Here is a 98,043-nt window from a genome sequence, read left to right as displayed (position 1 = left end):
GGGCCGTTCTTGTCGCTTGGTCGATGTGGGCCTTACAACGCGAACCCAATTGGTCATGATTTGCCGTCGTCATGAATCTCCTCCTTGTGCCTCAGAGGCTCGGGGAAGGTGTCCCAATAGTGCGATCTGGTCCTAAGCTTGACTGACCCACGGAAGCTTCAGATTGAAAACTGTCGGAAACTAAGCTATATATCTGACACATGGAGGCGAGCATGCAAACCACATCTCAAGCGATCAAGGCCTATGCTGAAGCGCTGCCGGAGGGGGCGACCCTGTCGGCGCGGGAGTTGTTGCACCTCGGAGAGCGTGCCGCGGTCGACCAGGCGCTGTCGCGTTTGGTTCGACGTGGGGAGCTTCTGCGTGTGAGACGCGGATTGTTTGCCTTGCCTGTGAAAACCCGCTTCGGCAGCCGGGCACCCTCGGTTCAGGCAGTGGTTGAGCACATTGCGAAATCAACCGGTGAGCGTGTGTCGCAAAGCGGGGCGTCGGCAGCGAACCTGCTCGGTATTTCGACACAGAATCCATCCCGTCAAGTCTATTGGACTTCCGGGCCGAGCCGTCATCTGAAGCTCGGAGCGCAAAGCGTCGAGCTTAAACATGTGCCGAGCTGGCAGCTTCGTGCGCCCAACAGCCGTGCCGGGCACGCCTTTCGGGCGCTTGCCTATTTCGGCAAAACCGAAGCTGCTCAGGCTTTGAGGCGTATCAAGGCGACGTTGAACGAAGAGGAGCAGCGCGAGCTTTTGAGCCTTCGAGCCTCTGCGCCAACCTGGATGGCCAAGGAACTTAGCGCGCTCGCGCCATCGCAATGACAGAAAGCCAAACTTACTTTTCCCTGTCGCGCGAAGACAAGATTGACGCGCTGGAAGTGGCCGCCTCGAAACTGGGGCGGCCTGCAGACCTGTTGGAAAAGGACGTCTGGGTCGTTTGGGTTCTTAACGCCTTGTTCGACAGTGATCTCGGCGAACACCTAGTTTTCAAGGGCGGAACGTCGCTTTCCAAGGTCTACAAGGCGATCGACCGGTTTTCAGAGGATGTCGACCTGACATATGACATCCGGCAGATCATTCCCGATCTGATCAAGGATCGAGACGATCCATATCCGCCAAACCGCTCGCAAGCTCAGAAATGGACCGAAGCCGTTCGGGATCGCTTGGGCGACTTGGTTGGGTCAAAAGTTGCCCCAATGTTGTCGGACAAGGTCAGTGCAGCGGCGCTCTCGGCAGCAATCCGTGTAGAAGGTGACAAGATCAATCTGGACTACGATGCGGTGCGCAGTGGCAGCGGATATGTTCGATCCTCGGTCTTGTTGGAATTTGGTGCAAGGTCCACAGGTGAACCGGCACAGCGTCACGAAGTCATCTGTGACCTCTCTAAGGGTCTGCCGGAATTGCTTACGCCCATCGCCACGCCTCGTGTGATGATGGCCGAACGGACGTTTTGGGAGAAGGCGACCGCCATCCATGCCTATTGCTTGCGGGGTGCGTTTCGAGGCGGCGACCGATATGCGCGTCACTGGTACGATCTTGATCGCCTGCAGGCTGTAGGTATCGCTGAACGGGCGCTGGAGGATAAGACGCTTGCACAAGATGTTGCGAAGCACAAACAGCACTTTTTTCGCGAAACCGATCATGCGGGTGCAACGATTAGCTATGCCGACGCTGTTTCAGGATCGCTTCGTCTGATTCCGGAGGGTGAGGCCCTGGAGGCGCTCGCCCAAGACTACCGGAAAATGCAGGAAGCGGGGCTGCTTCAGTCAGACGCAATCGCTTTCGATGACTTAATGGCTCGTCTGATGGTTCTTCAAGATCAGGCCAATACGCGTCCTGAGTGAGGTGGGGCAAGTTTCTTGCTTTCGGCGTCCTCGTGATCGCCAGAAGGTTCAGCTTCTGGCTTCGTTGCATACCCATGGTGAGCAAAAACGAAACACGTCAAACCGGCTTTCAAAGTGATCCCATCTTTGTTGCGGACTGCCGGGTGTCTCGAGCGGTGTTTAGTTTTTGTGATGTGCAAAGTTTAGGTGTTGATGATCTTGGCCCCTCCTGCCCTTTGGTCAGGACCGCGCCCTACTCGTCCGGCTGCGAGCAGCCGACCTCCCCGAGCTGAACCGCCGCCTCTCCCTGCGACGTGCTGCTGGCCGTGCCGTCTCCTCCGGAGCCAGCCCGACCAGCCGTCGCATGGTCGTGGCAACACTTCATCTCGGCCGTTCGGTAACGGTCTCTGGGGCGAGGTGGGCCGCCTCTATGGTTTCGTCCGCTGCGTCTCAGCCAGTGTTCCTCCTCACTTTGCCGGGCATGCTGTTCTGCCATCATTGACCGTAAGGGATGTTCGACTACCGCCGGATCGCACTGGCCGCTGCTGGCAAAAGGCCGGTGATCGGCGCGATGCGCAGATTGCAGGGCATTTGGGCGCGGCATCGGTTCCCGTTCGAAATCCGGGTGAGTCGAGCAGGGTATCGAGGCTTCGACGGTCTCCTTGATGCTGCCCTGCCTGATGACACACATCGCGGTGCCACGGATGCTAGCCGTCCCGGCGCGTAAGGCAAGGCTCGGCAAAGCTCGAACTCGTCCGGTGCGTCTCTCGGAGCGGAAGAGCAGAAAAGACGCCGCCCCTGGCATCTCCCTCGTCTGTTCACCCACATTCCTTCGCGGCCACCGCGCTTCTCCCGATGTCTGAGTTGCATGACATGCTGGTCGCAGCTGTCGTCCCGTCCACAAAGGTTGTCGCCGATCTTTTTCCCCTGACCCTGCGGGTCATTCCTCGCGAGGCAAAAAGACCGGCGCCTGCCCCTCTCCGCTGCGCTTCGCCTTCGGTGTGGCCAGGCCTTGGCCAGCTGCAAGGTGACCATCATTGCAACGCAAACAAGGAGAAGAGCAATGACCACGAACTGCATCAAATTCACCAGCGCCGACATCGAAACCGCCAAGGGTGTCGGCTCCATCTCGACCCTGACCTTCGACCTCGACATCACGGTCGAACCCGTCGCGAGCACGAACCCGATGGCCCCCACGCACCGCGTCCTCGGCCGCTCCCCGCGCGGCAAGCTGGTCGAGTGCGGCGGCATCTGGAAGAAGCAGAACAAGGAGACCGGCGCCGATTACTACACGCTGACCATCCGCGACCACGGTTTCAACGCCAACCTCGGCAAGGCCGCGAACCAGGACGATCTGTCCTTGCAGGCGATCATCCCCTGGGGCCCGAAAGACGCCGCCTAAGCCAAGGGCCAGACCGCTCCGGCGGTCTGGCTTTTTCTCGTTCTGAGGAATGGCAGCAGTTCGGGTCCGAAACCCGTGTCCGAAGAACGCGGCATATTTCGGACGCGGACATAGAGTCGGGCAGTCAGACTGGATAGGTCGCAGATGCGGCTCCGATCGCCCTGTTCGGTGACAGCGTGGATCGCGCGAACCCGAGGCGAACCCGAATGTCAGCAGGGAGAACTGGGAGCCAGCTGAGCGAGGCACGCGCACTCCTTCTCTCAGTCGAGCAACCCGCGCTTGGGTCGTCTTGGCGAAGCTGCCAGGGGCGCCGAACTCACCCTGTACCGCGAGGGTGTAAACCGCAGATAAACGTCATGCGTCCGGGGGGCAACGTCTCAAGCCAGGGCCACCGCCGCGCGCCTTTCCGTCGACCTGTTGGCCTCAGAGATCGCTAGCCCGGGGTCGAGCGGTCGGCAACGCCGGGGGCAGGTTTCTGGACGGCTGCGCCTTGAGCGCTGCGGTGCATCGCTCACAACAAACCTGCCCCCGGCGTGCTCCATTTCATTCCGCCCCGTGCCGGGTGCAGCCCGCTCTCATGCCCCCGGTCTTTTCCACGATCCGTCCAACGACGATCAACGGAAAGGATCACACCATGACACTCGAACAATCCATCGACCTCGCCGAACTGCAAGCCGACATGGCCTTCGATGCTTACCTCGCCGCCTTCGATGAAGACGCCCATCCTGAGTTCCTCGACAGCCTCGAGACCGAGGCGCTGATCGCCCGCAGCCGCTACGACGATCTGCGCAATCAGGGTCTGGGTCACTGACCCAGACACCCCTGCGGGTCTTCGGATCCGCAGGGGTTTGACGCTGATACTTACCAACATTGTGACGCCCTAAACGGGCGTGACCCGCGCCATCCCGCGCGGGCCGTCTTCGTGTTCCTGGTGCCCGACCCGTGACCGGCTCGAGCGCTCGGATTGCCTGACATCGCCTGCTGCTTCAGCACAAGTTTCAGCAGATTTTTTCGACCAAATTGCCGCGCATCAATGAGGACTGCGTCCGTTCCATGCCGCGCTGCGGAGCAGTCTTGAGTGCACCCTATTGCCAGCAAAAAGACACAACATACAAAACGTTATATTGCGCAATGTGATGTATTGAAGTATAAGCGAAGGAGAGAAGGAAGACGTTGGCAGGATATGGCCAATGTTTGCACATTTTGTCCGAGGGGTCTGTCATGGGCGTTTCCCGCAAAGCTGAATGCTCCGCCGCACGCGAACGCGACCCAGGGCAATCGCTGCCTCGCGCGCGTCTGCGCATGCATCCTTTTCTGGGAAGCGGGAGAACGTCCTAGTGCCGAGGCCAGCGAAAAACCTGAAGCTTGAAGAGCGCATCGAAGTCGCGCGGCGCTTTGCGGCGGGCGAAAGCGCAAAGGAGCTGGCGGCGGCGTTCGGCATCTCTCCGCGCCACGTGAACCGGCTCGCGAAAGAGCAGGCGGGCGAGGGCATCGCTGTGCGCGATCCGAGCGAGACGGTGGCGTTCCGGGCCAGCCGATCCGAGCTTGCAGCCTTCGATGCGGAATGGCACGAACGGGGCTTTGCCAACCGGTCTCAGGCGCTGAATGCGGTGCTGCGTGGGCGGTGTGGATTCCTCGATGTACCCCGTGATCTGCTCTCGGAATTCTGCGCCACATGGCGTCAGGCGAAGGATGTGAGCGACGCCGGATTGGTGCTCGCCAAGGCGGTCCATCGCGGTCGGCTGGAGGTCTCGGAGGCAGATCGCGCGGTGCTGATTGAACTGCTCGATCTGGCGCAGTCTATGAGCCGTGAGATGGGCCGGATGAAGGATGCGGCGCAGGCGCTGCGTCATCAAGAGTGGCCGCAAAAGGAAGAAGGGGAGGGGGCGGAGAGCGCGGTTCTGGAGGATGACCCGCGCGCGATCGGGAGCGGTCTGAGGTTGGTGCGTGAGAGTTCCGGTTCAGAATTGGATCGCCCTTCGCTGCCTCTCGGCAAGCCTCGAACACGAACGGCGATACCCGATGATTTTCTGAAGAACCGGAACTCTCGAAATGGCTGATCCTCTCGCCCTCTATACCTCGGTCATGGGTCGGCTTTGGGAGGATGAGCGCATCCGGGGTCAGGCCGCAGCGCGGATCGACGCCCGGCTGGCAGGGCGTCGGCAGGGTCGCAGTCTCACACGCGTCGGATCCCTGTCGGCGCGCAACGCGCTGAAGGCGGCGTCGGGTCAGAGCCGCGCGGCGGTCTTCAAGCGGATCCGGGCGGGAGGCTGCAAGACGCGTGCTTCGCTCAGGGCGCAAATCTCCTACATCAACGACAAGGCCGTCTACACCTACTCGACGATGACCAATGCGCTGACCGATGCGGCGGTGCTATCTGAAGAGCAGAAAGATGACATCATCGAGGATTGGGCCGGGACCTGGCGCGGCTCGACCAAGCTCGGTTTCACCTCCCACATGCTGCTGTCCTTCCCGACCGACGTGACGGTCGACCAGGTGCGCGACATCGCGATGGACTGGACGGAACATTTCTTCGAGAGCGGCGAATACGGCGACCAGTGGGACTATGTGCTCGCGGTCCATGACGACCGGGCGCACAAGCATGCCCACATCATCCTGAACAATCGCGGTGTCGAAGACGGCACCTGGTTTTCGTGTTGGGCCGAGGGCGTGATGTCGCCGCAGCTCATGCGCGAGAAGCAGGCCGAGATCGCGGAACGTTATGGCATCATGCTCGACGCAACCACCCGGCTCGAGCGCGGCATCTTCGAGAAGCCCGCCGGGATCGAGGAAATCTATCGCGCCAAGGAAGAGGCCCGCCTGCCGCGCGAGATCGTCATGACGGCCCAGGAGTCCGCCATCGCGCAGGGGCAGGTGGTGGGCTTTGCCAAGGACTACAGAAACCTCGCCGACCTGCTGGACCGGATGGATCAACGCCACATGGCGCGCGCCGTGCGCGGCATGGCGGACGGGCTCGGCTCCGGCACGCCGTGGAACTTCACCGAAGGAGAGATAGACATGAAGGACATCAAGACCGTCGGTGACGCGATCGACTATTCCGAGCGCACGATCGAGGCGCTGAGGCTTAAGGCCGAGGAACTGGACCCGGTCGAGCGTGCCGCTTTTGAAGCCAAGGCCGCGCCGATCATCGCGGACCTTTCGCAGATGGTGCCGGACCCTGACTTACGCGCGCGCTTCGGCAAGCAGCTCGAGGAACCCTATCCGCCGGGGGCGGGCAGCGAGGTGCTGATTGCCGCGCTGCAGTCCGGCAATGACGAAGGTCTCCGTGACGTCTTCGAGCGTGCCGACGAGGCTGGGATGGACAGCGAAGAGCTGGTGGCCCGGATTGCGGCGGGTGGCACGCGGAACTACGGCATGGCGCAAGACTGGGTCGAGCGCGACATGAACGCGGTGCTGGCCAAGGACGGTCTCAGTGTCGAGACGGCCAATGATGACCAACTGGATGCCGCGCTGGAAAAGGTCGACGGCGTGATGGACGCGTTGATGGAAAGAGCAAAGGAGATGGGCGTCGAGATCGGCCGGACCCTTGCCGATGAGGAGGAGGCGACTCTGCCCCTCATCGACGAGGATGACCGGACGCCCAATCCCTACTTGCAGGACCTCGCCGACATGTTGCGCGACGGCAAGCTAACCGAGGAACAGGAAGAGGTGGTCGAGCGGACCCTGCAATCCGAGCTATTCAAGGAGTTGGGCGAGGAGGGCTTGGCCGAGCTACGCCGTGGCAACTACCAGGTGCTGGATGCGGCCCTCCCGAGCAAGCTCGACCAGATCACTGTCACGCAGGAATTCCTGGAGATGACCTTCGAGGAAACGGGCGATCAGGTCTTCACCGACCGCGCCGCCGGATTGCAGCAGGACAAGGCGACCCAGGTCGCCCGGCTGCGCGGCCAGCAAGAGGCGCAGGAGTTGGGCCGGGATCTTGGCCGTGACCGCGGACTCGACGACGAGATGGAATTCTGAGGGGGATGACCGCCATGACCAAGACACTTCCCCTCTGGGCCGCGCTCCTCTTCGGCGTGATCTGCGGCGCTGTCATCGGCACCATCGTCGCTGCCTTCTACCTGACCCTTGCCCTGAAAACCGGCTTTGGCAGCTTCGACATGCTGGCGCTCTGGAAGGCCAGCGCAGGCACCCGCGCCGCACATCCCGAAGCCTTCAAGGTTGGCTTCGGCGCCGTCGGCTTCGGTGCAATTGGCCTAGGTGCGCTGGCGCTCGCCTGGACCTGGAAGAAGGAGCGGGACGATTACGGCTCGGCCCATTGGCAGACGAAGGCGGAGTTGAAGAAGAACGACATGCTGCAGGCCCCCGGCAAAGGGTTCGTCTGCGGCAAGCTTGGTGCGCCGCACTCCAAAGCCGAGTTCATATCCTCGACCACCATCCCGCATGTGATGATGGTGGCCCCGACCCGCGCCGGTAAGGGCGTCGGCTTCGTGATCCCGAACCTTCTGAGCTTTGCGGGCTCGGTTGTAGTGCTCGATGTGAAGGGTGAGAACTTCGAGAAGACCGCGCGCCTTCGCGCACTGAATGGCGACGAGGTCTATCGCTTCAGCCCCTTCGACTGGGCCAATGCCACGCACCGCTACAACCCGCTCGCGCGGATCGCCAAGGCCCCGATATTCGCACAGCGCTTCACCGAGGTCTCGATCCTGGCCGACCTCTTTCTCGACAAGGACAACAAGACACTCGACACCTTCTCCGAGGCCGGCAAGTCGATCTTCGTTGCCGCTTGTCTGCTGGCGATCCAGCGCGGAACGCCGAATCTTGGTGAGGTCAACAAGATCGTCGCGGGGGGCGAATACAAGAACGCCCAGTACAAGACCTATGCCGACGAGGCCGAGGAAGACATCCTGCGCGAGCTCTGGACCAACGCGGCCTCGGCTTCGTCGCGGCTTCTCACTTCGAACATTCAGGCGCTAATGACGGCCGGCCTCAAGCAATGGGACAACCCGGCGGTGCGCTCGGCCACCGAGGCGAGCGACTTTGATTTCTCGACCTTCCGCAAGACCCCGCAGTCGCTTTATATCGCGGTGTCCGAGGATCACATCGCCACCCTCGCCCCGCTCCTGCGCCTGATGTTCGCCGATCTCATCGCCTCGATCCGGCTCAACGAACCGGGTCCGGACGAACCCTGGCCCGTCATGATGATGATTGACGAATTCCAGCAGATGGGGGCGATGCCCTATCTCGAACGCGCGATCCATTCTCTGGCGAGCTATGGCGGCCGCGTCGCGATGATCGCGCAGTCACTGGCTTCGCTCGACCGGATCTACGGGCCCGAAGGCCGCGAGAGCCTCGAGAACGGGGCAGGGCTGAAGCTCTACATCACCCCGCGTGACCAGCGCACTGTAAAGGAGGTTTCCGCCGCGGTCGGCAGCACCACCCGCGAGGCCGTGACCCGCATGTATGGCCGCAACAAAGGATTCCTTGGCGCGACCTCGACCTCTGCTCGGCTGGAAGAACGGCCGCTTCTGTCGGAAACCGAAGCGCGCCTGATGGATCCCGACGAGGTGATCATCCTCGCTTCGCCCCAGCATCCGATCAAGGCAAGCCGGATCAAGTATTACGATGATCCGTTCTTCAAGAACATGCTGGCCCGGCAAGACGGCAAGCCGTTCCCCTATCCGCCGAGCGTGCAAGGCGTGGGACCTTGGGGCGGCGATGGTGGTGACGAGACCGGCGCAGACGAGCAGGCGAAACCGGCCGAACGCGCGCCAGTCCGGGATAGATCGCAGCGGCGCGAGGCGCGGGCGATGAGCGTGATGGCGTTGGAGGTCGGGCGCGGGCAGCCCGAGCCCGAGACGCTCGAGCGGGAAGCTGCGGTGCCGAAGGAATGGGAGGCGGCGCTCGACCGGCAGGAGGATTTCATCGAGGAGTTGTTGGGTGGGTGATCGCGAGCTGTCTGTTCATCCACAGCGCCAGCCAGTGCATCGAGCAAAACTCTTGCAAGAACATCAGGTTGAATGGCAGCTTGTAGCTGCAACCACAAAGATCTTAATGCGAGCAACGAATGATTGAAAATATCCGTTTGGCAAATGAAGGTGCGTACGATGCCGCAGGCACCGAACTTAAAGAGTTGAAGAAACTCAACTTCATCTTCGGCTCGAACGGTTCAGGCAAAACAACGATTTCGCGAATTGTCGAGGGCACGGGAACTTTCCCTGACTGCCAAATAACCTGGGCAGGCGGCAGTCCACTGGAAACCCGCGTCTATAACAAGGATTTTGTCGAGAAACACTTCGATGCGGAAAGCAACATCAAGGGCATCTACACTTTCGGAAAAAACGTTGAGGTCGCCGAGAAGATCAAGACTCTCAAAGTCGAAGCCGATGCTATCAAAGCGAAGCTCGGCAACCTCCGAAAGAACCTTAGTGGCGATGATGGAATTAGCGGGAAGAAGAAAGAACGAGAAGTTCTCGCAGCACAGCTCATTGAGGATGTCTGGGTCGCAAAGAAGAAATTCGATGGCCTGGACACGGCGTTCACGGGGCTCAACAGCAACAAGAAAAATTTTTGCGAGCGGTATCTCACAGAAGCGTCAAGCAACGGCGCTACAGTAAGGGATATTTCAGAGCTTCGTGAAGACGCCACGACTGTATTCTCGGGCGCGCTGACCAAGGCAACCGTTCTGCCCGATCAGGATGGTTCGAAGATTACAGCACTGGAAAGCTCGGCGATCCTCAAGAAGAGGATCATCGGCAAAGAAGACGTGGATATCGCGGCACTGATTGAAAAGCTCGGCAATAGCGACTGGGTACAACAAGGTCGGCAGTATTTCGACCAACTGGAAGACCAGTGCCCGTTTTGCCAGCAAAAGACAGATGCAGCCTTCAGGCAGAGCCTGGAGGCATATTTTGATGAGAGTTACGTTGCAGACCTCGCGGCGATCGACAAGCTGCTTGCCGACTACACCAGTGCCGCGAGAGACCTTCTGACCGCTTATGGCGCGTCAGAAATTGTTGAATCACCCTACCTTGATCGCGAAGCCTTCGAGAAGGATGTAGCAGCTCTTCGCTTGGCTCTCGACAGCAACGTTGAGCACGTCACGGCGAAGCGGAAAGAGCCTAGCGCCCAAGCAACGCTTATAGATACCGACCCGCTGCTTGCGGCGGTGAAAGTCCACATCGTGACGGCCAACAAGAAAATCAAAGCCAACAACGACACCATCGACAATCTTGCAGCCAGAAAAAAAGAGCTTACTTCGCAGATTTGGAAAAGGCTGCTCGAAGACACGAAGGCGATTTACGATAAATTCAAATCTGAAACAGGCGGGCTCGACAAAGCGATCAAAGGGCTTGAATTTCAGATAGAAACGGAAACCAAGAGCCTTTCGGAAAAGCAAGTAGAAATCGAAGAGAATGAACGCAAGATCACCAGCATCAAGCCAACGATCGATGAAATCAACAAGCTGTTAGGCTCATTCGGATTCACCAACTTCCACCTTGCCGAAAGCTCGACGAGTGGCTTCTACGAGGTCAAACGGGCGAATGGGAGCGATGCAAAACAAACACTGAGTGAAGGAGAGAAATCCTTCATTACATTCCTTTACTTCTATTACCTGGTCGGCGGGTCGTTCAGTTCGAGCGGCGGCACAAATGACAAGGTGGTAGTGTTCGATGACCCCGTTTCGAGCCTCGATGCGGATATACTTTTCATCGTCTGCAATCTAATAAAAGCTGTTGTCGCCGAAATGAGAACAGGTACCAGCCCGATCAAACAGGTCTTTGTTCTCACGCACAATATCTACTTCCACAAGGAAGTGACATTCGACAAAAACCGAAGAGCAGGCAAAAAGAAAGATGAGACGTTCTGGGTAGTGCGCAAAACGTCGCAGAGATCAGAGCTAATTTCTTTCGATGAAAATCCAATCAAATCGAGCTATGAACTGCTATGGAAAGAGGTCAGACAAAAACCGCCATCGGACACGGCCATACAGAACGTAATGCGCAGAATTCTGGAACACTATTTCAAGTTCTACGGCGGTATCACGCCCGAGGACATTATTGAAAAATTCGACGGCAGGGACAAGATGATCTGCAACACCTTACTCTCATGGGTGAATGACGGATCGCATTTTGCCATCGACGACCTCCACATGACGTGTGACGCAGGCCAGGTTGAACGATACCTCAACGTCTTCCAGAGAATATTTGAAGAGTCGGAACATGGTGGTCACTTCAAGATGATGATGGGTGATGACTACGTGGCACTTCCCATCGCAAGCGAAGCCGAAGCGCAGCAAATTGTGGTCGAAGCCGCTGCTCTTGCCGCCAATGCTAATGTGGCGACGACGGATAGCGCCGAAACAATGGTCGAGAATACGTCAGGCGGCAGCGAAGGCGCTGCCAGTAATGATGCTCCATAGGAAGGATACGGCGTCTTCGACACGAGCCCTAATTGCCATCAACTGCGCGTGAGCAAACTTGCCCGAAGAGCCGTGAGTGCCATCGTTGAAGACACGGAAGAGCTGGACAACGTTTTCCATGTCATCATCTACAAATGAAGTGGCGGTATCGTCGGCGATGCCGTGACGATAAAAGAAGAATCTAATTTTCGCGCGACGGGTGGGCTTGCCCTGTTGCGTGAGTTCGCAATCAGGAAGCGCGTTCTTTACTTCCTCGTCAGCCGCAAATTTCTCAAGAATTTCTGTCAAGAGTTCGCGGGCGCTAGTGCAGAAATGACGAGCGGCATCTGGATTTTGGGGGCTAAGGGCAAACAGAGCGCCATGCCAACGATCAAAAACGTCTTGAGAGATGGCTTTGAGAATATCGTCAATGCCAGATTCGAGCAGAGAGCTTTCGCTTTGCTCTTCTGGCGTCTCTCCATCCAGCACATTCATCACTGCCGCCGAATTGGCAGCTTCACGTTCGGAAAGATCAAGAAAGCGGTCAAACCGCTCATCGTAAGCCTGCGCCTCTGCACGGCTCTCAAGAGTCGTGTATGAGCGCTGGACTGTTGAGACTGAAGTCCTGAACGTCACATATTGGGTCTTGGATGAGTTTCGTTGGAGCTTCTGAATTTCTCTACGCAAGCGATCCCTGTTCGCCCTAACACGCGCGTTATGGGTACGAACCTTAGAGTTGTAAGTACGGATTTCCTGGTTGAGCTTGTTTACAGCCTGCTTGTATTTCGATTCAGCCTGTCGGATTTTGGATTGCGCTTGGCGCATCTTGCTGCGGAACTGTGAAGGAGTAATTCGGCGAGCCATCGTCGTCACCTACCGCGCAGCAACGGCTGCGATATGACCCGCAAATTCCGTTACAAAGGTCTTCAATGAGGTCAGATCGCTCAAGTGCCGATAGCGCCCGTCTGCCCCCGCATCACGCGGCGAGGATAGAAATGCGGCGCTGCTATACAATCCCTCCTGGACGAGACGCTTGCAAAGGATATCGTACCGCTGCGTGTAGGACGCGCCTTTGAAAGCGGGGTCAACAGGGAAATGCGGCTGCTTGTCACCCACTGGCGTATTGGACTTAGGGCAATCCTCAACCAGCATAACCCAGCCTAGGAAAGGGCGCGGTGCATCTTCACCAAATGCGCCCTCGCGGTAGGCTGTCCAGAGATCGTGCGCTGTTCCGATGGCCTCTTCCGAACGGTTGTTGAAGTTATTCCCGAAGGACGGGCCGACTTGAGACTTGAATTCCAGCGCGGCGACAAGCTCACCCTTGTTTACCACAAGCATATCCCAGAGCTTCGTTGGCCTGAAAAAACCTGGAAGAGTTAGGACACGTTGTTTCACACAGATATCAGCGAGGCCCAGCCCATTTGCTTCAATCAGGGTCTGCGCGATAGCAAGGAAGCCGTCCATGTTCTTGCCTGCCGTGACAGCCCCGCGAGCGCCTGCATCCTGATTGCCAGACTCGATCTGCTTGGCAAGGGCGGCTTCGCGATTGCCCCAGAACAGCTTTACGGCTTCGCGCGCCTGCGCTTCGTAGTCGGCAAGGTCTAGGCTCATTCTTCGGTATTTCCTTCAATCAACTTCAGCTCTTGAGGCGTGAGCCCGTAGAGTTCGGATACAATTTCGTTAAGAGCATGTCGGTTTTTGGTCTCGGCGTAATCTGCCAAACGTTGGCGCAGCTCAGCGCTCACATCTTGCCACTTCGGAAGCCTTATCTTTCGAAGATACTGCGCCTGAAAGCGAAGATATCCGCCTCTCATACGGGTGCAGTAAAGCGAGACGAACAAGCGAGCGATACCCGAGCGCATGACCGCCTGAAGCGCGTGAACGTCCCATTGGTCCGAGGTAATGAAATAGAGATTGTGGTGAGGGTATAGCTTGCCCTCTTCGTACACGATGGAGGCATCGCCCTTGATATCAGGAATGAGCAGCTTCTCGCGGTAGGTCAGTTCGGGATAGATGCGGTCGATAGTGCGATACCATCCGCTCGGGTTCTTCTCGGCCACATGACGGCCTGCGATCTGTTCCTTGCGCTCTTCGAGATAGGCACGAAGTTTGGGGAAGTCCTCAAGATCAACAAGCTTTCCATTATCACCAAATGGGTTGACGATACCCTTGCCGCGCCACTCGACATGACCTTCGAGAATATCGCGCGTCATCACCAATGGCAGTTTGCGAGACGGCTCAACATCTAGACTTTCGAAGTCGCCGATGAAGGCTTTGTCTGCACCTGTTGCAACGCCGATTCCAACCTTGCAGCCCGCATCCTCAAGGGCAGGAAAATGCGCTTCAAGGCGGCGCACTAGCGCAAGTTCATCGAATGAATCGAGTACCCACGGTTCGCTGCCTGCCGTGACATTCTCTATCTCGCGTACCTGACTTTTCTTTGGGAGGCTAGGAGCCGTCAGATCGGCTGCCAGCTTCTCTAGTATCTTCCCGTCGATCTGTGGGCGAGCGTAAACGCGGGTCGCCCCACCCTTGGCCTTCTCGATGACGGTGATCGCAGGATACGCACTCACCTCGACATGGAAGGCATCGACTCCATACATATCCACATAGGTCGCGAGAACGTAGTTTTCGCTGACCAATTCGCGGAGCTTCTTGCCGTATTTGTTCTTCATCCATCGGTCAGCGCAGATGAACCCTTGCTTGCCACCATGCGCCAGCAAGGCAAGCGACCGTTCGATAAACGGTACATAGATATCGGCGCGGTCGTAGATTGTCTTGTAGCGCTGACGGTATTCGGCCATCAGAACATCAGGGATGGCCTCCTGGCGCACATAGGGTGGGTTGCCGACAACGTGAGTGAACACGGGCGCAAATTCCGCCAAGAGAAAATCGCCCTGATAGAGCCAAGCGTTACACAGACGCGCGGCATCCTCATGCGATAGTCCGCCCTTTTCCAAGCGCTCTACTACCAGCTTTCGCGTTCCTTCGAACGTTGAGCGGTGAAGCTCGATGGCGCAAATGGAATTCACAAGCGCCGCGTAGGTGAGTTTGCCCTCACGTTCGGCGGAGAGAAGAAGACGTTCGATTGCAGGTACGAGGAAGTCACCATCACCGAAGGATGGCTCAAGCAGCCGATACTCCGAGAGTGATGCATCGACAGTGTAGCCCGTCAGATCGAGGATGAAATCAACTACTTCGCGCTTCGTGAAAATCGCCCCGCGCTCTTCGATTCCACCATCGACAGCCAACTTCTCAACGGCTTCGGTCACAGGACAGAAGCCAGGGAAAGCGGGCTGAAGGGTGAGCGCTGCGGTCACGGGCGATTCCTTATCGAACATTCAGAGAACACATTCCCTTTGATAGCATAGCTAGTGCAAGCCCTGCTAGGGTTCCCTAGATATGGAAGCGCTTTATCCCCACAGAATATTCCTAAATGTTTGACGTGCATCTCTGTCGTGATCGGGTTCAGCGCCACCTTGCCTATCTCGGAGCAGACTGCTTCTCAGAAAATCGCAAAGCCTGGGCCATCGAGATCGTGGACTTTCGACGAACCAATCACCTGGCTCAGAGAGCGAATCCTCGAAAGGATCGTCTCGATGTCGTACTGCGCGAGTTCGGCTCTCAGGCCATCAATCTGTTTTTGATAGGCTGAGGCGAGTGTTGTGAGAACTTGGTCCGTGAGCCCCGCAACTGCGGGAATGAGCGGCTAGGTGCCATCGGGCTTTGACATTCCGGCAGAAGCTCCAGCGCCAACCAACAGCCCGATCCGTTTCCGGCCCTGCGCGACGATCGTCCCAAGCGCCGCCATATACTGATCGGGATTATGAACACTGACAGTCAACTTACGCTCCCTCAACACTTGCTTCTGCATCCTCGCATCTAGCACTTGGTTCAATATTCCACGCTCGATCTCGCCAGTCTACGGTGGCCACCTGAAAAGGCTCTGGCTTTCTAACCGCATAGAAGCTTGTCTCACTTGTTGGGAACGGAGCTTGGATTGTGCGCGCAGTGGGGCCCTATCGTGCGCCTGTATCCCGCTAGGCCGAAACGCCTTGCCTCCGCCATGCGGGAATTAGAAATGTCAGCTTACTATGTCAATTTCATCAGGTTCATGTTGGCGTATGGATGCTGTCGGGGCCACTGTCTTATCGCGTCCTGATCAGTATTGAATTTGCGGTGTTTTCGCGCAGGGTGCACTTTACGCATCCAATTCTTCCATCTTTTCCAATTCCAACCGCGCCTTTTCCTCATTCAGTCGCCATCGTCTTTTGACATAAAACGCGAGCGCCTTGCGCGTTTCGATCAGCAAATGCGTCTTGTCGTCAAAGCCGTACTCCAGCCGGACGGCCTGCGCTTGTGCATCGGATAGATCTGAACGCGGGCGTATCCACAAGCGCACCAAGCTGTTCCAGTCCGTGTCAAATCGCAGAGGGGCAGGCCTCTCCCGCGTTTCCATCTGGGTTTGTTTCGCTATTCGTATTGGGAGATAATCGCGGTACGCTTCGTGATTATAGCTCCAGGCGCGGAGATAAATTGACTCTCCGTCAAAATGAAACTGAACTGGACTGATCCACTGGGGGTCGGAGAGGCCGCTTGTCATCGAGGTGTAGGTGATCTGGATGTCTCGTTCGCCCTTCATCGCGCGGTAGAGCTGTGCGACGACGGTGGAATCCATCACGCGAGTGGGAAGCGGGATGCTCGCGCCAAGCGATGCCGCCTTGCCATCGAGCAATTCGAAAACCTGTTCCGGGCCCGTGTTAGTCAATGGGCGCTGGTCACCGGTCGAGAAATAGGCCTTCTCTGCGGCGTCGTAGACTGGCGGCGTATTCGTCAGCGAGAGATAGGTTCGAAAGTCAACGGCAGCCTGTGCCATCGAGATATTGAAGCGTTCCATCAAGTCGCGACGGTTCGCCTGACCTCTCCAGGTCAGGCATTGGTCGAGGAACAAAATTCGCTCGCGTTGCGCGTGTTTGAGGTCTTCTAGGCTCATGCAAGAAGCAGTACTTGACTCGGCTCACAAAGTCCATACATTTACTATACGTATAGAAAGTGGATTGATCGGATGCGAATACTTCATACAGCAGATCTGCATCTGGGGCGGCAGTTCATGGGGTTGAGCCTCGAGGAGGATCATGGGGTTATCCTGGGTCAGATCCTTGAAACGCTTGTGGCCGAACGGGCCGATGTTCTTGTCATCGCGGGGGACGTTTTTGACCGTGCCTCGCCGCCCAATTCGTCGATCCGGCAGTTCAATCGTTTCCTCAAGCGCGTGGCAGAGGAGACCGAAGCCGCTGTGGTGATGATCTCTGGAAACCACGATTCTGGCGACCGGATCGAGGCAATGTCTGTCTTTTCCACCGCGTCTCGTGTGCTGGTGCGCGGGATTGCCGACGCGGTGGAGGCACCGCTGATGCTGCATGACGCGCATGGCGAGGTCGCCTTTTCCGCACTGCCTTTTTCCTATGAATACGCCGCACGCGAGGTGTTCGGGAATGAGAGTATCAGCACGCCAGCGGATGTCATCGCGGCCCAGGTCTCCGCAGCGAGGGGTCAGGTGCCCGAAGGAGCGCGTTGGGTCGTAGTGGCTCATGCCTTCGTTGCAGGCGGCGCAGTCGGTGAGACCGAGCGCGCACTGACACGGGTCGGCGGGATCGAAACTGTGCCCTCTGATGTCTTCGACGGGGCGGACTATGTTGCACTAGGACATTTGCACAAGCCGCAGGAAGTGGGCGCGAGCCATATTCGTTACTCCGGCGCACCGCTCGCTTTCGGGTTCGACGAGGCAGGAAACGAAAAATCCATGACGGTCGTCGATCTGCAGGCTGAAGGGGCCGAGATCCGCACCGTATCGTTCCGACCGATCCGGCAAGTGCGCTCGCTTACCGGGGAATTCTCGGAACTTCTGGATGGAACGCCGTCTGACGATTTCATCCAGGCCATCCTGACGGATGAGAACCCTCTGATCGATCCGATGAAGCGGTTGCGCGCGACCTATCCCAATGCTTGCCATCTTGCCTATGCCCGGCAGGAGCGCGCGGCGGAGACCGAGGCGCTCGGCAGCGGGCGGGCCACTGTCACGCCGATCGAGATGATTGGCGACTTCGTGAAGGTTGTGCGCGGCCGGGAACCAAACGCCACCGAAGTCGCGATCGTCGCGGAAAAGCTCCACGCAGTAGCCTCCGGGGAGGAGCAGACATGAGACCCATTCGCCTATCGCTTCAAGCCTTCGGGCCGTTTGCGACAACCGAGGTAGTCGATTTCCGGTCCGCGCTGGAGACGGGTCTGTTTGGAATTTATGGTCAGACCGGCGCGGGAAAGTCGACGCTGTTTTCGGCGATGTCCTTCGCGCTATTCGGGGCGCCGACGAAGACTGATCAGGAACCACGTTCACTACGCTCGGATCACGCCGCGTCGGATCTGCCTACCGAAGTCGAATTTGTCTTTGAGCTGGGCACCAAGGCCTACCTGATCCGTCGTCGTCCGGCGCAGGAACGTCCGAAGGCCCGCGGTGAAGGGACCACTGAGGACGCGGCGGAAGCCTCGTTATTCGACGTCACCGGGATTCCGGTGGACACTCTTGGTCCGAGTCAGTCCGGCCGTGTTATTGCGGAAAAGAAGGTCTCGCTAGTAGGGCAGCAGGTCGAGGCGCTGCTTGGCTACGGGGCAGATCAGTTTCGACAGATCGTGCTCTTACCGCAAGGCAAGTTCGAGACGTTCCTGGCCGCAAAAACGGATGCGCGGGTCGAGATATTGCGGGATCTCTTCGACGTGAAGGTCTATCGCGATCTCGCCGCAAGGCTGAAGGAAGAAGCCTCAGCGGCAGAACGAGCGTTGCGCGACCAGCGCGCGCTCTACCTGGCTCGACTCGAGGAACGCGGGTTCGAGAGCACCGGAGCGCTTGAACTTGGGATTGCCGCAGCCGAAGCCCAAGTCGAAGAAGAGCAGGGCGTTCAGCGTGGTGCGGAGATGGCAAACGAGGCTGCGCGTAAAGCTCTGACCGAAGGCGAGCAAATCGAAAAGGCATTTTCTTCTGCCGACGCGGCACAGCAGGCTGTCGATGATCTAGAAAAGAAAACGATTGAGGTCGAAGAGCTGGCCAAGCGCATTGAGGCTGTCCGGAATGCCTTGCAGGCCCGTGATCTTGAGACGGCTTGGCGCGATGCGGAGCAGGATAGCCTGAAAGCGGTGGAGGCTGTCACGAAGGCCGAGGCGGAACTCAACATCGCCACTGGCGCGAAGGAGTTGGCGAAAAAGAAACTTGCTGAGGCACAGTCTGGCGAGGACCGACGGCAACAAGTTCAGGCTGACCTGACAAGGTTGGAGGCGATCGAGAAGCAGGTCGGGCAGGCAGCGGATCTTAGAAGCGCGTTTGACGACGCTGTGAAGGACGAAGCTTCAGCGAAGAAGGCTCTGACCGAGGCCATTGATGCCCGAGAGAAGCTCAAGTCTCAGCGCGATGCGACCGATCTGGCGCTTGATCAAGCGCGAAAGACCGAAACGGAGCGAGGCCAGCTGACCGGTGAGCTGGCCGAGGTCAACCGAGAAAGGGTCAAGGCAGCGGCGTATGCTAAGGCGCAAGGAGCTGTCGCGGATGCCCAACATGATGTCAAAGCGGCAGCGAGCGAACTGACGACAAGGACCGACGCGGCGCAAGCCGCTGATGCGACCTTGGTAGATGCCGAGGCACGGCTTTCGCGCACGCAAGCGATCATTCTCGCGGAAAAGTTGACCGAAGGGGCGCCCTGCCCTGTCTGTGGTTCCCATGATCATCCTGCGCCTGCCCATGGTGCGCCTGAACAATCTGGTTTGACAGAAGCGTTTCGGAGCGCTCAGGTTCAGGCGAGAATCGCCTCCGAAGCCAGAGTTCGGGCCGAAAGCGACCTCGGCAATTTCCGAATGCGGCTCGACGAAAAGAAGCGGGCGCTGGAGGAACAGGAGCGCCCTGAGCGCACGTTGGCGGAACTCGAAGCCGAAATCGCGCGGATTGAAGGCACCGTCGCCACGCTTGGAGAGGCGGTTGATCTGGACGCGATGGCGGAGCAGTTGGCCGAGCTCAAGCGCAAGGTGACTGAGGCAGAAACCGGCGAGGCTTCGGCGCGCACCGCTGCGGGGAAAGCCGAGACCGCTCTTGCCGGCGCGCGCGCCAAGCTGGACACAGTGATTGAGGCCCTGCCGGAAGGTCTGCGCACGCCCGAGGCGGTTGTCGCTCGACGGGAGGCTTTGCAGAGAGAGCAAAGGCAACTCTCCGAGGCGCTGGAAGTGGCGACGCAACAGGACCGAGCCGCCAGTGAGGTGCTCACCCGTTCGCAAGAGCAGCTAGAAGCAGCGAAGCGGGCGCGCGACGGGCAGCAGCAGCGCGTGAAGAAGGCACAAGGTGATTTTGTCGCTAGGCTTACCGAGGTTGGGCTGGACAAAGCGGGATATGATGCTTGCAAAAGCCATTTCCCGACTCTAGACGCCGACCGCAAGAAGGTGACCGATCACCGCGATGGATTGATCGCTGCTCGCACGACATTGCAGAACGCCATAGCCGCTTGTGCAGATCGTGAACGCCCGGATCTTGCCCCGCTACAGCTGGCGTTGGCAGACGCCACCCAGACCTTGAACGCGGCCAACGCTGCACTTGCCACAGCGAGAACGGATGTATCGTCACTGACCAAATTCAAGGAATCGCTTGCCGCGGCTCTAACCGAAACCGAGCGGCTAGAAACCGAGACTGGTCCGCTCCGTGGGCTGGCCGATCTGGCTAACGGCAAGAACGATTTCAAGATGACACTCGAGACCTTCGCGATCGGAGCAATGTTCGACCAGGTTCTCGAGGCGGCGAATATGCGGCTCGATCCCATGACTCGCGGTCGATACCGGCTGGCGCGCGGGATTGAAGCATTGGGTGGGCGCGGCAAGCGCGGGCTCGAAATCGAGGTCTTCGACATCAACACCGGCAAGGCGCGCCCGACAGCCACGCTGTCAGGCGGCGAGACCTTTATCGCGGCACTGGCCCTCGCGCTTGGCCTAGCCGATGTGGTCGAGAGCCTTTCGGGCAGGATTCGGATGGACACAATATTCATCGACGAAGGCTTTGGGAGCCTCGACACCGAAAATGGGGCGGGCACACTGGATCAAGTGATCCAAGTTCTTGCCGCGCTGACAGAGGGCAGTCGTGCCGTGGGCCTGATATCCCATGTGGGGCTGGTGCAAGAGGCTATTCCACAAGGCTTCTACGTGCGTTCGACCCCAAGCGGCAGCCGGGTCGAGGAAAGGAGGGGGCTGGGATGAAGGACCGTTGGTATTACCGGAAGGCACACACCCGCCGTCTGTCGACAGGGCGCACGGTATCCGTTCGCGGCGGTTGGGCAGTTCGAGGCGATCGTGAAAGCAAGAAGGGCGCATCTTTCAGGCGGACTTGTCCAATATGCGGGGCGCTGATCGTAAGCGTGGGCATGCCCAGAGGAGGGTGGGTCCATTTTGAGGGCGGCAAAGGGCTGACACGTATTAAACATCCGTGCCTGCATCTTGGTGAAGGCCTGAGCAGGCGGCGCGACGAAGACACGCCAGACCTTTTTGAGGCGAGGCTGCCATTTTGAAATGTCACTGATTAAGCTTGCGAAAAGTTGGCTCCAATCCCACATATAGTATCTAGAAGCAAACCAAACACTACATGGAGGATGATATGGCAGTAAATCGTAAAGGAACTTCGACCAAGGTTGCCTCGCTTGCAGCAGACACCCTTTTCAAACCTGGCTCTTCACAGATCGCCCGCAAGCTTGCCGGTTCGGCGTTGTCTCAATCCAATACCAATCGACAAACGGGAGCGAAAATGGAGGACCTCGCTTCAAAGGTACTTCGCAGCGATCGCTATTCTGAAAAGACAAAGGCACTTGCCGGTTCGGTGTTGTCCCAGTCGAACAAGAAGCGCTGACTGTAGACAGTATATAGTGGTTTCGGGCTCAAGCGCTACAGGCCGTGTCTCAAGTAGGTAGCGCTTTGGGTATATCATGAACAAACATTAAACATTCTGAGTTGAGCAGATGCGGGCATTTATTTCTTATTCTCATAACGACAAGGCCGCGCTTGATCGGCTGCACGTCCACCTCAAGAACCTTACAAGGGAAGGGCGTATTGAGACCTGGTATGATCGCAACATCTTGGCTGGTGGCGAACTGGACGCTGAAATTGAACGGGAACTGGAGGCTTCCGACCTGTTCCTGCTCCTGGTGAGCCCCGACTTCATCGCATCCGACTACTGTGTCGAGCGCGAAATGAGACGCGCGCTTGAACGCCACGCCGCAGGGACCGCACGTGTAGTGCCGATCATCGTGGAGGAATGCGATTGGAAAGCGATGAGGGAGTTGCGCCAACTGAAGGCCGTGCCGACGGACGGCAAGGCGATCAGCGCATGGGCCAATCCAAACACCGCTTACCTAAATGTCGTGCAGGAACTTCGACGCATCATCGAAGATGAAGCCGTACCTGCAGCTGCGGCGAAAGTAGCCGATGAGCCATCGGCCACACGCCCCTCGATGGCGCGCTACCGCGCAAAGCGGCAGTTCGACCAAATCGACAAGGGTGATTTCCGCGATGCTGCCTTCGCCACCTTCAAGGATTACTTCCGACGAGCGATCATCGAAATGGACTCAATCGATGGATTGCGCGGACGTTTCGTTGACAGAAGTGCGACCTCTTTTGGGGCAACGGTTGTCAACAGCGGACATCAAAATGGTACGGCCCACATCTCGGTGCACTGCCGTAGCTCGCAGGTCGCCCTGGGCGATATTTACTACTCGTTCAGCGAAAACGCCGGTGACAACACAGCAAACGGCGGTTTCAACATTTCGGCCGATGATTACGAGCAATTCCTGATTCAAACCATGAACGTCTTCGGTAGAGCTGACGAACGGCTGACTCCAGAGCGAGCGGCTGAGGTGCTCTGGAATGAGTTCATTGGTAACGCAGGTATCAGCTATGACTGAGCGTGTTCATTTCCGCTACAACAATTGTGGGCACCGCTTCGAAGTCGAAGTGCTTGATGAGTATGAACGTCGCGAGGCCCGCCGTGAAAAGCGGCCGACTAGCGCGGTGCATTGTCCCGAATGTTATCGAACCGATGTCCGGAGGGGTTGGGAATGAAGGCTCGTGAGGGAGACCACACATGCGAAGCACTTTGAACGCAAAATCAGCCGCTCTCGCCGAGGAGCCGAAAGGTACGCTGTTTCTCCTCAAGAGGTACGGCCATCAGCCGATCTATGGCATTAAGCTTTCCGAACCATTGGATCAGCCCAACGACAAACCGACGGTTCTGCTATTGAACCCTGACTTCGGGCGTGAAGGCGAAGCCAATTGGCATCGGATATTCCAATGGGAAGCGGACGAGTGGTGTATCTCCTTTGGAACCGACTGGATATTGCAGCCTGATTTCGCGGCTTCTTCGCTGTCTGAGATGAACGATCCGCAGCAAGAGGCATGCCTGACGATCGGGCCCCAGGGCATTCACTTCCGTGCGGCACCTGGCGACGGATTCCGGGTCTCCTATCGCCACTTCATCCATGTTGACACCCTAGATCCGGTGAAGGATCTCGGAAATGCCGCCTTCCACCTCAACGGGTACCGAATCTTCTTGAACCGAGAGGATTGGGACAATGGGCGCTCCCCGATCTTTCAGCACGGCGTCTAGGCGACAGCCAGCTCTCCTTCGAAGCCAGGAACAGATAGTTGCTGTGTCATAGGGTGATCGTTGCGCCAAGTGTGTCCGAACGTTTCACCGATATCGCTGCACTCAAGACGTCGCTAATCTGCTTTCAATCCGTTAACGTTCAATGGCTTCGTCCACCCGGCAGATAGAACTCCGTAATCCCCCGCTTCCCCTCTGCTCGTCCCAGCTGGACGATCACATCGATGGATTTCCGGATGTATTCCCGCACCTCGGCAAAGGTCAGCGGCGTCCCGGCTTGCAGTACCATGATCGCCAGCCGGTCGATGGCGAGTTCTGCAGTTTCGGCGTGGATGGTCGAAACCGACCCGCCATGGCCGGTGTTGATCGCCTCAAGATAGGTCAGGGCTTCGGCCCCGCGCAACTCGCCGACGATAATCCGGTCGGGGCGCATGCGGAGGGAGGCCTGCAGAAGGGCGTTGGCGCTACGTTGTGAACCGGCACCGCGGTCGGCCAGGAGGGCGACGGTGTTGGGCTGGCCGGGGAACAGCTCGAAGGCGTCCTCGATGGTGATCAACCGCTCGTGCTCGCTCACATGCGTCAGAAGGTGGCGGGCGAAGGTGGTCTTTCCGGTCGAGGTGCCGCCACTGATCAGGACGTTGAGCCGCGCTTCGACAAGGGTCTGCAGTGCGGCCTCGAGATTTTCCTCGGCAAGACTGGCGATGTTCTTCATCTTCTCGGCGCGGAGCGCATCCAGCGAGACGGCCTTGCCGAAGAGATAGGCCGGGGCGTAATCTCGGACGCTGCCCGAGGCAAAAAGGCGGATGGTGATCGAAGCGCCGCGATCGATGGCAGGCGGCACGGCGACTTGGACCCGAAGCGGACGGCCTGCATATTCTACCTTGCCGGAGACGAGGGGGTTCTTTTCAGAGACGCGGGCCTTGGCATCGCCGACGATGGTCTGGGCCATGTTGAGGGCTGTGGTCCGATCCACGGTCTGACCTTCGTGGCGCATGGTGGCGTCGCCTGCGACCTCAAGCCAGACCTTGCCGTCCGGGTTGATCGCGATCTCGACCACGTCATCGCGTCGCAAGAGGTCGCGGAACGGGTCGAGATAGCGCTCGAGATATGAGGCTGGCGATGCCTGATCCATCAATAAATCACCACATCCCGGTCGACGAGCACGGTGACCGAGGCTCCCTGATCGACATAGATCGTCGGCGCGATCGACACCTGGTCGGCGATGACCGAGCCGACGGCATCCTGCAGGTCGCTGCCGACATCGCCCAGAACGATGCTGGTGGTTTCATTGTTGGCGCTCTCGGCTGCCACGGCCGGTGCCGCCCCGATCACGGAAATCAGCGCCGCACCTCCGAAGCGCTCGGCGAACTTGGTGTCGACGAGGCCGGTGAGGCCCGACCGGCCAAGCTGGTCCCCGCCAACAGCGGCGATTTCCATTGAGGTTCCGTCCGGTGTCAGGACGCGGGTCCAGAGAATGAGGATGCGTTTCTGGTGCATCTCGATGCCAGAGCGGTATTGGCCAAAAAGGCGGGAGCCCCGGGGGATCAGGATCCGGTCCCCGGAAAACGCCGGGACCGGTTCGGAGACAACCGCCACAACGGAGCCCGGCAGGTCGCTGTTGATGGCGGTCTGGAGCGCGGCCTGGATGACGGACCCTTGGGTCAACGTGCGTTCGGGGTGGGTGAGGCGGGTGGCCTCCTGCACTTCGAGCGGTCGCGCACTCTGCAGGAACGCCTCATTGCCCGAGAGGACCGGCCCCTCGGTGCCTGCGGCGGCAGGTTCGGCCACCGCCGCGCCACTTTGGCCGCCACGCGGACCATCGGCATAGACCACGGCGGGGGATTTGATCTGCGCGGTCAGAAGCTCCTCGGCGACCCGTTCGGCCTCGCGCTGGCGCTGTTCCTCTTCCTGCCGGCGACGTTCTTCGAGTAGGCGCTGATCGGCGATCAGCCCCTCGCGATCGAGCTCAGCCTCGAGCCCCTCGCGCTGCGCCCGTTCGGCATCGAGCATCGCCTGCAGCCCCTCGATGCGGGTCTCGGTCTGGCGCTGCAGGTTGGCCAACTCGGCCTCCTTCTCCGCTATAAGTGCTTCCAAAGCCGCCTTCTGTTCGTCGAAGGCTTCGCGCAGGTCCGCGACGGCGGACTGGATTTCCGAGTTGCGCGCGGCCTGGCTGGCGGCGAGGGCCTCGCGGAGCTTGGCGATCTCGGCCAGCACTTCGGCGCTCGGTTCCGGGGCAGGGGCGGCGGGCACATCAAGCGCTTCCTCCACGGCAATCAGCGCATCGTTGACCCGTTGCTCGGTCTCATCGGGCGGGAACTCCAGCCGTCCGCCGGTGCCGGGGCGGCGGTCCTGGAAGGTCTCGACATCGGAGGTCTCGAGTGCGCTGTCGCCCTCCTGCAGACCGGTGGCCAGGAAATACGCGACTCCGGCCCCGCCGAGGGCGAGGGCAGCGGCGAGTGCGCCGACCCCGAGGCCGTTGCCCCGGCGTTTGGATTTGCCGCGCTGGCTGAATTGATCGAGGCGGTCCTGAAGATCGGGAGGGGTTTGATCGGCCATGGTCAGTTGCTCACATAGATGGCGCTCTCGTCGCGCCAGGCGCAGATCGCCTCATCGCCAATGCGCAGCGTCCAATAGGTGTTCACCCCGAGCACCCGGACCGTGTTGCCTTGCTGGGTCCAGTTCACCGTGCGTTCGCGACCCTGGTCATCGGCCTTGAAGAGGGCGGGCTGACGGGCGCTTTCCGGGAACACGAAATACGTATAGCGCCCGTCGTCATAGATATGGCTGGGGCGGAAATCCCCTTCGCCCGAGACGCGGTAGTTGTAGTTCCTCGGCGCCTCGAAGCCTTTGGGCTGGGTCGCACCCGCCGCGCGGCGCTCCTCATCGGGGTAGCGGAAGCGCACCTCGAAGAACATGCCGGTGCGGTTCGGGATCGAACCCTCGCGCAGATGGAAAGAATAGGTGCGTCGGTTCGTGATCACCGTCATGTTGGTCGAGGCATTGGCCACATGCGGTTTGATCGTGAGCACATTGCCAAGCTCGGGGATTGGATCGACCTGGAAGCTCTCAGTGTCGCCGACGATCACTGCTTCAAACCGCTCCCCCGCCCCGAAATGAATCGTCGTCGAATGCCGAAGATCGGTTTCGATCCGGTAGACCTGGTTTTCATTATAGACGGCGGTGCGAATGCGGATATCGAGCGGGCCGCCTTGCGGCGTGGCCTCGGCGAAGGCAGCAACAGGAAGGGCAAGCGCCAGAAGGAGCGCGGGCAGGGTTTTCATCTTGGTCAGTTCTCCAGGGTCTCGGCGTCGACGCGGTAGGAGGTCACCACGAAGCCCAAGGGGTTGGCCCAGACGTCCTGAAGGCGCTGGCGGGTTTCGGGTTGGAAGTCGTAGCCGACAGTGGCGACGTAAGACCGGGTCACGGTGCGGGTGTCGCGGGGGCGGCGCAGCGTACGGGTGAAGCGGACCTGGGCCACGCCGCGCTCGATCTGGTTCACCGATTTGATCACCACCTCGATCTTGGCGTCGCGGCCATAGACGGTGATCGGGTAATCTTCGTTGGTGGAGGACCAGAGATCACGCAGCGTGCGGGCGGCATCGCCGTCCGAGCGATCGAGCACCGAGTTGATACGCTGCTCGCCATCGGTCAGGTCATAGGTTTCGCGGTCATCGACGTAGGCCACGAGATTGGCCTGGATGATGGCATCGCTCTCGGAAAGCGTCAGGGCCTGAACGGCGGCGACCCGATCCATCTCGCCGGTTTCCTTGTCGACCACGACCACGAAGGTCTCGGTCGATTTGAGCGGGAAGAGGCTCGCGCCCGCGACCATGCCGGCCACGCCAACCAGCACGCCGGCCGCCGCGACAAACCAGGCGAAACGCTCGCGCCGCCGTGGCCCGTAGATGAAATCCGCCTCGAAAGCGTCGCGGTCAGGCGCGGAGGAACTGGTCACAAGCTTCTTCAAAGTCGTCGTCTTTCACATCAGGGTTTGCGGAAGGCCTTGGCGGCAGAGAGAAGCGCGCCCGGGTTTTGCCGGATCATCTCGCCGGTTTTGACCACGCCCGCATTGGCCATCTGATTCAGCTCGTGCGGGGACTTGCCGGTGACGAGGCGGGAGGTCGCGCCGGTGCCATACTGGCGCGTGTTCACGAAGCCCTGACGTGCGAGGCCGGTCAGACCCACGGCATTCGAGGCAATGCCCACCACGCCGGTAAGGTTGGAGGCGATGTAGGGCACCGAAGCCATGATCCCGGCGCTGAGGATCAGGATCACGAGGAAGGGCAGGATGAGGCTGACGGTCTCGACATCGCCCGGATCGGCGGAAGCATCCCCAATGGCCTCGGCGATGGCCACGATGATGCCCGCAGCCCCGGCAGCGGCGACGGGCATGAGCGCATAGCCGATGGTGGCGCGGGTCCAGGCCTCGAAGAGGGACTGGGTCGGTTTGAAGAGCGAGGTCACGATCATGAAGGGGGCGATCACGATCATCAGCGCGAAGACAATGCGGGCGAAGGCGATGATCCCTGCGGTGACGGCCGCGAAAACGGCGGAAAGGACGAAGAAGATGGCACCCAGAACCGCGCCGAAGACCCAGCCCGCGCGATCCCCGATCGTGTCGCCATAGGCGGTGATGCGGGCGACCATGTTGTCGAGGCTTTCATAGACGCCAGCTTCGTCGCCCGAACCGGTGAGGGCCAAGATGGAGGCGCCGATAGAGTCGGGGACCTGGGTGACGATGCCATAGATGACGCTGAAATTGTCCCAGCTCTGCGCGAAGATCCCGACGAGCGCGATCTTCATGCCGAAGGCAAAGCCAGTGCCGAAGGGCAGGGGGCGGAGTTGCATCACCGCGTTGATCCCGAGAAGCACGACGAGGAGCGTCGCGCCCGCCGAGATGACATTGCCGACCGAGGCTGCCGAGGAGACAAAGCCGTCCTGCGCCACGGTGTTCACCGCGGCGTCGACCTGGCTCAGGATATCGCGAATGATCCCCATCTATTCCGCACAGGCCTCCACAACTTGCGCCTCAAGCGCGTCGGCCTTGGCGTAGAGCTCGAGCACGTTGAAGGGCAGGCGCGGGTTGTCCGAGGTCTGGAACCGGGGCAGGGCGGCAAGCGCCTGATCCCAGGTGAACTGGTCCAGCAGGCAGGTGCAGGTTTCCGTGGCGAGGGCCTCTTCGGCAATCAGAATGCGCAGGATCGCGCGGTAGCCATTGCGCAGATAGGCGGTTTCGGCCAGATCGGTGGGCGGTTTTGGGACTCGGCAGGCGTCGGCCTCATCCCGCGCGATGGCCATTGAGCCAAAGGGTGTGTCGCCGGACGGGTCCGTGGTCGGGGTCTGGGCCCGCACGGCACAGGGCAGGGATGCCAGGACCATCACCGCGAGACCAAGCGCCCTAATTGGAGCCAAGCTGTGGATCATGGCTTGCCTCATGGATCCACCGCCATCGAGCGGAACTTGCGCTCGTCCGCGAGGGTCGCGGCATCGACAACGCCAAGCTGGCCGGCACTGACGCCTTGTGCCGCCTCCAGCCGCCAGATCTGGGTCAGGATGATGCCAAGCTCGGCGGTGACGCGGGTGTTGAGATCGACGGCAGCCTTCAGCCCGTTCTGATCGTCGATGAGCCCGACCATGGTCTCGAGCCGCTCAAGGCTTTGGCCCGCTTCTTCGTGGCTTTCCTGTGCCGCGACGGAGAGCATGGCACTGGCCCCGGCCGAGGTGGCGATGCGGTTGTCTGCGGGCTGATCGGAGTCCGAGAGCGTGCTCAGGCGCTCCGAAGTAAACCCACTGCCCGAAAGCACGCGCTCGACCGAGGCCGAAAGCTCGGCGCCGGGATTGAAGCCGCTCAGAAAATCGCCACTGGCCAAAGACTGCGCGGTGTTGAGCGGGGCGACGAGCTTGCCGCGAAGGGCGCGAAACTCCTCGACCGTGGCAAAAAGCTCACCAAGCCCGCTGCCCTCAATGAGCGAGGTCAGTTGCGCCTCGAGGTTGGTAAGCTGCGACAGCTGGGTTTCCAGTTCCAGCCGCATGGTGGCGAGCTGCTGCATTTGGACGTTCAGGTCCTCGGCCATGTGCTCGAGCTGGGCGACGAGTTGGCCAAGTTGCGAGCCATCGAAAGTCGGAACGCCTTGGGCCGAGGCGGGCGAGGCAAACCCGAGTGTGGCGACCGCCGCGGCGGTCAGGAGAAGCTGTCTCATTCGGGAACTCCCATCTGCATGAAGTCGCGCTCGGCCAGCCGGTCGGCGGTGAGGTGCTGCGCATAGGCCGCCTCGCGCTGCTGGTTTGCCGCCATCAGTCTGACGCGGAGGTTGAGGATGCGGCCGATCTCGGCCTTGGCGTAGGTGTTGAGCTCCCAGGCCGCCTTGGCATTGGGTTGGGCATCGATCTGCAGGATGATCGCGCGGAGGCGGTTGATGACCTGTTCGGTCGTGGCGGAACTGTCTGCGGCGTAATAGACGCCCGCCTCGGAGATGCTGGCATATTCGGCGAGGGCAAAATCCGAGGGCGAGAGCGTGCCAAGTGCGTCGGCGCCCCCCACCACGGCCAGATATTCGTTGTAGAACTTCGAGATGTTGCGCACGTAGCCTTGCGTTTCGGTGAAGGGCGGCACGCCGCCGTATTCGATGACCCGGCCGGGGCCTGCGTTATAGGCCGCAAGCGCATGGGGGATGTTGCCGAAACGGTTGAGCTGGGTCGTGATGTAACGCGCGCCGCCCCGCAGGTTGTCCTTCACGTCATAACGGTCGACGCCAAGGTCGGAGGCGGTGCCGGGCATGAGCTGGGTCAGGCCGTATGCCCCGACCGGGCTTTGAGCGGCGACGTTGAAGCGGCTCTCCTGCTTGATCAGGGCCTGGAAGAGGCAGCGCCATTGGGTGGGTGAGAGACCGGCACGGGCGACGCCTGGCGCGCCCGCATATTCGCTCGCGACTTCGACGATCATCATCTCGACCGTCTCTCGGCCTTCGCCGAAAAGGCGGCTGTTCATCGGGTTTGGGTCGGTATTGGGATAGACCGCCGCCACCCCGAAATCCGCATTGCCCTCGAGCGCGCGGATATCGAAGCCGGGCCCGGTGATCGCCGCGGTCATCTCATCGAGGACGCGCAGCTGGTCGGCTTGCACGTCCGCCAGAGTGGACTCCGTCCGATCCTTGTCCTGCTGGACGCCCAGATCCTCTGCGAGCGCCGTCACCCGGGCGATGGCGCGGCCGATCGCGGAACTGTCCTGCGTCGGCACGCCTTGGGCGAGAGCGGGCAGCGCGCCGAGGCCGAGGCAGAACCCGGCGGATATGATCGCCGCGCGGCTCATTCCTGACGCGGCAGGGGCTCGAAGCTGCAGTCGTGCTTGGCTGCCTGCTGAACCGGTGCGCCCATGGTCGAGAACGAGACGGTCGAGCGCGTCACCTGCGGCTCGCCATTGCGTCCGAAGCAGGGCGAGGTTTTCTCGGTGTATTTCTCGCAAGCGGCCAGAAGGCTAGCGGCGGCGCAAAGCGCCAGGAGGGGTTTTGAACTCATATCACATGTCTCCAGAAATCGGGATTGGCGCGCCAATCGGCAGGCACACGCGCCTCGCCCGTGGCGCCGCCGCCAAGGATGGGAAGGAGGTTGCCCAAGGCGGAGAGGTCGGCGTCGACGAAGACGCTGTCACCCGCCGAGCGAACGAGCGCGATGCGCTGGCCAATGGTGGGCTGCACGAGGAGGGCAGCCTCCTTGGCGTTCACGCGCAGAAAGTCGTAATCGGAGATGGTGGCACGGTCGTTCGGGAAAAGGATCTGGGTCGGCACCGTTTCGACGATGGTTTTGCCGACGCGGCTGTCACGCAGCTGGCTCGGATATTGCGTCATCATGATCACGACGCAGTTCATCTTGCGGAGCGTCACCAGCCAGTTTTCCAGCCGCGCCCCGAAGTATGGATCGTCAAGCAGCTTCCAGGCCTCGTCGAGCACGATGATCGTGGGGCGGCGATCCTCGACCACGCGTTCGATCTGACGGAAGATGTAGGAGAGCACCGCCATGCGCTCGGTGGTCATGTCGAGAATCTCGGTCATGTCGAAGCCGATGATGTCCGAGGCCAGTTCAAGCCCGGCTCCCTGTTCCGGCTCATCGAAGACCCAGCCATAGCGCCCGCCCGGGGCCCATTCGGCGACGCGGGACTGCAGCTCGCCATCGTCATCGAGCGACTGAAACAGGGTCTCGAAACTCGCGAAGCGTCTGAGCGAGCCCTCGGCATGGGCATTTTGCGCGACCGCGCTCTGGATGTGGCGGGATTGCTCGCCCGTCAGGGTTCCGTTCCGTGTGAGAAGTGTCGCAAGCCAATCTGAGAGCCAGGCGCGTCCACGTTCATCGATCTCGGTATCAAGAGGATTCAAGCCCGAAGGCACCCCGGCACGGATTTCATTATAGCGCCCGCCAAGGGCTCGTACGGCCATCTCAAGCCCGCGGTCCTTGTCGAAGAAGAAAAGTCGCGCGCCGACGCGCTGCGCCTGCGCCGCGAGGAAGGCGGTGGTGAGCGTCTTGCCGGTGCCGGTGCGTCCCAGCACGAGCGTATGGCCAACGGTGGGTTCCTTGCCCGGGTTACCCGCCTCGTGAAAATTGAAGCGATAGCTCGCGGTGCCGACCGTGGGCAGGACCGAGATGGTCTGACCCCAGGGAGACTGGTCGGGGTCACGTCCCTCGACGCTGCCGTGAAGGGCCGCGAAATCGGCGAAATTGATCGAGGAGATCGGAGTTTTGCGCGCCCGGTAGCCGAAGTTGCCGGGGCTTTGCGCGAAATACGTGGCCTTCAGCGCCATGTTCTCTCGCACGATGACCGACATGATCTCCTGCCCAACGCGCTTGATCTGGGCCGCGGCGCGTTCGAGCATATCCCGGTCGGGCGCATAGACGGCGATCGACAGGTGATGATCGCCGAAGGCGATGCGCCCTGCTTCCTGGTCATCGGCGGCCTGGCCCAGTTGCTCGCGCAAGGAAACGGCGGCATCGTCTGAGGCGTGCATCTGGCGGATGATGCGCTGGATGCGCTCGGCCATGATGTTGTTCGGGATCGGGCTGAAGGAATTCGTCAGCACGATGTCGAGGGGCAGGTCGAGCGCATCGAGAAGCGTGACATCCGTGAGTGCGGGATAGGTCTTCATCGAAAAGAGCGCGCCGTATTTGACTTGACTGGTCACGGCGTCGGTCAGGGTGACGACGTCGCCGTCAAAGGTGGCGCGGCAATTGCTCAGGGTGTGCGAGAGGGGCAGGGCGCTTTGCCCGAAGGCGATGGGGGAGAATGCCCCAGTGTTCAGCGTATTGAGATAGCCCAGCCATTCGCCGCCCGCCTTGGTGAGCCTGACCGGGTTGGCGGAAGCGAGGGCCACCTCGAAGAAGCCCATGACCTCGTTCAGCTCCTGCATGCGCGTCGCGCGGTCCTTGACCCAGGCCTTGCGGGCCAACGCGCGCAAGAGCGGAATGCGGGCCGAGATGTCGGGCCGCCGGATGACGCTGAGATAGAGCTGACGCTTGGCCGGGCGGAGGTCTTTGACATGGGCCTGCCAGCGGGCATCGATCGCGGCAGCGAAGCTGCCGCCCTCGATTGTACGCATCCCGAGATCTTGCGGCACGGAGATCCGGTGGATGTAGAAGCCAAAGGCATTGCCGGTCTGGGCGACGATGGCGGCGACCGCGCGTTTGAGCGCATCGAGCCGGGCATCTTCCGTAGTCATCGGGTTCAGCCCGTCGAGGCGCAGGGTCGCCAAGAGATCGCCTTCGCGCAGGACCATGACATCGTCATCCGCGAGCGCGAAATACGGCAGATGCTCCGCGAGGTAGCTCTCCCGCGCGAACTCCCTGCCGCCCGCTTGATGCAGCGCTGTTCCGTGAGTGGAAAGAGTGCCTGCATCAAGCGCCAAAGCTGTCGCCTCCATGCAAGGCCCGGTTCTTCGTGGGGCGCACCGATCCATAGGAGACGCGCAGCACTTCGAAGAAATGCGGCTCGCGGTCGGCAACGAACCAGAGGATCGGATAGGTGACGAGCCCAATCAGGAAAAACACCATCGACTTGGTCCAGATGAACGGCAGAACGACCCCGGTCGCCAGCACCACAAGGTATCCGACGGGCAAGCCCAGATACTTGGGCGGACGGGCGAGGCCCAGAAAGAGGGGGGATCGTTCTGCCAACTAGATGCTCTCCCGCTCAGCAGAAATGAAGAATCCGTAGGTCGTCTCGAGGCAGCGTTTGCCGAGCAAACGCGGTCGGGAGGACCGGAGGATGCGATTTTGCGAGAGAGTCATCGGCCAACCTCAGGAGAAGCCGTCGACGATGGTGCCGGCCGAGAAGATCAGCACTATCCCGATGATGACCGAGGCGAACCAGCCCCAGTTGAGCCGTCCCATCATGCACATGAAACCGGTGCCGATGACCGCGAGCGTGGCGACCGCGATCCCGATCGGGCCGGTCAGCGCGGCCTCGACGGTTTCCAACATGGTCTGGATCGGCGACAAGTCCTGCGCGAGGACGGGTGTTGCGAAAGCCGCCAAGGTTGTGGCGACAGGCAAGAGGCGGCTGAGGCGATGTCGAAGCATGCGAAGTTCCCTTGTTTTACTGAAGATCGATGAGGACCGGCGCGCGGGCTGGAACCCGGTCTGCGACGCGGATGTCCGAAGCGGAAACGGGCGTGCCTGCCAGCCGAGACCGAATCCGGTGGATGCGCGCGATGTAGTCGCGGGTCTCGGAGAAGGGTGGGACGCCTGAATACTCGATCACGCGGTGCGGACCGGCATTATAGGCTGCCAGCGCCAGGTCGATGTCCTTGAACGTGGCGAGCTGCGCGAGCAGGTAGCGCGCCGCGCCGTCGAGGTTCTGGGACGGGTCGCGCGGATCGACCCCGAGCGCACGGGCCGTGTCCGGCATAAGCTGCCCCAAGCCATAGGCGCCCTTGGGGCTGACGGCGGTCGGGTTGTAGCTGCTCTCGGCCTCGACCAGGGCGCGGAAGAGAACCCGCCAGTCGACCGAATCCAGACCGAGCTGCCGTAGGGCGCGATTGCCTGCATGACGATCGGCGGTGGCGCGGATTAGGGAAAGGATGTCGCCGCGACCGGAAGGCGGCGTGGCGTCCAACGAGGTCAGAACAACATCGTCATCCGCGCTATCACTCAGACCCGCCCATACGGGGCGCTCGCCATGGAAGGTCCAGCCTGAGGTCCGGGCCGTCCCATCGCGGCCGAAGGCAATGACGTCAGCCGCGCTCCTCGAGGGTGATGCTGTAGTCAGGACCAAAGCGCAGATCGCGCCCGTCACCGAACTCGAGATGATGTTTGAAGAGCCCCGGCCATATGTTGAAATACCGCGGCTCTGGCCCGTGCGGGGTGATCCGGGTCGAGACCAGAATGGCTTCCGGCTCACCCTCGCGCAGGTAGATGCACTGGTAGCGCGGTTTGCCATCGTCCGTGAACCCCACGAGTTCATACCGGCAGCGGAACGCGATGCCCTTTTCGGACAAGTCTTTGACACCATCGATGGTGATCAGGATCTGGTTGCGCGCTATCGGCATGTTCGGACTCTCCCCACGAGAGCCCTTCTACTTCACGACACTAAGGCCATAAAGTCATATGGAGTCAATACGACATATTGCAGATAAATACATATTGCACGATAGTTGCCGCAACTTTTGCGGGAGAGCGACATGAAGCGACAGGCGATGGCAGCTGCAATGGGAGTGATGGCGGTGTTCGGAGCCCCGCAGAAGGCGCAGGCCTATGATATCGACTGCGCCATTATGCTCTGCATGGCGGGAGGGTTTCCCCCGAGCGCGGTCTGCGCACGGGCCTATCGCACCATGATTCGTCGGATCACGCCCTGGCCAAGCCTGCCACCCTTCGGGGTCTGCACTTTCGCCCATGTGCCGGTCGAACTCGGCGGGCCCGGCGGGGAGGACGAGCTCGACACCAACCTGCCGGAATACGAATGGCTGAACCGCACCCATGTGATCTGGTTCACGGGGCGGTCCTATAAGCCGCGCGACGAGCCGCGGCAGTGGGATTGGTCGATCCGCTCCTGTGATCGCGAGAACCGAACTTGCCGCTACATCCAGCGGGTCTACGGGTCCCACACCCCCTGGCCCGCGACATTCATCTCGGAAAGCGGCCAGGAGATCGCCTACCCAAGCGGCGGTGGCCTGTGGCATTTCTATTCCCGCAGCATCATGGTCGAGTACGGCGACTACGAGGGCAACATGGGCCATTCGGAGTGGTTCTCTTACTGATCCTCGCTGTCGGACAGCTTGAGTGATAATGGCCGCACTATGACAAGCGTATGGTCGTAACCATCAGGATCCACAAATTGGCGGCGGCTCACGCTTCCATCATCCCAGCGATAGTCGGTAAACACATGGGTTTCCTGCGTTCCGTCGTTGATAAAGCCTTCTTGAAAGGGCCAGCCTGTCTTCTTCTTAACCATTGAACTCCTGCCATATCGTTAGACTATCGATTGCGGTGCATCAGAACCGAACCGAGCGATGGCTGGCGGGAAGTAGCTAGCGTTTTGTAAAGAGTTCGGATGCGTCGACCTGCAGGGCCTTCGCGATGCGTTCGAGCAGGTCCAGGGAAGCTGCGAATTTGGCGTTCTCGACCTTGCCCATATGGCCGCGGCTCACGTCGGCCCGATGAGCAAGCTCCTCTTGGCTGAGGCCGCGGGCGCGTCTCAAGTCTTGGATGTTCAGTGCTACACGGTCCCGCAAGTTCATGCCCGCGAAACGGACATGGTGCGCGAAATATCGCCACGCGATATATGTTACATTCGGAGCGACAGAGAAGAATTTTTGGAACGGCGCGAGATCGCCGGAATGGGATGCCTGCCGATACGCAGGTCACGGGATGATCCGTCTCGCAAACATTCTGGGCCGTTCAATCGTTCTTTCGGAAAAGGGCGGCACCGGCAATACCGGTGCCGCCAGTCGGTCGTCCACAGGGAGGTAGTAGAGGACGAATTTTACAGGGAAGTTTGGGGTTGGTAAGAAAAGCAGTTGTGACACACTTGAAGCCAAAAATTTATTTCGTTTGTAAGCACCCTTATTCCGATATGTGCTATGATGAAGTGCACTGGTCAGTGCAATTTGAGCCGAGGTCTGACGCGTCTCATCGCCTTGCCCAAGGCAGTAAGAACGACCGCGCGAAGCCAGCCCTGCACAGAACTCAAGTGCTGAAAGTGCAGGTAATTATAGGCGCGCCGTGCGAGCCATCCTTCGAAGGTAACGGTTCCGATTGCCTTTCCCATCAGAGCCGCTACCGCCCCTTCCTGACTGATCGCCACCAATGAGCCGCGATCAATATAGTGGAAATTCCGCAGGGGCTTACCGGCAAGATGCGCGGTGAGTTGCGCCTCAAGAAACTCGGCTTGCTGGGTTGCGACCTGTGCACGGGGGGGCAGAAATCCGTCCTTCTCGGGCCAGAAGCATTCGGCACAATCGCCAATCACATAAATCTTTTCGTCATGTGTCGATTGCAGGGTAGGGCGTACCTTCAGCCGGCCAAGGCTACCGGTTTCAAGCGTCGAAAGCGTGCCGACGACCTCGGGTGCCTTGATGCCGGCTGCCCAGATTGTCAGGGTTGATGGAAGAATCGTTCCGTCAGCCAGGTGAACTTCTTGCGAGGTCACATGTTGGACGCGCGCATTGACCGAAACCGCAACCGAAAGTTCACCAAGATGTCGTGTGACTTTCTTCGAAACCTTTTCCGGAAGGGCAGCAAGAACTCTTGGGGCCGCTTCGATGATGCGAATGTGAACAATTCCGGGATCTCTCAGGCGGTCTATACCGTTATGCGCAAGCTGCTCGGTTGCTTCGCGCAGCTCGGCGGCCAGCTCCACACCGGTTGCCCCGCCGCCGACGATATTTATATTGATCGTACTGTGGTCTTTGCCCAGGGCACCTGTTTCGAGCCGCAGGAACAGGTTCAGTAGCTCAGATTGTAACCGTTTTGCCTGAGTTGGCGTGTCGAGCATCAGGCAATGTTCTTTGATCCCTGGTGTCCCGAAGTCGTTCGAGCGGCTGCCGATGGCCAGCACCAAGATATCGTAGGGCAGGGATCTGAGCGGCGCGAGAGGTCGGTTGTGCAGATCGTTGACAGGATCAAGCTGTACCATGCACCGGTCCCGATCGATGCCCGCGAACCGACCAAGGCGGAAATTGTAGCGATTTCGATGCGAATGCTCGAGCAGGCTGATTTCCTCGTCGCTTCCCTTTGTTCCGACAGAATATTCATGCAGCGAGGGTTTCCACATGTGGGTCAGGTTTTCGTCGACAAGCGTGATTTCGGCGGCCTTTTTCCTGCCGAGCGATCGGCTTAGCCTGGTGGCCAGGTTTAGTCCCGCAGCCCCTGCACCGACGATGACGATCCGTGGCGGGTTCGTCTTTCTAAGTGTCATATTCCAAGTGCCTTGTAGATCTCTGCAAGCCGCCTTACGGCAATGACGTAGGCCGCAGTGCGCAGGTCGGGGATTTCAGGATTGCTGTTCCAAAGCATCGACATCTCGGCGTAGGCAGACCGGATCTTGTCGTCGAGCCCAGACCGAACAAGGTCAATTTCGCGCGTGCCGCTCATAAGTTCTTGGGCCGTTTCAGTAGGGAAGCTGCGGCCTGTCATATGTTCGATCGATTGGGTCAGCACCCTGTGACCGCGTTCGTCACGACGCCGTTCCATAAGGCCAAAGGGGATGTGGGTCAGGTTCTTGACCCACTCGAAATAGCTTACCGTGACACCGCCTGCGTTGGCGAAGAGATCGGGGATAACCACGATGCCTCGATCGCGCAGGATTGTGTTGGCGTCATAAGTGATCGGGCCATTGGCCGCCTCGACAATCAGGCGCGCCTTTACATGAGGCGCATTGTCTTTGGTAATGACGCTTTCGAGCGCGGCGGGGATCAGGATATCGCAGGCGTCTGTCAGTGCAGCTTTGCCGTCTGCGTCATGTGTCCCGCCCGCAAAGCCCGCGACGCCCCCCGTGGCCGTGACATGCGCCTTGAGAGCGTCGATATCGAGGCCGTCGGGATTGCGGACGACGCCATCGCGTTCGATCACCGCGATGATGCGGCAGCCATCCTCAAGACTGAGGAATTTGGCCGCGTGATACCCCACGTTGCCAAGGCCTTGGATCACGACTGTGCGACCTGAAAGCCCGTCGGGAAGCCCCGTGCGGGCCAGGTCCTGGGGATGGCGGAAAAATTCCTGAATGCCATATTGCACCCCACGTCCCGTTGCTTCGATCCGCCCCTCAATCCCACCCATGGCCAGCGGCTTTCCGGTGACGCAGGCGAGCGCGTTGATATCGCCGGACTTCATCCGGCGGTATTCGTCGGCGATCCAGATCATCGTTGTCTCATTGGTGCCGACATCGGGCGCGGGGACGTTTTGGCTGGGACTAAGAAAGTCGTGGCGTGCGAGCTCTTGCGCAAAGCGGCGGGTGATCCGCTCAAGCTCATGGGGTTCCCATTCCGAGGGGTCGATTTTCAGCGCACCCTTTGAGCCGCCAAAGGGGATGTCCATCAGCGCGCATTTGTAGGTCATCAAAGCGGCCAGCGCTTCGACCTCATCGAGATCGGCATAGGGCGCATAGCGAATGCCGCCTTTGGCGGGACTCGGGTGGTTCGAATGCACCGAACGCCACCCCTCGAATGTGTACATCTTCCCGCGCAGCCGCACGCCGAGCCGGGTAATATAAGAGGCGTTGCAGACGTTGATTTTATTCGCCAGACCCTCCTCCATGGACATCAGCTGTGCGGCGTCCGAGAACATTTGGTTCACGTCATTTAAAAAAGAATGGTCGGAGGACATGTCTTGAGTTTCCGGGAATGGGGAAGGGGTTTGGGACGATGGCAGGAGGACCACCGTCCCAGAGATTGGGCGGATTAGGAGATGCCGCCCAAACAGACGTTTTTCAGTTCAAGGAAGTCCTCGATCCCGTATTTGGACCCTTCGCGGCCCAGGCCGGACTGCTTGATGCCGCCAAAGGGGGCCACCTCGGTCGAGATCAGCCCGGTGTTCACGCCGACCATGCCCGACTCCAGCGCCTCGGCCACGCGCCAGACGCGGGACAGATCGTTGGCGTAGAAGTAGGATGCCAGGCCGAATTCGCTGTCATTGGCCATATCGATGACTTCCGCTTCGGTGTCGAAGCGCACCAGCGCCGCAAGCGGGCCAAAGGTTTCCTCGTTGCAGACCAGCATGTCGCGGGTCACACCCTTAAGGACCGTCGGCGCAAAGAAAGTGCCGCCGGTGTTGGTCCGATTGCCGCCGGTCGTCACCTCGGCCCCTTTGTCCAAAGCGTCAGCGATATGCGCCTCAACCTTGGTCACCGCGGCTTCACTGATCAGCGGACCGGTGGTCACACCCTCGTCAAAGCCGTTGCCGACATGTAATTGGCGCACGGCCTCTTTCAGCTTTTCGGCAAAGGTGTCGTAGATACCGGATTGCACATAGATCCGATTGGCGCAGACGCAGGTCTGGCCGTTGTTGCGGAACTTGGCGATCATCGCACCTTCGACGGCGGCGTCCAGATCGGCGTCGTCAAAGACGATGAAGGGCGCATTGCCGCCCAGTTCAAGCGACATCTTCTTGATGGTGCCCGCGGCCTGTTCCATCAGGATCTTGCCAACGCGGGTCGACCCGGTGAAGGTGATCTTCCGCACCTTGGGGTTGGAGCAGAGTTCCTTCCCCACGCCCGAGGTATCGGTCGACGGGATTACGTTGAACACCCCCGCCGGAATGCCCGCGCGTTCGCCCAGCACCGCCATGGCCAGCGCCGACAAAGGCGTCAGTTCGGCCGGACGGGCGACAAAGGTACAGCCAGCCGCCAGGGCCGGACCGACCTTGCGCGCAATCATCGCATTGGGGAAGTTCCAGGGCGTGATCGAGCCGACGACGCCCACGGGCTGTTTCAGCACCATGATCCGCTTGTCGCGCTGATGGCCGGGAATGACATCGCCATAGATGCGCTTGGCCTCTTCCGCGAACCATTCGATGAAAGACGCCCCATAAAGGATCTCGCCCCGCGCCTCGGCCCAGGGCTTGCCCATCTCGGCGGTCAGGATCGTGGCCAGATCATCGGCGTTTTCGATCATCAGATCGTGCCAGCGGCGCAGGATCGCGGCGCGTTCCTTGCCGGTCATCGCCGCCCAGTTGTGGCCTGCGGCATGGGCGGCATCCACCGCCCGCGCCGTTGCGGCCACGTCCAGATCCGCGACCGAAGCAACAAGCTGACCGGTGGCGGGGTCGAAGACATCAAAGCGCGCCTCGTCTTCGACCCAGGTGCCGTTCACATAGGCGCGGGTTTCCAGAAGGCTCGGGTCCTTCAGGGACAAGGTCATCAGGTCTTTCATGTCAAGCGCCTTTCACGGCGTCGATCGACGCCTCGAGGATGTCCATAGCTTCGGCGAAGATATCGTCGGGGATGGTCAGCGGGGCGAGGAAACGGATCACGTTGCCATAGACGCCGCAGGTCAGCAGGACGAGCCCGCGGGACAGGGCCTCGGCCCGGATGGCATTGGTCATCTCGGGGTTCGGGGCCTTGCCATCGGCGGTGTTGAACTCGGCCGCGATCATGAAGCCGGGACCGCGCACGTCGACCATTTCCGGCACCCGCGACCGGATCGCATTCAGCCGCTGTTTCAGGCGCGATCCCAGCTCGTTGGCGCGGTTGCACAGGTCTTCTTCCTCGATCACATCCAGCACCGCATGGGCCGCGGCGATCCCGAGAGGGTTGCCGCCATAGGTGCCGCCCAGACCGCCGGGCGCGGCGGCGTCCATCACCTCGGCCCGGCCGGTCAGCGCGGCCAGCGGCAGACCCCCGGCCAGACCCTTGGCCAAGGTGGTGATATCGGCGGGGACGTCATAACCCTCCATCGCAAAGAGCGTGCCGGTCCGGGCGAAGCCGGTCTGAACCTCATCCGCAATCAGCAGGATGCCGTGCGCGTCACACAACTTGCGCAGCCCGCGCATCAGATCGGCGGGGGCAGGATAGAAGCCGCCTTCGCCCTGCACGGGTTCCAGAATGATCGCCGCCACGCGGTCGGGATCCAGATCGGCCTTGAACAGCTTTTCGATCCCCGCCAGCGCATCCTTGGTCGAGATGCCATGCAGGTCTACCGGGAAGGGCACGTGGAAGACGTCGGGCATCATCGCGCCAAACCCCTTCTTGTAGGGTGCGACCTTGCCGGTCAGGCTCATCCCCATGAAGGTCCGGCCGTGGAAGCCGCCGCCAAAGGCGATGATGGCGTTGCGACCCGTGGCAGCACGCGCAACCTTGATGGCGTTTTCAACGGCCTCGGCCCCGGTGGTGACAAAGACGGTCTTCTTGTCAAAGTCGCCCGGCACCTTGTCGTTCAGCCGTTCGGCCAGACGGATGTAATTCTCATAGGGCAGCACCTGATGGCAGGTGTGGGTGAAGGCTTCGGTTTGACGGCGCACGGCCTCCATCACCTTGGGGTGGCAATGGCCGGTGTTCACCACGGCGATCCCGGCGGCAAAGTCGATATAGCGCTTGCCCTCGACGTCCCAGACCTCGGCCCCGGAGGCGCGTTCGACATAGACCTGCGTCTGCATGCCAACACCCCGAGAGATGGCGGCATCGCGACGGGTGGAGATTTCAGAATTACGCATTCTTGATGACCTTTTCAGACAAAGAGCTACCGTTTTTCTGCGCTATTAAGCGTTTGCGATTCGGAAGCTTCGGAGGTTGTAGAAGAAAAGTAGATGTGCTCAATCGGCCTTTAACCCATTCTTTCGCTGGCATAAGTTCCAGGCGAGGCGGGAAAAACCACTGTTTTTTCGCCGTTCAGAAATACGCGGCGGTGAATGTGTGCGTGGATTGCGCGAGCAAGCACCTGGCTTTCGACATCTCGTCCCAACGAGACGTAGTCCTCGGGCGATTGAGCATGTGTTACTCGCGTCGTGTCTTGCTCGATGATCGGTCCTTCGTCGAGGTCGGCAGTCACATAGTGCGATGTCGCCCCGATGAGTTTAACACCGCGCTCAAAAGCCTGCTTGTAGGGATTGGCCCCCTTGAAGCTAGGAAGGAACGAATGGTGGATATTGATAATCCGACCGGACATTTTCTGACACACGCTGTCGGACAGGATCTGCATATACCTTGCCAGAACAACTAATTCGGCACCGGAGTCTTCGACGACTTGCAAGAGCCGCGCCTCTGCCTCGGGCTTGTTTTCTTTTGTGACTTTGATGTGGTGAAACGGCAGATCGTGGTTCACTACCAGCTTCTGATAGGTCATGTGGTTTGAGATCACCCCGACGATATCGATGGGCAGCGCCCCGATCCGCCAGCGATAGAGCAGGTCGTTCAGGCAATGTCCGAAGTTCGAGACCATGATCACGACCTTCATTCGATCTGCCGTATCGTGAATTCCCCATTCCATGCCGAAGTTCTGCGCGATCGGGCCAAACCCTTCGCGCAGTGTTTCTAGGCTGGTGCCGGTTTCCGGGACAAAACTGATCCGGGCAAAGAAGCTTCCGGTTTCGGCATCGTCGAATTGTGACGCGTCAGTGATATTGCATCCCTGCTCGGCGAGGAAACCGGACACGGCGGCCACGATCCCCCGCTTCGAGGTGCAGTGAACGGTGAGAACATAAGTCATGAGTTTGGTTCTTTCCTGTCTGTCAAAGCGCTCAGACCGCGAGCTTGCTTGGTCTGGGCAACCCCTTCTGGTCACAGAAGGCATTCAGCGTGTTCAGAAGCAGGCATGCGATCGTCATCGGCCCCACCCCACCAGGAACGGGTGTGATGGCGCCTGCGACCTCGGCGCAGCTGTCATAATGGCAATCGCCGACCAGGCTGGTCTTGCCGCCGCCCTTTACAGTTTCATTGATGCGATTGATGCCCACATCAATCACCGTCGCCCCCGGCTTGATCCAGTCGCCTGTCACCATCTCGGGGCGACCGACGGCGGCCACCACGATTTCTGCTCGCTTTACAACCTCCGCGATGTTCCGGGTGCGGGAATGTGCCACCGTGACCGTGCAGCTCTCTTTCAGCAGCATTTGGGCCATCGGTTTGCCGACGATGTTGGATCGTCCGATCACGACGGCGTTTAGGCCAGACAGGCTGCCGTGATGATCCTTCAACATCAGCAGACACCCGAGTGGGGTGCAGGGCACCATGCTTTTCTGTCCTGTCCCCAGCAGTCCGACGTTCGAAGTGTGGAACCCGTCAACATCCTTGGCCGGGTCGATCGAGTTGATCACCAGGTCCTCGTTCAGGTGCCCCGGCAGCGGCAACTGCACCAGAATACCGTGGATGCTGTCATCATTGTTCAGGTCGTCGATCAGCTTCAGCAAGTCCGCTTCCGATGTCTCGGCTGAAAGCCGGTGCTTAACCGAGGCCATGCCGACCTCGCGCGTCATCCGACCCTTCGAGCGGACATATACATCGCTGGCAGGATCGTCGCCGACCAGAACGACGGCCAGTCCGGGCTGGCCGTGGGCTGCATTTGCCGCCACGTGTTCGGCCACGCGGGCGCGGACAGTCGCGGCAAATGCCTTGCCGTCGATGACTTTGGCGTTCATCCTAGCTTCTCCGTAAGTTCGGGCACAGTGTCGAAAAGATCGGCGACAAGGCCGAAGTCGGCGACCTGGAAGATCGGCGCTTCTTCGTCCTTGTTGATGGCGACGATGACTTTCGAATCCTTCATGCCCGCAAGGTGCTGGATCGCACCCGAGATGCCGACCGCGACATAAAGGTTCGGTGCCACGACCTTGCCGGTCTGACCCACCTGCCAGTCGTTCGGGGCATAGCCCGAGTCGACCGCCGCGCGCGATGCGCCAACGGCGGCGCCCAGCTTGTCGGCCAGTTTTTCGATCAGGGCAAAGTCCGCCTCGGACCCGACACCACGACCACCCGACACCACGACACCGGCCGAGGTCAGTTCGGGACGGTCCGATGCGGCCACCTTGTCTTCGACCCAAGTCGACAGGTCGGACGACGCGCCGCCGATGGTTTCCACCGGGGCAGAGTTGCCGGTGCCCGCCGCATCAAAGGTAGAGGTGCGGAACGAGATCACCTTTTTCGCATCCGACGATTGCACGGTCTGGATGGCGTTGCCGGCATAGATCGGGCGTTCAAAGGTCGACCCGTCCACAACGGCGGTGACATCGGTCAGCACCATCACATCCAGCAGCGCCGCGACGCGCGGCAGCACGTTCTTGGCGTCGGTGGTGGCGGGGGCAACGATGTGCTCGTAATCGCCGGCCAGACCGACGATCAGATCGGTGGTGGCTTCGGCCAGACGGTGGCCCAGACCTGCGTCTTCGGCGACCAGCACCTTGGACACGCCATCGATCGTGGCGGCCTGCGCGCCTGCGGCGGCAGCGGATGCCCCGGCACACAGCACGGTCACATCACCCAGCGACTTGGCGGCGCTGACCGCCTTGGCGGTGGCGTCCATCGACAGTTCGCCATTGTTTACTTCGGCAAGAAGAAGAACAGCCATGATTATACGAGCCCCGCTTCCTTGAGTTTCGACACCAGCTCGTCCACCGAGCCGACCTTGATCCCTGCTGCGCGTGCAGCCGGTTCCGAGGTTTTCACGACCTTCAGGCGCGGGGTGACATCGACGCCGTAATCGGCGGCGGTTTTCTCATCCAGCGGCTTTTTCTTGGCCTTCATGATGTTGGGCAGCGACGCATAGCGCGGCTCGTTCAGACGCAGGTCGACGGTGACGACGGTCGGCATCTTGACCTTAATGGTCTGAAGGCCGCCATCGACTTCGCGGGTGACAACGGCGCTGTCGCCTTCGACCGCCAGTTCGCTGGCAAAGGTCGCCTGGGACCAGCCCAGCAGGGCCGACAGCATCTGGCCGGTGGCGTTCATGTCATTGTCGATCGACTGCTTGCCGCAGAGGACCAGACTGGGGTCTTCTTCCTTGACCACAGCGGCCAGGATCTTGGCCACGGCCAGCGGTTCGATGTCGTCATGCACATCGTCGGCCGCGACCACCAGAATGGCGCGGTCTGCACCCATGGCCAGCGCGGTCCGCAGGGTTTCCTGCGCCTGCTTGACGCCGATCGACACGGCGACGACCTCATCAGCCTTGCCAGCCTCTTTCAGGCGGATCGCCTCTTCGACGGCGATTTCGTCGAACGGGTTCATCGACATCTTGACGTTGGCGAGATCGACGCCGCTTCCGTCCGCTTTGACGCGCACTTTCACGTTATAGTCGATCACGCGTTTCACAGGCACAAGTACTTTCACCCTTGTTCCCTCCATTGGACTCAGACGTTAAACTTCAACCAACATGGTTTCTATAAAGTGAAAAATCAACTATAAAAGTTCACAAACTTCATCATGAATTGGGGCGGAGCACGTGCAAATAGGGAAAATCTGGTGATCAAAGCTTGTTTCAGAGGGCGAAAGAGGACGCAGGGCCATGATCACAAAAATAAAAATTTGTTGGAAAAAGTTCATAATATGTTGCCGGCAGTTCCAGAGCTGGGCCATAATGCCGTCCCTGACCTATCGGAAGTACCTACTGCATGAAAAAGAAGACACCATCACTAGCACGGTCCACAGCTCTACGAGGGCCAATCCAGTCCGAGCCCATTCAAGATCTGGATGATGTTCTGGAAGCCGGGGCGCTGGTCGGTCAGGAGATCAAGGATCTGAGGCGCGCAAGCAATGTGACGTTGAGTGAACTTTCGAACGCGACTGGTCTTTCGAAAGGGTATCTTAGTCAGATTGAGAGATCGATTTCTTCACCTTCGATCAAAGCACTACATTCGATCAGCCGCGCACTTGGTGTGAACATATCTTGGTTCTTCCCATCACCATCCGAAGACGATGATGAGTTCCGCGAGTTCGTCGTGCGCAGGGATCGGCGCCGCAAGCTGGATTTCGAGAGCGGCATACGGGACGAGCTTCTTTCTCCGAATCTGGCGCGGGGAATTGAGCTGTTGCGGTGCACTTTTCGCCCCCATTCAGTCAGCGGAAAAGAAGACTACAGTCACAAGGGTGAAGAGGCTGGATTTGTTGTTTCTGGCAAACTGACTCTTTGGCTTGACGGTAAGGAGATCGCTCTTGAGTCTGGTGACAGCTTTGCCTTCGAGAGTTCGCTTCCGCACCGCTATGCCAATGAGAGTGACGATGAAACGGTGATTATCTGGGCTATTTCACCACCGTCCTACTGAGTACGAATCGATTGCAGAACCTTGGCGGCCGTGGTTTGACCTCGATGATTCAGGGGACCTATGTGCCAAGGTGGATTTGTAACGATCCATGACTTTAAGCGGCCCAGTCGATGTCTACCAGGATCGAACTTGAACCGGTGAAGGCCCCAAAATTGAGCTGCTTGCGTGGGCTGAATTTGGTTGATCGCGCCACTTGATCAACCGGAAGGGGCGGTCGAGTTGCGCGATTGCGAGTTCGCCGGGGCCCGATGGCCATGGCGAGGATCGGGTTGCTGATTGAACCGGTTATCGCGGTTCTCACTCTACCCTCAGAAACTTGCCACAAGGCTTCCTTCTTCGCGGTTTGACACCACGACATTGGCGGCGATCCTCTTGGGATTCACCGCCGCTCAAGGATAGTGTCCCAGGGCGTGGTGTAGGAGCGCCGCCCTTCGGAAAGGTCAGGGCTTGATCAGGTGGCCACTGCGGGCAGCCTGACGTTGGGATTGTCGATGACGCGGGCGAGCGTTTCAAGGCTCATGTATCGCCGCGCCACGGCCCACTCGTCGTTGGTCTCCAGCATCAGCGCGCCGACCAAGCGGATGATGGCCTCGTCGTTCGGAAAGATGCCGATAACGTCGGCGCGCCGCTTCACCTCGCGGTTCACACGTTCCAGGGGGTTCGTGCTGGCGATCTGGGCCCAATGCTCACGTGGGAAGGACATGTAAGCCAGGACATCGTCGCGCGAGTTGTCCATCAGGGCGCCGAGCTTTGGCTGCTTGTCGCGGAGCGCGTCGGTCACCATGGCCCACTGATCTTCGGCCTCGACCTTGGTCTCTTGCGCGAAGATCGTCTTCAGCATCGCGGCCACCGCGGTGCGCTGCTTAGCCGGAGCATGGGCGAGGGCGTTCCTCCTCCAGTGGATCCGGCATCTCTGATGGCTGGCGTTGAACACCCGGCGCGCGGCGGCGCGCAGGCCCTTGTGGTCGTCGGCGATCACGAGCTTCACGCCCCTCAGGCCGCGATCGGCCAGCGATCGCAGGAACTCGGTCCAGAACGTCTCGGCCTCGGAGGGGCCGGTGGCGATGCCCAGCACCTCACGCTTGCCGTCCTCATTCACAGCCACCGCGATTATCACGGCCTTGCTGATGATGCGCCCGCCTTCCCGAACCTTGAGGTATGTCGCATCCAGCCAGAGATAGGGCCACGCCCCTTCCAGAGGCCGGGAGAGGAAGGCGTTCACGCGCTCGTCGATCTCGGCACAGAGGCGGCTCACCTGGCTCTTGGACATGCCGCCCGCGCCCATCGCCTTGACCAGGTCATCGACCGACCGGGTCGAGATGCTGTGGACGTAGGCCTCCTGGATTACCGCAACGAGCGCTTTCGCGGCCGTCCGGCGCGGCTCCAGGAAGCTCGGGAAATAGCTGCCCTTGCGCAACTTCGGGATCTCAAGCGCGATCCGCCCCGCCCGGGTGTCCCAATCGCGGTCGCGGTATCCGTTGCGCTGCGCTTCCCGCATCGGTGAACGCGCACCCTTGGCCGCGCCGGTCCGTGCCTCCACCTCGGCTTCCATGATCCGCTCAGCCGCAAAGGCCAGCATATCGCGGATAAGATCGCCGTCAGCCTGCTTCTCAACCAGCTCGATCAGCGCCATTCTCTCTTCGGTCATCGTCGTCTCCGTTTCAGGTTCAAGGTCTCGCACCCCAAACCTTCTCAGAAGATCGGCGATGACCGCCAGCGTCACCCACGGCCGCGCGCTGCGCTACGCCAGAGGCTCCGCGCGCGGCCTCCTACACCACCACCCGGGACACTGCCCGCTCAAGTTGCAACAGCGGAACCTGATGCTCTGCCCTCGCTGGGCCCAAGAACGCGAAAGATACGTTCTTGCATGGTCTTACCCGGTCAATACCGCTGTAAAATAGCCCAAAGCAGTACACAAATAAAAAAACTTGACATAATTAGATCAGTCTAGTGAACTTAACGACATCAAAATTCACAAGCAGGGAGAAACGCATGTGGCGCGTAGGGATTGATGTTGGTGGAACTTTCACTGACTTATTTGCATGGAACGAAGAAGATGGGTCGTACAAGACCGCGAAGGTCCTTACAACGAAGGATGATCGCTCGCGCGGTGTTCTCGAATCCATCGAAACAGCAGGTCTTCCGTTTGACCACATCTCGTTCCTGATGCACGGAACGACCACGGCCACCAATTCACTCATTGAGCGTGACTACCCAGATGCAGCCTTCGTCACGACCGAAGGGTTTCGGGACACGATCGAAATCGGACGTCAGCACCGCAAGGCGCTGTATGACCCGTACCAGACCAAACCGCAGCCTCTGATCCGCCGTCGCCATCGGTTCACAATCGATGAGCGTATGTCCGCCAAAGGCGAAGTGCGCCGGGAGCTTCAGGACGAGGCCGCGCGGGAGATCGCTCGGGAGATCAAGGCACGGGGCTATGGTTCGGTCGGCATCGGGTTCATAAACTCCTATGCCAACGACGCGCATGAAAAAAAGATGCGGGACATCATTCTCGAAGAGGCGCCCGGAGTGCATGTCGTCATGTCGTCCGACACTCGCCCGGTTTTCCGAGAGCATGGCCGGTTCACGACAACGGCGATTCGTGCCTGTCTTATGCCGATTATGACGCATTACTTCGACCGTCTGTCGGAGGTTCTCGAGGAACGAGGCTTCGCTGGGAAGCTGCTTATTCTCAAAAGCAACGGCGGCGTCATGGGGGCGCAAAACGCCAAGCTTCGACCAGAGGAGTTGATCGAATCCGGACCGGCAGGCGGCGTTGCTTACGCCTCTTATCTTTCCAGACATGCAGGCTTTGAAAACATCATCCATACCGATGTCGGCGGCACGAGCTTCGATGTGTCCATCGTCGAGAAGGGTGAGGGCCTTATCACCCGCGATCATGAGTTGGAATGGGAAGTCCCAGTCGCTGTGCCGATGCTCGATATCCATTCCGTCGGCGCCGGTGGCGGCTCCATCGGTTGGGTCGACGAGGGTGGATCGTTGCGGATGGGGCCACAATCGGCGGGATCGACGCCTGGTCCAGCCTGCTATGGTCGCGGCGGAACGGAGCCGACCATTACAGACGCAAACCTCGTTCTTGGCCGCCTAAACCCGTCGCTCAGCGACAAGTTCGAACTGGACAAGACGGCAGCCGAGGCTGCTATCGATCGCCTAGCAGAGAAAATCGGGTTGTCGCGACTGGAAACGGCCGACGGCATGATCAAGATTTCCTGCGAAACCATGGCGCAGGCCGTGAAGGGCGTCGTGGTTGCCAGGGCGCGCGACCCGCGCGACTTTGTCCTCGCCAGCTTTGGCGGTGCGGGGCCGATGCATGCTTGCTTCGTGGCCCAGGCGATGAGCATTCCGCAGGTGGTGATCCCGGGAGCGGCGGGCGTGGCTTCGGCATTCGGTGCCACTGCCATGGACATGCGTCACGATATCGAAACCTTCCACTATGCGGCGCTTGGCGAAGTCAAGGTGGCCGATCTGAACCGACTCTACGATCAGATTGAAGCGGATGCGCGCAAGCGTCTTGCCGCGGACGGCATATCCGACGACAGTATGGAGCTGCGCCGCACAGCACAGATGCGTTATGTGGGCCAGACATACGAGGTGGAGAACGATATTCCCTCTGGCGAACTGACTGACTCGCACATTCCACAGATTGCCACAGCGTTCCATGCCGCGCATGAAAAGGAATACGGCGTATCGAACGAAGCTTTCGAAATTGCCTTCGTGTCTCTAAGCGTCACTGCGGTCGGCAAAATGAAAGAGCCGCCGGTCTATGATTTCAGCGGCCAGAAGTCGGTCGAAAGCCATGCGACGCGGCCTGTCTATTTTGATGGAACCTGGCACGACGCCAAACTTTATGACGGCAAGAATATTGCCCCGGGCGCCAAAATGCAGGGCCCCGCTGTAGTCGAGTATCTCGACTCGATTGCGGTCATTCCGCCGAATTGCTCCGGCGAAGTCGACAAAAGCGGCAACCTTGTTGTCACCATCGGGAATTGAGGAGAACAACCATGTCTACCGAAACCAAAGGACGCTTCGGCGATGTTGACGCCGTTACTTTCGAAGTTCTGCGCAATACGTTTGAATATGCGTGCAACCGCATGTCCACGATCATGCAACGCACATCCTTTTCGCCGATCCTGGCCGATATTCTTGACTTCTCGAACGCGGTTTACGATCCCGAGCTTCGCCTTCTGGCGCAGGCTGCAAACTGCCCTGTTCACTTGGCGGCGATGCAATATAGCGCCGACGCGGCGGCCCGAAAGTACCCTATCGAGACCATGAAGCCAGGCGATATCTATGCGTTGAACGATCCCTATCAGGGCGGCACGCACATCAACGATATCACCTTCATCATGCCGGTCTTCTATGAAGAGGAAGTGCTTGGCTTTGCAGTGAGCCGTGGTCACTGGATGGACCTGGGCGGTGGTGCAGCTGGGGGGATGTCGTTCTCGACCCATGTGGCCGCCGAAGGGCTGCGAATCCCGCCGATCAAGCTCTATGAGAACTATGAAATCAATCCCGATTTCCTGGCCATCATCATGAACAATACGCGGACCCCTTTCTTCATCGAAGGCGATCTTCAGGCGCATCTGGGGGCTTTGCGGGCTGCGGAGCAGGAGTTGCAGCGTGCTGCCCGGCGTTATGGGCTGCAGACCGTGAAAGCCGCGATGAAGGAACTGATCGGTTATACCGAACGCATCATCCGCAAGTCGATCGAAGAGATCCCCGACGGTGTCTACTATGCCGAGGATTTCGCCGATACCGACGGGTTTTCACCCGATCCAGTCAAGGTTGCGGTGCAGCTGACTGTCAAGGGCTCGAACATCCATGTTGACTTCAACGGGTCGGACCCAACCTGCAAGGGCTCGATCAACTCGCCCTACGCCAATACGGCCTCGGCGGCCTATTACTCGCTTCAGTTCTTCCTCGCACCGCACGCGCCGTCGAATGCCGGGATGTTTTTTCCGATCACTCTCGATATTCCCGAAGGAACCTGGCTGAACCCGCAATGGCCAGCGCCGACGATTGGATGTACCACGCTGACTTCGTCCAAGATCACCAGTGCGATCTGGCAGGCGCTGGCCCAGGCGATCCCCGACCGAGTCACCGGCTCAACCTGTTCGGAATGTAACTGGTTCGTTTCCTCTACGAAGGACGAGCACGGCAACGCGAACGTATTCTCGGATCTGCCGGCCGGTGGTTGGGGTGGCACGCCCTATAACGACGGGATGAGTGTCACGATGGACCCGCTCGGCAACTGCATGAACATGATGGCCGAAACGGCGGAGCTTTTGTTCCCGATCGAATACGAGGCCTTCGAATTGAGGCCCGACAGTGCCGGCGCCGGCAAGTTCCGCGGTGGTCTGGGAGCAAATTTCAAGGTCCGTTTCCTCTGCGAGGGCGAGATGAACATGGAAACTTCGCGCACCCGCGAAGGTAGCCCCGGCGTGAATGGTGGGCTGCGCAGCGATGTGCAGCGATCCAAGCATCTCTATCCGGATGGGCGCGAGATCGTGATCGGCGGCCTGACCGAAAATGGCGATTGGCGCAGTCCGCTTCTGTCCAGCCATCCGTTCGAATATGACGAGGTGTTTCAGTTCGAGAGCACCGGCGGCGGTGGTTGGGGAGACCCGCACGAACGGCCTGCCCAGAAGGTCCTGGACGACGTCTTGGACGGGTATGTGTCCATCGAAAAGGCAAGGGGCGCATACGGTGTCGTGATCGACTCCGAAACGATGACGCTGAACGAAGCAGAAACGGCGCGACTGCGCACCGCCTAGCGAATACCCGGCACCCCATGCTTTGGGGTGTCGGCTCCTTCAAGAACTTTACGAAAACGACACGACGCAGCTGCGTTCGTGAACGAAGAAGAATTAACAACAGGGAGACTATGTCATGGAAAAGAAACTCACTTCACCGACTGTTGTCAGCACACGGCGCAGATTCCTGACAACGGGTGCGGGAACCGCATTCGGGGCCGGGCTTCTGGCCTCAGTCAACGAGGCCAAAGCACAGCAATCGGGAACCATTCCGATCGGACAGATGGCATCGCTTACCGGCCCGCTGGCGGTTGATGGCATCGAACACAAGAACGGTTTGGAAATGGCGTGTGAGGAGATCAACGCCGCCGGCGGGATCCTCGGCAAGATGCTGGAGCCGACAACGCTCGACAGTAAGAACCAGACCGCAGAAGAAGTCAGCGCGGCTGCGCGGCTTTTGATTGATCGCTACGCGTCTCACGCAATCATCAATGGCTACAATGTGGGCGCCAATCAGGCCGAGTATGATCCGATCGCCGATGCAGGGATCATCTATATTCACTACAACACGTCCATCGGACACCATGAAGCCTTCCAAAGCGATCCCGAGCGCTACACCGGTATTTTCATGGCGGATCCCGCGGAATATTACTACGGCGTCGGCCTTCCGGTCATGCTGGCATCGCTACGCGACCAGGGGCTCTGGAAGCCCGACAACAACAAGATCGCGCTCGTCACGGGCTCGCTTCCCTATTCCACGGTGATCTCCAACGCGATCCGGGAAACCGCGCCGCAATACGGTTTCGAAGTCTCGTTTGAAGAGATCGTTCCCGTTCCGACCACCGAATGGGGCGCCGTCCTCAACAAGGTGCGCGCCGAACAGCCTGCCGTGATCGCGAACACCCATTTCTTCCCTGCGGACCTGGCGCAATTCCAGATCCAGTTTGCCGAGAACCCCACCAACAGCCTTGTCTACATGCAGTATGGGCCGCTGCTCAAAGCCTTCTCGGAGATCGCGGGCGAGGCCGCCCGGGGTGTCATGTCTTCATCGGTCATCGGCATTCTGCCCGACGAGATCGGCAATGCGTTCCGCGACGCCTATTGGGCCAGGTTCGGGGAGACCGCCGAAGCCGACCCGGGTGCATCGACCTATTCCGAGATGTATCACTACGCGATTTCGGCCGCTCTGGCCGGCGGAACCGGGGAGCCGGGCGACTACGAGCAGAACCGCAAGATCGCCGACAACCTGCGCCGCTTCTCGTTCCGCGCACCGTTCGGCACCTTGCGCTATGCCAAGGAGTTCAACGCAGCCCTGCCATATCCGACCATCTCACCGGATGCATCTCTGGCCATGCCGCATCTGCTCTACCAGATCAAGGACCCGGCCGCGGCCGTGCCGAAGAAACTGATCTTCCCCAAACCCTACAACGAGGTCGCGTTCGAAACCCCGCCCTGGTTCACCTGAGCAACACGCATGACGTCGCGCCTCGGAGCTCTGCCGGAGCCCCGAGTGCAAATCTACAAAGGAAAAACTGGAGCCAGGCGATGGAGCTACTGACTGGAATTTTAACCAGCACAATTGCGTTGGGCGCGATCTATGCCGCGAGCTCGGTGTCGCTGGCGCTGCTATGGGGGAGCATTTCGATGCTGAACCTCGCGCATGGCGCCCTGATCGTCATCGGGGCCTATGGCTCGGTGGCCGTCGTGACCGGGCTGGGCCTGCCTTGGTGGACGGGGCTTCTGGGCGGCATGATCGCGGGCGCCGCGGGCGGACTGCTGCTCTACGTCTCGCAGGTCCGGTGGATCTTCGGCAAGGCGAATTTCGATCTGCGGATCATCATCCTCACCATGGCGTTCAGCACCATCGTGGTCGATCTCATCAACAACCTGATCGGCGCAAAGATCCTGCGGCAACCGTTTCAGGTCGAGGGGCGGTTCGTCCTCGGCGCGCTGTCCATCGGGCACCAGACCCTGCTGGTCGTCTGTTGCAGTGCGCTCATGGTGCTGCTGCTGCAACTCGTCGTGCACAAGACCAATCTCGGCCGACTTATCCGGGCCGTCTCGCAGGACATCACCGCCGCTCGGCTGAACGGCGTGCCGGTGCAGGCGGTGATTTTTCAGGTGATGGTTCTCGCCGGGATCATCTCGGGCGCCTCCGGCGTGCTGCTGACAAGCTCGACGACCGTCTATCCCGGTGCCGGGTTCGATCCGCTGCTCAAGGCGCTGATCGTTTGCGTCCTGGGCGGGCTCGGCAGCATTCCCGGCGCGCTGGCCGCGTCATTCGCGCTCGCTGGTCTGGAAACCACCGTGCAGTACACGCTCGGTGTGAAATGGGGGTTTCCCGTGTCGCTTCTCGTCGTGGTGCTGGTGCTGGTCTACCGACCGACCGGTCTCTTCGGGCGCCAGGAACTGGAGAGGAACTGACCCATGCGTTCTATGAAATCCCGCGATCTTCTGATCCTTCTTCTCTTTGTCGGCGTCCTGAGCCTTTTGCCCGCGCTGGGGCTGAGCCGCTACGTTCTGGGGCAGATCACCCTGTTCATCCTGTGGGCGGCCGTCGTGTCGCAGTGGAACCTGGTCTTCGGCGTCGCCGGCATCCTGTCGATCGGCCATATGGCTCTGTTCGCGGTGGGCGGCTATGCCACCGCGCTCATGGGCCTCTATTTCGGCATGTCCCTATGGTGGACCCTGCCGGTGGCGGCTCTGGCGGGGCTGCTGATGAGCCTCGTCATGGCCTTTGCCACGTTCCGGCTGCGCGGCGCCTATGTCGTCGTGGTCACGCTCGCCATCGCCATGACGGTCTATCAGCTTCTGGTGACCGATGTGGCCTGCTTCCGGCAGACCCAATCGGTTTGCTATTCCTTCTCCGGCGGCGCCCGCGGCCTGTCGCGTTTCGGCGATTTCGGGTTTCGCGAGCTACTTGGATACAGCAGTGCGCCGCTTGGCAATTTCTACCTGTCGCTCATCATGCTCGCGCTGTCGATACTGGTCGCGATCATGGTCGTCTACAGCCCCTATGGGCAGGCCTTTAAGGCGATGCGCGACAACGAGGTCTGCGCCGCGTCGCGCGGTATCGAGATCCGGAAATATCAGGCCATCGTCTTTGCCGTCTCCGGAGTGTTCACCGGTTTGAGCGGAGGCGTCTATGCCGGGGTGATCGGCACGTTTGGCCCGCAGGTTCTCGAATTGCCCACGCTGCTGTTCCTGCTGTCGATGATGGTCGTCGGCGGCCGCGGCACCATTTGGGGCCCAGTGGTCGGCACGATCGTGCTGGCGCTCATCGACGAGGGCTTTCGCGACCTCGCGGCATGGCGCAACACCGCCTATGCGGCCGTTCTTTCGATCATACTGCTCACATTGCCAGAGGGCCTGATGGGCGGTTTCGCGTCACTCAGGAAGTGGGCCTTGAGCCCCAGGAAGGAGGGCTGAAACGTGACCCATTCACCGCAACATCTGCTTGAGGTGCGCGGCCTGACCAAGGCCTACGGGGCCATGAAGGCGACGAACGATCTCAGCTTTCATGTCGACCGCGGCGAGGTGCTCGGCATCGGCGGTCCGAACGGCGCCGGGAAGACCACGCTGTTTGATCTCTTGTCCGGGGTGACCCCCCCGACCGCCGGGAGGATCCTGTTCGAGGGCGCCGATATCACCGGGCTCGGCGCCTCGGCGATCTGCCATCTCGGCATTAGCCGCACCTTCCAGCTAAACGCCGTCTTCAACTCGCAAACGGTCGCCGACAATCTGAAGACCTGCGCCTATTTCGGCAGCGAAAAGCGGCTCGTGCCCGGGTTGAGCTATGACCGCAGGTCCGAGATCCGCGCGGCCGAGGTGCTCGATCTGACCGGTTTGACGGACTATGCGGATGTGATGGCGGGTGCCTTGCCGGTCTTGCAGCTGAAGCTGTTGATGATCGGATGCGCCATCGTGAGCCATCCCAAACTTCTGCTGCTGGACGAACCGGTCGGCGGGCTCAACCCGGCCGAGATCGAAACCTGCGCGGCGGTCTTCAGACAGCTTCGGGATTTTCACGGGACCACCATTGTCGTGATCGAACACGTGATGAGCTTCATGACAGCCTTTGCGGACCGGATCATGATCCTGCACCACGGTGCGAAACTGCACGAAGGGGCGGCGGGCAGTCTCGCCGACAATCCTGAGGTCGTGGATGTCTTCCTCGGTGTGTCCGGCGCTGCCGACAGCCGCAAGGGAGCACAGGCGGAGGAGGTCGGAAATGCCACTTCTTGAAGTCAAGGATTGTCACGCCGGTTACGGCACGGGGTCGATCCTGAACGGGATCGACCTGACGGTCGCGCAAGGCGAACTGATCGGCATTGTCGGCCCGAACGGTCATGGCAAGACGACGCTGCTGCGCGCGATATCGGGCCTGTTGCCCAGGACCCAGGGCAGCATCGCCCTGAACGGTCGATCCATCCTCGGGCTGGCGCCGGAGAAAATCGCGCAGATGGGGCTGGCTCATGTGCCGCAGGGCGATCTGGTCTACAAGAACATGACCATTCTCGAAAACCTGCTGGTCGGCGGCTATGCCAACCGGTCGGATGCAAGGTCCCAGGCGCAACTGGACAAGGTCTTCGCGCTCTTTCCCAAGCTCGAACAGCGCGCGGAGCAGATCGCCAGTTCCCTGTCGGGAGGTGAACGCCGCATGTTGGGTATTGGTCGTGGTCTGATGATGGCGGATTGCCGCCTTCTGGTTCTGGATGAGCCCTCGCTTGGGTTGGCGCCGGTGGTGATTGACCAGATCTACGAGGCAATCGATGAACTGCGTGCGACAGGCATGACGATTGTCGTGGTCGAAGAGAACATCGCACGGGTGGCTGGCCATGCGGATCGATTGTACCTGATGGATGGCGGTCATTTCGTCTGGTCGGGTGCACCCGCGGAAATGCATGAAAATCAAAAAATAATTGACACCTACCTAGGTGCTTGAAGAACAGGAGCTACAGTCATGAGCATTCCAAATACAGCAGATGTGGTTATCGTTGGTGGCGGCGTAGCGGGCTGTTCCATCGCATATCACCTTACCAAGCTGGGGATTACCGATGTCGTCTTGTGTGAGCGAAAGCAACTGACGAGCGGAACCACCTGGCATGCAGCCGGATTGGTGACGCAGCTCCGTGCGACGCGTAACATGACAGAGCTTGCAAAGTATACGGGTGAGTTGTTTCGCGAATTGGAAACGGAAACGGGGCAGGCGACGGGTTTCAAACAAAACGGCGCTTTGCGCCTTGCCACGCATGATGCACGTTTCGAAGAATTGAAACGCGGCGTTTCGATGGCCAGAAATTTCGGTCTTGAAGCGGATGTCATATCCGCGGGCGAGATCCGCGAGCGCTGGCCACTTGTCGAGGTTGAAGATGTTGTCGGCGGTATCTGGATGCCCAACGACGGGCAGGTCAACCCGGCTGACGTCACCATGGCGATGGCCAAGGGCGCGCGTATGCGCGGAGCCAAGATTTTCGAGAATACTCTGGTCGAGCGCCTGATCGTCGAGAACGGAAAGGTGCGGGGCGTGAAACTCGCCGATGGCGAGATCCGTGCCGACCGCGTCGTCATCGCGGGCGGCATGTGGTCGCGGGAATTCGCGGCGCAAAGCGGCGTCTCCCTGCCGCTCCACGCGGCAGAGCATTTCTACATCGTGACCGAGCAGATGCCCGATCTGCCCCGCGAACTACCAGTGCTGTTCGTCGCCGACGAGTGTTCCTATTACAAGGAAGACGCTGGCAAGCTGCTGCTGGGATGCTTCGAGCCCGAAGCGAAACCCTGGGGGCATAACGGCATCCCCGAGGACTTCTGCTTCGACAGCCTGCCCGAGGATTTCGATCATTTCGAACCGATCCTCGACATGGCCGTCAAACGCGTGCCAGCGCTGGCCAACGCGGGTATCCAGCTGTTCTTCAACGGCCCCGAAAGCTTCACGCCCGATGACCGCTACCTTCTGGGGGAGACGCCCGAGGTTGAGGGGTTGTTCTGCGCCTGCGGGTTCAACTCGGTCGGTATCCTGTCGTCTGGTGGCGTCGGCAAGGCGCTGGCGGATTGGATCAACGACGGTCACCCGCCGATGGAACTGGCCGATGTCGACGTGCGCCGCATGCATTCCTGGCAGTCGAACAAGAGCTATCTCTTCGACCGGACCAAGGAAACGTTGGGCTTGCTCTACAAGATGCATTGGCCTTACCAGCAATATGAAACCGCGCGCAATGTGCGCCAAAGCCCGTTTCACGACCGCCTTGTCGCTCTCGGGGCCTCGATGACCGAAGCTGCCGGTTATGAGCGGCCGGGCTTTTTCGCGCGCGATGGCCGCTCGACTGAGATCGGCTATTCCTTCGGCCCGCAAAGCTGGTTCGAAGATGCGCGCGCTGAATGTTTGGACACGCAATCAGCCGTGACCGTTTTCGACCAGAGTTGCTATGTCAAATTCCGGGTCGAGGGCCGAGACGCTTGCAGCATTCTCAACAACGTGTCAGCAGGAAATGTTGATGTTGCCATGGGCAAGGTCGTCTACACCCAGTGGCTCAACCCGCGCGGGGGTATCGAGGCGGATGTCACGATCACCCGGCTTTCAGAAACAGCCTATCTAGTCGTCACCATAGCCGCCAGCCAGACACGCGATCTGTCGTGGTTGAGCCGCCACATTCCCGGCGATGCGGCTGTCGTTGTCACCGATGTCACGCCCGGCCTACCGATGCTAGCGATTATGGGGCCCAAATCCCGCGCGCTGCTTGAGAAGGTTTCCGGTGCCGACCTGTCGAATGCCGCCTTCCCGTTCGGGACAAGCCAGGAGATTGCCGTCGGATATGCGACCGTCAGGGCGAGTCGGCTGACCTTTGTTGGCGAACTTGGGTGGGAACTCTATATCCCTGCGGATTTCGCGATGCATGTCTTCGACAAGATCGTCGAGGCCGGTCAGGAATTTGGCCTTAGCCATGCGGGGTTCTTTGCGCTCAACAGCCTTCGGGTAGAAAAAGGTTATCGGCACTGGGGGCATGACATTGGCGAAGAAGACACTCCGATCCAGGCGGGGCTCTCGTTTGCCGTGGACTATAATAAAGCTGAATTTGTCGGCCGCGATGCTCTCTTGCGTGCGCGAGACGCCGGTGTGCCTACAAAGCGGCTTGTACAATTCCAACTGCCCGAGGGATGTCGAAAGATGCTCTATCACGAAGAGCCGATCTACAAGGAAGGTAGGATAATCGGATCTATTACCTCTGGCGGATATGGGCACAGGCTCGATCGATCGATGGGCATGGGATACATCTATAACGCCGACGGTGTCACTCGCGACTTCATCAATGCCGATGGATTCGAGATTGAGATCGCCTGTGAACGTTACAAAGCAACTGCGTCACTCTCACCTTTCTTGGACCCCAAGAACGAGAGGATCAAGGTGTAGATAATGATTGGCAGAGATGACGGAAATGACGCGCTGGGAGTAGGTCTGCTTTCTCCCCCAGTGCTGATTGGCTGTCTTACTAACAGCTGCATGGGTGTAATGTATGCGTGGAGCTTGTTCCTGTTACCGATGGAAAGGGATCTCGGGCTGAGCCGGGCTGAGTTAAGCTTGGCTCCGTCATTGGCACTGGCGTGTTTCATGCTGGGAATGATGCTACAAATGGCAGTATCAACGAGATTGACCTTACGCGGCACTGCTTTGCTTTGTTTTTCACTGGCTGGTGGCGGGCACGTTCTGTTTGGCTTTTGGCCAACATTGACGTCGCTTATTCTTGGCTATGGCATGGCTTTTGGGACCGGCTCAGGCTTGGGGTACGGGTTCGCGCTTGAAATGGCTCAATTCGTAAAAGAGCGAAATCGTTCCCTAGCGATTGGTGTCATAGTGTCGTGTTTTGCCTTGTCTGGGATCCTTATTTCTAGCGTTTTTGCACAGGCGATTCTGCACAGTTCTCCAGCTACATCATTTCTTGTCATCGGTTTCGGAATACTTCTACTCGGCGTTTTTGTTGTTTCTAAAGTTGATGGTTCTTCTCTGACGCCTACGGAAGAAATTCAAGAGCCTACTAGCTCTGAAGTCTTTACGCTTCGCTTTGCGATTATGTCCTACTGTTTCTTCGCGATTTGCTTTGCCGGGCTGTTAACTATCTCGCATATATCCGGTATTTTGGAAGAAATTGGCGTTCCAAGTAGGCTTCTCGGACTGGGCGCGGGCTTGTTGAATTTAGGATATATAGTAGGATCCATTTTTGGTGGCAGGTTTGTCGATTGGGTTCAAGGCAGAATTGCGTTGTTTTTTGTCTGCTTGCTTACGGTCGCTGCGTTATTGATGATGCGTTCGGACAGCTTCTTGGTCGTTTGCGTAGCGACCGTATTTGTTGGACTGTGCTTTGGTGGCTCGGCGTCGCTGATACCTGTATTGATCGGGCGTGAATACGGCATCTCGCAGATTGGGAGGGTCTATGGTAAAATGATCTTCTCATATGGCCTCGCTGGGCTGATAGCTCCTTGGGTAGGAGGGCTTCTATATACCAAAACAGGTTCCTATTCGGTACCGCTTGCGGTCACCATAGTATTGGCTTTCGTGGGTTTAATCGCTTCTATCTACTTTAGCTTTGCGCTCATGATGAAGCGCTAGTACTGATCGAAGCATGGTCGAATCAGTAATAACTCTTGATATTGCGATTGATTTTTGAAGGCGCGGGACTCGACCGACCCACAAATTCGCGTACATGCGTCTTGGTTTCACGCTACTTGGCAACCGCTTTCTGTGCCTGGAAATTCAAGCGAGGGTAGCGGCGTCCCAATGGCGGTCCTTCGTGCAGCATTGAGTATTCATGAACAATTGTCACTTCGGATTTGAACTAACGCGACTATTCTCGACCGGCAAGAGCTCAAGAAAGGGAAGCCCGGGTGCCGGGCTTGAAAGGATAGAGAGAGTCTCATCCGGGTTCGGCGTAACAAGGACTCTGACCCATGGCCAAGACCACGCCCCGCCCGAAACCCACCACCTCAAAGGAGACCGAAGCGACCGGACCGACCACGCCCGACGGCGCCGCCGACATCCGCCTGATCCCGCTCGACCAACTGGAGCCCAGCCCGCTCAACGTCCGTAAGGTGGCCGCGAGCGCCAGCGACGACGCCGAGCTCCTCGCCAGCATCCGCGAGACAGGCATCAAGCAGAACCTGGTGGTTCATGCGCTGTCTGAAACACGTTTTGCTGTCGATGCCGGTGGCCGGCGCCTCAAGGCTCTGAAGCAGCTTGCCGAAGACGGCGTCATTCCCGCCGATCATCCTGTGCCCTGCCTCGTTGAGGATGAACACAACGCCATCCTCACCTCCGCCACAGAAAACCTTCAGCGCGCGGCGATGCACCCGGCCGATCAGTTCGAGGCTTTTGAGGCGATGATCGCCGAGGGCCGCCGTGAAGACGAGATCGCGCTGAAGTTTGGCGTCTCGGTTGACCTCGTTCGCCGCCGGTTGAAACTCGCTCGCGTCGCACCCGAGATCATCGAACAGTTTCGTGCTGGCGATCTGACCCTCGAATGTGTGATGGCTTTCACGCTGACCGACGACCATGATCGCCAGTTGGCGGTCTGGAATGCAGTTAAGGGCGGCTACCACATCCACCCGCAGAGCATCAAACGCCAGCTGACCGAGACCGCGCATTCTGCGAACTCGGCCCTCGGGCGCTTTGTCGGCATCGAGGCGTATGAGGCGGCAGGCGGCGTTCTGCTGCGCGATCTCTTTGATGATCGCGCCAGCGCCCATATGGAAAACCCCGAGCTCCTGGAGCGCCTCGCCATCGAGAAACTGCAGGCTGCGGCCAAGCCCTTCGAGGGGACGTGGAAATGGGTCGAAGTCCATCTTTCGGTGGATTACGGCGCGTTTCGCAGTTTCGGGCGGGTCTTTCCGCAGCATGTCGAGCCGGATCCGGATCTGCTGGCCGAGGAGGAACATCTCATTGCGCGCGAGGAAGAACTGGCGGCGCAGAATGACGGTGAGGATTGGTCCGACGCAGAGACGGAAGAATACTACGCCATCGAGCCGCGCCTGCGCGAGATCGAGGCTCTGCAGCGCGAACGGCAGCCGTATGCGGACGAAGATCGTGCCATCGCAGGCGTTGTTCTGACCATCGGCCATGACGGGGCGCTTCGTGTCGAGAAGGGCCTGGTGCGACCCGAGGATATTCCTGCTGCACCTAAGCCCGACGAGACCACTGCAGATGCGGGAGGGGCCGCTTCCCCTGCCCGCCCGAATGTGTCGCCGCCGACCTCCTCGACACCGGTGCCGACCTCCGATCCGGCCGCCACCCTGCGCAAAGCTGACGGCATTTCGGCGAGCCTCGCCGACGACCTGCGCGCCACGCGCCAGCACATCCTGCGGGCGCATCTGGCAGCAGATTTCGACGTGGCGTTCGACGCGATGCTCTACGCGCTCTGTGAGCAGGCTCTGGGGCGGTCCTACAACAACGAGGCGCTCGACATCTCGATCCGGCCCTTTCAGGCGCAAAACCGCGAGGTACTGCATTCGGATACTGTTGCCCAGAAGATGCTCGAGGCGCTGGAACAGGATCTCGCCACAAACTGGATGAAGCTGGAGAAACCCGAGGACTTCCGGGCGATGTCGGCACTGCCGATTGCGGATAAGCAGGCGCTTTTCGCATGGGCGGCGGGTCTCGCGGTCAAGCCGCAGCTCTCCTCCGACAATCGCCCTTCCCCGCTCATCGAGGAGATCGGTGCACGGCTTGACGTCGATGTCGCGGCCTGCTGGCGCCCGACAGCTCAGAACTACTGGGGTCGGGTCAACAAGGGCCATGCGGTCGCCACCGCGCGCAAGCTGATCGGCAACGACTACGCCGAGGATCGCAATCGCGAGCGTAAGGGCGATATCGCGGCAGCGATGGAGCGGGCGTTCGCGGAAACGGCGGGCGAGACGGAAGGGTTCGACGCGGCGACGGCTGCAAAGACGACGCGCTGGCTGCCTGACGGAATGGTGTTTGCCGGTGCGACGGAGGCCGGTGCCGACATGGCAGGCGAAGCGCCGGAGACCGAGGAGGGGGATTTGTCCGCCGAAGATTCTCTGACCGACGCCGAGAATGATGAACCGTCGTCCTTGCCTGCCTTCCTCAGCCAGGATGCGGCCTGACGAGCCGCACACTAACTTGATCACGACATGAGCCTTGGGCCGTCCTCACATCGAGGGCGGCCCTTTCCGGCTGACGGGTTGCCTACAGCCGATATCGGATCGGCTGGCCCGTCCCGGAGACATCCCATGACCACCACCCTTGACCTTGAGCCTGTGCGTGAAGCTGCACTGATCGCCGCCCAGAATGACGCGTTTCGACGTTCCATCCTTGGTACTACCCCGGTCGCCGATGCCCCGCAGGGCCAGTTCGTGATGACACGCGGCGTCGCGGCGCTTGGGCCCGACGCCCAACTGGAATTGACCCGCCGCGTCGCCACGTTCGACGGGTTCAATGCCGACAGTGATCCGCAGGGATGGCACGAGATGGGCGTCATCGATCTCGATGGCACGACGGTCTGGTTCAAGCTCGACTTGTATGACGTCGATTACACCTATGGCTCGCCCGAGCCCTCCGATCCCGCGCAGACGCGTCGCGTGCTGACCCTGCTTCTCCCGTCGGAATACTGACGCCCCCTTCCCCAACCATGGCCCGGGACCGCCCTTGCACAAAGGGCGGTCCTTTCGCGCTGGCGGGTTCCAAGGGGCGCGATGATCGCGCCTTGCCTGCCGCAGGAGACCAGACATGGCCAAGACACTCGAGTATCAGATCACCCTCTACCCGGCGCATCGCGAAGGCGCCTTCGTGGTAACCCAGTTCCAGATGATGGGGAGCTACCCCGAAAAGCGTATCCAGGCCGCGGGCATGGATGACCTGATCAACCAAGTGACGCAGTTCGCGATGGAGCATGGCAAGAGCTGCAGCGCCTCGGTGCGCTGCCTTGCCCCGCGCAAACCGCCGGGATTCAAGCGCGCGACCGAGAACCTCTATTTCAACCTGGTTGACCGGACGGCGGAGAAAAGCGGCGCGGCTGCTGCCTGACGACCGGTCACAGGAAACGTTCTGGGCGGCCAGATTGGCGGTCGCCCTCCCCTTCCCCATTCAAAAGGACGAAAGAGATGACAGAAGTAAATGATTTCTACGCGCAAATGCTCGAATCCCAGAGACGCGTTGCCGAACAGCGGGTCGAGACCCGCGCGGCCCTTCTCATCGAATTGCGCGCCCTTGGTTTGACGAACATCGAGCTGAAATACGAAGGCTATGGCGATTCCGGCAATGTCGAGGAGGTCGTCGTGACGCCCGACACGATCACATTGACAGAAGAAATGCGCCGCCGGGTCGAAGATTTCGGCTGGGACTTCGCCTATGCGCTCAGCCCCGGGTTCGAGAACAACGAAGGCGGCTATGGCGAACTCACTTGGGCACTCGCGACTGACAAAATCGATGTCAGCCACTCGAACCGATACATCGAAACCAACACCACCGAACACGAGGGGCTTTGATATGGCACATCCCCTCCATCACGCCGAAAGCTCAGCCCGAAAGTTCGGCGGTGTGCCAGATGACTATCAGTTCGTGCATGACTGGTTCGACTCATCCAAAGAGCACCTAGGTCTCTTTGTTCACAGAGATGGGATGGTTGCCGCCCTCCCCAGACGGCATCGCAATGTGCCAAAGATGTGGTCGTACACGGCCACTATTGAGAGAGGACGGCAATATGATTGATACAATGATCGGTGTGGACTTGGCAAAGAATGTCTTTCAGCTGCATGGGGCTTCGCTGACAGGGGAGGTCAAATTTCGAAAGAAGCTTTCCCGGCCTCAGTTTCGGAAGTTCATGGAAGACCAACCTGCAAGCATCGTGGTTTTTGAAGCTTGTGGCGGCGCTCATTTCTGGACACGAGAGATGCAGCAACTTGGACATCAGGCAAAGCTGATCGCCCCACAATATGTGAAGCCGTTCGTCAAACGGCAGAAGAATGACGTGGCTGATGCTGAGGCGATTGTCATTGCGGCACAGCGCCCGGAGATGAGGTTCGTCGAACCCAAAAGCAACGCGCAAATCGCGCGAGGTGTTGTGTTCCGTTCACGCGATCGCCTGGTGCGCCAGCGCACGGAACAGATCAATGCGCTGCGGTCAATTCTTTATGAGCAGGGCCAGGTATTCCCGACCGGCGTCCGTCAGATGAAGAAGATCGCGGAATTCCTGGAACGGGCCGATAACGGCTTGATTGCTTTGGTTCTGGAGGAATGCGAGGAACTGCTCGCTTCCATTTACGATCTCACAACCCGGATTGACGCGAAGACGTTAAAGCTCAAAAAGCTGTCGCAGCAGTCTGAGATGTCCCGAAGGCTCCAGACGATACCCGGCGTTGGCCCACTCACCGCCATGGCAATTGAAGCCTTCGCACCGCCCATGGAAATTTTTCGATGCGGCCGAGACTTTGCCGCTTGGATTGGGCTTGTGCCCAAGCAACATTCATCGGGAGGCAAGGCGCGGCTGGGTAAGATCTCCAAGGAAGGTCAGGTCGACATTCGCCGCCTGCTTATCATTGGCGCAATGACACGCATTGCATGGGTCGGGCGAAAACCTATCCAGGCCGGTTCTTGGCTGGACCGCATGTTGAAACGCAAACCTAAGATGCTTGTCGCAATCGCGCTGGCCAACAAAATGGCCCGCACCATTTGGGCCGTGCTGACGAAGCAAGAAGACTATCGAGATCCGGTGAAGACTGCGGCTGCCTAAGAAGTAACAGGCGACCTAATCTGAAATCGGAAACTGGGGGCAAGAAGACGATGACCTGAATGGGCAAAATGATCGAATAGATCTGGATTGGGAAAACCAGTTTTGGGCTCCGAGCCGCGAGCTCGCCTGAGAGATTTGGACCCAACCCGCTGATCACCATACCGGCCCGCGGCTTCTGAAAATGCCGCACAATGAGGCCTGACAGAAGACCGCACTCGATCACCCTCCCAGACAGCCAGAAACTTCTTGCATCACGGGCGGCAACCACAGAAGCCCAAAAACATCATACCGTTGGGATCTATGATGCTGAACGCCACTTCGGTCGCAGCCTGACCAACAGCGCGGGCCGGGTCGTCCCGATCCGCTGGATCGGTGAACAGCATGTGCGCGAGGATTGCCAGGGACGCATCCCGTCGCTGGCAGACTGGCTCGGGCGCATTCAGCCAGAGCCGTGGATGGCCAATGGCCGGATCGACAACGATCCGACGCAGATCGTCGGCGATCCGCGTGCGGCCTGGGTCGAAGCGGTTACGGGTCACCAGACCATTCTCGGCTTCGAGGAATGGCTGCTGAAGGTTTCGGTCGAACACGTTCAGCACCGCCAGAACCGCGCCGCCGCCTGATCCGCCGGGCGGCGGCCTCACCAACAAACTCATCTCATCCAGATCGACCCGCCTGCGCCCCTATCGGCCTGGCGGGTCGTCTTCGTTTCAAGAAAGGACATCGACATGCATGACCCCGTCTTTGAGGAGGCCTATCACGGCCACGCAATCAAGATTTTCCAAGACCTCGATCCCGAAAGCCCACGGGAGTGGTCCAATCTCGGCACGCTGATCTGCTGGCACCGGCGCTATCGGCTCGGTGACAGCCATCAGTTCGACAGTCCCGAGGCGTTCCTGCGCGATCTTGCGGGCGTTTCGGATCAGAGCGATCTCTCGATGGAACAGTTGCGCGAGCGCGCCGAGCGCAAGGCAATCATCTTGCCCGTGTTTCTCTATGACCATTCCGGCCTCGCGATTAACACCATCGGCTTCCATTGTCCGTGGGATTCCGGCCAGGTCGGCTATGTCTATGTGACGCTTGAGGCAGTCCGGGAAGAGTTCGGCGTGAAGCGCGTCACCAAGGCGCTGCGCGAAAAGGCAGCCGACATCCTACGCGGCGAAATCGTCAGTTACGACGCCTATCTCGGCGGCCGGGTCTATGGCTATGTCATCGAGCAGGACGGCGAGGAGATCGACGCCTGTTGGGGGTTTATTGACGACTATGAATCGCATTGCTTACCGGAGGCGCGGGATGCGATTGTAACATCCGAAAGAGCTGACGTTCAAGAAAACCGCAGCGAACTCACACTGTGAGCCCATACCGGAAGTGCTCCTGCGCAAACGCTCGCAAGTGCAGCAATTCGGACGCCAAAATTGTTAGCTGCGCCGCAGAGAGAAAAGCAGCCATTCGTTGTAGGTGCAGCGAAATCACGATGGGCTACGACCGAGTTGTGGGACAAACTGACCTTTGATCTGGATTATTGATTGAAACCGACATTCCGGTCGCTGCGTGGCGGGATGCTCATCCTGGGAAAAGCAGTCTACTGTCATGACCGCCTCAACATATACAGACGCACCGTCGCTGTCCCGCACTCTCCAAGGGATCACCTGTGTGCTTGCGGGCATGGTGCTGTTTGTCGGGCAGGACGTTCTAATGAAGGGTATGTTGACACATTACCCGGTGTGGATGCTGATCTTCAGCCGCTCCATCGTCGCTTTGATGACCTTGCTGCCGCTGGTCCTGTGGCTAGGTGCGCCGCATCGTATTTTAACCCCTCTTTGGCCTTGGTATCTAGCACGTGCCATGCTCTTTGCTTCAGGCTTCGCGATGTTCTATACCGCCTTCCCTTTTATGGGCCTTGCCGAGGTCACGACACTGTTCTTCGCCGCACCCCTGATGACTGCGACTTTGGCAGCGCTGTTTCTGCAGGAGAAGGTTGGAGCGCACCGCATTGCCGCGCTGCTGGTAGGGTTTGCAGGCGTTGTCATCGCGATGAACCCCACAGGCGGAAATTTTGGCTGGATTTCGGTTCTTCCGCTTTTTTGCGCACTTACCTATGCAATCAGCCAAATCATTGTGCGAAAGATCGGAGAGCAGGACACATCGCTCGTCATCGGGCTATACACGATCTCGTTCTCGGGTTTTGTAATCGTTCCGATGGGATTTGTGGTTACGCAAATGATTGTGGTCTCGCCAGAACTAAACCATTTGCGCATGAGTTGGCCGGTGCCAAATGTCAAGGGCATCGCTATGCTGGCTTTACTGGGGGCAATCGGAACGGTGGCCTATACATTGGTCTCGCGTGCATATCAGATCGCCAGCGCGAGTGTGATCGCACCATTCGACTATAGTTACCTGCCGTTGGCAGCCATCCTCGCATACCTGCTGTGGGGGGAAATCCCACCCCATACGACCTTCATTGGCATGGTACTGATCATAGTGAGCGGCATGTACACAGCCTATCGTGAACTTCGGGTCAATCGCTCCGCAGACGACAACCCACCCACGGCTCAGACGGTTTTCACCCCAGGCGCGCCTTCTGTGGTATTGGCGGACGCGTTAGATGCTGAGGCCATGGAACTGGATGAGTTTGACAAGAAGTTACCTTAATCTGCCAGCAGCCTCGGCTGATACTGGTTGAACGAGGATACTGCCGAAAACGCGGCTCAACGCTCGAAAACTAGAATTAGGAAGAACACCGTTTTTGCGACGTGCAGTTGCATACGCAAAAGTTATCTTGACAACTGACGGGCTCGTGTAATTCTCAGAAAGTTCTGTCTAAGAAGGTTATGAAAATCACATGCAAGTAAGTGTTCGCGACAACAATATTGACCAAGCTCTTCGAGTGTTGAAGAAAAAACTACAACGCGAAGGTGTATTCCGCGAAATGAAGCTGAAGGAACACTTCGAAAAACCTTCCGAGAAAAGGCTGCGGGAAAAAGGCGAAGCAATCCGCCGCGCCCGAAAACTTGCGCGAAAAAAACTGGAACGCGAAGGGTAGCTACACGTCCCTTTGGCTAAAATCACGCAATAGCAACACATACAGCGGAACCCCAAGTGCAACAATCATCACGCGCAAGTGGATCTGATCACTGATGCAACGCACCGACCCACGGCAGATCCATCAGGAATAGGTTGTTCCCAATCCCCTAAGGTAACGTGATCGGCGGCGGCCTACGTCGCTTGCCTGACAGAGCGTTTCCGGCGATCGCCGCAAGCAAAACTGCGCCGCCTGTCAGTGTGTTTAGCGTGGCGGTTTCGCCGATGAACAACCAGACCCATAACGGGCCAAGCAGAACCTCAGCCAGTGACAACAGCGCAAGCTCCGCTGCAGGAAGGCTGCGAGACCCCAGTGTATACAGGATCAACCCTGCGCCGACCTGAAACACCCCCATGCCCATGGCAATGCCGCCATCCCGGACCGACAACACCAGGGACAAATCCAAAAACAGGCATATGCCTGACGTCACGATGATGCCGAACAATCCGGACAGAAACACCGACGGCAGCATTTCACCCGATTTCCCCCACCGCAGCGACACAGTGAAGACCGCAAATCCAAAGGCGGACCCCAAGGCCGCCAGACTGCCCTTCAAGGCAACGCCTCCAGATTTATCTGCGACCATGATCGCGATACCGGCAATGGCAACGGCTATGGCCACCCAGGTGGCAGGGCGTACACGTTCACGCAAGACGATCCACCCCAGAACTGCCGCCATGAAAGGCGCCGTAGCAAAAAGCAGCATGGCATTTGCCACGGATGTCGCCTGAATCGCATATATCCCGCCGGAATAGGCAGCCACCAGCGACAGCCCCGCAATCGCCGCTGGAAAGCCAGTGCGGCGAATCTGGGCAAAGGGGCTTTCTCCGGACCGCATGCGAATAAAAACGTAGAGCAGAACTGACAGGCTGGCCGAACGGTAAAGCAATATCTGCCACACAACCGCGTCTTCGATCAGCCGTATTCCAAGCCCGACGGTCGACCAAAGCACGCCAGCGGCAAAGACAAACAGGACACCAAACCGATGCCCGTCCGTGCTGTTTGACGGTTGACTCATGACAGTCATTTGGTCTCCGAAACACATTTCTGTCTCATTGCTAGCGATATGGCTGTCGCATTAGCCTTCCTTTTGCGACACCGAAACTGTTCGTGGTACATAGATGCCAAGGAATGGCCTCTGACCAGCACCTTCTGCCAACGCCGCGAATTGGTACTTCGTCCCGCACTATGTAAGTTCACGCACGGCGCAGCGAAGGTCGGTCCATCCTGAACCAGCCGTTGGCGATCTGCGCAGCGAAGGTGTCAAAAGAGCCAGTTCCGGACATGTCCAGCCTTTATGCATTGGGTCAGTCCAACTTCGGGACTCTGAAACGGTTGTCTACTCTCAACCTGCGACCCAATATCAATGATATCAAATGCGCAATTCGCAAATGGCGCGGGTCCGCAACAAGGAAATCCGAATGCTCCCGGGGCTTGTTCGGAGCTATCTGCTTCAGAAAGCCTTCGCGGCATAGCTTCCTATCCGGGCATCGCCTGGGACTTAGGCAGGGTCGGATCCATAACGTCCCAAGGCTGTGCACTTTTGACAAAGATATCGCGACTTGGGGTGTACCAACTCGGATCGTCCAGACTGCCGGCATAGATCACGATCGCACCCTCGCCAGCGCCATTGATCAGAAACAAGGGCGAGCCGCATGTCGCACAGAACCCTCGGCGCATGGCATGTCCGCGATCAGCGGGGCGGTCGAACCAGCTTGGCTCGCCCGTTTCAATCGTAAAGTCGGATTGTTTGACCAGAACCGCCGGGAAATAAGCGCCCCCTGTTGCTTGCTGGCAATGGCGGCAATGGCAGTTGCCCATGTATCGCGCAGGACCTGTTGAGCGGTAGCGGATTGCACCGCAGGCACAGCCGCCTGTAAAGCTATCTGTCATCGTTACTCCTTGCTGCGCTGGCCATTGTTTCTCGCATCAGAGTGACGCTGCCACCGTGATTGTGATCAAAGACCCTATCGACGAATAGAGAATAGCGCGTGCGATGGCGTCAACCCGCACACCATAGTTTAGCGCGAGCATGAAGCACATGGCCCCGCAGGGGGCGGCGGCCACCATCATGGCTGGGTTGCGTACCTCGGGCGTCAGTTGCAACACCCCGGCAAAGATGGCCCAGGCCAGCAATGGGTGAACCACCAGCTTCACACCCGCAATGGCCACTGGCAACATGGCGCGCGCGCCGCTGGCCTTCTGGCTCAGAATAACGCCAAGCGCGAACAACAGCACAGGCGAGGCTGTTGCGCCCAAGAAATCCGCGAAGATATCAAAGCCTGTGGGTACCGAGACGCCCAACAGTCCGATCACTAGGCCAAGTACCATGGCAACCAGCGGTGGATTTCGCGCGATCTTTCCCAACGTGTGCCCAAGAGAGGCCCCCTTGGTGGACAGAACGTCCATCAGGATCAAAGAACAGCTGAAAATCAGGATTCCGTCCATGGAAATGATCGCGACAATCGGCGTTGCGGCGGTCTCTCCGAATAGGGTGACCGCAATCGGTAGAACGAAGAGGATGTGGTTGGTCAGGGCGATGGCCAGACCTAGAAGGGCGGCCTCCATAACATCGGTCTTGAAGACCAGCCGAGCGATCAGAAATCCGACCGCATACATCACCATTTCGGTGACGAAATACCCACCCAGCATGGCAAAGTCGAACTCTGCCAATGGGGCATTGGCCAGCAATTGAAACCCCAGTGCGGGCATTGCGACAAACATCACAAATTTGTTCAGGGCCATCGCCATGTTGAAATCGAAAGTGCCGCGTAGGCCAAACACGTAGCCAAGCGCGCCAATCCCAAACACCGGCAGCACGCCGTTCAGCAATTGGTCGAGCATGGCGTCTCTTTCTGCTTGTCTGTTGGAGGACCGGCCTGTCTGGAACCGTGCAGGCTGTCGGCTGTCACCATGTTTCGGCGAAGGGGCGGATATCCATCTCGTGGGTCCAGCCGTCGCGCGTTTGGTGGTGCAGGGTCCAATAGGCTTCGGCAATGCTGTCTGGGTTCATTAGCGTGTCCGGGGGCAGGGTATCGGGATCTTTGCCCGATTGTCGGACCCGGTCGCGCACAAATGCGGTGTCGACGCCCGCATCAATGACCAAGTGCGCGACATGGATGTTTTTGGGGCCCAACTCGCGCGCCATGGATTGGGCAAGTCCCCGCAGCGCGAATTTGCCTGAGGCGAACGCGGCATATCCCGCACTGCCGCGCACGGAGGCCGTTGCCCCGGTGAAAAAGATCGAGCCTTTCTGCCGTTCCACCATGTATTTTGCAGCTTCACGCCCCGAAAGAAACGCAGCGTAGGCACACATTTCCCAAACTTTGCGAAAGACACGTTCGGTTGTGTCTAGAATGGGAAACCGCACATTGCCGCCGACATTGAAAATGCAGATCTCTATCGGCCCGATCTCAGCCTCGACATGCGCGAACATCTCGGTCGTGGTTTCTTCCTTGCGGGCATCCCAGCTGAACCCTTGGGCGCTGCCGCCCGCGGCCTCAATTTCGGCGACCAGGGGGGCAAACATTTCCCCCCGTCGGCGACCCATCACAACATGAAACCCACCTTTGGCAAAACGCCTGGCAATGGCAGCACCGATGTAGTCTCCGGCACCGATGATCAGACAGATGGGCTTTGCGGTCATATCGTTACTCTATGCTGCTTCTGCCGTCTGGAAGGCGGAGCGGGCCTCTAGTCGATCCGCGTAGGCTAAGAGGTTCGGCAGGTTTTCGAACGCCGCACCAAGGCGACGCGACATGACGACTGCGTGTCCGGTGATGGTATCCGCAATCGTGAAATCCCCGGCGAGAAAGTCACGCCCTTCCATATGATGCTCGACCGCCGCGAGCGTGCGGTTCAAAAGCTTGAGCGCGCGCGCGGCGATCTCATCATTGCGCCGTTCGGGGGGAAGCAGGATGGTTTCGACCACATAGTTGTTGATCGGTGGCATGATCATGCCCTCGGCATAGTGCAGCCATTGCAGGTATTCGGCAAAGTTCTGGGCGTCAGGTGCAGCAGCCAAGTTGGGTGCATATTTGGCCGCCAGATACTGTGCAATTGCGGTGCTTTCGCTGATCGTGATATCGCCATCAACCAGTGTGGGCACCCGGCCATTAGGATTGATCGCCGTGTAGTCCGGACCGCGCATTTCTTTCTGGCCCAATGTGAATTTCACCAGCTCATAAGGCTGACCCATTTCTTCGAGCAGCCAAACCGTGCGCACGGCGCGTGACTGGGGGGCAAAGTAGACTTTCATTTGAGGCCTCTCGAATATGCGACGGGACTTGTTGACAAGCAGGAGACTTCAACTTTAGAAGTTAGTCAATTTAAAAAAAGAAGTGACTGTTGATGAGCCGCTCTGACCTTCCGTCGCACACCTGCACCATCGCGCGCGCCGTTGCACAAGTCGGCGATGAATGGACGCTTCTGATTGTGCGGGAAATGTTCCTTGGGACCCGACGCTTTGACGATTTCCTGCGCCTCACAGGCATGTCGTCTCACCTTTTGGCGCAACGTCTAAAGAAGCTGGAAGCGGAAGGGGTGATCCGCCGCGCGCCATATTCAGAACGCCCGCCACGGCACGAATACCGCCTGACGGAAAAGGGGCGCGACCTGTGGGCGGTGATCATCGCGTTAAAGCAATGGGGCGATCGCTGGTTGGGCACGGATGACACCCCTGTGCAGATCACGCACAAGGCTTGCGGCAAGGTTGTCAGGCCCCACATGACCTGCCCAGATTGCGGCGAGCGCATAGAGGCCCACGACGCCGAAGCTCAGCTTTCGCACACTTTTGAATTGGAACGACAGGCCGCAAGGCGTGCGCCGTGACATCTATCTGAGGCAGAAACTATGGACTATAAAACACTCCGCTTTGAAATTGCCGAAAGTATCGCGACAATTACCTTGGATCGAGAGGATAGCCCTGCCAACGCATTGAACGCGCGTATGGCCGAAGAGTTGTTTGACGTCGGTGTGCGTTGCGGTGCGCCAGACGTGCGCGCCGTGATCGTGACTGCCAGCGGTAAGATGTTCTGCGGCGGTGGGGATCTTGCCGAAATGGACGCCGCCCCAGACAAACCCGCGCACCTGACTCGCATGGCCACGCTGCTGCACGCAGGGTTGATCCGACTTGCCTGGATTGACGCGCCCGTCATTATGGCCGTGAACGGCACCGCTGGTGGCGGTGGGTTCTCGATGGTTTTGTCTGGCGACTACGTGATCGCGTCTGAAAAGGCCAAGTTTGTCTCGGCCTATACGTCCTCGGGTCTGACACCGGACGGATCGTCGACCTACTACCTTGCGAAACACGTCGGGTTGCTGCGGGCAAAAGAACTGATGCTGACCAATCGGGTCCTGACGGCGACAGAGGCGCAGGATTGGGGTTTGGTCAACAAGGTGGTGCCACCCGAGACCGTAGTGGATGAGGCGCGTGCGCTCGCGCGAAACGTCGCATCCGGGCCGACGCAAGCGTTTGGCGGTGTGAAACGGCTACTGGACACGGCCTTTTCAGATGGGTTGGAAACCCAGTTGGATCGGGAAACACGGTCTATCTCCGACATGATGCGCACGCGCGATGGCCCCGCCGGGATCGCGGCCTTTCTGGCCAAGGAAACACCCCGGTTTGAGGGAAAGTGAACAAGTGCTGCAACAGCGTTTCCACCATAGACAGGGGCGGATATGACGACAGATGACGTGCAGACACCAGGCCTTCGTGCGGCCATTTTTGCGGGCTGCATGGTGGCCTTTCTGGGTTTTGGATTTGCCGCCACCTTTGGTGTTTTTCTGACGCCCATGTCGCAGGACCTTGGCTGGGGCCGCGAAGTATTTTCTCTTTCCGTTGCAATCCAACTTCTCACTTGGGGGTTTGCTCAGCCCATTGCCGGGGCAGTTGCAGACAGGTTTGGAACGGCACGGGTTCTTGCCTTTGGCGCGATATGCGCAGGGATTGGCTTTGCCCTGCGTGGCATGACGACCGACCCGACATTATTTGTTCTGACAGGCATTCTGGTCGGCGCTGGCACCGGCGCGGCCTCGTTTCCAATCGTGATCGGCGCCCTGGGCAAGATTGTCAGTGCGGAACGTAGAAGTTTCATCTTGGGTCTGGGGACCGCAGCGGCCTCGCTTGGGATGTTTGTCGCGGCACCCACGGCAACAACGATGATTGGCACAATCGGATGGCAAACCGCTCTGATCGTGATCGGATGCAGTTTTGCACTCATCCTGCCTTTCCTGATCTTCATCGCGCGCGTGGCAAAGCCAACCGCATCTGGGTCAAGCGCGAGCGATTTCGGCCACGCCTTGTCGGTTGCCTTCACCGACCGGAGTTATCTTTGCCTGTTCTTCGGCTTTTTCGTTTGCGGGTTTCACGTGGCGTTCATCCAAACCCATTTGCCCGCCTATGTCATGGATCTTGGCCTTGCCGCATCTATTGGGGCCTGGTCGCTGGCATTGATCGGCCTGTTTAACATCGCCGGGTCGTTCTTCGCGGGATGGTCGGGCCAGCATTTGTCAAAGAAAGCCGTTCTTAGCGGCATCTACTTTGCGCGCGCCGTGGTGATCTCGCTGTTTGTTCTTGTGCCGGTCACAGAGGTCAGTGTTCTGGTGTTCTCGGCCGTAATGGGCCTGCTTTGGCTTTCAACCGTGCCGTTGACGATGGGACTGGTGGCGCAGACCCAAGGATTGAAGTTCTTCTCAACCTTGGCGGGTCTTGTTTTCTTCAGTCACCAAACTGGCAGTTTCATCGGTGCTTGGCTTGGTGGTCGCATCTATGACGTTGCACAAGACTACACGCTGATGTGGTGGGCTGCTGTGGTGCTGGGCCTGTTGGCCGCTTTGATCCACCTCCCCATTCGCGAAGAGCCGGGTCCACTTGCGCGGGCTGAAGCGAGGGGGTGATGCGTGATCCGAAAGGTAGACAGACTCAGAAACTGCCTCGTCCCGCGACTGAAGCGTTGGAACCGTCTGCGGCGAAAGCACGGTTTGAAATTTGTGGCTCGGCGGGGCTTTAAATGACCGATTTTGCGACTTTGGCTGCAACGCAGCGACGTGCGTACCGCACCCGCGAAGCGATGCTGCGTCAGCAACATGCCCAAGCATCAATGTCGGGAAAGTCCCGCATAGCCACCGTTCAACATTACGTTGGCTATGTCCGGTCTACCGATAAGCGGTGCTAGTGCCGATGCAAAAAACCAGCCGAAAAGAGGGAGAGACAGGGCGGGAGGGTTGACCCCTCCCGGGTGAGAGAGTGCGCGCGGGCTTGGGGAAAACCCTCAAACCCGGAGACTGCCGATGAACGCTCACCCCCATTCCGTCCCGCTTCCGAGCCCTGCCGAGGCCCCTGACCTGCCCGCGGCCCGCGATTTTGCCCAAAACTTGATGCGGGCTGCAACCGTACTGCTTCCCCAATTCGTGGCTGGGAAACCCATCGACGCCGCCATTCTTCGTTCCGCGATGGAAGACGCTTTCGGCACGAGCGACAGCAACGGCGCCTGGGTCTGGAAGGACGCCTACGAGGCCGCCGAGGTCGCCCAGATCCTGATGCTTTTGCGCTACGGCTCGCTAATGCAGCGGCGGTCGCCCTCGCCGCACGCCTTACTCACCATGATCGACCGTCTCGCCAGTCTGGCCCCGTCCCACACGCGGCGATCCGAAGACAGCGTGCGCTTGCAACAGTTTTCCACGCCTTTGCCCCTCGCGGCAATCGTCGCGCGGGCAGCCGGGTTTCGGAACGACGACCTGGTGCTCGAGCCCTCGGCCGGCACTGGCATGCTGGCGATCTTCGCCCAGATTGCGGGTGTTCGCTTGACGCTGAATGAACTTGCCGAAACCCGCCGCGCCCTGCTGAGGGAATTGTTCCCAGAAGCTACGGTGTCGGATCACGACGCCGCCTCGATCGACGACCGGCTTGACCGGTCGATCACGCCCTCGGTCATCGTGATGAACCCGCCGTTCTCCGCCGCCAACCATGTCGAGGGCCGGTTTAGGCAGGCGACCAGTCAGCATGTGCTTTCCGCCCTGGCACGCCTCGCGCCGGGCGGGCGACTGGTCGTCATCACCGGTGAGAGTTTTTGCCCCACCACGAAAAGCTTCCGATCGACATTTCAGCGGATTGGACAAAGCGCCTATGTCGTGTTTTCCGCCGCGATCGACGGCAAGGTGTTCGCGCGGCATGGCACCACCATCGATACCCGGCTGACAGTGATCGACAAGGGCAACGTCGGCACAGAAGAGACCGCGCCGAGTCATATCGAGGCTGCCTATCATCCGATTTGCGCGACCACGGGTGAACTTCTCGCTGCGGTGCTCACCCATTGCCCTGAGCGCCGCAGCCCCCCGCCCTGCCCCACCAGTTCAGCGTTGGCTGAGCCGAGCCGCCCGACCCGCTCCAACCTCCACGCCCTGCGCAACGCCGCCCGCCAGGAAACCCGTTCCCTCGCCGAAGAACGCGCGAAGCACCCGTTCAACGACATCGAGACTACCCCGCTCGACTACCTGCCGAAAGCCTGGAGCGAACCGGACGGCGCGCTGCAGGACACGGTCTACGAGGCCTATGACCTGCAGGCGATCCGGATCGACGGAGCAGCGGAGCATCCGACACCGCTTGTGCAATCCGCCGCCATGGCCTCGGTGCCGCCGCCCGTGCCGAGCTACCGCCCCGTCCTGCCGAAGTCCCTCATCGCCGACGGCCTAATTTCCGCGCCGCAGCTCGAAAGCGTCATCTATGCGGGCAATGCGCACGAGACGCATCTCAAGGGCTGGTTCAAGCGCGGCGAGAACGAGGGCCAGTTGATGGCCGCGTCTGAGGACGACAACGGTGCCTTCCGTCTGCGCAAGGGCTGGTTCCTGGGTGATGGCACCGGCTGCGGCAAGGGGCGGCAGGTCGCGGGCATCATCCTCGACAACTGGCTGCAGGGACGCCGACGAGCGGTCTGGGTCTCAAAGAGCGACAAGCTCATCGAAGATGCGCGTCGCGACTGGATGGCGCTCGGCGGCCGCGAAAGCGATATCGTACCGCTCTCGAAGTTCCGCCAGGGCAGCGACATTCGTCTGCCCGAGGGTATCCTCTTCGTCACCTACGCCACTCTGCGCTCAGCCGAGCGTGAGAGCAAAGCCTCCCGCCTCGATCAGGTGACGTCTTGGCTCGGCGAGGGGTTCGATGGGGTCATCGCCTTCGACGAAAGCCACGCCATGGCGAATGCCGCCGGCGAAAAGTCCGACCGCGGCGACAAAAAGGCCTCCCAGCAGGGTCTTGCGGGCCTCGCGTTGCAAAACGCGGTTCCGGATGCGCGGGTGCTCTACGTCTCGGCCACCGGTGCGACGGTCGTCGGCAATCTCGCTTATGCCTCCCGCCTCGGTCTCTGGGGCACGGGTGATTTCCCCTTCGTGACGCGGGCCGAGTTCGTTGCCGCGATGGAGGCCGGGGGCATCGCCGCGATGGAGATGATCTCGCGCGACCTGAAGGCGCTCGGGCTTTATCTGGCACGCTCGCTCTCCTATGCCGGCGTCGAATACGAGATGCTGGTGCATGAGCTGACACCCGCCCAGGTCGCGATCTATGACAGCTACGCCGATGCGTATCAGATCATCCATACCAACCTTGAGGCAGCGCTGCAGGCCTCGGGCATTTCCTCCGAGACCGGCACGCTGAACGCTCAGGCGAAATCCGCCGCGCGCTCGGCCTTCGAGAGCAACAAGCAGCGCTTCTTCAACCACCTCATCACCGCCATGAAATGCCCCTCGCTGATCCGCGCGATCGAGGCGGACTTGGCGGCGGGACATTCGGCGGTGATCCAGGTGGTGTCGACCAGCGAGGCGGTGATGGAACGCCGCCTCGAAGAGATCCCGCCCTCGGAGTGGGACGATTTGCAGGTCGATTTTACGCCCCGCGAGAACATCATGGATTACCTGATGCATTCCTTCCCGACGCAGCTCTTTGAGCCCTACACGGACGAGAATGGCGATCTGCGCTCGCGCCCGGCACTCGATGGTGATGGCAACCCGATCATCTGTCGCGAGGCAGAGCGGCGGCGGGATGATCTTGTTGAGCATCTGGGTGCTCTCGCCCCGGTACAGGGCGCGCTCGACCAGATCCTGTGGCATTTCGGGGGCGCCGCGGTCGCCGAGGTCACCGGACGTAAGCGGCGCATCGTAAAAACGCGTGAGGGGCGGCTTAAGGTCGAAAACCGCCCCGCCTCCTCCAATCTGGGAGAAACGCAGGCCTTCATGGACGACGCCAAGCGCATCCTGATCTTCTCCGATGCCGGTGGCACTGGGCGCAGCTACCATGCCGATCTTGGGGCCAAGAACCAGCGCCTGCGGGTGCATTACCTCCTTGAGCCCGGCTGGAAGGCAGACAATGCGATCCAGGGGCTGGGGCGCACCAACCGCACCAACCAGGCGCAGCCGCCGCTCTTCCGCCCCGTTGCCACAGACGTGAAGGGTGAGAAGCGGTTCCTCTCCACCATCGCCCGCCGCCTCGACACGCTCGGGGCGATCACCAAGGGGCAACGCGAGACAGGTGGTCAGAACATGTTTCGCGCCGAGGACAATCTTGAGAGCCCCTACGCACGGGCGGCGCTGCGGCAGTTCTTCTACAAGCTGCGCGCAGGCAAGATCGAGGCCTGCTCTTATGCGAAATTTCAGGAGATGACTGGTCTGACGCTTGATGAGGCGGATGGCACCATGAAAGAAAACCTGCCGCCGATCCAACAGTTCCTGAATCGCTGCCTCGCGCTCCGCATCGACATGCAGGACGCGATCTTCGAGGCTTTCGGCGGGTTTCTATCGGCCATCATCGAAGACGCGCGCCAGGCAGGCACGCTCGATAACGGTCTCGAAACCTTGCGCGCGGAAAAGTTCGAGATCGTCGATCGCAAGGTGATTTTCGAGCACGAGGCGATGGGCGCAGCGGCCACCGCGCTGACCGTCGAGCGTACCGATCGAAACGATCCGCTCACCCTGTCCCGTGTCAAATCCATTTGCGCGGATACAAAAGGCGCGACGCTCTGCTGGAACAAGACTTCCAAACGCGCGGCGCTGATGGTGACCGTGCCGGCCTTCATGGACGAGGATGGTGTACCAATCCTTCGGGTGAAGCTCTTGCGGCCCATGGCGTCCGAAATCCTCGCGCGGACCGAGTTCTCGAAGTCGCACTGGGAAGAGATCGACGATGCGATGTTCGAACGGTTCTGGCAGGCCGAGGTTGACGCGGTGCCGGAGTTCACCACCTCGAAGATCACGCTGATCTGCGGGTTGCTCCTGCCGATCTGGGATCGGCTTCCCGCTGACAACATGCGCATCTACCGCCTGCAGACCGAGGATGGGGAACGCGCCATCGGCCGTCTGGTCAGCCAGGAGCAGCTTCTCAATGTCTACGCGCGGCTCGGCCTCGATTGTCAGATCGAGATGACACCGCAGGAGGTGTTCGCCGCGGTCATGGAAGCAAGAACGACCCTCAGCCTTCGCGGCGGTTATCAGCTGCGCCGCTCGCTCGTCATGGGACAGCCGAGGCTCGAACTCATCGGTGCGTCGGGCGCAGCAATGCCGAGGTTGAAGGTTATGGGCTGTTTCACCGAGGTGATCCAGTGGAAGACGCGGATGTTCATCCCGGTGGATGGCACCGACGTGCTGGCGCGGGTGCTCGCCGAGCATCCGGTTGGCGCCAGCGCCGCAGATGTCGCCGCATGAGTGCGCGGCGCAGCATCGCAGACCTCTCGGCCGATCTGGCAGACCGTGCCGAGAGTTTCTGCCGCCAGTATTTTCCCGAGGGGCGCAAGCAGGGCAATTATTGGCAGGTCGGCGACACGTCCGGTGCAAAGGGCCAGAGCCTCGCCATCCGTCTGCAGGCGCAGGGTGGTCGTAAAGCCGGGTCCTGGCAAGATTTCGCGACGGGTGAATATGGCGACCTGATCGACCTGCTGCAGGAACGGCTTGGATCGGTGACGCTCAAGGAAACGCTGAGGGAGGCTCGATCCTTCCTCGGCGAAGCCCCCTGCCCTGCCGAGTCTCGTTCTACTCGAAAGGCTGAGCGCCCGGAGGCAGCCTCCAGCAAACGCATTGCGCGGGCGCGGAAGCTCTTTGCCGCTGGCAAGCCGGTTCTCGGCACCTTGGCTGCCACCTATCTGCAGGGGCGCGGGATCACACGGCTCGGCCCGGCCCTGCGCTATCATCCGCGGGTCTTCCTGCGGCCGGGCGAGGACGACCCTGATCTGCCGCAAAGGGCCCCTGCCCTGCTCGCGAAGATCACCGACAATCGCGGCCAGATCACCGGATGCGCAAGGGTCTATCTCGACCCCTCCACCGGCGGTTTGGCCGAGATCGAGAGCCCGAAGCGGATCCTCGGACAGCTGCACGGCCATGCCATCCGCTTCTGGTCCGGCACCGGGCGTACTGATCTCATCGTCGCGGAAGGTCTCGAGAACACCCTCTCGGTCGGAACCGCCCTGCCAGAATTCGATCTCGCCTCCTGTCTCACCGCCACCCATCTCGGCTTCTTCATCCCGCCGCCGGGGATCACGCGCATCTGGATCGTGCGAGACAATGACGAGGCTGGACGTAACGCATCAACGAGATTGCGTAACCAATTGGAATCTATTGGAATTGCCTGTGGTGATCTCGTGCCGAACATGGGCGATTTCAACGACGATCTGCGGGCATTTGGCAGAGACGCGCTGCGCCGTTCCCTGCTAAAGGCCATGAAAGTACAAGGTCTGGAGATCGAGGACGACTGACCGCCAACCTCCCTGGGGATGTCCGACAGGACAAAGGTTCCGCGGGCTTGCTCTGATCCCGTTTGGATAAGGGGAGCGATGGACCGGCGGGTCGGGGCAGAGCGCCCCTCGCCCGGGCAGCAATGCGCCCCGCACCAGAAAATTCCCCTGAGCCTTCGGCTCATTCCTCGCGGGAGCAATTTTCCGGCCCTGGGCGCATTCTCCGCTGCGCTCCGATCCTGACGGATGCGGCCCGGTCGCCGCCGGTCCTGATATCGCCCCATCCAAATCGGGTCAGATCAAACAGAGGAACCAGACAATGCCCCATCAGACAGACATCCAAGAGGAGACCGGCGTGACCTCTGGCATCCTCGACCACCTGGCACTTCACGGCGCAACACCGGGACCCGGCGAGACCGATCACCGCCCCCTGCCCCAACCTGATGAGGTCGATCTCGCCATGGCGACCCTCTTCGACACCACCATCGGCCTTCTCAACGGTAGCCAGTTGGAAGACAATCTCGAAGAGATGCTCTGGTCCCTGACCTCGATCTTCCATCGCCGGCTTGCCCACATCCAGAAGCTCCTCGACGACAATGAATTCGAGGTCCGGGAAAGTCTCGCCATCCAGGACGGCTCCGAGGTCGCCTCGATCGAGCTCGAGCGCCTCCAGATGATCGGGCTCAAGCTCTGGGACCATCGTGACGCCTTCGAACAGATGCGCGATCTGGCCGTGGACCACTTCTCGGCCGCCACCGGTTCGCCTTGGCTGCCCCGCACCGGTTCACGCGTCTCGCATCGCGGCCTGACCTCCGCCGTGGTGGACAGCCGGGCCTATCTCTCGGCCAAGCGCCGCAAGGAGACCGAGGTGCACTGCCCCGAAGGCACGCGGATCGCTTTCTCGGGCGGGGACTATCAGGCTTACGATCTGATATGGTCCGTCCTCGATGCAACCCACGCCAAATACCCCGACATGGTGCTCTTGCACGGCGGTACGCCCAAGGGAGCCGAGATGATCGCGGCCCGCTGGGCAGATACCCGTGGGATCACCCAGGTGGTCTTCAAACCCGACTGGAAAAGCCACGGCAAGGCCGCCCCCTTCAAGCGCAACGACAAGATGCTCGAGACCATGCCGCAGGGCCTGATCGCCACCCCCGGTTCGGGCATCACCGAGAACATCGTCGACAAGGCCCGCAAGCTCGGGATCCGCATCAAGAGGATCGGGGCTTAGGCCCCGGTTCACGCCCCGCGCAAAAGGTCCTGCACGACAGAAGGATTCTTGGCGATCAGGGCGAGTAGAACCTGTGCAGGGCCCGTCGGGTGCCGGCGCCCGTGTTCCCAGTTCAGGAGCGTACCTTTCGCGACGCCAATGCTCTTGGCAAATTCCGCCTGGGACAGGCCTGTTCGTTGCCGGACTTCGGCGACATCGACCTCCGCCACGGAAACTTCATGCACCTTCGCGCCTTCCACATCGCCATCTGCGAAGGCCAGCGCCTCTTTCAGGCCCTTGGATACGGATTTGAATGCCCTCATTTTGCGTCGATGCTCCTTGGCCACGGCTGTTTTGCTGGGGTAGTAAGATACTTCGGCTTGAGCAACTAGCTATGGCCGTAGGTAAGATTAACCTTGCAAATCTTCCGTATCGTGGAGTAATTGCAAGGTATGTACAAACGCAAGACCCAACAATTCGTTCAGTCTTCCTTGGAGAGCCAAGCGGCTGTGGTCCTTCTCGGCCCCCGACAGGTCGGAAAGACAACACTTGCACTCGACATCGCATCAGAGCGCCCATCTGTCTATCTCGACCTTGAGCGTGAGGCGGACAGGCAAATCCTGACTGAACCAGATCTCTATCTGGACGAACAGGCGGGCAAACTCGTCATCCTCGACGAGGTGCAGCAGATGCCTGACCTCTTCAAAACTTTGCGCGGCCAGATCGATCAGCGTCGGCGGGCCGGGTTTCGGACGGGACAGTTCCTGCTATTGGGATCGGCTTCCAATATCCTCTTGCACCAAACGGCGGAATCCCTCGCCGGTCGTGTTCGATATGTTGAAATGCCCCCCTTGCAGCCTGACGAGGTGGGGGCCGATCAGTTAAACTTGCTCTGGCTGCGCGGCGGCTTTCCCGACAGCTTTCAGGCCGCGAGCGATCGGGCAAGTATGGACTGGCGTCTGGACTTCCTGCGCACCTATCTGGAGCGAGACATCCCTGCCCTCGGACCTCGGATTCCGGCAGCGACCTTGCGGCGGTTCTGGACGATGCTTGCGCATGTCCAGGGCGGCCTTCTGAACGCCGCTGCCCTTGCCGAGGGATTGGGCGTGTCCGGCCAGACCGTTGGGCGCTACCTCGATCTGCTCGTCGATCTCATGTTGGTGAGACGCCTGCAGCCCTGGCACGAGAATGTCGGCAAGCGTCTGGTGAAATCGCCAAAGGTCTATGTGAGAGACAGCGGGATCGTGCATGCGCTGTTGGGCATCGGCACGACAGAGGGCTTGCTCGGGCATCCGGTCGTCGGTGGCAGTTGGGAGGGGTTCTGTATCGAGGCGCTTCTTGCTGCCGCCCCTTTAGGCACCGAACCTTTCTTCTATCGCACTTCGGCCGGTGCTGAACTCGACTTGGTTTTGCGTTTGCCAAGCGGTGACATCTGGGCTGTTGAGATCAAACGAACGACTGCACCAAAGGTTTCGAGAGGATTTCACACAGGGGCCGAGGACATTGGAGCCAACCGAAAGCTCCTGGTCTATGCGGGTGAGCATGAGGTCCCCGTCGCGAAGGACATTCGAGCGTTACCACTGGCACATGCAATCGAGTTACTGAGCGCGCTATGACCTCGTTTTGATCTCTGGCTCAGGACACGTCCATTGGTCTGAGGATAACAGCGACACGCGAAGCATTTCAGAGCCAGGCCTGGCCATGTGTCGGGCACCAGAGCGGATGAGTGTCTAGCAACTCGATGGTATCTAGACGCCTGCATCTCCGAATGCGAACGCAAACGCCCCTGTGATGCCACGGAAGGATGGGCGAATGCTCTGCCGTTGCCATCGATTTGTGATCTGACGGCTTTGGTCTTCGAAGAGTCTTGAAGTTTGGATGGGCGAGAAGACAATCCCTACTTCTTGCGGCATCTCTCTCGTCTGTTCACCCACATTCCTTCGCGGCCACCGCGCTTCTCCCGATGTCTGAGTTGCATGACATGCTGGTCGCAGCTGTCGTCCCGTCCACAAAGGTTGTCGCCGATCTTTTTCCCCTGACCCTGCGGGTCATTCCTCGCGAGGCAAAAAGACCGGCGCCTGCCCCTCTCCGCTGCGCTTCGCCTTCGGTGTGGCCGGGCCTTGGCCAGCTGCAAGGTGACCATCATTGCAACGCAAACAAGGAGAAGAGCAATGACCACGAACTGCATCAAATTCACCAGCGCCGACATCGAAACCGCCAAGGGCGTCGGCTCCATCTCGACCCTGACCTTCGACCTCGACATCACGGTCGAACCCGTCGCGAGCACGAACCCGATGGCCCCCACGCACCGCGTCCTCGGTCGCTCCCCGCGCGGCAAGCTGGTCGAGTGCGGCGGCATCTGGAAGAAGCAGAACAAGGAGACCGGCGCCGACTACTACACGCTGACCATCCGCGACCACGGTTTCAACGCCAACCTCGGCAAGGCCGCGAACCAGGACGATCTGTCCCTGCAGGCCGTCATCCCCTGGGGTCCCAAAGACGCCGCGTGACGCAAAGAATCGGCTGGGGCAACCCAGCCGATTTCCGCTGCCTTCTATGCCCCTGAAGCGACTTGGTTATATGTTGGTCTGCCGTGATTGAAGAGTGGAACGGCAGCAAATGATCATAGTCCGTTTGTAAGGCCCGGCCGATACTGTTCGTTTTGGCACCCTAGGCTTCGAGGTACTGTCGGGCGTTTCGAGTCCTAGATCTGCATGTGTTTTGACAGCCGTGCAGTCGCATAAATTCAATATAAAACAGATGGTTACAGAGGCATCGCCGCGAGACATGACCCAATATCTGCGTCGAAGATGTCGCTATTGTCCCTATATATTGAGTCGCGGTGTTCCGTGATCGCTACAGGTTGTCGCCGCATCTAAACCGCCTAGTGCATCGAGTGGGTTCGAACCTCTGGGTGAAAATCGTTGTTAAGACTCATTTTTCCGTGTAGATGACACTTTAAAGAGCGAAATCGCTGAAAAAGCGATATTTAGAGGGCAGGCGGATGCGAGATAGGTCATTTACGGCTGATACGAAGGATCAACCCTTCGACGAGATCATCCTTCAGCAGGGAGAGTTGATTTCTGACCGTCTCAATATGTTGCGGCAGGAACAGTATCCTCCAGATGCCCAGAAAGGTCTACGTCAGTTTTCGCTGGCGGAGGTTGCCTACTATCTTGGCGTAACCCAGTCGACCATCAAGAAGCTTCACCTCGAGGGCAAAGGCCCCGAGCCTGAAACGTCGTCATCCGGAAGGCGTAGCTACTCTGCGGAGCAGATGCTCGAGCTGAGAGCTTATCTGGACAAACATGGTCGGCCCGGCAAGCGTCGATATGTGCCCTACCGACAGCCTGGCGAAGAGTTGCACGTTGTGTCTGTCGTGAACTTCAAAGGGGGCAGCGGAAAGACCACCACCGCAGCTCATCTCGCTCAGCATTTGGCGCTGAAGGGGCATCGCGTTCTTGCGATCGACTTGGATCCTCAAGCTTCGCTGACAGCTTTGCACGGTATTCAGCCTGAACTCGACAACGTGCCATCGCTCTATGAGACACTCCGGTATGATGACGAGCGCAAGCCCATCTCCGAAGTAATCCGACCGACAAACTTTCCAAATCTGGATATCGTTCCGGCAAGCCTCGAACTGCAAGAGTACGAATATGATACCCCGGTTGCACTGACGAGCAGGGACCCCCATGAGGGCCGAACCTTCTTCACTCGGATATCCAAAGCGCTCGGCGAGGTCGATGAGCGCTATGATGTGGTCGTAATCGACTGCCCCCCTCAGTTGGGCTACCTGACGCTCACCGCTCTGACGGCCTCATCTTCGGTGATTGTGACCGTCCATCCTCAGATGCTGGACGTCATGTCGATGAGCCAGTTTCTTCTGATGTTGGGCGGGATCATGAAGACGATCCGAGACGCTGGAGCAAACATGCGCCTGAAGTGGTTCCGTTACCTGGTAACGCGATTTGAACCGACGGACGGCCCCCAAAAGCAGATGGTCGGGTTCCTCCAGGCAATGTTTCCAAATCAGATGCTTTCGGCTCCGGTGTTGAAATCAACCGCGATATCCGACGCAGGGATCACGAAGCAGACGCTCTATGAAGTCGAGCGGTCGCAGTTCGTCCGGACCACCTATGATCGCGCTGTCACTTCTTTGAACGACGTGAACGACGAGATCGCAGAGCTGATCCACAAGGCTTGGGGGCGAGAATGACTGTGGTTTTGACAGCCGTGCAGAGCGCCAGTTTTGACAGCCGTGCAACTGTCGAAATGTTTGGTGCGCGTCGGTTGGATTCTGACGAAAAGGAGATTGCTTGATGGCTCGGAAAGACCTCCTGAAAAGCGTCATGAGCGGTTCCCCGGAGCAACCCAAGGATTCTGGCCGCTCTGGATACGCAATGCGCGGTGCTTCGAAGTCGATGAAAGTTTCAATCGACAGCCTCGCGGAGAACTCGAAGCGTCTCCTCGAAGGGGAAACGATTGTGGAGATCGATCCACAATTGATCGACGTGTCCTTTGTCTCGGATCGCCTCAGCGATGACGACCAGGCGTTCGATGAACTGAAGGCATCGATCGCTGCCGGCCGCCAGGACACACCAGTATTGCTTCGCCCGCATCCGGAATTAGACGGCCGCTATATGATTGTCTTCGGGCATCGCCGCGTGCGAGTTGCATCGGCGCTCAACCGTAAGGTTCGCGCTGTTGTCAAACCAATGGACGATGTGGCGCACATTCTTGCTCAAGGGCAGGAAAATACGGCGCGCGCAGATCTCTCGTTCATCGAGAAGGCGCTGTTCGCGAAGAATCTCTTGGATATGGGGCAGGCAAAGGATGTGATCCAAGCTGCGTTGACCATTGATGGGACACTGCTTTCGCGCATGCTCTCAGTGGCTCAGAACGTTCCGCGGGACGTTATCGAGCAGATTGGCCCAGCCAAGCAGATCGGACGGGATCGTTGGGAGGATTTCAAAAAGCTGGCGTTGGAGCCCGCGAATGACAAGATCCTGAAAGAAGCCTTGGAGTTTGACGGGTTTCAGCATCTCGATAGTGATGCTCGCTTCGAGTTCTTGCACAGCAAACTGGCAGAAGCCGGCAGGGCGCCGAAGCGCCGTAAAGCACGCGCTGCGCCCAAAAAACGCACCTGGACCGCCGGCAAAGGCCGCATCAAAGGCGTCATCGGGCGGTCCGGTAAGGCATTCAGTATTTCGCTAACGGCGCAAGATTCAACCGAGTTCGGGGACTTTCTCTCCGGTCGACTGGATCAGCTCTACAGCGATTTCCTCGCGACAAAAGAGGAGCAATCGGAACAATGATCTAGGCAAAAGAAAAGCCCCCAAGCAGTGTGGCCTGAGAGCTAATCTGAAAAGTTTGGTCGCTTAGAAGATACCTCTCCCACGAATCACTGTCAACGACGAACGCTTTTGAGCGAACGGCTTTCTTTTGCCTCCAACTAACCGGAGGTGAGAAACAGGCATGAAACATACAGGTTGGCGCAAGCCGACACCGGGTCTTGGGGTTGCTGAGCAACTTGCCCAAGCCGGTGAACGGGTAGCAATACCCAAAACACGGGCCTTCGTGGCACTCAAGCGCGTGGGGGCACATATCGGCCTGAAAGCCGGCGACATGATGCTCCTCGACACGCTCGGGGCCTTCACGCAGGCCCAGGATTGGGAGGAGGGGCAGCGTCCGATCGTCTGGGCGTCGAACGCTTATCTAATGGAGCAGACGGGCTTTTCGCTATCGGCCCTCAAGCGCCACGCGCGGCGTCTTGCTGAGATCGGCGTGATCTCCTTCCAGGATAGCCCCAATGGCAAGCGGTGGGGCCGCAGGGACGCTGAGGGGCGTATCGTCGAGGCCTATGGCTTCGATCTGTCACCGCTTTCCGCCCGTGTCGAGGAGTTCGAGGGACTTCATACCGAGTTGCAGGCCGAGCGCGAACTCTGCCAGCGCCTGAAGCGCCAGATCACTGTGGCGCGCCGGATGATCCGAGCCCGGATCGAGGCAGCTCTCAGCAGCGCGCTGCGTGGGCCCTGGAGGCAATTCACGGGGCTTTTCGAGGAGCTTCTCGACCGGCTACCGCGCCGACACGAAGCGTCCGAACAGCTGGTGCGCTTGCTCACATGGTTCAAGGAACTCCAGGAACGGGTTGAGGCGGCCTATCTCAAAGCGACGGGCGCGGCGAAACCTGTGGAAAACACCGGTAATAACGATACCCAAGTCACGAAGAAGACTCAAGAAATGAACCCCAGGGAGGTCATTTCCGAACCTCATATACTAATTACAAATCAACTTGATCCTGTAACTAGTAATTCCTCTGAAAAAGAGGAAGCGGCGGGTGTGGTGCCCAATGCGCCACCGGAAGAGCGGGTTGATAGGGAGCTGGAAGACTGGGTTGCCGAGGTGCGCAAGAAGCGCACAGCGCTCGACCTGCCGACAATCATGCAGGCCTGTCCGGAATTCGCGTCCTGGGCGCGGAATTTGGGTGGATTCCTCAAGGATTGGGGCGATCTGCACCGGGTTGCCGGTCAACTCAGGCCGATGATCGGGATCTCTGAGCATGCCTGGAACGTGGCGCAGGACCGAATGGGCACCCAGGTGGCCACGGCCGCGTTTGCCCTCGTCTTTGAGAAGCACAGTGCGGGCGAGGTTGCCTCGCCGGGCGGCTATCTGCGGGGCATGGTAGAGAAAGCCGGGGCAGGGGAGCTGCATCTCGAGCGCAGCTTCTATGGTAGGCTCAGTGGGCAGGCGGCGTGATAGGGCAGAGGCTCAGAGACCGGCGGCTTTGGTCAGGTTTACCCGGAACCTGTCGCGGCGCCGCTGATAGCGGCGGGTCATCTCGGCCGAGGCGTGGCCGAGTTGTTTCTGGACATAGCGCTCATCGACCTCTGCGGAACTGGCCAGACCGGCGCGCAGTGAGTGACCGGAAAAGAGCGTGAGCCGTTCTTTCTCGGGCAGGTCTGACCGGATACCGGCGTCGAGCACGGTGCGCTTGATCAGGCGTGCAACGTGTTTGTCGTTCAGCCGGGTATTCATTGCCTTCATGCCATCCCGCGAGGTGCCGACGAAGACTGGACCGAAGTCGATCTTTGCGAAGTGCAACCATTGCTCAAGCGCATGTACGGGGCAGGTTTGATCCTTGTACCCGCGGCCGATCTCGACCTCACGCCAGCCAGTCTTGGCATTGAGGGTGAGCAGGGCGCCCTTGTCGAAGATATCGATCCAACCGCCGGAATCCGGTGTGTCGTCTTTGTGCACGTCGAGGCTGACGATTTCCGACCGACGTAGCCCACCCGCATAGCCGAGGAGCAAGATGGCCCGATCCCGCAGCCCGCGCAGGTCGAAAGGAAGGGTGGCCACCATCGCGAGGATGTCCTCGGCCAGGATCGCTGCCTTTTGTACCGGTGGACGGGCGTGTTTGCGTTTGATCCCTGCCAGCACGGTGGCGATGTGACGGTTCTTGCGATCAAGTGTGAACCCGCGCTGCGCATAGTTCCAGGCAAGGCCCGACAGGCGGCGGTCGATGGTACTGACCGATAGGGCAGGGGCGGGGCCCGCTCCGGACGCCAGGTCCGCAAGGTAGAGCCCAATCATCTCGGGTGATGGCGGCAGCGGCTCCGCGCCCTTCATCCGGCACCAGCGTGCAAAATGTGCCCAGTCCTTTGCATATGCCTTCAATGTATTGTCCGAGGCCGCGGCGCGGGCATAGTCGCGTGCGGTGTCCACCAGCCAATCGAGCGTGCCTGAACCAGCCACAAAGGAAGGAAGGCTCAAAGCCTCGCTGCTGGGATGATCTCTCTCGTTGTCCTCGCTGACCGAAGGCCCATTTGGCGGCTTTGAGATCGATTTCTCGTTGTTTTCCGACATGTCGCTGAGCATATCTATTCATGTCCGATAATGTAAACTTATTGGACGTAAATGAGAATGGCAAGGTGAGGCGGTTAAAGCGCTATTTTCTGGTATAAAGCGCCGCGCAAGTGTAGGCTTTGGTCATGACATTTGCCCGTCCGGATCACATTAGCGACTTTGATACGTTACCCCGGATGTCTGCCTGGGTCACCTCTGCACGCGCTGAAGCCCTTGAAGATGTTGCGTTTTTGTCGGGCGCGGCGCTGAACCACCTGCATCTTGTGTTGGGACGCGAGGAAGTGCCCCAAGCCTTGTTGCGGGATCGGCTCGCGCTGCGTGCCGCAGAGGCTTGTGTCGCGTTTTCCGGACGGTCGGAGCGGGCAGGGGAGTTGCGTGATGCGGTGCTCCTGATGCGCCCGGGCGATCTTCCCGGACCAGCCGGAGAAACCTACCTGGCTTGGCGGCGTGCTGCAGAGCGGCCGGTGTCGATCAAGGCTCTCGGTCGTGCTTTGCCGAGCCTCGACCCGCGCCAGATTGCTGCATGGCTTGATGCGGGGAAAGGGGCGCCGGTGAGCCGTGCCGCGATGGTTCTGGAGACGGTCCTGACGGAGGCGCCCCGTGCCGAGGTGCCCGCGCTGGTCTTCGCGGATGCCGTGCTCGCGCAGACGCTCGGTTGGGATCATCTTGTGCCGCTGCTGGCCACGGGACTGAAACGCGCGGACTTGCGCAAGCATGGGGACGACTTGCGCCTGGCCAGTCATCGCGCGCTCGTCTCGTCGGTGGTCGAAGCGGTGCGCCTCGCAATAGATCTCGCGCGTCGGGCGGCGCATCTGAACGCGGTCGCACCCAAGCTGCGGGCCAAGGGGGCGGGCGACGCGGTCGAAATGTTCCTGACCCACGATGCGGTTGCGCCATCGGCCTTGCCTTTGCCGGATCGCGCCGCGCGGCGGCTGTGTGACCGGCTGGTCGATCTCGGCGTGGTGCGCGAATTGACCGGGCGCGACACGTTCCGGCTATACGGGGTGTAGCAATGGCAAAGGATCGCCCTGAGACGGAGCTTGATCGCGAGTTGACCGACCTGCCGCCCGATCTGCGCTGGCGGGAATGGATGCGCCGGATCGAGGCAGTTCTCTTCGCCTCTGCATCCCCTGTGCCGCGCGAAGATCTCGCCCGCGTGGTGGGGCAGGGGGCGTCGGTTGATCTGCTCGTCGAGGACCTCGCCGCCGATCTGGAGGGGCGGGCCTTCGAGATCGCCGAGGTCGCCGGCGGCTGGATGTTCCGGACGCGGCCCGTCTATGCGTCCGCGATCCGCGCTGCGGCAGATGTCGGTGACAAATTGCTGGACTTGAATGAATTCGACGTCGCGGTCCTCGCGGCCATCGCTTACCACCAGCCGATCACCCGCGACGGGCTCAAGGATATCTTCGGCAAGGAGATCAGCCGCGACCTGATCGGTCGGCTGCATGCGCGCGAGTTGATCGGGACGGGACCGCGGTCCCCTCGGCGAGGGGCGCCCTATACCTTCGTGACCACCGAGCAGTTCTTGGTCGTCTTCGGGATGGAAAGTCTGCGCGATCTTCCAGATCGTGAGCAGTTGGCGGATGCGGGTGTCGTGGGCGAAGCGCCACAAATCGATTACGGGTAACGAGATGCCGATGCTGAGCGTGAAGTCCACCGTTCGGCCTATCGTTTCATTTGCCATGTAACGATTCATCTGCGCGCCAAGAAAGCCGCACGATTACAATGTGATAATCGTTTCAGGATTTCCAAACGAAGCCTCATGCATCTATTGGCGACAGGGTATTCCCTCCTCGTCGTCGTGGGCGGGAAGAAGCCATTCGCTGCACTGGTATCGTTTCACTTGATTTGTTAGTTAAGCAGACATTCTCAGGAGGATAGGATGTGCATCGGCAGTGGCCCCTCCTTATTGTGGACTAGGCTGACTTTCTCATCCAATTGCAGGTCTGGTAGTGTAGACTTATTAACAAAATAGTTGGTGGGGTTGTGACATGAAAAGGCTTGGAAATCTGTCACCTCCGGATTTTGAGGATCTGTGTCGTGATATCCTGCAAGCTGAAACCGGTCAGCGCTTTTCTGCGTTTGGCGCGGGCGCTGATGGCGGTGTCGATGGCAGGCATTCCAAGGGTCCTAAGTCGACCATTCTTCAGTGCAAGCATTATCTGAATTCAACGTTTTCTCAGTTGAAGTCGGCTTTGAAAAAGGAAGTGCCGAAGATCGATCTTCTGAAACCAAGTCGTTACATTTTCTTGACGTCTCAATCTTTGACACCTGCACTTAGCGACGAACTGGCAGATGTGTTAGGTGATCGCCTAAAAAGTCCGGAAGACATTTGGGGAGCGGAAGACATTGAGGCCGCGCTGAAGCGTCACCCCGACATTGAAAAGGCACATCTGAAACTCTGGATGACCAGTACGGCAGTTTTGGAGAAAGTGCTGCAGTCAGGTCTTGAGGCCCACACGGCAGCGACCAAAGCTGAAATTTTGGGCGAGTTGCGAGTCTATGTTCGTAACCCAAGTTTTGACGCCGCGTTTGAAAAGCTCGAACGACATCGCGTCCTCGTTGTGTCTGGCCCGCCAGGGGTGGGGAAGACCACGCTGGCCAAAATGCTCACCTATCACTATCTCAATGACGATTGGCAATTTTGCGCGATAAGATCTCTCGACGATGGCTTTGCCAAACTCGATGAGGAAAAGCGAACCATCTTCTTCTTTGACGATTTTCTCGGTCAGATTGAGCTCGATCGCCAAGCGCTTGTTCAACGGGATGGGCAACTGGCGAGATTTGTGAAACGGGTTAGAGCTTCGAAAAACTCTCGTTTCATTCTTACGACGCGGGCCCACATTTTTGAGGAAGCACGACGGCTTTCAGATCATATGGATGAGGGCCGCTTCCAGCTTTCAAAATTTTTGCTGGATGTTGGCCAATATAATCGCTCAATCAAGGCGCGTATCTTATTCAACCATCTTGCAGCGTCAGATTTGAATGGTGACCATATAAAAGCTCTGCTTCAGGATGATTGGCTCAAGAAGATCGTCGACCACCCAAACTACAATCCGCGCCTTATTGCGCATGTTGCTGCGGAGTGTCCTGAGGACTTGGAACCATCCGCCTATCCAAAGTTTGCCTTTAAGATCCTAGAGAATCCATCGCTGCTCTGGGCCAAGGCATACCGCAGTCTCAGTATGCGCTGCCAGAATCTGCTTGTGGCTCTCTACTTTGGCAATCAGTATCGCCAATCCATCAAGGTTCTGCGGGAAAACTTCAACGCGATACATAATAAGATTTGCGAACACTATTCACAGCCGTCAAAGCCAGAGGACTTCGAAGAAGCTCTTAAATCACTCGAGTCTGGTTTTGTTGCTATATCCGGGAACCGGGTACGGTTTGTGAACCCATCAGTCCGCGACTTTCTAAAAGAGCATTTAACTGATGGAGACTTTCTGGGCCTGCTCCCAACTCTTTGTGTTCGAGCTGAATGGGCTCAGAATCTGTGGAGCCACATGAAGCATGCGTTCCAGACCGAACCCGATAAACTGAAAACACTGGCGCAAAAATTCTGCGAGTTCGCGAACAAACTGGACCAAATTCCCAACTTCGCAAAGGTGAAGTCGGAGCAGTACAATTATTGGTACCGCGAACTCGATGACCTCGCTATAGCAGATCGCGGATCTCTTCTGCTCGATCTGTTTGAGCACTCTGGCCACCGTGATTTTCTCGATGCCGCAATCTCAGTTTTGAAGAGCGATATCCTTGAGGTAGATGCGTCACGAGATTCCAGAGAATTGCCAGAGCTTCATTGGAGGATTTCAAGCTTTGTCGATGATGATGTTGACGGCAAAGAAGAACTGCTAACAGCAGTTAAAGCCGTTCTGATGACGGCAATCGAAACCGGCGTTCCGATGGACGAGTTGGTCGCCGTGAATGACGCCATAGCCGAGTACTTTGGTGACGCTATTGATCTCAGACCCATCGAGGACGCGATCAACTCCGCGATTGACTATGAGTTTGATGAGATTTCAGAAAGAATCTCTGACCTTTCTTCCGAAAGTGAGCTGAATGAGCACCTAGAGATGCTGGAGTTCATTGCGCAGCACACTGGTCGCAGTGCTGAAACTGCGAAAAGGGTGGTGCAAGAAAAAATCAGTGAAATTGAGGTGCCTGATTATGATGAATACCAACCGAGTTCTCGCGGGCAAAATAGTAACCCCGACGCAGAGTTTTCCGACAAAGACCTCGTAAGCTTGTTTTCGACTTTTTCTAAATAATTCTCTTGCTCCGACGATTCTGCGTTTTCTTGTAACGGCCACTTGGCTTAGCTTGTGGCGAACCTACAGCGGCGCATCGCTGTTCGGCATTCATAAGGACAATAGTTAAATGGCGTTTGAGGAGCTCATTACTTGGTCAAATCAAGAAGTACGGCCCGATTGGCAAAAGGATGCGCTTCGGCGACTGGCGACAACAGGCGAGTTGAGCAAGGAAGACTTGTCGGACCTACGGAGGCTTATTGAGAAGGCAACCGAACTGATCGACGACGAAGTCGCTGCGGTTACTCCCCTAGCTGCAGAGCACCTATCTGATCCGGCAGCCGACGCCCCACGCACAATTCTTGGTGCGATTGGACCTGTCCGTCGGGTAGACCGATTAGCAAGCGACCAGCCTCCGATCAAATTCGCGAAAAATGGGATGACACTTGTTTACGGTGCCAATGCATCAGGTAAGAGCGGCTACTGTCGAATAGCCAAACAGCTTTGCAGGTCTCTCAGTCCTCAGGACCTCAAAGGAAATGTTTATGAGGCCGCCGCAGCCGACCCTCCAGAAGTTGACCTTGCGTTCGGCATGGAAGGCGACGAACCCGCGCGCCAAGAGACAACCTGGCGACACGGCGATCCGCCTCCGGCAGAATTAGCAAGGATATCCGTATTCGATACGGCGACAGCGCGCGTTTACGTAGACAAGGACCGCAAGGTTGAATTCTTACCATATGAGCTCGATCTTTTGAACAAGCTCGCTCTGGCAGCAAAGGCGCTGGACGGTGATTTTGAGGTTCGAGAAAACGGGATAGATGTGGCGATCCGTGCGCCACTGCCTGCTGGTTATACGGATGGCACCGCTGTCTCGCAGGCTCTTGCAAAACTCGTCCCTGAAACAGAGCTAGCCTATCTTCCCGATGAAGCGGACCTGCGCGCGCTCACCGTATGGAATGATGAAAAGGAGGCCGCTCTCCAGAGCGTCAGCGATGAAATTCGCGATGATCCTAAGGTGCGGCTGCGGTCTCACAGATCGGCGAAGCAGGAGCTAGAGAATATAAAGACCGAGCTTTCCGGTCACCTTGGACTTCTTGCCGATGATGGCATCGCTAAGATCAAAGATGCCCACACCGATATGACGACAAAGGCCGAGGCGGCCAAGGCAGCAGCCCAAGGTCTGGGAGAAGGGATGCCGATCCCGGAAATCGGTTCGGAATCCTGGCGAAAGATGCTGATCTATGCCCGCGACTTTGCCGGTGAAGCTTTCCCTGTGCGCGATGACCCCAAGCTGGCCACTGGCGAAGCCTGCGTCCTCTGCCAGCAACCCTTGGAGGATGACGCGGCATCACGGATGGCCAAGTTCGATGAGTATATTTCTGGGCGCACTGCCAACGACAGTCAGAAAGCCACAAACGACTACGAGGTGCTTGTTGCTTCCATCAATGCCCTCCGCCTTGGCACAGCGGAACAAACCAAAGCGCTTCTGGGCGTTTATGGCGGGTTGAGCGATGACCATCAGGCTTTTGTCGATGAGATTGCGCTTGGCTACAGTGTTCTTGCTAAGCGTCTTGAGGCGGTGAAGGCGATGATCGAAGCGGGCACTTTTGATGGGGCGGATACTCTAGAAGCTGTCCAAGCCGATCTCACCCAAAAGATCGATGCAGCGCTGGAAGAACTGCAGACGGAGATCGATGCTCTGAAAAATGCAGATGCCGATGAAGAGCGTATGAAAACGCTCGCATCCCAAGAGGCGGAGCTCAAAGATGAAAAGAAGTTGAGTGAGGACATCGAAACTATGGTCGCCCGGCTCAAGCAGCTCGTGGAGCGACTCAAGATCAAGGAGGCGCGCAAGCTGTGTTTGTCAGGCCCCATTGCGCGCCAGCTCACGGCCCGTCGCCGTGTCATTTTGACCAAGAGCCTGAAAACGCAGCTCACAAAAGAACTGGATACTCTCAAGCTCTCGCATATTCCCATCGATCTTTCAGACCGCAGTGCGGGCCCAGACAGTGTTATTGAAGTTGGCCTGACTGCTCATCAGCGTGTGGCGAACAACAGCGATGTGCTCAGCGAGGGTGAGCAGAGAGCGCTCGCGTTGTCATGTTTCCTAGCCGAACTGATCGAGGTTGGTGCCGAACACGGCATTATAGTCGATGATCCGGTTTCCTCTCTGGATCACTCCCGAATGGAAGCTGTGGCAAAGCGGCTTGTGGCTGAGGCCATGGCTGGGCGCCAGGTCATCATCTTTACGCACAATATCATGTTTCATTACATGATCGAGAATGAGGCGCGACGTGCCAATATTCCCTGCCATACCGAATGGATGTCGAGTCTAGGTGGAACCAAGTTCGGGATTATTGATGACTCGGGTAAGCCGAACCATACCAAGAAGGCAAAGCAGCGTATCGGCGAACTCAACGAAGCTAAAACCAAATTGTACAAGGACGGTTATGATCCGGTGGTTCAGGAATTTCGCGATTCACTCGTAGCCGTCTATACTCTGATGCGCGAGACTTGGGAGCGGATTGTTGAAGAAATCCTATTCAACGGTACCATCCAGCGTTTCCAGCCAGGTGTAATGACCCAAAGTCTTAAACATGCCTGCTATCATCCTTCAGATGATTACCCGGCGATATTCGAGGGAATGAAGCGATGCTCGCATTACTCCGGGCACGATAGGGCTGCAGACTTGCCGCAAGACCTGCCAACTAAAGTCGACATCGATGCAGACTTTCATGCTTTGAGAAATTTTTACGAGAAGGTCTCAGAGCGAAAAGCCATTCTTGAGAAAGGGCATCAGTATGAGAAAGGTCCAGTGCCAGAGTTCCTTTGATGTTGCGTCAGTAGGCTAAGTTGGTTCATCCCAATCGTTCGATAGAGAGTATTGCTGCGAGTTGCACCAATGTCAGCTTCCGGGGGCCTAATTGTGGGGCGCTGAATGTCCGCAGAGGGCCGTTCTTGTCGCTTGGTCGATGTGGGCCTTACAACGCGAACCCAATTGGTC

General features: G+C 59.2%; 85 protein-coding genes and 1 pseudogene. 49 read left to right on the top strand and 37 right to left on the bottom strand.

The annotated features are described in order from the left end of the window. The first annotated feature begins 212 nt into the window (after positions 1 to 212). The 8 genes from TRIHO_RS20815 (at position 213) to TRIHO_RS20775 (ending at position 11,595) form a co-directional block, all read left to right on the top strand. Positions 213 to 809: a DUF6088 family protein gene (locus tag TRIHO_RS20815; RefSeq protein WP_068248387.1), complete on the top strand. Its 597-nt coding sequence runs from the start codon at positions 213 to 215 to the stop codon at positions 807 to 809. After that, positions 806 to 1,831 (top strand): nucleotidyl transferase AbiEii/AbiGii toxin family protein, encoded by a 1,026-nt coding sequence (locus tag TRIHO_RS20810; RefSeq protein ID WP_068248366.1) that lies wholly within the window; start codon positions 806 to 808, stop codon positions 1,829 to 1,831. The genes TRIHO_RS20815 and TRIHO_RS20810 overlap by 4 nt, the downstream gene beginning before the upstream one ends. A gap of 1,042 nt (positions 1,832 to 2,873) precedes the next feature. Further along, on the top strand, positions 2,874 to 3,212 hold the full coding sequence (locus tag TRIHO_RS20800; RefSeq protein WP_068248363.1) for a DUF736 domain-containing protein: 339 nt from the start codon (positions 2,874 to 2,876) through the stop codon (positions 3,210 to 3,212). 634 nt (positions 3,213 to 3,846) lie between these two features. Next, positions 3,847 to 4,023 carry a hypothetical protein gene (locus tag TRIHO_RS23990; protein WP_165595939.1) on the top strand — a complete coding sequence of 59 codons (177 nt, stop codon included), beginning with the start codon at positions 3,847 to 3,849 and terminating at the stop codon, positions 4,021 to 4,023. A 433-nt stretch (positions 4,024 to 4,456) separates the two neighbouring features. Continuing rightward, positions 4,457 to 5,272, top strand: a complete 816-nt coding sequence (locus TRIHO_RS20790; protein ID WP_232367855.1) for a helix-turn-helix domain-containing protein — start codon at positions 4,457 to 4,459, stop codon at positions 5,270 to 5,272. After that, positions 5,265 to 7,193, top strand: coding sequence for a relaxase/mobilization nuclease domain-containing protein (locus TRIHO_RS20785; RefSeq protein WP_068248359.1), 1,929 nt, complete (start codon positions 5,265 to 5,267; stop codon positions 7,191 to 7,193). The genes TRIHO_RS20790 and TRIHO_RS20785 overlap by 8 nt, the downstream gene beginning before the upstream one ends. Before the next feature lie 14 nt (positions 7,194 to 7,207). Beyond that, complete coding sequence (locus TRIHO_RS20780) at positions 7,208 to 9,121, top strand: type IV secretory system conjugative DNA transfer family protein (protein WP_068248385.1); 1,914 nt, start codon at positions 7,208 to 7,210, stop codon at positions 9,119 to 9,121. Positions 9,122 to 9,240: 119 nt separating this feature from the next. Next, positions 9,241 to 11,595, top strand: a complete 2,355-nt coding sequence (locus TRIHO_RS20775; RefSeq protein WP_068248358.1) for an AAA family ATPase — start codon at positions 9,241 to 9,243, stop codon at positions 11,593 to 11,595. Here TRIHO_RS20775 and TRIHO_RS23440 read toward each other — a convergent pair. The 5 genes from TRIHO_RS23440 to TRIHO_RS20750 form a co-directional block, all read right to left on the bottom strand. Next, positions 11,554 to 12,438: a pPIWI-associating nuclease domain-containing protein gene (locus TRIHO_RS23440; protein WP_082705262.1), complete on the bottom strand. Its 885-nt coding sequence runs from the start codon at positions 12,436 to 12,438 to the stop codon at positions 11,554 to 11,556. The two genes, TRIHO_RS20775 and TRIHO_RS23440, sit on opposite strands and share 42 nt — an antisense overlap. A gap of 9 nt (positions 12,439 to 12,447) precedes the next feature. Next, on the bottom strand, positions 12,448 to 13,185 hold the full coding sequence (locus TRIHO_RS20765; protein WP_068248355.1) for a PaeR7I family type II restriction endonuclease: 738 nt from the start codon (positions 13,183 to 13,185) through the stop codon (positions 12,448 to 12,450). Continuing rightward, positions 13,182 to 14,915 carry an Eco57I restriction-modification methylase domain-containing protein gene (locus TRIHO_RS20760; protein ID WP_173677711.1) on the bottom strand — a complete coding sequence of 578 codons (1,734 nt, stop codon included), beginning with the start codon at positions 14,913 to 14,915 and terminating at the stop codon, positions 13,182 to 13,184. The genes TRIHO_RS20765 and TRIHO_RS20760 overlap by 4 nt, the downstream gene beginning before the upstream one ends. A gap of 368 nt (positions 14,916 to 15,283) precedes the next feature. Next, positions 15,284 to 15,418 (bottom strand): hypothetical protein, encoded by a 135-nt coding sequence (locus tag TRIHO_RS24330; protein ID WP_269745368.1) that lies wholly within the window; start codon positions 15,416 to 15,418, stop codon positions 15,284 to 15,286. A 357-nt stretch (positions 15,419 to 15,775) separates the two neighbouring features. Then, on the bottom strand, positions 15,776 to 16,567 hold the full coding sequence (locus TRIHO_RS20750; protein WP_123585478.1) for a WYL domain-containing protein: 792 nt from the start codon (positions 16,565 to 16,567) through the stop codon (positions 15,776 to 15,778). A gap of 72 nt (positions 16,568 to 16,639) precedes the next feature. Here TRIHO_RS20750 and TRIHO_RS20745 point away from each other — a divergent pair, with 72 nt between their 5' ends. From TRIHO_RS20745 to TRIHO_RS20725, 5 genes are all read left to right on the top strand, one after another. After that, positions 16,640 to 17,776 carry an exonuclease SbcCD subunit D gene (locus TRIHO_RS20745; protein WP_068248350.1) on the top strand — a complete coding sequence of 379 codons (1,137 nt, stop codon included), beginning with the start codon at positions 16,640 to 16,642 and terminating at the stop codon, positions 17,774 to 17,776. Continuing rightward, positions 17,773 to 20,853: an AAA family ATPase gene (locus TRIHO_RS20740; RefSeq protein ID WP_068248347.1), complete on the top strand. Its 3,081-nt coding sequence runs from the start codon at positions 17,773 to 17,775 to the stop codon at positions 20,851 to 20,853. Before TRIHO_RS20745 ends, TRIHO_RS20740 begins: the two co-directional genes overlap by 4 nt. A 394-nt stretch (positions 20,854 to 21,247) precedes the next feature. Then, positions 21,248 to 21,496, top strand: coding sequence for a hypothetical protein (locus TRIHO_RS20735; RefSeq protein ID WP_068248382.1), 249 nt, complete (start codon positions 21,248 to 21,250; stop codon positions 21,494 to 21,496). Positions 21,497 to 21,605: 109 nt separating this feature from the next. Then, positions 21,606 to 22,547: a toll/interleukin-1 receptor domain-containing protein gene (locus TRIHO_RS20730; protein WP_068248344.1), complete on the top strand. Its 942-nt coding sequence runs from the start codon at positions 21,606 to 21,608 to the stop codon at positions 22,545 to 22,547. Between the two features lie 179 nt (positions 22,548 to 22,726). Then, complete coding sequence (locus tag TRIHO_RS20725) at positions 22,727 to 23,248, top strand: hypothetical protein (RefSeq protein ID WP_068248343.1); 522 nt, start codon at positions 22,727 to 22,729, stop codon at positions 23,246 to 23,248. Positions 23,249 to 23,387: 139 nt separating this feature from the next. On the opposite strand, the gene virB11 is transcribed toward TRIHO_RS20725, so the two are convergent. From virB11 to TRIHO_RS20655, 14 genes are all read right to left on the bottom strand, one after another. After that, the gene (gene virB11, locus TRIHO_RS20720) at positions 23,388 to 24,377 is read right to left on the bottom strand and encodes a P-type DNA transfer ATPase VirB11 (RefSeq protein ID WP_068248342.1); all 990 of its coding nucleotides are present in this window, start codon (positions 24,375 to 24,377) and stop codon (positions 23,388 to 23,390) included. Further along, positions 24,377 to 25,801 (bottom strand): TrbI/VirB10 family protein, encoded by a 1,425-nt coding sequence (locus tag TRIHO_RS20715; RefSeq protein ID WP_068248339.1) that lies wholly within the window; start codon positions 25,799 to 25,801, stop codon positions 24,377 to 24,379. The genes virB11 and TRIHO_RS20715 overlap by 1 nt, the downstream gene beginning before the upstream one ends. Before the next feature lie 2 nt (positions 25,802 to 25,803). Then, positions 25,804 to 26,526 carry a TrbG/VirB9 family P-type conjugative transfer protein gene (locus tag TRIHO_RS20710; protein ID WP_068248336.1) on the bottom strand — a complete coding sequence of 241 codons (723 nt, stop codon included), beginning with the start codon at positions 26,524 to 26,526 and terminating at the stop codon, positions 25,804 to 25,806. Between the two features lie 5 nt (positions 26,527 to 26,531). Beyond that, on the bottom strand, positions 26,532 to 27,212 hold the full coding sequence (locus tag TRIHO_RS20705; protein ID WP_040179430.1) for a virB8 family protein: 681 nt from the start codon (positions 27,210 to 27,212) through the stop codon (positions 26,532 to 26,534). A 17-nt stretch (positions 27,213 to 27,229) separates the two neighbouring features. Then, positions 27,230 to 28,243 (bottom strand): type IV secretion system protein, encoded by a 1,014-nt coding sequence (locus TRIHO_RS20700; protein WP_068248333.1) that lies wholly within the window; start codon positions 28,241 to 28,243, stop codon positions 27,230 to 27,232. Beyond that, complete coding sequence (locus TRIHO_RS20695) at positions 28,244 to 28,669, bottom strand: hypothetical protein (RefSeq protein ID WP_082705261.1); 426 nt, start codon at positions 28,667 to 28,669, stop codon at positions 28,244 to 28,246. Positions 28,670 to 28,677: 8 nt separating this feature from the next. Further along, positions 28,678 to 29,445 carry a type IV secretion system protein gene (locus TRIHO_RS20690; RefSeq protein ID WP_068248332.1) on the bottom strand — a complete coding sequence of 256 codons (768 nt, stop codon included), beginning with the start codon at positions 29,443 to 29,445 and terminating at the stop codon, positions 28,678 to 28,680. Then, complete coding sequence (locus TRIHO_RS20685) at positions 29,442 to 30,554, bottom strand: lytic transglycosylase domain-containing protein (RefSeq protein WP_068248331.1); 1,113 nt, start codon at positions 30,552 to 30,554, stop codon at positions 29,442 to 29,444. The genes TRIHO_RS20690 and TRIHO_RS20685 overlap by 4 nt, the downstream gene beginning before the upstream one ends. Continuing rightward, positions 30,551 to 30,760: a hypothetical protein gene (locus TRIHO_RS20680; RefSeq protein WP_068248328.1), complete on the bottom strand. Its 210-nt coding sequence runs from the start codon at positions 30,758 to 30,760 to the stop codon at positions 30,551 to 30,553. Before TRIHO_RS20680 ends, TRIHO_RS20685 begins: the two co-directional genes overlap by 4 nt. Beyond that, the gene (locus TRIHO_RS20675; RefSeq protein WP_173677712.1) at positions 30,757 to 33,150 is read right to left on the bottom strand and encodes a VirB4 family type IV secretion/conjugal transfer ATPase; all 2,394 of its coding nucleotides are present in this window, start codon (positions 33,148 to 33,150) and stop codon (positions 30,757 to 30,759) included. The genes TRIHO_RS20680 and TRIHO_RS20675 overlap by 4 nt, the downstream gene beginning before the upstream one ends. Beyond that, positions 33,125 to 33,403, bottom strand: coding sequence for a type IV secretion system protein VirB3 (locus tag TRIHO_RS20670; RefSeq protein WP_068248320.1), 279 nt, complete (start codon positions 33,401 to 33,403; stop codon positions 33,125 to 33,127). Before TRIHO_RS20670 ends, TRIHO_RS20675 begins: the two co-directional genes overlap by 26 nt. Positions 33,404 to 33,526: 123 nt before the next feature. After that, positions 33,527 to 33,808, bottom strand: coding sequence for a TrbC/VirB2 family protein (locus TRIHO_RS20665; RefSeq protein WP_066817159.1), 282 nt, complete (start codon positions 33,806 to 33,808; stop codon positions 33,527 to 33,529). Between the two features lie 16 nt (positions 33,809 to 33,824). Next, positions 33,825 to 34,343, bottom strand: coding sequence for a lytic transglycosylase domain-containing protein (locus TRIHO_RS20660; RefSeq protein ID WP_068248316.1), 519 nt, complete (start codon positions 34,341 to 34,343; stop codon positions 33,825 to 33,827). A gap of 118 nt (positions 34,344 to 34,461) precedes the next feature. Continuing rightward, entirely contained in the window at positions 34,462 to 34,776 is a 315-nt protein-coding gene (locus tag TRIHO_RS20655; RefSeq protein WP_008335576.1) for a hypothetical protein, read from the bottom strand. A gap of 132 nt (positions 34,777 to 34,908) precedes the next feature. Between TRIHO_RS20655 and TRIHO_RS20650 the strand changes: the two genes are divergently transcribed. Further along, positions 34,909 to 35,487 (top strand): hypothetical protein, encoded by a 579-nt coding sequence (locus TRIHO_RS20650; RefSeq protein WP_068248311.1) that lies wholly within the window; start codon positions 34,909 to 34,911, stop codon positions 35,485 to 35,487. Here the strand turns inward: TRIHO_RS20650 and TRIHO_RS20645 are convergent. The 10 genes from TRIHO_RS20645 to TRIHO_RS20600 all read right to left on the bottom strand — a co-directional run bounded on the left by TRIHO_RS20645 (position 35,481) and on the right by TRIHO_RS20600 (position 45,479). Then, positions 35,481 to 35,681 (bottom strand): hypothetical protein, encoded by a 201-nt coding sequence (locus TRIHO_RS20645; RefSeq protein WP_068248308.1) that lies wholly within the window; start codon positions 35,679 to 35,681, stop codon positions 35,481 to 35,483. The two genes, TRIHO_RS20650 and TRIHO_RS20645, sit on opposite strands and share 7 nt — an antisense overlap. Positions 35,682 to 35,757: 76 nt before the next feature. Further along, a complete protein-coding gene (locus TRIHO_RS20640; RefSeq protein WP_068248306.1) occupies positions 35,758 to 35,967 on the bottom strand; it encodes a helix-turn-helix domain-containing protein in 210 nt (69 codons plus the stop codon). A gap of 359 nt (positions 35,968 to 36,326) precedes the next feature. Further along, positions 36,327 to 37,646, bottom strand: a complete 1,320-nt coding sequence (locus TRIHO_RS20635; protein ID WP_068248304.1) for an NAD(P)/FAD-dependent oxidoreductase — start codon at positions 37,644 to 37,646, stop codon at positions 36,327 to 36,329. Continuing rightward, positions 37,643 to 39,013 carry a Glu/Leu/Phe/Val family dehydrogenase gene (locus TRIHO_RS20630; protein ID WP_232367854.1) on the bottom strand — a complete coding sequence of 457 codons (1,371 nt, stop codon included), beginning with the start codon at positions 39,011 to 39,013 and terminating at the stop codon, positions 37,643 to 37,645. Before TRIHO_RS20630 ends, TRIHO_RS20635 begins: the two co-directional genes overlap by 4 nt. A gap of 113 nt (positions 39,014 to 39,126) precedes the next feature. Then, complete coding sequence (locus TRIHO_RS20625) at positions 39,127 to 40,596, bottom strand: NAD-dependent succinate-semialdehyde dehydrogenase (RefSeq protein WP_068248298.1); 1,470 nt, start codon at positions 40,594 to 40,596, stop codon at positions 39,127 to 39,129. Between the two features lies 1 nt (position 40,597). Beyond that, positions 40,598 to 41,875 (bottom strand): 4-aminobutyrate--2-oxoglutarate transaminase, encoded by a 1,278-nt coding sequence (locus tag TRIHO_RS20620; RefSeq protein WP_068248295.1) that lies wholly within the window; start codon positions 41,873 to 41,875, stop codon positions 40,598 to 40,600. A gap of 110 nt (positions 41,876 to 41,985) precedes the next feature. Further along, positions 41,986 to 42,867, bottom strand: coding sequence for a formyltetrahydrofolate deformylase (gene purU, locus TRIHO_RS20615; RefSeq protein WP_068248292.1), 882 nt, complete (start codon positions 42,865 to 42,867; stop codon positions 41,986 to 41,988). Positions 42,868 to 42,898: 31 nt separating this feature from the next. Then, positions 42,899 to 43,795 carry a bifunctional methylenetetrahydrofolate dehydrogenase/methenyltetrahydrofolate cyclohydrolase FolD gene (folD, locus tag TRIHO_RS20610; RefSeq protein WP_068248289.1) on the bottom strand — a complete coding sequence of 299 codons (897 nt, stop codon included), beginning with the start codon at positions 43,793 to 43,795 and terminating at the stop codon, positions 42,899 to 42,901. Further along, on the bottom strand, positions 43,792 to 44,718 hold the full coding sequence (locus TRIHO_RS20605; RefSeq protein ID WP_068248287.1) for an electron transfer flavoprotein subunit alpha/FixB family protein: 927 nt from the start codon (positions 44,716 to 44,718) through the stop codon (positions 43,792 to 43,794). The genes folD and TRIHO_RS20605 overlap by 4 nt, the downstream gene beginning before the upstream one ends. 2 nt (positions 44,719 to 44,720) lie before the next feature. Beyond that, positions 44,721 to 45,479 carry an electron transfer flavoprotein subunit beta/FixA family protein gene (locus tag TRIHO_RS20600; RefSeq protein ID WP_068248379.1) on the bottom strand — a complete coding sequence of 253 codons (759 nt, stop codon included), beginning with the start codon at positions 45,477 to 45,479 and terminating at the stop codon, positions 44,721 to 44,723. 281 nt (positions 45,480 to 45,760) lie between these two features. Between TRIHO_RS20600 and TRIHO_RS20595 the strand changes: the two genes are divergently transcribed. Beyond that, positions 45,761 to 46,411 (top strand): cupin domain-containing protein, encoded by a 651-nt coding sequence (locus tag TRIHO_RS20595; protein WP_082705260.1) that lies wholly within the window; start codon positions 45,761 to 45,763, stop codon positions 46,409 to 46,411. Positions 46,412 to 46,862: 451 nt separating this feature from the next. Here the strand turns inward: TRIHO_RS20595 and TRIHO_RS20590 are convergent, their stop codons facing one another. Beyond that, positions 46,863 to 48,059: an IS256 family transposase gene (locus tag TRIHO_RS20590; protein WP_068248284.1), complete on the bottom strand. Its 1,197-nt coding sequence runs from the start codon at positions 48,057 to 48,059 to the stop codon at positions 46,863 to 46,865. A gap of 344 nt (positions 48,060 to 48,403) precedes the next feature. On the opposite strand from TRIHO_RS20590, the gene TRIHO_RS20585 reads away from it, so the two are divergent. The 19 genes and pseudogenes from TRIHO_RS20585 (at position 48,404) to rpsU (ending at position 68,967) form a co-directional block, all read left to right on the top strand. Further along, positions 48,404 to 50,425: a hydantoinase/oxoprolinase family protein gene (locus TRIHO_RS20585; RefSeq protein WP_068248281.1), complete on the top strand. Its 2,022-nt coding sequence runs from the start codon at positions 48,404 to 48,406 to the stop codon at positions 50,423 to 50,425. Positions 50,426 to 50,436: 11 nt separating this feature from the next. Then, positions 50,437 to 52,209 (top strand): hydantoinase B/oxoprolinase family protein, encoded by a 1,773-nt coding sequence (locus tag TRIHO_RS20580; RefSeq protein ID WP_068248278.1) that lies wholly within the window; start codon positions 50,437 to 50,439, stop codon positions 52,207 to 52,209. A gap of 115 nt (positions 52,210 to 52,324) precedes the next feature. Continuing rightward, positions 52,325 to 53,653 carry an ABC transporter substrate-binding protein gene (locus tag TRIHO_RS20575; RefSeq protein ID WP_082705259.1) on the top strand — a complete coding sequence of 443 codons (1,329 nt, stop codon included), beginning with the start codon at positions 52,325 to 52,327 and terminating at the stop codon, positions 53,651 to 53,653. A gap of 80 nt (positions 53,654 to 53,733) precedes the next feature. Next, the gene (locus TRIHO_RS20570; protein WP_068248275.1) at positions 53,734 to 54,612 is read left to right on the top strand and encodes a branched-chain amino acid ABC transporter permease; all 879 of its coding nucleotides are present in this window, start codon (positions 53,734 to 53,736) and stop codon (positions 54,610 to 54,612) included. 3 nt (positions 54,613 to 54,615) lie between these two features. Next, on the top strand, positions 54,616 to 55,617 hold the full coding sequence (locus TRIHO_RS20565) for a branched-chain amino acid ABC transporter permease (protein ID WP_065331518.1): 1,002 nt from the start codon (positions 54,616 to 54,618) through the stop codon (positions 55,615 to 55,617). 3 nt (positions 55,618 to 55,620) lie between these two features. Then, complete coding sequence (locus TRIHO_RS20560; protein WP_068248267.1) at positions 55,621 to 56,433, top strand: ABC transporter ATP-binding protein; 813 nt, start codon at positions 55,621 to 55,623, stop codon at positions 56,431 to 56,433. After that, positions 56,420 to 57,133, top strand: a complete 714-nt coding sequence (locus TRIHO_RS20555; RefSeq protein WP_068248265.1) for an ABC transporter ATP-binding protein — start codon at positions 56,420 to 56,422, stop codon at positions 57,131 to 57,133. Before TRIHO_RS20560 ends, TRIHO_RS20555 begins: the two co-directional genes overlap by 14 nt. An 18-nt stretch (positions 57,134 to 57,151) precedes the next feature. Continuing rightward, positions 57,152 to 59,596, top strand: coding sequence for a GcvT family protein (locus TRIHO_RS20550; RefSeq protein WP_068248263.1), 2,445 nt, complete (start codon positions 57,152 to 57,154; stop codon positions 59,594 to 59,596). A 3-nt stretch (positions 59,597 to 59,599) separates the two neighbouring features. Next, positions 59,600 to 60,790, top strand: coding sequence for an MFS transporter (locus TRIHO_RS20545; protein ID WP_068248260.1), 1,191 nt, complete (start codon positions 59,600 to 59,602; stop codon positions 60,788 to 60,790). 338 nt (positions 60,791 to 61,128) lie between these two features. After that, on the top strand, positions 61,129 to 63,300 hold the full coding sequence (locus TRIHO_RS20540; RefSeq protein WP_068248259.1) for a ParB/RepB/Spo0J family partition protein: 2,172 nt from the start codon (positions 61,129 to 61,131) through the stop codon (positions 63,298 to 63,300). A 126-nt stretch (positions 63,301 to 63,426) separates the two neighbouring features. Then, positions 63,427 to 63,807: a DUF3768 domain-containing protein gene (locus TRIHO_RS20535; protein WP_068248257.1), complete on the top strand. Its 381-nt coding sequence runs from the start codon at positions 63,427 to 63,429 to the stop codon at positions 63,805 to 63,807. A 115-nt stretch (positions 63,808 to 63,922) separates the two neighbouring features. Further along, positions 63,923 to 64,219 carry a hypothetical protein gene (locus TRIHO_RS20530; protein ID WP_068248255.1) on the top strand — a complete coding sequence of 99 codons (297 nt, stop codon included), beginning with the start codon at positions 63,923 to 63,925 and terminating at the stop codon, positions 64,217 to 64,219. A 77-nt stretch (positions 64,220 to 64,296) separates the two neighbouring features. Continuing rightward, positions 64,297 to 64,680 (top strand): DUF6878 family protein, encoded by a 384-nt coding sequence (locus TRIHO_RS20525; protein WP_068248252.1) that lies wholly within the window; start codon positions 64,297 to 64,299, stop codon positions 64,678 to 64,680. A 1-nt stretch (position 64,681) separates the two neighbouring features. Next, positions 64,682 to 64,807 (top strand): annotated as a pseudogene (locus TRIHO_RS24440) (DUF6915 family protein); the annotation flags it as partial. A gap of 88 nt (positions 64,808 to 64,895) precedes the next feature. Next, the gene (locus tag TRIHO_RS20520; protein WP_068248249.1) at positions 64,896 to 65,924 is read left to right on the top strand and encodes an IS110 family RNA-guided transposase; all 1,029 of its coding nucleotides are present in this window, start codon (positions 64,896 to 64,898) and stop codon (positions 65,922 to 65,924) included. A 191-nt stretch (positions 65,925 to 66,115) separates the two neighbouring features. Next, positions 66,116 to 66,547 carry a DUF6915 family protein gene (locus TRIHO_RS20515; RefSeq protein WP_232367853.1) on the top strand — a complete coding sequence of 144 codons (432 nt, stop codon included), beginning with the start codon at positions 66,116 to 66,118 and terminating at the stop codon, positions 66,545 to 66,547. Positions 66,548 to 66,652: 105 nt separating this feature from the next. Next, on the top strand, positions 66,653 to 67,279 hold the full coding sequence (locus TRIHO_RS20510; protein ID WP_068248246.1) for a hypothetical protein: 627 nt from the start codon (positions 66,653 to 66,655) through the stop codon (positions 67,277 to 67,279). A 235-nt stretch (positions 67,280 to 67,514) separates the two neighbouring features. Beyond that, a complete protein-coding gene (locus TRIHO_RS20505; RefSeq protein WP_009808053.1) occupies positions 67,515 to 68,576 on the top strand; it encodes a DMT family transporter in 1,062 nt (353 codons plus the stop codon). Between the two features lie 190 nt (positions 68,577 to 68,766). Beyond that, entirely contained in the window at positions 68,767 to 68,967 is a 201-nt protein-coding gene (rpsU, locus tag TRIHO_RS20500; RefSeq protein WP_009808052.1) for a 30S ribosomal protein S21, read from the top strand. Positions 68,968 to 69,115: 148 nt separating this feature from the next. On the opposite strand, the gene TRIHO_RS20495 is transcribed toward rpsU, so the two are convergent. From TRIHO_RS20495 to TRIHO_RS20475, 5 genes are all read right to left on the bottom strand, one after another. Continuing rightward, complete coding sequence (locus tag TRIHO_RS20495; RefSeq protein WP_009808051.1) at positions 69,116 to 70,033, bottom strand: DMT family transporter; 918 nt, start codon at positions 70,031 to 70,033, stop codon at positions 69,116 to 69,118. A gap of 452 nt (positions 70,034 to 70,485) precedes the next feature. Beyond that, positions 70,486 to 70,899, bottom strand: coding sequence for a GFA family protein (locus TRIHO_RS20490; RefSeq protein WP_068248243.1), 414 nt, complete (start codon positions 70,897 to 70,899; stop codon positions 70,486 to 70,488). A 36-nt stretch (positions 70,900 to 70,935) separates the two neighbouring features. Then, positions 70,936 to 71,850: an AEC family transporter gene (locus TRIHO_RS20485; protein WP_009808049.1), complete on the bottom strand. Its 915-nt coding sequence runs from the start codon at positions 71,848 to 71,850 to the stop codon at positions 70,936 to 70,938. A gap of 64 nt (positions 71,851 to 71,914) precedes the next feature. Then, positions 71,915 to 72,652, bottom strand: coding sequence for an SDR family oxidoreductase (locus tag TRIHO_RS20480; protein ID WP_009808048.1), 738 nt, complete (start codon positions 72,650 to 72,652; stop codon positions 71,915 to 71,917). 9 nt (positions 72,653 to 72,661) lie between these two features. Next, positions 72,662 to 73,264 (bottom strand): glutathione S-transferase family protein, encoded by a 603-nt coding sequence (locus TRIHO_RS20475; RefSeq protein WP_009808047.1) that lies wholly within the window; start codon positions 73,262 to 73,264, stop codon positions 72,662 to 72,664. Positions 73,265 to 73,356: 92 nt separating this feature from the next. Here TRIHO_RS20475 and TRIHO_RS20470 point away from each other — a divergent pair, with 92 nt between their 5' ends. From TRIHO_RS20470 to TRIHO_RS20445, 6 genes are all read left to right on the top strand, one after another. Then, entirely contained in the window at positions 73,357 to 73,836 is a 480-nt protein-coding gene (locus tag TRIHO_RS20470; protein WP_068248240.1) for a winged helix-turn-helix transcriptional regulator, read from the top strand. 21 nt (positions 73,837 to 73,857) lie between these two features. Beyond that, positions 73,858 to 74,643 carry an enoyl-CoA hydratase/isomerase family protein gene (locus tag TRIHO_RS20465; protein WP_068248237.1) on the top strand — a complete coding sequence of 262 codons (786 nt, stop codon included), beginning with the start codon at positions 73,858 to 73,860 and terminating at the stop codon, positions 74,641 to 74,643. Between the two features lie 42 nt (positions 74,644 to 74,685). After that, positions 74,686 to 75,903 carry an MFS transporter gene (locus TRIHO_RS20460; RefSeq protein ID WP_068248234.1) on the top strand — a complete coding sequence of 406 codons (1,218 nt, stop codon included), beginning with the start codon at positions 74,686 to 74,688 and terminating at the stop codon, positions 75,901 to 75,903. Between the two features lie 393 nt (positions 75,904 to 76,296). Next, complete coding sequence (locus TRIHO_RS20455; protein ID WP_068248233.1) at positions 76,297 to 80,694, top strand: strawberry notch-like NTP hydrolase domain-containing protein; 4,398 nt, start codon at positions 76,297 to 76,299, stop codon at positions 80,692 to 80,694. Continuing rightward, positions 80,691 to 81,737, top strand: coding sequence for a DUF7146 domain-containing protein (locus TRIHO_RS20450; RefSeq protein ID WP_068248232.1), 1,047 nt, complete (start codon positions 80,691 to 80,693; stop codon positions 81,735 to 81,737). The genes TRIHO_RS20455 and TRIHO_RS20450 overlap by 4 nt, the downstream gene beginning before the upstream one ends. Before the next feature lie 298 nt (positions 81,738 to 82,035). Next, positions 82,036 to 82,947, top strand: a complete 912-nt coding sequence (locus tag TRIHO_RS20445) for a DUF2493 domain-containing protein (RefSeq protein WP_068248229.1) — start codon at positions 82,036 to 82,038, stop codon at positions 82,945 to 82,947. 8 nt (positions 82,948 to 82,955) lie between these two features. On the opposite strand, the gene TRIHO_RS20440 is transcribed toward TRIHO_RS20445, so the two are convergent. After that, on the bottom strand, positions 82,956 to 83,249 hold the full coding sequence (locus TRIHO_RS20440) for a helix-turn-helix domain-containing protein (RefSeq protein WP_068248228.1): 294 nt from the start codon (positions 83,247 to 83,249) through the stop codon (positions 82,956 to 82,958). A gap of 129 nt (positions 83,250 to 83,378) precedes the next feature. Between TRIHO_RS20440 and TRIHO_RS20435 the strand changes: the two genes are divergently transcribed. From TRIHO_RS20435 to repC, 5 genes are all read left to right on the top strand, one after another. Beyond that, entirely contained in the window at positions 83,379 to 84,542 is a 1,164-nt protein-coding gene (locus tag TRIHO_RS20435; protein WP_068248227.1) for an ATP-binding protein, read from the top strand. Positions 84,543 to 85,097: 555 nt separating this feature from the next. Beyond that, positions 85,098 to 85,436, top strand: a complete 339-nt coding sequence (locus TRIHO_RS20430; protein WP_017470241.1) for a DUF736 domain-containing protein — start codon at positions 85,098 to 85,100, stop codon at positions 85,434 to 85,436. Positions 85,437 to 85,930: 494 nt separating this feature from the next. Continuing rightward, on the top strand, positions 85,931 to 87,142 hold the full coding sequence (gene repA, locus TRIHO_RS20425; RefSeq protein WP_068248223.1) for a plasmid partitioning protein RepA: 1,212 nt from the start codon (positions 85,931 to 85,933) through the stop codon (positions 87,140 to 87,142). A gap of 103 nt (positions 87,143 to 87,245) precedes the next feature. Continuing rightward, positions 87,246 to 88,241: a plasmid partitioning protein RepB gene (gene repB, locus TRIHO_RS20420; RefSeq protein ID WP_068248219.1), complete on the top strand. Its 996-nt coding sequence runs from the start codon at positions 87,246 to 87,248 to the stop codon at positions 88,239 to 88,241. A 160-nt stretch (positions 88,242 to 88,401) separates the two neighbouring features. Continuing rightward, positions 88,402 to 89,682, top strand: coding sequence for a plasmid replication protein RepC (gene repC / locus TRIHO_RS20415; protein WP_082705257.1), 1,281 nt, complete (start codon positions 88,402 to 88,404; stop codon positions 89,680 to 89,682). Positions 89,683 to 89,694: 12 nt separating this feature from the next. Here the strand turns inward: repC and TRIHO_RS20410 are convergent, their stop codons facing one another. Beyond that, positions 89,695 to 90,804, bottom strand: coding sequence for a tyrosine-type recombinase/integrase (locus tag TRIHO_RS20410; protein WP_102875841.1), 1,110 nt, complete (start codon positions 90,802 to 90,804; stop codon positions 89,695 to 89,697). 113 nt (positions 90,805 to 90,917) lie between these two features. Between TRIHO_RS20410 and TRIHO_RS20405 the strand changes: the two genes are divergently transcribed. The 4 genes from TRIHO_RS20405 to TRIHO_RS20390 all read left to right on the top strand — a co-directional run bounded on the left by TRIHO_RS20405 (position 90,918) and on the right by TRIHO_RS20390 (position 97,872). Next, positions 90,918 to 91,802 carry a DUF1403 family protein gene (locus TRIHO_RS20405; protein WP_068248215.1) on the top strand — a complete coding sequence of 295 codons (885 nt, stop codon included), beginning with the start codon at positions 90,918 to 90,920 and terminating at the stop codon, positions 91,800 to 91,802. Positions 91,803 to 91,804: 2 nt separating this feature from the next. Beyond that, positions 91,805 to 92,419 (top strand): SMC-Scp complex subunit ScpB, encoded by a 615-nt coding sequence (gene scpB, locus TRIHO_RS20400; RefSeq protein WP_068248212.1) that lies wholly within the window; start codon positions 91,805 to 91,807, stop codon positions 92,417 to 92,419. A 364-nt stretch (positions 92,420 to 92,783) separates the two neighbouring features. Further along, a complete protein-coding gene (locus TRIHO_RS20395) occupies positions 92,784 to 95,060 on the top strand; it encodes an nSTAND3 domain-containing NTPase (RefSeq protein WP_082705256.1) in 2,277 nt (758 codons plus the stop codon). A gap of 109 nt (positions 95,061 to 95,169) precedes the next feature. Beyond that, positions 95,170 to 97,872 carry an AAA family ATPase gene (locus TRIHO_RS20390; RefSeq protein ID WP_068248204.1) on the top strand — a complete coding sequence of 901 codons (2,703 nt, stop codon included), beginning with the start codon at positions 95,170 to 95,172 and terminating at the stop codon, positions 97,870 to 97,872. Positions 97,873 to 98,043: the final 171 nt, after the last annotated feature.

It is taken from the genome of Tritonibacter horizontis, from assembly GCF_001518015.1.
GTDB lineage: Bacteria > Pseudomonadota > Alphaproteobacteria > Rhodobacterales > Rhodobacteraceae > Epibacterium > Epibacterium horizontis.
Note: the sequence above shows the minus strand (reverse complement) of the source record. Positions and strands in the feature narration are given on the sequence as shown.

Coding starts and splice junctions, on each gene's coding strand:
- TRIHO_RS20815 (WP_068248387.1), top strand. CDS start 213: ATGCAAACCACATCTCAAGCGATCAAGGCCTATGCTGAAGCGCTGCCG.
- TRIHO_RS20810 (WP_068248366.1), top strand. CDS start 806: ATGACAGAAAGCCAAACTTACTTTTCCCTGTCGCGCGAAGACAAGATT.
- TRIHO_RS20800 (WP_068248363.1), top strand. CDS start 2,874: ATGACCACGAACTGCATCAAATTCACCAGCGCCGACATCGAAACCGCC.
- TRIHO_RS23990 (WP_165595939.1), top strand. CDS start 3,847: ATGACACTCGAACAATCCATCGACCTCGCCGAACTGCAAGCCGACATG.
- TRIHO_RS20790 (WP_232367855.1), top strand. CDS start 4,457: ATGCTCCGCCGCACGCGAACGCGACCCAGGGCAATCGCTGCCTCGCGC.
- TRIHO_RS20785 (WP_068248359.1), top strand. CDS start 5,265: ATGGCTGATCCTCTCGCCCTCTATACCTCGGTCATGGGTCGGCTTTGG.
- TRIHO_RS20780 (WP_068248385.1), top strand. CDS start 7,208: ATGACCAAGACACTTCCCCTCTGGGCCGCGCTCCTCTTCGGCGTGATC.
- TRIHO_RS20775 (WP_068248358.1), top strand. CDS start 9,241: ATGATTGAAAATATCCGTTTGGCAAATGAAGGTGCGTACGATGCCGCA.
- TRIHO_RS23440 (WP_082705262.1), bottom strand. CDS start 12,438: ATGGCTCGCCGAATTACTCCTTCACAGTTCCGCAGCAAGATGCGCCAA.
- TRIHO_RS20765 (WP_068248355.1), bottom strand. CDS start 13,185: ATGAGCCTAGACCTTGCCGACTACGAAGCGCAGGCGCGCGAAGCCGTA.
- TRIHO_RS20760 (WP_173677711.1), bottom strand. CDS start 14,915: ATGTTCGATAAGGAATCGCCCGTGACCGCAGCGCTCACCCTTCAGCCC.
- TRIHO_RS20750 (WP_123585478.1), bottom strand. CDS start 16,567: ATGAGCCTAGAAGACCTCAAACACGCGCAACGCGAGCGAATTTTGTTC.
- TRIHO_RS20745 (WP_068248350.1), top strand. CDS start 16,640: ATGCGAATACTTCATACAGCAGATCTGCATCTGGGGCGGCAGTTCATG.
- TRIHO_RS20740 (WP_068248347.1), top strand. CDS start 17,773: ATGAGACCCATTCGCCTATCGCTTCAAGCCTTCGGGCCGTTTGCGACA.
- TRIHO_RS20735 (WP_068248382.1), top strand. CDS start 21,248: ATGGCAGTAAATCGTAAAGGAACTTCGACCAAGGTTGCCTCGCTTGCA.
- TRIHO_RS20730 (WP_068248344.1), top strand. CDS start 21,606: ATGCGGGCATTTATTTCTTATTCTCATAACGACAAGGCCGCGCTTGAT.
- TRIHO_RS20725 (WP_068248343.1), top strand. CDS start 22,727: ATGCGAAGCACTTTGAACGCAAAATCAGCCGCTCTCGCCGAGGAGCCG.
- virB11 (WP_068248342.1), bottom strand. CDS start 24,377: ATGGATCAGGCATCGCCAGCCTCATATCTCGAGCGCTATCTCGACCCG.
- TRIHO_RS20715 (WP_068248339.1), bottom strand. CDS start 25,801: ATGGCCGATCAAACCCCTCCCGATCTTCAGGACCGCCTCGATCAATTC.
- TRIHO_RS20710 (WP_068248336.1), bottom strand. CDS start 26,526: ATGAAAACCCTGCCCGCGCTCCTTCTGGCGCTTGCCCTTCCTGTTGCT.
- TRIHO_RS20700 (WP_068248333.1), bottom strand. CDS start 28,243: ATGGGGATCATTCGCGATATCCTGAGCCAGGTCGACGCCGCGGTGAAC.
- TRIHO_RS20695 (WP_082705261.1), bottom strand. CDS start 28,669: ATGATCCACAGCTTGGCTCCAATTAGGGCGCTTGGTCTCGCGGTGATG.
- TRIHO_RS20690 (WP_068248332.1), bottom strand. CDS start 29,445: ATGAGACAGCTTCTCCTGACCGCCGCGGCGGTCGCCACACTCGGGTTT.
- TRIHO_RS20685 (WP_068248331.1), bottom strand. CDS start 30,554: ATGAGCCGCGCGGCGATCATATCCGCCGGGTTCTGCCTCGGCCTCGGC.
- TRIHO_RS20680 (WP_068248328.1), bottom strand. CDS start 30,760: ATGAGTTCAAAACCCCTCCTGGCGCTTTGCGCCGCCGCTAGCCTTCTG.
- TRIHO_RS20675 (WP_173677712.1), bottom strand. CDS start 33,150: ATGGAGGCGACAGCTTTGGCGCTTGATGCAGGCACTCTTTCCACTCAC.
- TRIHO_RS20665 (WP_066817159.1), bottom strand. CDS start 33,808: ATGCTTCGACATCGCCTCAGCCGCCTCTTGCCTGTCGCCACAACCTTG.
- TRIHO_RS20655 (WP_008335576.1), bottom strand. CDS start 34,776: ATGCCGATAGCGCGCAACCAGATCCTGATCACCATCGATGGTGTCAAA.
- TRIHO_RS20650 (WP_068248311.1), top strand. CDS start 34,909: ATGAAGCGACAGGCGATGGCAGCTGCAATGGGAGTGATGGCGGTGTTC.
- TRIHO_RS20645 (WP_068248308.1), bottom strand. CDS start 35,681: ATGGTTAAGAAGAAGACAGGCTGGCCCTTTCAAGAAGGCTTTATCAAC.
- TRIHO_RS20640 (WP_068248306.1), bottom strand. CDS start 35,967: ATGAACTTGCGGGACCGTGTAGCACTGAACATCCAAGACTTGAGACGC.
- TRIHO_RS20635 (WP_068248304.1), bottom strand. CDS start 37,646: ATGACACTTAGAAAGACGAACCCGCCACGGATCGTCATCGTCGGTGCA.
- TRIHO_RS20630 (WP_232367854.1), bottom strand. CDS start 39,013: ATGTTCTCGGACGCCGCACAGCTGATGTCCATGGAGGAGGGTCTGGCG.
- TRIHO_RS20625 (WP_068248298.1), bottom strand. CDS start 40,596: ATGAAAGACCTGATGACCTTGTCCCTGAAGGACCCGAGCCTTCTGGAA.
- TRIHO_RS20620 (WP_068248295.1), bottom strand. CDS start 41,875: ATGCGTAATTCTGAAATCTCCACCCGTCGCGATGCCGCCATCTCTCGG.
- purU (WP_068248292.1), bottom strand. CDS start 42,867: ATGACTTATGTTCTCACCGTTCACTGCACCTCGAAGCGGGGGATCGTG.
- folD (WP_068248289.1), bottom strand. CDS start 43,795: ATGAACGCCAAAGTCATCGACGGCAAGGCATTTGCCGCGACTGTCCGC.
- TRIHO_RS20605 (WP_068248287.1), bottom strand. CDS start 44,718: ATGGCTGTTCTTCTTCTTGCCGAAGTAAACAATGGCGAACTGTCGATG.
- TRIHO_RS20595 (WP_082705260.1), top strand. CDS start 45,761: ATGAAAAAGAAGACACCATCACTAGCACGGTCCACAGCTCTACGAGGG.
- TRIHO_RS20590 (WP_068248284.1), bottom strand. CDS start 48,059: ATGACCGAAGAGAGAATGGCGCTGATCGAGCTGGTTGAGAAGCAGGCT.
- TRIHO_RS20585 (WP_068248281.1), top strand. CDS start 48,404: ATGTGGCGCGTAGGGATTGATGTTGGTGGAACTTTCACTGACTTATTT.
- TRIHO_RS20580 (WP_068248278.1), top strand. CDS start 50,437: ATGTCTACCGAAACCAAAGGACGCTTCGGCGATGTTGACGCCGTTACT.
- TRIHO_RS20575 (WP_082705259.1), top strand. CDS start 52,325: ATGGAAAAGAAACTCACTTCACCGACTGTTGTCAGCACACGGCGCAGA.
- TRIHO_RS20570 (WP_068248275.1), top strand. CDS start 53,734: ATGGAGCTACTGACTGGAATTTTAACCAGCACAATTGCGTTGGGCGCG.
- TRIHO_RS20565 (WP_065331518.1), top strand. CDS start 54,616: ATGCGTTCTATGAAATCCCGCGATCTTCTGATCCTTCTTCTCTTTGTC.
- TRIHO_RS20555 (WP_068248265.1), top strand. CDS start 56,420: ATGCCACTTCTTGAAGTCAAGGATTGTCACGCCGGTTACGGCACGGGG.
- TRIHO_RS20550 (WP_068248263.1), top strand. CDS start 57,152: ATGAGCATTCCAAATACAGCAGATGTGGTTATCGTTGGTGGCGGCGTA.
- TRIHO_RS20545 (WP_068248260.1), top strand. CDS start 59,600: ATGATTGGCAGAGATGACGGAAATGACGCGCTGGGAGTAGGTCTGCTT.
- TRIHO_RS20540 (WP_068248259.1), top strand. CDS start 61,129: ATGGCCAAGACCACGCCCCGCCCGAAACCCACCACCTCAAAGGAGACC.
- TRIHO_RS20535 (WP_068248257.1), top strand. CDS start 63,427: ATGACCACCACCCTTGACCTTGAGCCTGTGCGTGAAGCTGCACTGATC.
- TRIHO_RS20530 (WP_068248255.1), top strand. CDS start 63,923: ATGGCCAAGACACTCGAGTATCAGATCACCCTCTACCCGGCGCATCGC.
- TRIHO_RS20525 (WP_068248252.1), top strand. CDS start 64,297: ATGACAGAAGTAAATGATTTCTACGCGCAAATGCTCGAATCCCAGAGA.
- TRIHO_RS20520 (WP_068248249.1), top strand. CDS start 64,896: ATGATTGATACAATGATCGGTGTGGACTTGGCAAAGAATGTCTTTCAG.
- TRIHO_RS20515 (WP_232367853.1), top strand. CDS start 66,116: ATGAGGCCTGACAGAAGACCGCACTCGATCACCCTCCCAGACAGCCAG.
- TRIHO_RS20510 (WP_068248246.1), top strand. CDS start 66,653: ATGCATGACCCCGTCTTTGAGGAGGCCTATCACGGCCACGCAATCAAG.
- TRIHO_RS20505 (WP_009808053.1), top strand. CDS start 67,515: ATGACCGCCTCAACATATACAGACGCACCGTCGCTGTCCCGCACTCTC.
- rpsU (WP_009808052.1), top strand. CDS start 68,767: ATGCAAGTAAGTGTTCGCGACAACAATATTGACCAAGCTCTTCGAGTG.
- TRIHO_RS20495 (WP_009808051.1), bottom strand. CDS start 70,033: ATGACTGTCATGAGTCAACCGTCAAACAGCACGGACGGGCATCGGTTT.
- TRIHO_RS20490 (WP_068248243.1), bottom strand. CDS start 70,899: ATGACAGATAGCTTTACAGGCGGCTGTGCCTGCGGTGCAATCCGCTAC.
- TRIHO_RS20485 (WP_009808049.1), bottom strand. CDS start 71,850: ATGCTCGACCAATTGCTGAACGGCGTGCTGCCGGTGTTTGGGATTGGC.
- TRIHO_RS20480 (WP_009808048.1), bottom strand. CDS start 72,652: ATGACCGCAAAGCCCATCTGTCTGATCATCGGTGCCGGAGACTACATC.
- TRIHO_RS20475 (WP_009808047.1), bottom strand. CDS start 73,264: ATGAAAGTCTACTTTGCCCCCCAGTCACGCGCCGTGCGCACGGTTTGG.
- TRIHO_RS20470 (WP_068248240.1), top strand. CDS start 73,357: ATGAGCCGCTCTGACCTTCCGTCGCACACCTGCACCATCGCGCGCGCC.
- TRIHO_RS20465 (WP_068248237.1), top strand. CDS start 73,858: ATGGACTATAAAACACTCCGCTTTGAAATTGCCGAAAGTATCGCGACA.
- TRIHO_RS20460 (WP_068248234.1), top strand. CDS start 74,686: ATGACGACAGATGACGTGCAGACACCAGGCCTTCGTGCGGCCATTTTT.
- TRIHO_RS20455 (WP_068248233.1), top strand. CDS start 76,297: ATGAACGCTCACCCCCATTCCGTCCCGCTTCCGAGCCCTGCCGAGGCC.
- TRIHO_RS20450 (WP_068248232.1), top strand. CDS start 80,691: ATGAGTGCGCGGCGCAGCATCGCAGACCTCTCGGCCGATCTGGCAGAC.
- TRIHO_RS20445 (WP_068248229.1), top strand. CDS start 82,036: ATGCCCCATCAGACAGACATCCAAGAGGAGACCGGCGTGACCTCTGGC.
- TRIHO_RS20440 (WP_068248228.1), bottom strand. CDS start 83,249: ATGAGGGCATTCAAATCCGTATCCAAGGGCCTGAAAGAGGCGCTGGCC.
- TRIHO_RS20435 (WP_068248227.1), top strand. CDS start 83,379: ATGTACAAACGCAAGACCCAACAATTCGTTCAGTCTTCCTTGGAGAGC.
- TRIHO_RS20430 (WP_017470241.1), top strand. CDS start 85,098: ATGACCACGAACTGCATCAAATTCACCAGCGCCGACATCGAAACCGCC.
- repA (WP_068248223.1), top strand. CDS start 85,931: ATGCGAGATAGGTCATTTACGGCTGATACGAAGGATCAACCCTTCGAC.
- repB (WP_068248219.1), top strand. CDS start 87,246: ATGGCTCGGAAAGACCTCCTGAAAAGCGTCATGAGCGGTTCCCCGGAG.
- repC (WP_082705257.1), top strand. CDS start 88,402: ATGAAACATACAGGTTGGCGCAAGCCGACACCGGGTCTTGGGGTTGCT.
- TRIHO_RS20410 (WP_102875841.1), bottom strand. CDS start 90,804: ATGCTCAGCGACATGTCGGAAAACAACGAGAAATCGATCTCAAAGCCG.
- TRIHO_RS20405 (WP_068248215.1), top strand. CDS start 90,918: ATGACATTTGCCCGTCCGGATCACATTAGCGACTTTGATACGTTACCC.
- scpB (WP_068248212.1), top strand. CDS start 91,805: ATGGCAAAGGATCGCCCTGAGACGGAGCTTGATCGCGAGTTGACCGAC.
- TRIHO_RS20395 (WP_082705256.1), top strand. CDS start 92,784: ATGAAAAGGCTTGGAAATCTGTCACCTCCGGATTTTGAGGATCTGTGT.
- TRIHO_RS20390 (WP_068248204.1), top strand. CDS start 95,170: ATGGCGTTTGAGGAGCTCATTACTTGGTCAAATCAAGAAGTACGGCCC.